The organism is Microcoleus sp. LAD1_D3, from assembly GCF_036702135.1.
Lineage (GTDB): Bacteria > Cyanobacteriota > Cyanobacteriia > Cyanobacteriales > Microcoleaceae > Microcoleus.
On sequence record NZ_JAUBSB010000004.1, the window covers coordinates 57672 to 173014 of the forward strand.

95 protein-coding genes, 1 tRNA gene and 2 pseudogenes (1 of these 98 only partly in view) are annotated in these 115343 nt (G+C 46.6%); 51 read left to right on the forward strand and 47 right to left on the reverse strand.

Features of this window, described 5'->3' with window-relative positions; all coding sequences use genetic code 11:
- Together QUA74_RS03205 and QUA74_RS03210 are read right to left on the reverse strand one after the other, a co-directional pair.
- On the reverse strand, nt 1-88 hold the start of the coding sequence (locus QUA74_RS03205) for a glycosyl transferase (protein WP_333324884.1). Its footprint begins 1013 nt before the window's first position; 88 of the gene's 1101 nt are visible here — the first part of the coding sequence; its start codon is at nt 86-88; its stop codon lies beyond the left edge, outside the window.
- A 150-nt stretch (nt 89-238) separates the two neighbouring features.
- A complete protein-coding gene (locus tag QUA74_RS03210; protein ID WP_333324886.1) occupies nt 239-1252 on the reverse strand; it encodes a hypothetical protein in 1014 nt (337 codons plus the stop codon).
- 122 nt (nt 1253-1374) lie between these two features.
- On the opposite strand from QUA74_RS03210, the gene QUA74_RS03215 reads away from it, so the two are divergent.
- Both QUA74_RS03215 and QUA74_RS03220 read left to right on the forward strand, forming a co-directional pair.
- Nucleotides 1375-1941 (forward strand): hypothetical protein, encoded by a 567-nt coding sequence (locus QUA74_RS03215; RefSeq protein WP_333324888.1) that lies wholly within the window; start codon nt 1375-1377, stop codon nt 1939-1941.
- A 765-nt stretch (nt 1942-2706) separates the two neighbouring features.
- Nucleotides 2707-5175, forward strand: coding sequence for an ATP-dependent Clp protease ATP-binding subunit (locus QUA74_RS03220; protein ID WP_333151153.1), 2469 nt, complete (start codon nt 2707-2709; stop codon nt 5173-5175).
- Nucleotides 5176-5475: 300 nt separating this feature from the next.
- Here QUA74_RS03220 and QUA74_RS03225 read toward each other — a convergent pair whose 3' ends face one another.
- The 9 genes from QUA74_RS03225 to QUA74_RS03265 form a co-directional block, all read right to left on the reverse strand.
- Nucleotides 5476-6039, reverse strand: coding sequence for a Uma2 family endonuclease (locus QUA74_RS03225; RefSeq protein ID WP_333324890.1), 564 nt, complete (start codon nt 6037-6039; stop codon nt 5476-5478).
- 120 nt (nt 6040-6159) lie between these two features.
- Complete coding sequence (locus QUA74_RS03230) at nt 6160-10209, reverse strand: hypothetical protein (protein ID WP_333324892.1); 4050 nt, start codon at nt 10207-10209, stop codon at nt 6160-6162.
- A 214-nt stretch (nt 10210-10423) separates the two neighbouring features.
- Nucleotides 10424-10963: a redoxin domain-containing protein gene (locus QUA74_RS03235; protein ID WP_333324893.1), complete on the reverse strand. Its 540-nt coding sequence runs from the start codon at nt 10961-10963 to the stop codon at nt 10424-10426.
- A 112-nt stretch (nt 10964-11075) separates the two neighbouring features.
- A complete protein-coding gene (locus QUA74_RS03240; protein ID WP_006631731.1) occupies nt 11076-11675 on the reverse strand; it encodes a peroxiredoxin in 600 nt (199 codons plus the stop codon).
- Nucleotides 11676-11801: 126 nt separating this feature from the next.
- Nucleotides 11802-11874 (reverse strand) — tRNA-Met (locus QUA74_RS03245).
- Between the two features lie 138 nt (nt 11875-12012).
- Complete coding sequence (locus QUA74_RS03250) at nt 12013-14484, reverse strand: peptidoglycan DD-metalloendopeptidase family protein (RefSeq protein ID WP_333324895.1); 2472 nt, start codon at nt 14482-14484, stop codon at nt 12013-12015.
- Between the two features lie 583 nt (nt 14485-15067).
- Complete coding sequence (locus tag QUA74_RS03255) at nt 15068-15529, reverse strand: tRNA (cytidine(34)-2'-O)-methyltransferase (protein ID WP_333324897.1); 462 nt, start codon at nt 15527-15529, stop codon at nt 15068-15070.
- 240 nt (nt 15530-15769) lie between these two features.
- Nucleotides 15770-16921, reverse strand: a complete 1152-nt coding sequence (gene gshA, locus QUA74_RS03260; protein WP_333324899.1) for a glutamate--cysteine ligase — start codon at nt 16919-16921, stop codon at nt 15770-15772.
- Between the two features lie 9 nt (nt 16922-16930).
- Nucleotides 16931-17215: a hypothetical protein gene (locus QUA74_RS03265; protein ID WP_333324901.1), complete on the reverse strand. Its 285-nt coding sequence runs from the start codon at nt 17213-17215 to the stop codon at nt 16931-16933.
- 125 nt (nt 17216-17340) lie between these two features.
- On the opposite strand from QUA74_RS03265, the gene QUA74_RS03270 reads away from it, so the two are divergent.
- Nucleotides 17341-18384 (forward strand): AI-2E family transporter, encoded by a 1044-nt coding sequence (locus QUA74_RS03270; RefSeq protein ID WP_333324903.1) that lies wholly within the window; start codon nt 17341-17343, stop codon nt 18382-18384.
- A gap of 171 nt (nt 18385-18555) precedes the next feature.
- Here the strand turns inward: QUA74_RS03270 and QUA74_RS03275 are convergent, their stop codons facing one another.
- Nucleotides 18556-19371 (reverse strand): cobyrinic acid a,c-diamide synthase, encoded by an 816-nt coding sequence (locus tag QUA74_RS03275; protein WP_333324905.1) that lies wholly within the window; start codon nt 19369-19371, stop codon nt 18556-18558.
- Nucleotides 19372-19695: 324 nt separating this feature from the next.
- Between QUA74_RS03275 and QUA74_RS03280 the strand changes: the two genes are divergently transcribed.
- The 5 genes and pseudogenes from QUA74_RS03280 (at nt 19696) to QUA74_RS03300 (ending at nt 24732) form a co-directional block, all read left to right on the forward strand.
- A complete protein-coding gene (locus QUA74_RS03280; RefSeq protein WP_333324907.1) occupies nt 19696-19917 on the forward strand; it encodes a hypothetical protein in 222 nt (73 codons plus the stop codon).
- Nucleotides 19905-20054, forward strand: coding sequence for a Mo-dependent nitrogenase C-terminal domain-containing protein (locus tag QUA74_RS03285; RefSeq protein ID WP_333324909.1), 150 nt, complete (start codon nt 19905-19907; stop codon nt 20052-20054). Before QUA74_RS03280 ends, QUA74_RS03285 begins: the two co-directional genes overlap by 13 nt.
- Before the next feature lie 191 nt (nt 20055-20245).
- Nucleotides 20246-21109: an Npun_R2479 family HD domain-containing metalloprotein gene (locus QUA74_RS03290; RefSeq protein ID WP_333324911.1), complete on the forward strand. Its 864-nt coding sequence runs from the start codon at nt 20246-20248 to the stop codon at nt 21107-21109.
- A 506-nt stretch (nt 21110-21615) separates the two neighbouring features.
- Nucleotides 21616-22514 (forward strand): annotated as a pseudogene (locus tag QUA74_RS03295) (Rpn family recombination-promoting nuclease/putative transposase).
- Nucleotides 22515-22806: 292 nt separating this feature from the next.
- Complete coding sequence (locus QUA74_RS03300; protein WP_333324916.1) at nt 22807-24732, forward strand: alpha-amylase family glycosyl hydrolase; 1926 nt, start codon at nt 22807-22809, stop codon at nt 24730-24732.
- A gap of 287 nt (nt 24733-25019) precedes the next feature.
- Here QUA74_RS03300 and QUA74_RS03305 read toward each other — a convergent pair whose 3' ends face one another.
- Nucleotides 25020-26072, reverse strand: coding sequence for a glycosyltransferase family 4 protein (locus QUA74_RS03305; RefSeq protein WP_333324918.1), 1053 nt, complete (start codon nt 26070-26072; stop codon nt 25020-25022).
- A 310-nt stretch (nt 26073-26382) separates the two neighbouring features.
- Between QUA74_RS03305 and QUA74_RS03310 the strand changes: the two genes are divergently transcribed.
- The 4 genes from QUA74_RS03310 to QUA74_RS03325 all read left to right on the forward strand — a co-directional run bounded on the left by QUA74_RS03310 (nt 26383) and on the right by QUA74_RS03325 (nt 30611).
- A complete protein-coding gene (locus QUA74_RS03310; protein ID WP_333324920.1) occupies nt 26383-27267 on the forward strand; it encodes an inositol monophosphatase family protein in 885 nt (294 codons plus the stop codon).
- Nucleotides 27268-27427: 160 nt separating this feature from the next.
- On the forward strand, nt 27428-28108 hold the full coding sequence (locus QUA74_RS03315) for a Crp/Fnr family transcriptional regulator (RefSeq protein WP_172186312.1): 681 nt from the start codon (nt 27428-27430) through the stop codon (nt 28106-28108).
- Nucleotides 28105-30030, forward strand: a complete 1926-nt coding sequence (locus tag QUA74_RS03320) for a M61 family metallopeptidase (protein WP_333324922.1) — start codon at nt 28105-28107, stop codon at nt 30028-30030. The genes QUA74_RS03315 and QUA74_RS03320 overlap by 4 nt, the downstream gene beginning before the upstream one ends.
- A 107-nt stretch (nt 30031-30137) precedes the next feature.
- Nucleotides 30138-30611 (forward strand): TerB family tellurite resistance protein, encoded by a 474-nt coding sequence (locus tag QUA74_RS03325; RefSeq protein ID WP_333324924.1) that lies wholly within the window; start codon nt 30138-30140, stop codon nt 30609-30611.
- A gap of 481 nt (nt 30612-31092) precedes the next feature.
- On the opposite strand, the gene QUA74_RS03330 is transcribed toward QUA74_RS03325, so the two are convergent.
- Both QUA74_RS03330 and QUA74_RS03335 read right to left on the reverse strand, forming a co-directional pair.
- On the reverse strand, nt 31093-31623 hold the full coding sequence (locus tag QUA74_RS03330) for a peptidoglycan-binding protein (protein ID WP_333324925.1): 531 nt from the start codon (nt 31621-31623) through the stop codon (nt 31093-31095).
- A gap of 268 nt (nt 31624-31891) precedes the next feature.
- Nucleotides 31892-33544 (reverse strand): NAD(P)H-hydrate dehydratase, encoded by a 1653-nt coding sequence (locus QUA74_RS03335; protein ID WP_333324927.1) that lies wholly within the window; start codon nt 33542-33544, stop codon nt 31892-31894.
- 115 nt (nt 33545-33659) lie between these two features.
- On the opposite strand from QUA74_RS03335, the gene mnmA reads away from it, so the two are divergent.
- Nucleotides 33660-34751, forward strand: a complete 1092-nt coding sequence (mnmA, locus tag QUA74_RS03340) for a tRNA 2-thiouridine(34) synthase MnmA (RefSeq protein ID WP_333324930.1) — start codon at nt 33660-33662, stop codon at nt 34749-34751.
- Nucleotides 34752-35036: 285 nt separating this feature from the next.
- Here the strand turns inward: mnmA and QUA74_RS03345 are convergent, their stop codons facing one another.
- Nucleotides 35037-35621 (reverse strand): hypothetical protein, encoded by a 585-nt coding sequence (locus QUA74_RS03345; protein ID WP_333324932.1) that lies wholly within the window; start codon nt 35619-35621, stop codon nt 35037-35039.
- A 565-nt stretch (nt 35622-36186) separates the two neighbouring features.
- On the opposite strand from QUA74_RS03345, the gene QUA74_RS03350 reads away from it, so the two are divergent.
- From QUA74_RS03350 to QUA74_RS03390, 9 genes are all read left to right on the forward strand, one after another.
- Nucleotides 36187-38130 (forward strand): PP2C family protein-serine/threonine phosphatase, encoded by a 1944-nt coding sequence (locus QUA74_RS03350; RefSeq protein ID WP_333324933.1) that lies wholly within the window; start codon nt 36187-36189, stop codon nt 38128-38130.
- Between the two features lie 76 nt (nt 38131-38206).
- On the forward strand, nt 38207-38785 hold the full coding sequence (locus QUA74_RS03355; protein ID WP_333324935.1) for a DUF6272 family protein: 579 nt from the start codon (nt 38207-38209) through the stop codon (nt 38783-38785).
- A gap of 46 nt (nt 38786-38831) precedes the next feature.
- Complete coding sequence (locus tag QUA74_RS03360) at nt 38832-39176, forward strand: slr1659 superfamily regulator (RefSeq protein ID WP_333324937.1); 345 nt, start codon at nt 38832-38834, stop codon at nt 39174-39176.
- Nucleotides 39177-39246: 70 nt separating this feature from the next.
- Nucleotides 39247-40722, forward strand: coding sequence for an adenylate/guanylate cyclase domain-containing protein (locus QUA74_RS03365; RefSeq protein ID WP_333324939.1), 1476 nt, complete (start codon nt 39247-39249; stop codon nt 40720-40722).
- 273 nt (nt 40723-40995) lie between these two features.
- On the forward strand, nt 40996-41148 hold the full coding sequence (locus tag QUA74_RS03370; protein ID WP_333325132.1) for a helix-turn-helix transcriptional regulator: 153 nt from the start codon (nt 40996-40998) through the stop codon (nt 41146-41148).
- 42 nt (nt 41149-41190) lie between these two features.
- Nucleotides 41191-46029 (forward strand): PAS domain S-box protein, encoded by a 4839-nt coding sequence (locus tag QUA74_RS03375; protein ID WP_333324941.1) that lies wholly within the window; start codon nt 41191-41193, stop codon nt 46027-46029.
- Nucleotides 46004-46135: a hypothetical protein gene (locus QUA74_RS03380; RefSeq protein WP_333324943.1), complete on the forward strand. Its 132-nt coding sequence runs from the start codon at nt 46004-46006 to the stop codon at nt 46133-46135. The genes QUA74_RS03375 and QUA74_RS03380 overlap by 26 nt, the downstream gene beginning before the upstream one ends.
- A 59-nt stretch (nt 46136-46194) precedes the next feature.
- Nucleotides 46195-47844 carry an ABC transporter substrate-binding protein gene (locus QUA74_RS03385; RefSeq protein ID WP_333324945.1) on the forward strand — a complete coding sequence of 550 codons (1650 nt, stop codon included), beginning with the start codon at nt 46195-46197 and terminating at the stop codon, nt 47842-47844.
- Nucleotides 47845-48005: 161 nt separating this feature from the next.
- Nucleotides 48006-48665 carry a pentapeptide repeat-containing protein gene (locus QUA74_RS03390; RefSeq protein WP_333324947.1) on the forward strand — a complete coding sequence of 220 codons (660 nt, stop codon included), beginning with the start codon at nt 48006-48008 and terminating at the stop codon, nt 48663-48665.
- A gap of 335 nt (nt 48666-49000) precedes the next feature.
- Here QUA74_RS03390 and QUA74_RS03395 read toward each other — a convergent pair whose 3' ends face one another.
- Together QUA74_RS03395 and QUA74_RS03400 are read right to left on the reverse strand one after the other, a co-directional pair.
- Nucleotides 49001-49381 (reverse strand): cupin domain-containing protein, encoded by a 381-nt coding sequence (locus QUA74_RS03395; protein ID WP_445251617.1) that lies wholly within the window; start codon nt 49379-49381, stop codon nt 49001-49003.
- Nucleotides 49382-49466: 85 nt separating this feature from the next.
- The gene (locus QUA74_RS03400; protein ID WP_333324949.1) at nt 49467-49670 is read right to left on the reverse strand and encodes a hypothetical protein; all 204 of its coding nucleotides are present in this window, start codon (nt 49668-49670) and stop codon (nt 49467-49469) included.
- Nucleotides 49671-50179: 509 nt separating this feature from the next.
- Between QUA74_RS03400 and QUA74_RS03405 the strand changes: the two genes are divergently transcribed.
- Nucleotides 50180-50356 carry a hypothetical protein gene (locus QUA74_RS03405; RefSeq protein WP_333324951.1) on the forward strand — a complete coding sequence of 59 codons (177 nt, stop codon included), beginning with the start codon at nt 50180-50182 and terminating at the stop codon, nt 50354-50356.
- Nucleotides 50329-50832: a YetF domain-containing protein gene (locus QUA74_RS03410; protein WP_333324953.1), complete on the forward strand. Its 504-nt coding sequence runs from the start codon at nt 50329-50331 to the stop codon at nt 50830-50832. The genes QUA74_RS03405 and QUA74_RS03410 overlap by 28 nt, the downstream gene beginning before the upstream one ends.
- 162 nt (nt 50833-50994) lie before the next feature.
- Here QUA74_RS03410 and acnB read toward each other — a convergent pair whose 3' ends face one another.
- Nucleotides 50995-53610: a bifunctional aconitate hydratase 2/2-methylisocitrate dehydratase gene (gene acnB, locus QUA74_RS03415; RefSeq protein ID WP_333324955.1), complete on the reverse strand. Its 2616-nt coding sequence runs from the start codon at nt 53608-53610 to the stop codon at nt 50995-50997.
- Nucleotides 53611-54180: 570 nt separating this feature from the next.
- Here acnB and QUA74_RS03420 point away from each other — a divergent pair.
- Nucleotides 54181-58335 (forward strand): EAL domain-containing protein, encoded by a 4155-nt coding sequence (locus QUA74_RS03420; RefSeq protein ID WP_333324957.1) that lies wholly within the window; start codon nt 54181-54183, stop codon nt 58333-58335.
- A 429-nt stretch (nt 58336-58764) separates the two neighbouring features.
- Here QUA74_RS03420 and QUA74_RS03425 read toward each other — a convergent pair whose 3' ends face one another.
- The 5 genes from QUA74_RS03425 to QUA74_RS03445 all read right to left on the reverse strand — a co-directional run bounded on the left by QUA74_RS03425 (nt 58765) and on the right by QUA74_RS03445 (nt 66976).
- Nucleotides 58765-63324 (reverse strand): PAS domain S-box protein, encoded by a 4560-nt coding sequence (locus tag QUA74_RS03425; protein ID WP_333324959.1) that lies wholly within the window; start codon nt 63322-63324, stop codon nt 58765-58767.
- Nucleotides 63325-64198: 874 nt separating this feature from the next.
- Complete coding sequence (mdh, locus tag QUA74_RS03430) at nt 64199-65152, reverse strand: malate dehydrogenase (protein WP_333324961.1); 954 nt, start codon at nt 65150-65152, stop codon at nt 64199-64201.
- 109 nt (nt 65153-65261) lie between these two features.
- Nucleotides 65262-65477: an NAD(P)H-quinone oxidoreductase subunit O gene (locus QUA74_RS03435; protein WP_015178120.1), complete on the reverse strand. Its 216-nt coding sequence runs from the start codon at nt 65475-65477 to the stop codon at nt 65262-65264.
- 180 nt (nt 65478-65657) lie between these two features.
- A complete protein-coding gene (locus QUA74_RS03440; protein WP_333324963.1) occupies nt 65658-66590 on the reverse strand; it encodes a DNA-formamidopyrimidine glycosylase in 933 nt (310 codons plus the stop codon).
- 2 nt (nt 66591-66592) lie between these two features.
- On the reverse strand, nt 66593-66976 hold the full coding sequence (locus tag QUA74_RS03445; protein WP_333324965.1) for a photosystem I reaction center subunit IV: 384 nt from the start codon (nt 66974-66976) through the stop codon (nt 66593-66595).
- A gap of 286 nt (nt 66977-67262) precedes the next feature.
- Here QUA74_RS03445 and QUA74_RS03450 point away from each other — a divergent pair, with 286 nt between their 5' ends.
- Nucleotides 67263-67994: a dihydrofolate reductase family protein gene (locus QUA74_RS03450; RefSeq protein WP_333324967.1), complete on the forward strand. Its 732-nt coding sequence runs from the start codon at nt 67263-67265 to the stop codon at nt 67992-67994.
- 106 nt (nt 67995-68100) lie between these two features.
- Nucleotides 68101-69297 (forward strand): GNAT family N-acetyltransferase, encoded by a 1197-nt coding sequence (locus QUA74_RS03455; protein WP_333324969.1) that lies wholly within the window; start codon nt 68101-68103, stop codon nt 69295-69297.
- A 334-nt stretch (nt 69298-69631) separates the two neighbouring features.
- Here the strand turns inward: QUA74_RS03455 and QUA74_RS03460 are convergent, their stop codons facing one another.
- Complete coding sequence (locus QUA74_RS03460) at nt 69632-70198, reverse strand: hypothetical protein (RefSeq protein ID WP_333324970.1); 567 nt, start codon at nt 70196-70198, stop codon at nt 69632-69634.
- Between the two features lie 182 nt (nt 70199-70380).
- Nucleotides 70381-71745, reverse strand: coding sequence for an ATP-binding protein (locus QUA74_RS03465; RefSeq protein WP_333325137.1), 1365 nt, complete (start codon nt 71743-71745; stop codon nt 70381-70383).
- Between the two features lie 266 nt (nt 71746-72011).
- Here QUA74_RS03465 and QUA74_RS03470 point away from each other — a divergent pair, with 266 nt between their 5' ends.
- From QUA74_RS03470 to QUA74_RS03490, 5 genes are all read left to right on the forward strand, one after another.
- On the forward strand, nt 72012-72857 hold the full coding sequence (locus QUA74_RS03470) for a M48 family metallopeptidase (RefSeq protein WP_333324972.1): 846 nt from the start codon (nt 72012-72014) through the stop codon (nt 72855-72857).
- A 112-nt stretch (nt 72858-72969) separates the two neighbouring features.
- Nucleotides 72970-73443 carry a tryptophan-rich sensory protein gene (locus QUA74_RS03475; RefSeq protein ID WP_333324974.1) on the forward strand — a complete coding sequence of 158 codons (474 nt, stop codon included), beginning with the start codon at nt 72970-72972 and terminating at the stop codon, nt 73441-73443.
- A gap of 231 nt (nt 73444-73674) precedes the next feature.
- The gene (gene ftsH4, locus QUA74_RS03480) at nt 73675-75543 is read left to right on the forward strand and encodes an ATP-dependent zinc metalloprotease FtsH4 (RefSeq protein ID WP_333324976.1); all 1869 of its coding nucleotides are present in this window, start codon (nt 73675-73677) and stop codon (nt 75541-75543) included.
- A 309-nt stretch (nt 75544-75852) separates the two neighbouring features.
- The gene (locus QUA74_RS03485) at nt 75853-76296 is read left to right on the forward strand and encodes a Tse2 family ADP-ribosyltransferase toxin (RefSeq protein ID WP_333324978.1); all 444 of its coding nucleotides are present in this window, start codon (nt 75853-75855) and stop codon (nt 76294-76296) included.
- A 30-nt stretch (nt 76297-76326) separates the two neighbouring features.
- Entirely contained in the window at nt 76327-76998 is a 672-nt protein-coding gene (locus tag QUA74_RS03490; protein WP_333324980.1) for a hypothetical protein, read from the forward strand.
- A gap of 90 nt (nt 76999-77088) precedes the next feature.
- Here QUA74_RS03490 and QUA74_RS03495 read toward each other — a convergent pair whose 3' ends face one another.
- The 14 genes and pseudogenes from QUA74_RS03495 to QUA74_RS03555 all read right to left on the reverse strand — a co-directional run bounded on the left by QUA74_RS03495 (nt 77089) and on the right by QUA74_RS03555 (nt 90874).
- On the reverse strand, nt 77089-77985 hold the full coding sequence (locus tag QUA74_RS03495; RefSeq protein WP_333324982.1) for a M48 family metalloprotease: 897 nt from the start codon (nt 77983-77985) through the stop codon (nt 77089-77091).
- 304 nt (nt 77986-78289) lie between these two features.
- Nucleotides 78290-79882: a B12-binding domain-containing radical SAM protein gene (locus QUA74_RS03500; protein ID WP_333324984.1), complete on the reverse strand. Its 1593-nt coding sequence runs from the start codon at nt 79880-79882 to the stop codon at nt 78290-78292.
- A gap of 371 nt (nt 79883-80253) precedes the next feature.
- Entirely contained in the window at nt 80254-81219 is a 966-nt protein-coding gene (locus QUA74_RS03505) for an NAD(P)-dependent oxidoreductase (RefSeq protein ID WP_333324986.1), read from the reverse strand.
- A 337-nt stretch (nt 81220-81556) separates the two neighbouring features.
- Nucleotides 81557-82621, reverse strand: coding sequence for a uroporphyrinogen decarboxylase (gene hemE / locus QUA74_RS03510; RefSeq protein ID WP_333046489.1), 1065 nt, complete (start codon nt 82619-82621; stop codon nt 81557-81559).
- 26 nt (nt 82622-82647) lie between these two features.
- On the reverse strand, nt 82648-82791 hold the full coding sequence (locus QUA74_RS03515; RefSeq protein ID WP_333202345.1) for a hypothetical protein: 144 nt from the start codon (nt 82789-82791) through the stop codon (nt 82648-82650).
- Between the two features lie 187 nt (nt 82792-82978).
- Nucleotides 82979-84473, reverse strand: a pseudogene (locus QUA74_RS03520) (IS5 family transposase).
- Nucleotides 84474-84628: 155 nt separating this feature from the next.
- Nucleotides 84629-84748, reverse strand: a complete 120-nt coding sequence (locus QUA74_RS29795; protein ID WP_445302119.1) for a hypothetical protein — start codon at nt 84746-84748, stop codon at nt 84629-84631.
- Between the two features lie 21 nt (nt 84749-84769).
- Nucleotides 84770-84898: a hypothetical protein gene (locus QUA74_RS29800; protein ID WP_445302120.1), complete on the reverse strand. Its 129-nt coding sequence runs from the start codon at nt 84896-84898 to the stop codon at nt 84770-84772.
- Nucleotides 84895-85092 (reverse strand): hypothetical protein, encoded by a 198-nt coding sequence (locus QUA74_RS03530; RefSeq protein WP_333255008.1) that lies wholly within the window; start codon nt 85090-85092, stop codon nt 84895-84897. The genes QUA74_RS29800 and QUA74_RS03530 overlap by 4 nt, the downstream gene beginning before the upstream one ends.
- Before the next feature lie 320 nt (nt 85093-85412).
- A complete protein-coding gene (locus tag QUA74_RS03535) occupies nt 85413-86198 on the reverse strand; it encodes a hypothetical protein (protein ID WP_333324989.1) in 786 nt (261 codons plus the stop codon).
- A gap of 165 nt (nt 86199-86363) precedes the next feature.
- Complete coding sequence (locus QUA74_RS03540; protein WP_333324991.1) at nt 86364-87293, reverse strand: LD-carboxypeptidase; 930 nt, start codon at nt 87291-87293, stop codon at nt 86364-86366.
- A gap of 305 nt (nt 87294-87598) precedes the next feature.
- Entirely contained in the window at nt 87599-88360 is a 762-nt protein-coding gene (gene map / locus QUA74_RS03545; protein WP_006635181.1) for a type I methionyl aminopeptidase, read from the reverse strand.
- Between the two features lie 135 nt (nt 88361-88495).
- Nucleotides 88496-89581, reverse strand: a complete 1086-nt coding sequence (locus QUA74_RS03550) for a glycosyltransferase family 4 protein (protein WP_333324993.1) — start codon at nt 89579-89581, stop codon at nt 88496-88498.
- Nucleotides 89582-89686: 105 nt separating this feature from the next.
- Nucleotides 89687-90874 (reverse strand): HEAT repeat domain-containing protein, encoded by a 1188-nt coding sequence (locus tag QUA74_RS03555; RefSeq protein WP_333324995.1) that lies wholly within the window; start codon nt 90872-90874, stop codon nt 89687-89689.
- Between the two features lie 914 nt (nt 90875-91788).
- Here QUA74_RS03555 and QUA74_RS03560 point away from each other — a divergent pair.
- On the forward strand, nt 91789-93543 hold the full coding sequence (locus tag QUA74_RS03560) for a CapA family protein (RefSeq protein WP_333324997.1): 1755 nt from the start codon (nt 91789-91791) through the stop codon (nt 93541-93543).
- Nucleotides 93544-93622: 79 nt separating this feature from the next.
- Here QUA74_RS03560 and QUA74_RS03565 read toward each other — a convergent pair whose 3' ends face one another.
- Nucleotides 93623-94714 (reverse strand): PfkB family carbohydrate kinase, encoded by a 1092-nt coding sequence (locus tag QUA74_RS03565; protein WP_333324998.1) that lies wholly within the window; start codon nt 94712-94714, stop codon nt 93623-93625.
- A gap of 290 nt (nt 94715-95004) precedes the next feature.
- Complete coding sequence (locus QUA74_RS03570; RefSeq protein ID WP_333325000.1) at nt 95005-95556, reverse strand: response regulator; 552 nt, start codon at nt 95554-95556, stop codon at nt 95005-95007.
- A gap of 194 nt (nt 95557-95750) precedes the next feature.
- Here QUA74_RS03570 and lipA point away from each other — a divergent pair, with 194 nt between their 5' ends.
- Both lipA and psaX read left to right on the forward strand, forming a co-directional pair.
- Nucleotides 95751-96707 (forward strand): lipoyl synthase, encoded by a 957-nt coding sequence (gene lipA / locus QUA74_RS03575; protein WP_333325010.1) that lies wholly within the window; start codon nt 95751-95753, stop codon nt 96705-96707.
- Nucleotides 96708-96875: 168 nt separating this feature from the next.
- A complete protein-coding gene (gene psaX, locus QUA74_RS03580; RefSeq protein WP_333039887.1) occupies nt 96876-96980 on the forward strand; it encodes a photosystem I protein PsaX in 105 nt (34 codons plus the stop codon).
- Nucleotides 96981-97223: 243 nt separating this feature from the next.
- On the opposite strand, the gene QUA74_RS03585 is transcribed toward psaX, so the two are convergent.
- Nucleotides 97224-97589 carry a hypothetical protein gene (locus QUA74_RS03585; protein ID WP_333325012.1) on the reverse strand — a complete coding sequence of 122 codons (366 nt, stop codon included), beginning with the start codon at nt 97587-97589 and terminating at the stop codon, nt 97224-97226.
- 78 nt (nt 97590-97667) lie between these two features.
- On the opposite strand from QUA74_RS03585, the gene QUA74_RS03590 reads away from it, so the two are divergent.
- Nucleotides 97668-98285 carry a DJ-1/PfpI family protein gene (locus QUA74_RS03590; RefSeq protein WP_333325014.1) on the forward strand — a complete coding sequence of 206 codons (618 nt, stop codon included), beginning with the start codon at nt 97668-97670 and terminating at the stop codon, nt 98283-98285.
- A gap of 128 nt (nt 98286-98413) precedes the next feature.
- Here QUA74_RS03590 and QUA74_RS03595 read toward each other — a convergent pair whose 3' ends face one another.
- The gene (locus QUA74_RS03595; protein ID WP_333325016.1) at nt 98414-99304 is read right to left on the reverse strand and encodes a sugar ABC transporter permease; all 891 of its coding nucleotides are present in this window, start codon (nt 99302-99304) and stop codon (nt 98414-98416) included.
- A 59-nt stretch (nt 99305-99363) separates the two neighbouring features.
- On the opposite strand from QUA74_RS03595, the gene QUA74_RS03600 reads away from it, so the two are divergent.
- The 3 genes from QUA74_RS03600 (at nt 99364) to QUA74_RS03610 (ending at nt 101843) form a co-directional block, all read left to right on the forward strand.
- The gene (locus tag QUA74_RS03600; RefSeq protein ID WP_333325019.1) at nt 99364-99939 is read left to right on the forward strand and encodes a GNAT family protein; all 576 of its coding nucleotides are present in this window, start codon (nt 99364-99366) and stop codon (nt 99937-99939) included.
- 130 nt (nt 99940-100069) lie between these two features.
- Entirely contained in the window at nt 100070-100741 is a 672-nt protein-coding gene (gene purN, locus QUA74_RS03605; protein WP_333325021.1) for a phosphoribosylglycinamide formyltransferase, read from the forward strand.
- Complete coding sequence (locus tag QUA74_RS03610; protein WP_333325023.1) at nt 100734-101843, forward strand: class I SAM-dependent methyltransferase; 1110 nt, start codon at nt 100734-100736, stop codon at nt 101841-101843. Before purN ends, QUA74_RS03610 begins: the two co-directional genes overlap by 8 nt.
- Before the next feature lie 102 nt (nt 101844-101945).
- Here the strand turns inward: QUA74_RS03610 and rlmN are convergent, their stop codons facing one another.
- Nucleotides 101946-103055, reverse strand: coding sequence for a 23S rRNA (adenine(2503)-C(2))-methyltransferase RlmN (gene rlmN / locus QUA74_RS03615; protein WP_333325025.1), 1110 nt, complete (start codon nt 103053-103055; stop codon nt 101946-101948).
- A 338-nt stretch (nt 103056-103393) separates the two neighbouring features.
- On the opposite strand from rlmN, the gene lgt reads away from it, so the two are divergent.
- From lgt to QUA74_RS03635, 4 genes are all read left to right on the forward strand, one after another.
- Nucleotides 103394-104287 (forward strand): prolipoprotein diacylglyceryl transferase, encoded by an 894-nt coding sequence (gene lgt / locus QUA74_RS03620; RefSeq protein WP_333325027.1) that lies wholly within the window; start codon nt 103394-103396, stop codon nt 104285-104287.
- A 120-nt stretch (nt 104288-104407) separates the two neighbouring features.
- Nucleotides 104408-105214: a precorrin-4 C(11)-methyltransferase gene (gene cobM, locus QUA74_RS03625; protein ID WP_333325029.1), complete on the forward strand. Its 807-nt coding sequence runs from the start codon at nt 104408-104410 to the stop codon at nt 105212-105214.
- A 183-nt stretch (nt 105215-105397) separates the two neighbouring features.
- The gene (locus QUA74_RS03630; RefSeq protein WP_333325030.1) at nt 105398-106234 is read left to right on the forward strand and encodes a dienelactone hydrolase family protein; all 837 of its coding nucleotides are present in this window, start codon (nt 105398-105400) and stop codon (nt 106232-106234) included.
- A 152-nt stretch (nt 106235-106386) separates the two neighbouring features.
- Nucleotides 106387-106869 carry a flavin reductase gene (locus QUA74_RS03635; protein WP_190738624.1) on the forward strand — a complete coding sequence of 161 codons (483 nt, stop codon included), beginning with the start codon at nt 106387-106389 and terminating at the stop codon, nt 106867-106869.
- 113 nt (nt 106870-106982) lie between these two features.
- On the opposite strand, the gene QUA74_RS03640 is transcribed toward QUA74_RS03635, so the two are convergent.
- Entirely contained in the window at nt 106983-107561 is a 579-nt protein-coding gene (locus QUA74_RS03640; RefSeq protein WP_445302121.1) for a pyroglutamyl-peptidase I family protein, read from the reverse strand.
- Here QUA74_RS03640 and hisH point away from each other — a divergent pair.
- Nucleotides 107551-108186, forward strand: a complete 636-nt coding sequence (gene hisH / locus QUA74_RS03645) for an imidazole glycerol phosphate synthase subunit HisH (RefSeq protein ID WP_333325033.1) — start codon at nt 107551-107553, stop codon at nt 108184-108186. The genes QUA74_RS03640 and hisH overlap by 11 nt on opposite strands.
- Here the strand turns inward: hisH and QUA74_RS03650 are convergent.
- Nucleotides 108155-108349 (reverse strand): hypothetical protein, encoded by a 195-nt coding sequence (locus QUA74_RS03650; protein WP_333325034.1) that lies wholly within the window; start codon nt 108347-108349, stop codon nt 108155-108157. The two genes, hisH and QUA74_RS03650, sit on opposite strands and share 32 nt — an antisense overlap.
- 65 nt (nt 108350-108414) lie before the next feature.
- Here QUA74_RS03650 and rsmD point away from each other — a divergent pair, with 65 nt between their 5' ends.
- The 7 genes from rsmD (at nt 108415) to QUA74_RS03685 (ending at nt 115311) form a co-directional block, all read left to right on the forward strand.
- On the forward strand, nt 108415-108957 hold the full coding sequence (rsmD, locus tag QUA74_RS03655; protein WP_333325036.1) for a 16S rRNA (guanine(966)-N(2))-methyltransferase RsmD: 543 nt from the start codon (nt 108415-108417) through the stop codon (nt 108955-108957).
- Nucleotides 108958-109214: 257 nt separating this feature from the next.
- The gene (gene glmM, locus QUA74_RS03660; RefSeq protein ID WP_333325038.1) at nt 109215-110675 is read left to right on the forward strand and encodes a phosphoglucosamine mutase; all 1461 of its coding nucleotides are present in this window, start codon (nt 109215-109217) and stop codon (nt 110673-110675) included.
- A 229-nt stretch (nt 110676-110904) separates the two neighbouring features.
- On the forward strand, nt 110905-112551 hold the full coding sequence (locus QUA74_RS03665) for a glycosyltransferase family 39 protein (protein ID WP_333325040.1): 1647 nt from the start codon (nt 110905-110907) through the stop codon (nt 112549-112551).
- Between the two features lie 18 nt (nt 112552-112569).
- The gene (hpsN, locus tag QUA74_RS03670; protein WP_333325042.1) at nt 112570-113544 is read left to right on the forward strand and encodes a hormogonium polysaccharide biosynthesis glycosyltransferase HpsN; all 975 of its coding nucleotides are present in this window, start codon (nt 112570-112572) and stop codon (nt 113542-113544) included.
- 30 nt (nt 113545-113574) lie between these two features.
- Entirely contained in the window at nt 113575-114744 is a 1170-nt protein-coding gene (hpsO, locus tag QUA74_RS03675) for a hormogonium polysaccharide biosynthesis glycosyltransferase HpsO (protein ID WP_333325043.1), read from the forward strand.
- 43 nt (nt 114745-114787) lie between these two features.
- On the forward strand, nt 114788-115135 hold the full coding sequence (locus tag QUA74_RS03680) for a hypothetical protein (protein WP_333325045.1): 348 nt from the start codon (nt 114788-114790) through the stop codon (nt 115133-115135).
- Nucleotides 115132-115311, forward strand: coding sequence for a hypothetical protein (locus tag QUA74_RS03685; protein ID WP_333254950.1), 180 nt, complete (start codon nt 115132-115134; stop codon nt 115309-115311). The genes QUA74_RS03680 and QUA74_RS03685 overlap by 4 nt, the downstream gene beginning before the upstream one ends.
- The last annotated feature ends 32 nt before the right edge of the window (nt 115312-115343 follow it).

Sequence of the window (115343 nt, forward strand, 5' to 3'; positions counted from 1 at the left end):
CTTGAATTTTGGCAGCTACGGACGAGACTCGGACAGCGTGGCCGAATCCGTGATTTGTGATGGCAATATATAATGTTGGTCGAGACATTGATAATAGGGAATTGGGAATAGGGAATTGGGCATCGGGCATCGGGAATTGGAGGTAGAGACTGGAAGGCAACAATGCCAAGCTTCAAGCGACGCCCAACCAACAATGACACAATTAATAACTAATGACTATCGAATATGCAATAACTCATCAATCGGACGCGCCCTCATGCCAAACAGGCAATTGATTAATCTTGTCCAGCGTTATATCTACATACTGTTTACCCTCCGTCGCCAGATTTTCCCCAAAATATCCCTCATCGCCGTCGTGCTTGTGAGGACCGCTCAAAGCTTCTGCATAGCGGCCTTGCAAACGAGCTTGATTGAAAGGAGAAGTCGCGTACCAGTACCAGCGACTCGGAAAAACTATGCCGCCAATATCCTCAATTGAATCGCGAGTGCCACGAAAATGGAAAACGCGATCGGCTTCTGCAAAACCATTTTCCCCCGAAAACACGCCCCCAACCGAAACAACCGTAATTTCTGCCTTCAGCCATTCTTTAAGATAGCGAGTAGCACCCAAAGCCACTTGTGCGCCGCCGCTAGTGCCAATTAAAATAACTTTCAAAGGTTGTTGAGAATTAACTGAAATGGGAGATTGAGCATTCATGCGCTCGATAATTGCATTAGCTATTCCCTGATTGTATGCAAAGCCGTAGCGATAATCTAGAGAAATTGCAAACCTCCAGAGATTGCGAATTTTAATGAATATATCCCCCGCAATCGGTCCTTTTTTTGCCTGTTCTGCAAACCGCCAAAAAGGAGCTAGCCATCGCTCTCCTCCTAAACTTTTGTTAGATGCTGAGTAAGGAAAAACATCGCCCACTGCTACGCACTGCGGGTGACTTTTAACTAAACGCTTGAGAAACAACTCTTCGCCCGGGGTTAATTCGTCCCCCGAAAAATCGCCAACTCCCGTTAAAAAGATGATATAACAATTGAGTGGCGAAGACTTACGCGCTTCTAGATTGCCCTTGTTAGAGGGCAATATCTCCGGCGGATTTTTCTTAATACCAAACGTTTCGGCACTTTGATTCAGCCACCATATAACAGTCCCCACCGGCGAAAGAATTCCCCAAATTATTAGGATTACACCTGCGATGAGCAACAAATTTAAACTTCGCCCCCGCAGCCACGCAAGTATCCGTAAAATCAATCTTAGCATTTAATAAAATCTGGTAGAATGCCAATTAATTAGCTAATTACGTAGAAATAGTTCGGTGATTCTGCTGTATTAGAGCTTATTTTGTAAAAGTTGTCAACTATCTTGAGGAGCAGGAGTTTAACGTGAAGGGAGAAGATTCAATTGCAGGTTTGGGCGCAACGCTTTGGAACGCACTTTCTTTGAACGGCAATTTTTACGAAAAAACTCCCTACACTGGCCGAACTAAGCGAATAGCTTTAACAATTGTAATTTTAGCTGCGCTGTCCCGCGTGTTAGGCAGTGCTGTCATCTTGTTAATCAACCGAACTGAGCTATCAGTATTATTTCTAGGACTTTTGATAGAGGGTTTGGCCGTCGCGGGGGGTTATTATTTTTGGACTTTCACTATCTTTAAAATCGGGGAGTGGCTGAAACCGGGTCACGTAACTTATAGGGAGTTGTTGGTTCCGATCGGCTTTGCCTACGCCCCCCAAGCGCTGAATTTCTTAACCTTAATTCCCTTGCTGGGAGAAGGAATAGAGCGCATATTAGCTGTGTGGAGTTTGCTAGCTGTAATTGTGGCGGTTCGCCAAGGTTTGGATATTAAAACTCGCTGGGCGGTGTTAATTTGTTTTGTGGGTTGGCCGTTGATTCAAATTGCGATCGGCTTTGTGGAAGTAATTGAACAGTTGCTTTCACGGTGGCTTTAAAAGTAGCAAGTTGTAATAATTAAAAATGCCAAAGTACAAAAAAAGTACATTTCACAAGGTTTCCTGATTTCTCCGGCAAGTATGCGAGCCACAGGTGCAGATAGAGTTATGGTGCGTGACTATTTAGGCATTCTGCACTTGCTCGAATCTATTTAAAGTCACGCACCCTACGTTGGGTATATCGAGTTATGGTGGGTGACGATTGAAACCTTGTGCACCTGCTCGAATCTATTCGCAGTCACGCACCATAAATTTGCTTTAAAAGAGGATAAAATTGTCAGGCTTAAAAAACCCAAAAGCACAAAAAAACTGTCGGCTCAACTCCGGGTAATTTCTCCGGCAAGTATGTAAATAATAGCAACTGAAAAACGCCGCCAATTTTGCCATTGCGAGCCGGAGATCCCACAATACCTTTAACCTGTTAAAATAAAATTGCTTTGGGGCGAAATACTCTGCATCGCAGCGCGTCATTGCAAACAAAAGCATTTCTCGCTCGTACTCGAAGCAGTTTCGCTTGCTTTCTTTGAGAGAATGCTTGACAGGGTGGCCGTGGGAAAGTAGATTGAGGCACAGCAGATAGCATGATTATTGACGGCAACCACACCCCTACTATTCGGGTCTCCCCACTGTCCCTCCTCCCTTAGCAAGATACATTGTTAGAGAAGGAAATACACAAAAATTTACATCTATAATTTGTGTAATGTTCCAAATCGCTCCTCACCAGCAGCGATACAGCCCTCGCCAAGACAGTAGGATAGAAAAAATATGTTTGAACGCTTTACAGAACAAGCCATTAAAGCAATCATGCTAGCCCAAGAGGAAGCGCGGCGCCTCGGTCACAATTTTGTAGGCACCGAGCAAATTCTTCTGGGGCTCGTCGGCGAAGGCACTGGCATCGCTGCAAAAGTATTACTGGATATGGGCCTCAACTTGAAAGAGGCGCGCAATGAAATCGAAAATATCATCGGTAGAGGTTCCGGGTTCCTCCCGCCGGAAATTCCTTTTACGCCCCGCGTCAAGCGCATTTTTGAGACGGCACTCAACGAAGCGCGCCAGTTAGGCCACAATTACATCGGCACCGAACACATCCTGCTAGGGCTGATTCAGGACGATGAAGGCGTGGCGGCGAAGGTGCTGCAAAACTTGGGAATCGATCGCCAGAGAGTTCGCACGCAGGTAATTCGTGCCGTAGGAGAAGTCGCGGCGGTACCTGGAGGTAGGGGAGATAGCGGCGATCGCAAAATCCCGACTTTAGAAGAATTTGGCACAAACTTGACCAAGTTAGCCGCAGCAGGCAAACTCGATCCCGTTGTGGGCCGCGAAAATGAAATCGAGCGCGTGATCCAAGTGCTCGGCCGCCGCACGAAGAACAATCCAGTGTTAGTAGGCGAACCAGGAGTCGGCAAAACAGCCCTCGCCGAAGGTCTAGCCCAGCGGATTGTTAATAGAAACGTCCCGGAAATTTTAGAAGACAAACAAGTAATCAGCCTCGATATGGGTTCGCTGATTGCTGGTACAAAGTTCCGAGGCGAATTTGAGGAACGGCTAACGAAAATCATGGCCGAAATTCGCGCTGCAGGCAACATCATTCTGGTAATTGATGAAATTCACACCTTAGTCGGTGCAGGGGCGATTCAAGGCAGCATGGACGCCTCCAATATGCTCAAACCCGCCCTTGCTAGAGGCGAATTGCAGTGTGTCGGCGCAACTACCTTGGACGAATATCGCAAGCACATCGAGCGCGACGCTGCCTTAGAACGCCGCTTCCAACCGATCAAAGTCGGTGAACCGAGCGTGGCTGAAACAATAGAAATATTGTACGGGTTGCGATCGGCCTACGAACAGCACCACAGACTGACGATTTCCGATGCAGCGATAGAAGCAGCGGCTACACTCTCAGACCGGTACATTAACGATCGATTTTTGCCAGACAAGGCGATCGACTTAATTGACGAAGCAGGTTCCCGCGTCCACGTCTTGAACTCGCAAACCCCCCCCGAAGTTAAAGAACTCAAAAAACAACTTCCGGCTGTTAGCAAAGAAAAAGATGCTGCGGTACGCGAGCAAGACTTTGATAAAGCTGGCAAATTGCGCGATCGCGAATTAGAAATCGAAGCCGAAATCGCCGCAGCTACTATCAACAAAAGCCAGATCAGAATCTCTCCCATCGTCACTGAAGAAGACATCGCCCACATCGTGGCTAATTGGACGGGAGTACCGGTCAGCAAGCTGACAGAATCGGAATCGGAATTGCTGCTGCACATGGAAGATACTTTGCACCAGCGCTTGATTGGTCAAGAAGAAGCTGTCAGCGCAGTTTCTCGGGCCATCCGTCGCGCGCGGGTAGGCTTGAAAAATCCGAATCGCCCGATCGCCAGTTTCATCTTTTCTGGCCCCACAGGCGTCGGCAAAACGGAACTTACAAAAGCCCTGGCAACTTATTTCTTCGGTTCCGAAGAAGCCATGATTCGGTTAGATATGTCCGAATTCATGGAACGCCACACGGTTTCTAAACTCATCGGTTCGCCTCCGGGTTACGTCGGCTACGACGAAGGTGGCCAACTAACAGAAGCAGTCCGGCGCCGTCCTTACACAGTCATCTTGTTCGACGAAATCGAAAAAGCTCACCCGGATGTCTTCAACATGATGCTGCAAATCTTGGAAGACGGCCGCTTGACGGATGCTAAAGGTCGGACAGTAGACTTTAAGAATACACTGCTGATCATGACCTCAAACATTGGTTCGCGAGTGATTGAAAAAGGTGGCGGCGGTCTCGGTTTCGAGTTTGCTGAAAGTGCCGCAGACGGTCAATACAACCGCGTTCGCAGCTTGGTAAACGAAGAACTGAAACAGTTTTTCCGTCCCGAATTTATCAACCGCTTGGATGAGATTATCGTCTTCCGCCAGTTGAACAGGGAAGAAGTCAAGCAGATTGCGGACATCATGTTGCAGCAAGTCTTCAGCCGCTTAACCGAACAGGGTATTACTTTGTCGGTGACAGACCGGTTCAAGGACTTGTTAGTTACAGAAGGCTACAATCCCAGCTACGGTGCTCGACCTTTGCGCCGCGCAATCATGCGGTTGTTGGAAGATGTACTGGCTGAGGAAATGCTGTCTGGGAAGCTGAAAGACGGCCAAAAGGCGATCGTTGATGTGGACGAAAACGGTCAGGTTAAGGTAGTGCCCGATGGCTCATCTGAGCCGAAATTGCCCGAATTCGCATTGAGCCATTAATGCGATCTACAAACGGATAAATACTGTTGATTAAAAACCCGGTTTCTGCGAGAAACCGGGTTTTTCATTAAATGAAACCAGTTTAAAAAAAGCAACTTTAGGCAAGCTCCAAATCCTTATATAATCAGTCATATCAAATTTGGTAGCATCGGAATTATTCCTCTCTGTATTCTCTCCCTCTGCGTTCTCTGCGCCCTCTGCGGTTAAATCATTCCGATACAAGCGGAAACGATATCATTCCCAATTCTAAAATCTAAAATCTAAAATCTAAAATCTAAAATGGTATGAGTTATGACTCTGTTATCCCAACACATTATCTACAGCAATTTCTACATCTGGAAAAGCTAGAATTGATAAAACCTGACCCCGATGAAATCTTTGAATATTTTGGTATCCCGAAGGAGAAGGTTCGCGATAAACTACTACACATTGCTCGTTAATATCTACCAGCCAAACTTCTACAATATTGTCTTCGGCATAAAGAGGAATTTTGATATTTCTGTCAGTTTCAGCGGTTGCATCCGCTACTTCCACAATTAGTAAAATATCCTCAGACTGAGGATGTCCCGATTCGTAAAAATCATCGCGCCGTCGCAGCAAGGAAATATCCGGTTCAGGTTCCGAGTTATCGTCCAATTCTACCGGATCTTGAACTCCAATGGTTACTCTCGATAATAAGCGGATATAGAATAGCTCTGTGAGACGCTTGACATGAGATGTATGCCTTCTACCGACGGCGGCCATTTGAACAATTTCTCCTCGAATTAATTCAACTTTATCATCTTTTGTCAAGATGCCAGCTTCAATTATCTGATGATATTCTTTTACTGTAAATAACCGCTTGATTAACTGAGTTGTGATCATTGGTTATGCCGGGAATATTGGAGTTTTTGTCTGCGTCCGCAGGCCTAATAATGTGATTATACTACATCGAACAGTAGTCGTTCAGTAGGGCAGGCATTGCTCGCCTTACAATCGCTGAATCTAATCCCAGGATTGCAATTGCACAACCCAATGCTGCACCAAAGCAGAAATGCGATCGCGCCGAGTTTCAAAAGTAGCAGCAATCCAAATAAACACAATCCCAAAAGCCAAACCAATCGCCCATTTAATCAGCGGATAATCGAATATCAGAACCACCAACTGATAGAAAACATTGATTAAAAATACAGCCGTTCCCACAAACAAAAATGCCCGAACTCGCAGCGCCAAACCCGCTGCAATAGCCACCAAACTAAAAGCTCCCGCCACTAAAGCGTTGCTTTGCTGAGTCAAAAGAGGTATCCCGCAAATCAGCGCAGTTGCGAGCATTCGCAGATTGTGGCGCAGCGGTTTTTGTGCTGGTAATTTTAGATCGCGATCGAACTGAGCAACGTAAAGGAAAGAAAGCCCTAAAGGAGTAAAAAACCACTCCGGCTGAGTCAATCCCATTTGTCCAAACCACCTGAGCAATATCCAGTCAATTATCGCCACACTCACATAGGTAAAACGGACTTCCTGCCTTTCCCAAGCTAGGAAAACATAGAAGGCGGCAGCTATCAGCAAGCTAATCGGATAAAACTTATACGGACTTTCTAAAATAGTAACTATTGGAATCAGCGAAGCAATTACCTGCCAAGGTTTTTTTGACCAAGCCCAGTTGTCCCAAGGCAAAATGTAAATGAAATAAGCTAATAGAGAAGCGAGGGCAACTTTCCAAGGCCCCAGCGGCCCGGAAATATACTTAACTAAAGGCGTATTGATCCAATAAAGCCGGATGCCAAAGGCTTCTAGCCAGCCCAAGTAAATCCAAATTTCTCCCCATTGGCGATCGAGATTATTTCGCCCTTGCAAGAAAGCATATTGAACTAATAAAGCACCAGTGACTAATCCTAAACTTAGGCCGGACTTAATATCATCGGCAGAAGCCCACATCAGCAGCAAACTGCTCAAAACCCAGTGCAGGTGAGCAAATATTTTTAACTCCGTATTAGTTAAATGTAAATAATTGCTGAGCCAAGGAGATAAAATGCGATAAATATATGTTAAAGTTGTGCCGAGAGTGGCCAGGACAATTAAGCCATCTCCAAAAGCTCCTCCTGGTGTTTGAAAAAGTTGATATAGTAGCGATTCGTAAGCAGCAACGGACACGCCAATTAATCCCAAATAAACCAAAGGTTTGAATTCTGGCTCCCGCCTACCAATGCCGATCGCAATTAAAGACGCACCCAACACAGTTAAACCAGTCCAATTCGCAAAAGTGTGCGATCGGAAAGTTAAACCCAATACGCCGTAAACCAAAGGTATAAAATGGATGCTAGGTAAAATTGTTGGATCGGGGTGGCGGCGTCGCCACACATCACCCAATAATTGAGTAAACAATCCAAGAGCGATATTAGCAACTGCCAAATTAATCGTAGTGCGATCGACAAAACTCAAACCCACTGCTGTCAACAACTCCAAACTCCAAGCCAAGGCATAAATTGCCAGAGGGGAAAGTTGGCCTAAACTTCGGAAAATAATCGCAGCCATTATCACCAAAATCGCCGCCAAAGCTTCAGCAGATGGCGGGAAACTCAAGCTACTGGCGGCGTAGAGTTCATAGGAATAAAAAGTAATAGTTGTTAACAGTAAGCCTGCCAGTAAGATTGCCCATCCATCTAAAGCTTGCTCGTAAATTTCAGCTAATCGAAAAGGCTCAGGTAAACCCTGGGAAAAACGAACAATCATCCTGCGAAGCAACCACAGAGACAAAACAGCGATCGCCCCGGCCATTCCCCAATCCCAACCCGATACAAAACCTAATTGATCGATCGCTGCAGCTACGAAACTCAAGCCAAACCCCACTCCAAGCGCAGCCGCTGGTATCTCGACTAAATAGTAAGTATTGACCCACATTAATCCGGCGGCCAAACCAAAACCAATTAACCGATATCCCGGAAAAGTAAAAATTAGAAATTGTGCAAATATTAGGGCGATCGTACTAAAGGTACTGGCAACTTGTTTGTGAGGAACCTCAGTATATTTAGCAACAGCAGTCAAAGCCAAAGGAGTCACCAGCCAGAGCAAACTCCACTGAGGGCGATCAGTGGCAGTACCCGCAATCAAATAATTTTGCAACAAGACAAAGCTAAATCCTGCTAATACTAAGCCCAGATACCAGGAACTTTGAAACCATGCAGGATGCCAGCGAAAAAATGCAGAGCTTTCTCTGGAATTTTCCGCTTTCATCCCGACAAAAAATGCCCATTCACTCGCCATAAATATTAATAATATTGCTGACCAAATATTGGGTGTCAGGTTTGGTAAAAATAAGTCAATTGCCGAAGCGATCGCGCCTAAACCCATAATGTGAGTTATGGGAACCAAAATTGCCGGATTTTCCTGTTGTTCAGCCGCAGAAGCCGGCCTCGAAACTCGCCGGGAATTGTCGGGGATTACGTATTTCCAAGTGATCCAACCTAAAATTAAAGTAGAGACTAATAAATTGAGCGATCGCCAAAACGGATTGACAAAACTAATAACAGTTAAAGCACTCCCCAAAGCGAGAGCAAGGTTTTCGCCAAAACTGGCAAGTTGAAACTTTCGCTTGCGGTAGAGCCACTCGGCCGCACTTACCATTAAAATTAAATAAGGCAACAGCAGAACACCCCAAAAAGCCCAAGGAGTTTCCTGAGAGTTTGTAAGCTGAGTTAAAAATGCTACAACTTGTGTTTTAATCCCTAAAGGAAGCACTCGCCAAAACAGCCAAATACTCTGAAGTCCCACCGCCTCCAGCATTACCAAATCAAACTTTTGCCAAAACCGCACTAAACGGTTATAAAAAAACCAAACAGCCAATCCGCTAACTGCGATCGCCTGTAGCGGAATGTCGCGAAAACAAACCAGCCACCCCAAACCCAACAAACCCATTCCCGCTAATTGCCATTTAAAAAAATTGCTGGGATTTGGCTGCTCGGATATATTGTTTTCAATAGTCCCAGATGGCCGGGGTTGCTGCCAATCTAGCCATGCTAAAAGCACACCACAAATCGCCAAAGCTAAACCCATTTCAGCGATATTTACATCCTTGACAAATATCGCTCGACCCAGTAAAATTCCTAATGAATAAGCTACTAAAGCTGCTTTTTTGTAAGTCAGAAAATCTCTGCTCAAACTGAAAGCAGCGGGGAATGTTTCAGTATTTCCCCCACGTTGGATAGATTGCAATCGTTGTTGCTGAACTTGATAAACTGTAGTAGCAGCAGTTCCCACTGTACCCAAATAAACCGCAGCCAGGGAAAAGCCTGCGAATGCCCAGCCCCAGTGCAAATAACTCAATCCCAAGTGATTTAGGGCGATCGATCGAGCGATGTTTTTTCCTGAACAGCTTTGATATTGATATTTGATAATCCGGGCAGTTATCCAAGTCAAAATAAGTGCCGCTGCGATTGCTACCGCCCAATCCCAAGGATACCGCCACAATCCAAAAGTATCCATTGCCCAAAAATTGATCGGCACTAGCAACAGCGTCACTTCTTGCAAAGTTTGAGCAGTCAAGTGCAAATTCTGCTGTCTGTTTGCCCAACTGCTAATCGCCCAAAAGGTTAAAGTATAAGCTAATAAAACTCCATATTGTCCGGCGGCAGGAAATCTTTCCCACTGGCTGGCAGCTAAGACTCCAGAGGAGACAACTACCATGAACACTCCTAAAAACAACAGCCACACCACGCTAATTTCTGCCATTAGTGAGTGCAAAATTTGAGCGATAAAATTAGGGGTTTGAGTAGTTTCTGTGGGTCTAGCAACGCTTTCTCTGCTGCTAGGTACTGCTTTTTGCGTTGATAAGGCAGGTACTTTTGGCTCGGCAATAGGAGCTCGCGGGTTCTCAATTTCAGAAAAATCTACAGCGGGATCTCTGATTGGGCAGACTAAATACTGTCGGCACAATTCCTCAACCTCAGCGGGCGAAAGTAAACCTAGCCGCAGCCACGCATCTAAACCTGTCAACAACTCAGGATGCGACGCTAAGATGCTCAATTCAATTTTGCTCGATCGATCTTTGGGAGACGACATTGGCTTAAACTTGTACTAAGTACCTTCAAGCTATAGCCTAGATTAATGTCGATCGAACATGGCAACATTGCGCCATCGAAATTGGCACAATAAGTATTTATGACTAAATATCTGTCGCAGCCAGTGTCAACCGGTGAAAAAATCCCGCTGATGGGCCTAAACCAGCGTACATCAGCGGTGAAAAACTCCCAATTAGGACACAGCAGCGGTTTCCTTACCGATCAACATATTGCAGCAAAGTGTCTACACTAGCATTGTGGTCTATGAAAGAAAACAAATGTTTGAAGAGGAGTTTTCCATCTGCACCCAAAACAAACTGAGCCGGCAAAGGAGCACCTAAAGCCTGACCGACTTGATAAGCCCGAAACACTTTACAGCCTGGATCAGAAAGCAGAGGCATTTTCAAGCCTAAATCTCTAACCACAATTTGGCTTTGACGATCGTCGGTACTGGCAACCATCAATAATTCTATATTGCGATCGGCAAATTTTTCCCAGTTTTCATTCAAAGCTTTAATGTGAGGAAAACAGAAAGGGCAATATTGCTTTTCAGTAAAAATCCGCGTAAAAGCCAGAATTACCGGCTTATCGCCCCGATAATTCGACAGCCGCACCAATTTGCCATTATTAATATCCGGCAATTCAAAATCTGGCGTCATCTGTCCCAGGTTCAGAACATTACTCGCCGGGACAGGCAATAAATTTTGGAAAAACCGCTCATTTAACAAGCCGCTAAAATTAGTAGAAGTCAGCATATTTCCTAATTTGGTAATTGCTAATTGCTAATTGGTAATTAAAAATCCGGTTAAATAAATGCCTCTGCGGGTAGGGACACGGCGCTGCCGTGTCCCTACAAATATAATGTGCTTAAACCGCAGCAAAGAATACCTTAGACTTGACTGGATCGGGAGTCATAGTCTTGTCACCGGGCTGCCAGCCGGCGGGACAAACTTCATCGGGGTGAGACTGCACGTGTTGGATAGCTTGCAGAGTACGGAGAGTTTCGTCCACGTTGCGGCCGAAGGCAAGATTGTTGATAGTAGAGTGTTGGATGATGCCTTCTTTGTCGATGATGAACAGACCTCTGAGGGCAACGCCTGCTTCTGGGTCGAGGACGTTGTAGTCTGAACTAATTGTTTTTTTGAGGTCAGCAACTAAGGGATAGTTGAGGTCGCCGACACCGCCTAATTTGCGGTCTGTTTGTATCCAAGCGAGGTGAGAGAATTCACTGTCAACGGATACGCCGAGGATTTCGGTATCGATTTTCTTGAAGTCCTCGAAGCGATCGCTAAATGCTGTAATCTCAGTCGGGCACACAAAGGTGAAGTCCAAGGGGTAGAAGAACAGGACTACATACTTTTTGCCTTTATAGTCGGACAGTTTAACTGTCTTGAATTCCTGATCCACTACGGCTGTTGCTGCGAAATCGGGTGCAGCTTGACCAACCCGGAGGCATTCACTGGTCATAGATTTTGTTTCCTTTTTTACGAACTGTTACAAATATATCATACTCATAACGACTACAAGTATCTTCTTGAGAAATCAAAAAAACACGCTCTCAAGATTGAGAGCGCGATTTTTTTGATTAAATAATGGCTCAGGCGGGATTTGAACCTGCGACCTTGGGCTTATGAGTCCCCTGCGCTAACCACTGCGCCACTGAGCCAAATCTACTTCACGATTTACTATCGTAGCACGGTAGGGCTAGCTATGTCTTCTTTTCAAGCAACACTATTTCTAATGACTGCCAGTAAAAGTTATGAGTTTTGGTAATCATTCAAAACCCATAACTTCCAACAAGTCGTTACCGAGAAGCGCTGGACGCATCGTCGGGCAGAACAGCCATTGGGTTGATAGCACCCTGTCCGGCGGGATGAATTTCAAAGTGCAAGTGTGGCCCGGTACTGAAGCCAGTGCTGCCCATTTCTGAAATTTGTTCCCCTTGAGCGACTCTCTGACCTTTTTGCACCAAAATTCGGCTGTTGTGGGCATAGACAGTCTCAGTGCCGTCAGGATGGGTAATTTCCACCAGATACCCGTAGCCGCCGTCGTTCCACTGAGCATAGGTAACCACCCCGTCTGATGCTGCCACAATTGGCGTGCCGATCGGCCCTGCAATATCAATTCCCTTGTGCATCCGTCCCCAACGCCAACCGTAGCCAGAAGTAAGAACGCCCTTAGACGGCCAAATAAACCCCTTAGCCGACTGTTGTTTGCCGTTAGGCAGATAAGTATCAGGGCTCGAAAGCGGAGGCAGTTCCGGAGAAACCATGCGTCCCAAAGACGGGTTGCTTAGGGGATCGTAACCGTCGGCTCCCAAAGGAGCAGTTGCTACCACAGGCTGTTGAGCAGAGGTCGGCGTCAGGTTGATCGGTTGTTGTTCCGCTGCGCGAGCGGGGTCTAACCGCTCTTGCTGCTGCTTCTGAACCTGCTCAGACCAGGCTCTCGATGGCGGTCTGCTGATTTCATTCTGCACCGCCTCAGTATAGTCGGGGGTGTAGAGATATGGATTGACACTTGGCATATCCTCAGACGGGTTGACCGAGGGCCCGTCAGTTGGAGCCAGGGACACCGCATTGGCGCCGATCGAATTGCGCGAGGCACGATATTCCTCTCGCAGCCTGACAACTTCTGCCCTCAAGCGTTCGGAATAAGGGTTGAGAGCTTCTGCGGTGGGGAGATACTCCGAATTCGACTCTGGTAAAGCGCTAGTTGGAGCGGCATTTGAACCCTGAGCGCTAGTATTTGGCACGAAGCTGATCGGCTGCGGGTATTCTCCCGTAGCGATGGCCGTAGCAGTTGCACTGGCTGGCCCAGGCAGGGCACTGGTGTCAACTGCACCTGTAAATGTTGGTTCGCCTTGAAGATCCAGCTTCCGTGGATCGCTAATGGTTTGGGAAACTTGAGTCAGCGGAATGCTGTTAATTTGGGGAACCATCGGCGCTGAAATATTGTTCAGACCTTCCAGGTTCTCCAGGGGAGAGACAACAGGTACTGTGGGCGCGGGCGCTGCAACGCCAGCACCGGCTATTTCCGAGGTAGACGAGCTGGGGTTCAAAGATGCCGGAACCGAACTCGCCGCCCAGACAGATGTAGAGTTGGAGGCAGAATAAGAGGCTGCCACCTGCACCCCTGGATTTTTAAACCCAACTTGGGGAATTTTCAGCCGTTGATTTACATTCAGCAAGTTGGGGTTGCCGAGCTTGTTGACGGAGATCAGATCTGTGGGCGATACGCCGTGACCTTTGGCGATCGCATCTAGCGTATCTCCCGGACGCACGCTGTAGAGAACCTCAGCCGGCGCGGCGGTACTTCCCGCAGGGGGGACTAGCACAGCCGAGGGCAAACTGGGTGTTGCCAAAGACTGTTCAATTGACTCGAATGCTCGATCGGGCGATGCTTCTTGACCGACCCCGGCATTGGGAATTACAGGTGTGGCATCGAGGTCAGGAATAGTTGTCTCAGTTGCATATCCGGGGGAGGTCAGCGTCGGTGCTGACTCGGGCAAAAATGCCGCAGGTGTAGATAAATTTGCTCCCCCCTCCGACCCGAACATAGTTCGACGCGATTCTGTGGTGCGGTTTTCCTGTTTTTTTAAACTGTCGATCGCCCCGTCTGCGTTCGGGATTTCGATCAAACTTTGTTCCGGTATCGTCGTGACCAGCGGGGTCCCTGCGGTTGATGGCAGCGCTGTCAGGGCTGCACTATCCAATGGCTCGGAGCCAGTCAGATTTAACTCTTGTTCGGGATTGACCGTCGCTGCGCGGTCTAGGGAAGCCGATGTGCTATAGCCGGCGTTCTGTTGTGGTGTGGCTTCCGTCGCCGTCGGAATTCTGAGCTGTTGGCCAACTTGGAGTAGGGTATCGGGTTTGATCTCGTTGGCAGTTGCTAGTGCCAACGGTTCAACTTCATAATCCCGAGAAAGCTCCCAAAGGCTTTGCCCCTCCTGCACCTTAACCGTCACCGGTTCAGAAGGTGAGCCGGGCTGTTCGGCCCTGGAACCGTCAACTTGTGCCGACGTAGCCGGCCCGTTGGCCGATACTGGCTGTACTTCAGCGGTGGATTCTGATGTCGGTGCGAGTTCAGACGCGCGAGCGCTGTCTCCATTTCTCGGTAGCAGGATGCCAGAAGCACCTACCGATATTGCCAGCCCGATCGTGGCGAGAGAGCGAACTCTGCCAGTGCTGAGCGTTGTCTGTTTGGACGGTTCCGCAGAACCGTCTCTGTCGATTTCACTAGCCTGAACAGGCTTAATTTGGGGATATGTTCGTTTCAAAAAAACGACCTCCTACTGAGAAGCGCTAACTGTCCTTGGAAACACTCAAGGGGATCGCATGACGCTGAATTTAAATCAACAAGCAAAAGTATTCTGATTGTTGACAGCTATCATGCTTAGGCCAGATTACCTTGCTTTTTAAATTTAGACAAGCTCAAACCGTCAGAAATTTTAAAATTCTCGGTCAAACCTGCTGCAATTAACCCCAAAAGCCTTACACCGTAATAGCTGGAACGAATACATAAAATATTCATTCCCGTAAGGCTCTGAACTCTTACCTATTATCCGACTGTATGCTAATTTCCGGACAGGCTACAACCGTATATTTACTAGATATAGTGTTCAGACCCAAGCTGGTGTTCGCTGACGCCCTAAATCGCTAATATTCTTTATTGTTTGTTGCTGAATCCTCTTGCGAGTAATTTGGTGTTGCTGATAACAATCTGTTTTTGAATGAATAAAATATATTAATGTCGGCTATCTAGATTTTCACCCCTTTGATACAAATTTCTTATATTAAATTGGATATTTTGCCACCTCCGGCAGCTATTAAATATCTATATATTTATGTGTTGATAATGATTTATCCCAGCTCCCCCAACTGTCGTTTAGCCTCAAATAAACCCACAGCGGCGCTGACTGAGAGGTTCAAACTCCTAACTCCAGGCTGGCTCATCGGAATAAAAACTGTGGCGTCGCAGGCATCCAAGACGAATTGGGGAATGCCTACAGTTTCCGAGCCAAACATCAGCCAGTCGCTGGACTGAAATTGAAATTCGGCGTAACTGCATCGCCCGCCAGTGCTGAATCCGATCGATCGCCCTCCTCGTTGCTGCCGACAGGCCCCAAAAGCCGCTAAGTCTTCGTGGCAGTGGAGATTGACATAGGGCCAGTAATCTAAGCCGGCTCGTTTCAGGTAGCGATCGCTAATTTCAAACCCCAGCGGGCCGACTAAATGCAGTTCCGTGCCTGTGGCAGCGCAAGTGCGGGCGATATTGCCAGTATTCGGGGGGATTTGCGGGTGAATCAAGACAAGTTGGGGCATGAAGCTAATTAAAAGCGAAAAACACAGCTATTGGGAAATTTATAAAACTACCCAAAGGTAGATATACCTTATAGCTTTTATTTATAACCTTTGTCGAGCTCCATTGATTAAATATTCTGATTTGTTTTTAGGCGTCGCTCTGCAACTTTTTTCATGGAGGTTCGGGCTATTTGTATTATTGGCTGAGTACGCATAGCCAGGGGGCTAGTGAAAGCCCCCGTTATAATAACGGCGGGTACTTCACGCAACTAACTGGGCACACAAGTTGTCTTCGAGCTCCCATTCCTGGTGAGCCATGCCATCAATTCCTTGGAGAATAATACTTCGGGTGTCCAAACCGCCCTCATGCAGCTTTAACCACTGCTGGGCGGTGTTGCCTTCCCGGAGAATTTTTTTGAGAGGTGAGAGAAAGCAGCTAAAGCCGCGTTTTTTGGCGAAAGGCCACACTTCGCGGTAAATTTCCTCAATCCAATCTCGTGCCAGAATAGTTCTGCCGTCTTGCCAGTGCGTGAGTTCGGCATCCAAACTTTGGCGAGATGCAGCAATTTCGTTGGCGTCTGTGAGGGCAACTAAGTCTTGGTTGCGGGTGGCCGCCGGTAAGGTGCTGAGTTCTAACGGGTCTAAGCTGGGGTCTTCCATCATCTGCCAAATGCGAGCTTCTAGTAAGGCAGTGATGGCCAACAAAGCCAGAGGATTGACTTCGAGGTCGCAAATTCTCAGTTCGAGGCGGTTGAGACAGTAGGGGCGACGATCGCCATTTGGGCGCACGGCAGACCACAAATGGCGGACATTTTGCATTGTGCCGAGTTCTAACTGTTCTTCAGTCCACTGAATGTAATGCTTGTGACTCTCAAACAGGGGGACGATGGCTGGAGTTTTGGGAAACAAACCCCACCGAGTGGAATGATAGCCCGTGGCTTCGCCATCGAGGAAGGGAGAAGAGGCGCTCAAGGCAAGGTAAAGCGGTGCTTCGACGCGGGCGAGGCGGATGGCGCGCATCAGCATTTCTGGTTGCGAGATGCCGATGTTGATGTGAATGCTGGCGGTGACGACTTTGGTGCCGTAGGTTTGCTCGATGTAGGTGTGGTAGGGGTTGTTGGGATCGGATCTGTAAAATTGATCGCTCCCCCCCAGAGACAGGGTACTTCCCGGCAGCAAGGTATAGTCGCCTAATTGTTTGAGATACTCGCGCAGCCGGACTCGCGGCTTGACTAAGGCGCACAGCAGGCGATCGTAGCTGCACAGCGGGGCGGTCGTGTACTCCACATTGCGGCTATCAGGCTCCCGCACAAATCCCTCTAGATGGGCGACTATGCGATCGGAGAGACCGACAACCTCACCTTCGGGCGTGCCGGTATACATTTCTACTTCAAAGCCTTTTGATAGCAGCACGTTTGTTCCTCAGCTAAGTTGAGTGCTAGTTTCAAGTATCCCAAAAATTGACCTGTTCATACTATCTTCCATGAGGCAGAGTTGAAATTTTTCGCGCCTGGCACTGAAACCCGGTTTTTCGGTGCCGGGAAGTTTGAGCGTTTGGGTGTTAGTTGCGATCGGACTGGCACGACAAATACTACCATCGCAAAGAGTTTCCGAGGCGGTTTTAGAGTCAAAAAGGCTGTTTGTTCGATCGCGGGCGTGTTTCATTCGGCATTCGTGACGATCGAACTTATGGTGAATAGAACCCACTCCTGCCTCAGTTCGGCATCTGTTTTCAGCCTAGAGGGGGATAGCCGCAGATATATCTTGGGTGCGATCCTAAAAGAGGGCTCTGCAATATTTTTGAGCTATAATATTAACCCCTAAAAATCCCTGTGAAAGATCAAGACAGAACTCCTCCCAATTTTTGGAATATGCTAAGCAATTTAGCCTTAGTCAGGTTTTTGCTTTTATTTGCTTCAGGTTGGGCTGGACTGCAACTTTTAGCTTACTTTGAAACTGCCGTTGCGGTTTTCACGATTGCTGCACTCGTGGCTTTTTTGCTCAACTATCCGGTGCGAACTCTCCAGAGATTTTTACCGCGAAGTTTAGCTGTCGCCTTCGTTGTCTTGCTCACCCTTTTAGTTTTTGGCGGTCTCACCGTCACCGTAGGCGTCACTCTTTTATCTCAAGGACAGCAATTAATTGACAGCATGACTGAATTTGTGAATGCTCTGGCGCCTCTGTCCGAGCGCCTCGAAACATTCCTGCGGGCGAGAAACCTGCAAGTTAACCTCCGAGTTATTGAGGAACAACTGCGAAATCAAGCTTTAGCTGGAGTTGTTTCGAGTATTGCTTTTTTACAAGTATTTTTAACTAATTTATTAAATTTAATATTAATTATGGTGGTGGCTTCTTTCATGTTAATTGATGGAGAGAGGCTGTGGCTGTTGGTTCTTAAATTTATACCCCGACACCTGCACAGGCGTTTAAGTTTAACAATAGAGCGAAACTTTTTAGGATTTTTTCAGGCACAAATTTTGTTAATGTTATTTTTGACAACAGCAAGCTTTGGAATTTTTCTCCTATTAAATGTGAGATTTCCTTTAATTTTAGCATTTATTATCGGATTGTTTGATTTAGTTCCAGGGATCGGAGCGACGCTGGGAATTAGCTTAGTTTGTTTTATTGTATTGTCTCAAAATGTGTGGCTATCCTTAAAAGTATTGGCAGCTTGCATTGTTTTGCAGCAAATTCAAGACAACTTTATTCATCCGAGACTCATGCAGAATTCGCTTAACCTCAATCCGGTAGTGGTATTTTTTGCACTGTTAGTAGGTGCGAGAGCCGCAGGACTTTTAGGCATATTTCTGGCTATTCCGCTAGCGGGAGTGATAGTTAGCTGGTTTGAAATTGAAGAAATGCAAGGGGAAGGTTAATTGATACAACCCTCCTATTTGACATCAAATCCGGCTTAAAAAACAGGTTTTAAGCTGCCGACTAAAAACCGCATGCCTTGAAAAAATTTCCTTTGCGTAACGCGACACTAAAAGTAAAGAGGAAAAAGCAAGGTAGGGTGCATCAATCCCTGGGCACTTTACTGCGTAAAGTCAATGAATAAATTGCAAGTCAGTAGGAAATCTTTCTTCTTCTGGTTCCGGATCGTAAATGTAATCGCAGTCAAAGCGCAAAGCTTGAGAGTGGCGGCTGATGGAAAATCCGCAGTGACTCACCATCTCTGTAGTAAAACTGGCCATGACTAACTCAATGAGTTTTCTATAAGAAATGTTAGGCTGTTGAACGTAGTAGGTGCGTCTTGCAAAAAATATTCTCTCATCTTTCGGTACAATTATGCCATTAATTCGGTGTGCGTGTTGAATCGGCTTGATATAGGTTTCAATAAACTGCGACTGATTTTTTTGCAGTCTCGCTAATCTTTCGTGTTGCAACCAGCTCATTTGAAACACAATTTTAATAAATTCAAAGCCCAAAATGTAGTTAAAAACATTATTGCGTTCTTCTGTACTCAAGACGAAGCGGAGTGCAGATTCTAAATATTGGTCAGTTTCTCGGCGCGATTGTTGAGCTGAGTGGATATAAAATTGTTTGATGTAGCTTCTTAAATCTGATTCGTTTAATTGTTTTTTGACTCGGAATCTGATTAAATACTCTTTGACTCGGTGTAGAGTATCTACATCTTCAAACATTTTTGAGACTAAACCGTCGGCTGTATAGTCATCTAAAAATTCTGCTTGCAAGTCAGGAGTAGAGGCGCACAATATGTAGCAGAGGGACAAGACATAGCGTCGCTGGTTCCAAGGCAAGCTTTGGGCCCAATCTTTAACTTCTACAGGGAGTTTTTGGAGCACGGTATCTGTGTGGGGGAGTTGAGCAAGGTCGGCATATTTATGTTTTTGTTTAATCATTGCCTGAAACCTTATATTAGTAAGTATACAGAGTAGTAGATCGCAGATGATGGGAGGGGGAAACTGCGACGGAGGGTTGCAAGTTATTCTGTCTTATTTTCTTGCCATCTATCTAAATATACATTCTGTAGGGAACAGCGGGGGTGATCTGTCTCACAGTTTTGCGAATTTTAAATCACAAATGCTAGCTCTTTGCATCACATTTGGGGGCGGCGAGTGTCACGCATAAAACTTATTCACGTCACCGGAGCAACAGCGGGTTTCGTTGAGGATTAAGTCCGGTGATTCATCAGTTTTTGTTAGTAATAATTACTGAACTCAATCATGAACTTGACTACAAGTATTTTCTCGGAAAATCAATGCCAAGACTTAACTTTTCGCGATCGCCTCGTGCAACCAGTGCGACAGTGGCTCGATAGCATAGCAGTGGCAGAGCCGCCAGTAACTAAGTGGTGTGCCAACTTATACTCGCACGGTGTTCTTGAGAGAGAGATATTCAGTTATTGGGACACCATCTTTTCAACATACCGCCTATGTGCAAGCTAAATCCTGTGTCTGAAGAATTAGTGGGGTTGCGTTTTCGGTCCCTCTCCTTTTTGGTTGACGTATGCGGGGAAGATGTAACGCCGTACAGCAGATTGAGGGGTGTCATACCTCGATCGCCTATTGATCTCAATTATTGATGGGGTATGTCGCTCTGGTAGTTGGGAGAGCCATAATTTAAGCCATAATTGTTGATAATATCAATGGATGCGTCTCGATAGGAGTGGGTATCCATCGTGGCACTTAAGCCAAAAATAACATTAAACGGTAGCACCAAAAACAATAACTATAAAAATAATTTAATGATCTACGTGGGCTCAGGGAAGTGAATATGTTTAATGCAACTGAACTGCTGATTAATGCTTTTGTAAATCGGCTGATTGAAGGCTACCGCCACACCTACGGCGGGTTCAAATCTGACTATGCTGAGATTATTGCTTGGGTAGCGAGTATGGCTTTGGAAAATATTGCTAATAGCGATGCTCTTTACCACAATGTGGAACACACTATTTTAGTGACATTGGTGGGACAGGAGATTCTGCGCGGCAAGCACATCCGCGAGGGTGGTGTTTTATGTGAACATTGGCTCCATTTCCACATTGCTTTGCTGTGTCACGATATCGGGTATGTGAAGGGGGTTTGTCGGCAAGATAGAACTGATTTGAGACTGTATGCAACCGGGATAGAGGATTTGCAAGTGAAGCTACCTTCGGGGGCGACGGATGCGAGTTTGATGCCTTATCATGTCGATCGGGCAAAAATGTTTATTGACGAGCGTTTTGGCAGTCACAAACTGATTGATGCTGAGCTGGTAAAGCGTAATATTGAGCTGACTCGTTTCCCAATTCCTGCAAATGAAGATTATCAAGATACTGTAAATTATCCGGGTTTAGTTCGGGCTGCTGATTTAATTGGTCAGTTGAGTGATCCGCGATATTTGCAAAAGATAGCGGCACTGTTTTATGAGTTTGAGGAGACTGGGCAAAATCTGGTTTTGGGCTATCAGAATCCGGGGGAGTTGCGGGATGGTTATCCGAAGTTTTATTGGAATGTGGTTTATCGGTATGTGAAGGATGCGATCGGCTATTTGGAACTGACGCAGCAGGGGAAACAAGTTGTTGCTAATTTGAGCGCGAATGTTTTTCGGGTGGAGCATTCTCAGGTTCCAGAGTCTGCGGTGGCTGTAGTTAGCTAGGGTTGGGTTGAGCTGGGGCGCTATTGTTACTGATGTGAGGAAAAGGGCGATCCTTCCATTGTCAACTAATAGTTTGTCAATGGCAGCGAGGATTTTTCTGGGCACTGCCCACCCTACGGAATCCTTCTGCAACATAGACATGACTTACTTACGCAAAGATTCCTCTTGACAGAATAGAAGTAGTCTGTAGGGTAGGGAGTGTTGATGTCAACCTCTGAGATCATAATAGGATTTGTCACAAAGCCCACCCTTGGCAATTCTTGATAAGGACATCCCAAAAATTATTGGTTTACTAGCATAAACTCAGTGGTAGTGCTGCGGAGTTAGGGTATCAGTTATAATTTTAATTAGTCAATACATCTTAATGTTCAGCTTATGAATTGTCGGTTGGGCGATCGGAATATTGTAAAAAACGGCTATACCCACAGCAGTAAGCAAATCTTTAAATGTTTTGGCATAGCCAGATAGATTGAGTCGTTAAAGCGCTAAAAGAGTGAAGACTAACCATGACATTCATCAACCCCAAAACCGACTTTGCCTTCAAAAAATATTCGGCTCCAACGAAAGCAAACCAATCTTAATCAGCTTTCTCAACGCCATGATTTATGATGGCAATCCCACCATCGCCGACCTAGAAATTATCGACCCGTATTTAGCATCAAGAGTGCCGTATCTCAAAGACTCTTACCTGGATGTCAAAGTCCGGCTTGCAGAAGGCGCAACTGTAATTATCGAGATGCAAGTTTTAAATGTAGCATCTTTTGCGAAACGGGTAGTTTACAACGCTGCGAAAACTTATTCAACTCAACTGATTCGCGGTCAAGGTTACTTTAAGTTAAAATCTGTAATTGCTTTGAGAATTACAGATTTTGAAATGTTTGACAATGACCAAGAAGTAATTTCTCACTTTGTGTTCAAGGAGAAAAAGCGTTTATTTGATTATGTAGATCCAGAGATTGAACTGACATTTATCGAATTGCCAAAATTCAATAAACAATTGGATGAGTTAGAAACTTTGACTGACAAGTGGATTTATTTTATGAAAAATGCTCCCAGCTTGGAAATAGTGCCTTCAATAATGGAAAAAGTATCGGAAATACAGCAAGCTTTTGCGATTGGCAATGAAACTAATTTGAATCCAGAGGAGTTGGCAGATTTAGAAGAACGCGAAATGTTTATTCTCGATCAGCAGGGTGTCTTGCTCAAGGGAATTGAAAAAGGAATCGCACAAGGCAGAGAACAAGGCATCGCAGAAGGGCGAGAAGAAGGGCGAGAAGAAGGACTAGCGTTAGGAATGAGAGAAAAAGCTCTAGAAATTGCTAGGCAACTTCTCAATATCCTTGACAATCAAACAATTAGTCAAACTACTGGTTTGAGCGTTGAAGATATCCAAAACTTGCGGTAGGAATGAAAGGAAGGGAAAAAGTGCGATCGCACAATTAGTACACCTTTTCTCATTACCAGGCTAAGCCTGGTAGCGCAGGTTTTTGAGCCTCTGCCTCTTTGATTGAGAATTACGCTCCATATTAACTCTCATGCACCTAAGGCTCAAGGATGAGTCTGCCCTCTCTCTAAAGGAAGATTTCATTAAACCAGTAAATTCCGTATGATCCTGTAAAAGTCAGTTAGAGAGGAAAGCTATCTCCGACTCTAGCTCCGAATAACTGACCAATCTTACAATATAAAAAATACATCTCATGACACCAGTCACTCCAAATCAAACTTCCTCTCAATACGAAGTTAGCGAACAAGAAGAAAAAATTGAGTCTCTGGTACAAGAAGTTAAGCCAGAAAGCGAACTAGATTTAGAATTCCTTTACACCAGAGACATTGAATTCCGACAAGAAACAATTTATTTCCTTGTAGTCGATCGCTTTTACGACGGCGACCCCACAAATAACGAAGGCCCAAACCCAGAACTTTACGATCCCGAAGGCAAAGATTGGGGCAGATATTGGGGCGGTGACTTGCAGGGAGTTATCGACAAACTCGACTACTTAAAAGATATGGGTATTACCGCAGTTTGGCTGACGCCACTGTTCGAGCAAGTAGAAGCATTATTTGTCGAACAAGCAGCGATTCACGGCTACTGGACTAAAGATTTCAAGCGACTAAACCCACGCTATATTGCCAAAGGCGACAATCCTTCTATCAACCAAACACAAGAAACTAAAGATACCGTATTTGACAAATTAGTAGACGAGTTGCACCAGCGAAACATGAAACTCGTGCTCGATATTGTCTGCAATCACAGCAACCCTGATTTTAGTGGAAAAAAAGGGGAACTCTACGACGACGGTGTAAAAATAGCTGACTTTAACGACGATGAAGATCACTGGTATCACCACTACGGCGAAGTCACCAACTGGGAAGATGAATGGCAAGTCCAAAATTGCGAACTGTCTGGTTTAGCAACCTTCAACGAAAATAATACTCAATACCGCCGTTACATTAAATCCGCCATTAAACAGTGGCTGGACAGAGGCGTTGATGCTTTGCGCGTTGATACAGTCAAGCATATGCCTATTTGGTTTTGGCAGGAATTTAATGCTGACATTTTAACACACAGACCTGATGTTTTCATTTTTGGCGAATGGATTTACAGCGACCCTAGAAACGATCGTTCCGTGGAATTTGTTAACGAGTCGGGGATGACTATTTTAGATTTTGGTCTGTGCGTGGCAATTCGAGACGTATTGGGAAAGGGTGCGGGCGCGGGATTTAAGTTAGTCCAAGATGTGCTGAATTTGGATCACCGCTACTACGGGGCGACGGAGTTGATTACTTTTATTGACAACCACGATATGCCGAGGTTTCAGTCGTTGAATCCCGATCCACAAATGCTGCAGTTGGCGATTGGTTTAATTATGACAACTCGCGGCATTCCCTGCATTTATTACGGCACCGAACAGTATCTGCACGATGATACAGATGGGGGAAATGACCCCTACAACCGCCCGATGATGGAAAAGTGGGATACTGATTCGCCAATTTACCGAGATGTGCGGTTGCTGTCGGGATTGCGGCGGCTGAATCCAGCTATTTCGATGGGGAGTCAGTGGCAAAAATATCTAACTGCTGATGTTTATTGTTATGTGCGCCGCTATCGCGATTCCGTGGTGTTTGTAGCCATGAATCGTGGCAATTTTGTTACAATTAAAGAGGTTGATACTGAGCTGCCTGATGGAGAGCATACGGAGGTTTTATCGCGCCGTAAGTTTGAAGTTAAAGATGGAATGCTGTACAACTTAGAGTTGGGTTCGCGGGAAGTAATGATTTTTAGCCGCGTCGGAGAGCGAGTTAAGGCGAAAACTATTGTGCGGGCGCAGCTTAACAGCGTTAGAACTCAGCCTGGGGAAAAAATTGTGGTGATTGGAGATTGTCCTGAATTAGGGAATTGGGATATTAGTAAGGGTTACCCGTTGGAGTATATCAATACTAATACTTGGTTTGGGGAAATTCCTTTTAATGAAAGTGCGGGGAAGTTGATTTCTTATAAGTATGCGCTGCTACGGGAAGGACAGTCGCCACTGCGAGAAAATCTGGTTTGTCGCCGCTGGGTTTTAGTTTCGGAAGGAACTGTGAAATGGCGGGATAAGTGGGCGAGTGGACGGGAGTCTTAAGAGTTTTAATTTGTGAGTTTTGAGGGCAGCCGTTTTAGGCACATAAACCGGGTTTGATGAACGAAAATACTTCCTTAAGGCTTTCGATTATCTTTTTAAAACCCGGTTGATTTAGTATGTACGTAACTGGTGTGAAATTTAATTAGTAACTGCAACTCATAATTCATTACTTTTTAAATATGACTTAGATAATAAATAGTTTGGCTTTTTATCTATAGCAGTAAGGCGTGCATTGTCCATCCTCCGAGCGTGAGTTATGGTGCGCCTCGGCGCACCCTACAGTTTTATTAAAGCGATCGCAACTTCTGGGCTAAAACATCGACATAACGTTCGCTGCTGTGCTGGTTCACAACCATTTCGTAGCCCCGCTGCGCTTGAGATTCAGCTTCTTGAGGATTTTTTAGCAAATGGACGATCGCCTCGCGCAAACCTGCTGCATCTCCCACATCTACCACTTTGGCAATATCCGGGGCCGCTAAATAATCGACCATACCTTGAGTCCGAGTCATGACGACCGGCCGCTTGCAGGCCATTGCTTCCAGTAAAGCCTGCACTCCAGCAGCATATTTATTGTCCACCAAACAAACTGCAATTACGTCTGCATCGCAGTAAAGCTGCAGTAAATCTGGCCATTCGTAGAATTTGCGCGACATATTTTCTGGCATAGTATCGGGGAAAGCTTTCGATAAAGCCTTGGCATCTTTAGAAAAACCGCTAATTTTTACGTCAACATCTAAGTCAGCAGTTGCTGCTGCTAAGAGTCGGTAGTCGCGCTTTTCTAATCCCACGCTAACAACTGTTTGCCGCTTTTTCTCGGCAGAAACGGGGCCCGGTGTAAAAAACTGAGTATCTGTCTGGTCTAGAAGCACTAAAATGCGGGATTCAGGTATAGCTAAATAACTACGGAGGAAGTCAGCTTGAGGGGTGGCGCAGGCCATGAACACATCAATTTTGTCAGCCAAACCAAATAGTTTCAGCGCGAGGCGGCCGCGCGGCCGATCGACATTGTGGAAATGTACAACAATTTTCGGGCGATTGGGCAATTGGCCACACATCGCCGCTACTGGAACGCCAATGTCACCGCCGTTACAAAATATCACGTCGTCGCTACTGACTTGCTTGGACAATTTGCGCGCGGCGGCCCAATGTTCGGGTTTAGAAGAAATTTTCGATAGCAGCTTGTCGCTCAACGATATCGCTTCGCCATCTGGGGCATGAACGGTGGCATTTAAGCGGTCTCTGAGGGCTCGCAGGACGTGGCGAGGGCATTTGCCGAGTTGTGCATCGCGGTCAATTCCATCTAGGTCTATTTTGCGACCTAATGCCAAATGGTATTTCAAACTATTCTCCTTAGAATTCTGCAGGTGCTGCCACAAATTATCTAACCTCAGAAGATTTTATCCTCTACTGTTGAACGTGCTGGTTTGATCGAGAAATTTTAGATTTTAGATTTTAGATTTTACTCTACAGATGAATCTGGGGGGTTCTCCCTCATGTCTAATTTTTTTTGAGTTCCACCAATCCTGTCTGGGGCTTGTATAGCAACGGCCCTCATGGTTAGGAAACCGGGTTTATGGACACCCGGCCGCAAATCCTCTACGAATCAAAAACAGTGACACCCGCCGATCGATTCCAAGGACTTAAGCTTTTATGCTGAAGTTAGCTAAAGCATTTATGTTTAACCTCATGTATATTTCTCTAGAGCAAGACCAAAAAATTCGCTACACCCTGCGCGAGTGCGGTCAAGAAGCTTACAAGCTAGCAGCCGAACCTTTTGAAGTTTCCGAGAAAGGGCCCAACGACTACGTGACGAGTATCGATCAATACCTAGACCGACAACTATCGGCAGCATTTAGCGCTTTGTTTCCTGAAGATGGCAGGATCACGGAGGAAAACAGCGCCTCCAGAGCAGCTTACGGGGCTAATTACCAGCGCCTCTGGTGCATCGATCCCCTCGATGGGACTGAAGAATTTATTCGGGGAAAACTCCACTACGCTTCGATGGTGGGGCTGCTGCTTGAGGACGAACCAGTGGCCGGTTGGATCTACGCCCCGGCTTTTGACCAAATGTATTTTGGCGGCAAAGATTGGGGATTGTTCCAAAGTGTGGGAACCCAAGCGGCGCAGCCGATCGCCCTGTGCAAACCCCCGGCCCCGACAGCGGAAAATTGTAAAATTATTCTCGGAGATAAAGACCAGAAAAACTACGCCCGGGCGATCGCCCAAAGCATCCCCGGAGCCGAATTTTACTCGCTGGGCAGCTTTGGCTTAAAAGTGATGGAAGTTATCTTCGGTAGAGCCGGTTTGTACCTGTATCTCAACGGCAGAGTTAAAGTGTGGGATACCGCCGGCCCTCTGGCTCTAGCAAAAGCAGCGGGATTGGTTTGTTGCGACTTGCAAGGTCAACCGCTGAGGTGGACTAAAGATGTGATCGAGCCGGAGACTCTGGCCCACACGCAGTCAATCGCGATCGGCTGGCCGGAATACATAGAACCTCTGTTGGGTAAAGTTCAACAGGCAGTGGCAGGCTTGTAAAGCCGTTTAAGATTAAAGAATCTGCCAATTTTAAGTGAAGCGCACCTCTGCACCCTTATCATCAATTAAAGGAGCAACGGATTGTTTGTGTTCCCAAACATCGATCGTTCCCTAGCTGTTGGGTGTCGCCTAATCATATTTCCCACCTCCGCGAGTTTGCATGAAGACAGAAGCTTTCAGTGAGCTATTCCCTCTATTTAAGGGTGCTAACCCAGAAACCTTGGGAGGGCTGCTATCAAATGCCGTCAAGCATGAGTATCCCCCGGGCCGAGCTGTGGTGATGGAGGATTCTTGGGGCAACGCGATTTACTTTGTCGTGTCTGGCTGGGTAAAAGTCCGGCGCTTGTCAGACGATCGAGCTGTATCAATGGCTATTTTAGGACGGGGTGCCTTCTTCGGTGAAATGGCCATTCTGGACGAATCTCCCCGATCAAATGACGTACTTGCTCTATCCCCCGTGCGACTTCTCAGCGTCACAGCTCAACGATTTATCCAAACCCTGTTTAAAGACCCGCAATTGCACCACCGGATGCTGCAACTGATGGTGCGGCGGCTCCGCCAAACCAATCTCCGCTATCAACTCCGCAACCGCCAGCCAGCGGTTAAACTAGCAAATACTTTAGTCGAGCTGGCAGAAAACTACGGTCAGAAAACTGCTGAGGGCAAAGATATCTTCAATATTCCTTATGAAGACTTAGCTGATGTCACAGATATCACCCTAGATGAAACCAGCAAAATTATGGAAAAACTCGATAGTAAAGGTTGGATCAAAATAGATCCAGACCGCCAAACTATCCATTTGATCAACCTCAAGCACTTGATTAATTTGGCAAGTCAATGACTGATCTTACTTGTTTGGATACTTCGTCCGCGGCCGGCAACAGTGAGGAGCAACTAACAGCACCGACAATTCAATATTCGGTGGCGATGCCCAATCCTGCATCCCACCTCTTTGAAGTGACTTTGCGCGTGCAAGGTTGGTCGGAGTCTGTTCTCGATTTAAAAATGCCTGTCTGGACTCCCGGTTCTTACTTGGTTCGAGAGTACGCCCGCCACCTGCAAGATTTTAGCTCCCAGGCGGGCGATTCCCTACGGGATAGCTACGCCGCGCGTGCTTTACCTTGGCGCAAGCTCAGCAAAAATCACTGGCAAATCGAGACCAATTCGGTGTCAGATATCACGGTTCGCTATCGCATTTTTGCCAACGAACTGACAGTGCGAACCAATCATTTAGACTCGACTCACGGTTATTTTAATCCAGCGGCTCTGTGCTTTTTCTTGCCAGGTTTTGAGCGCAACTGCTACACCGTGACAGTTGTGCCGCCGCAGCCGGAATGGCGCACAGTTACTGCTTTGCCACCTGTTTCCGGGCAAAATCTTACTTTTGCTGCTGCGGATTTTGACACTCTCGTAGACAGTCCTTTTGAGATTGGCTATCACGAAGTGTACGAGTTTGAAGTGATGGGAAAACCCCACCAGCTAGTTGTTTGGGGAAAAGGCAATTTAGAACCCGATCGGGCGATTCAAGACATCCAAAAAGTCATTGAGGTTGAAGCCAAAATGTTCGGCGGTTTGCCTTACGAACGCTATGTGTTTTTCCTGCATTTGTCGAGCTCTGGTTTTGGCGGTTTGGAACACAAGGAGAGTTGCACTCTCAACTATCCGCGTTTTAATTTTCGGGCTAAAGACAAGTACGAACGCTTTATTCAGTTGGTGGCTCACGAGTTTTTTCACCTCTGGAATGTCAAGCGGATTCGACCGAAAGCTCTCGAAGTATTTGACTACGAAAAAGAGAACTACACTCCTTCTTTATGGTTCTCTGAAGGCACGACCAGTTATTACGATTTGGTGATTCCTTTTCGAGCTGGTATCTACAGCGTGAAAGGTTATTTCCAAAATTTGGCTAAGGAAATCACTCGCTTGCAGACGACTCCGGGGCGGAACGTGCAGCCTGTCAGTGAGTCGAGCTGGGATGCTTGGATTAAACTTTATCGCAGGGATGCTAACAGCGACAACTCCCAGGTTTCCTATTATTTGAAAGGGGAAGTTGTTTCGTTTTTGCTCGATTTGTTGATTCGAGCCAGACACGGCAACGAGCGATCACTCGACGATGTGATGCGTTTGATGTGGCAGAAGTTTGGCAAGGCTAATTCCAGTAAAAACGACGATTTTGAACTGAAGCCGGAAACAGAGGGCAAGCCGGCGCATTTGACATCAAACGGAGAGTTAAATTCTCCTTCGCGGCCCGCAGAAATAGGCTTTACTCCGGAAGAGTTGCAAAGTGCGATCGAGTCAGTCGCCGGCCTCGATTTGAGCGACTTTTTCGCGCGCTATATAGACGGCACAGAAGAGTTGCCTTACAACAAGTATCTGGAACCTTTTGGGCTGCAAATTTGGGTAGATGAAAGTGACCAAACGCCTCGCATCGGTTGGACGTTGGGAGCCGAAAACGGGCGGGAAATGGTTAAATTTGTCGCAATAGGCTCTCCGGCACAATTAGCAGGAATTGACGCTGGGGACGAGTTGCTGGCGATCGAAGGTTTTCGGGTAAATTCAGAACAAGCGGGTGAGAGGCTTAAAGATTATCAGCCGGGGGACACAATAGAGGTGACGGTTTTTCACCAAGACGAACTGCGGACTTGTCGTGTTACTCTCGCGCCGCCGGGACCGACCCGTTACTCGATCGTGCCGGTGGAAAAGCCCACGGCTATTCAGAAACAAAACTTTACTGGATGGCTGGGAGTTCCTCTATCGAAATTGTGACATAAATGAAGGGGAAGGGGAAAGAAAAGACAAGAAGGAATCAGGCCCAATTCCCAATTCCCAATTCCCAATTCCCAACTCCCAATTACCAATTACCAATTTTAATTATGCAAACCCCACCTCCTCCATCAATTACGCCCCGCCAGATGAATCTGCTGAGAATTGTTGCTTCTATGGCGTGGGCTGACGGCGAACTCGCGACAGAAGAAGTTAATTTAATGCTCGATCGCTTTTGCGGTTTGTTTGCCCCAGATACTGACGCACAACAAATGCAACAAGAACTGCGGGATTATATCATGCAAAATATCCCCCTTGATGAGTTGATCGGTCAACTAGAAACTCAAGATGAAAGGGAATTAGTCTTGCAACTCGGCTATGAAGTGATTTCATCTAGTTCTCGCACTCCCGATGAACCAAAAATTAACGCAGAAGAAGCCGCAGCTTATCAAAAATTAGTGCAGTTGCTCAATCTTCCAGAGGATGCGGTCAAGCGTATTGAAGCTGAAGCATCGGCGACAGATACTTCGGAGGGAATTGTAGAGAAGATGGCTCACAAATTAGAAAAGTTCATCAAAGGTTAATTTAGGACTTGTGCGCGCTTGGCTTAGAAACCCGGTTTCTTCCTAGATTTCTCGTTAATAAACCTGGAATTTTTCCTAGAAACCGGGAATAAGCCTCCCATCGGTAATTCTTGTTACCTAAGTATCTGAATAATAATTTTCTGAGTGCAACTCTTTACAACTAAAGCTGAATGGAAATAAACCGGATTGTGACTCCCAATTTCCTAAGATAGAGTAACAAATAACCACGGAAAAGTCTAGAATATTTTTCATCGCCGAGAACGGTAACATAATTTGCGATCGCCCTTCCCGCGCGCTGCCTTACCCTTAACGATAATTAGGGACTTAGGCAAAGCCTAAATCCCTAATTGAGCTAACGATTTTTTGCCATCACTGAAAGTGATATCGTTTCCGGTTGCATCAGAATAAAATCGAGTCAACAGTCAACCGTCAACAATCATTTCGCTCGTACAACCAGAATTGATATGAATCCAACCCGTCATTAGTGCGGTAACTTGCTGAGGGCGTGCCAAGTTCTATAGCCGACAATTCCATCTTGCGGTAAAGCCTTGCTAATTTGCAATTGTCGCACTGCTACATCTGTCATCGGCCCGAACAATCCGTCAATGGAGCCGAAATAGTATCCATTGATTTTCAAGACATTCTGAACAATTTTAACAGCATTACCAGAACTGCCCTTCATGACTACCGGCATATTCACAGGTGCACCAGAGTATAGTGCTTGCCAAGTGAGAGGGCCGACAATCCCATCTTCTTGTAAAAAGACGCGGTGTTGATAGCCTTTGACCGCGTTTTGAACTTGGACGCCGAAAATACCGTCAATCAGCCCGGAATAATATGCCCAATGATATAGAAGCTGTTGTAGTTCCTTGACAGCTTGACCTGTTGAACCCCTTTGCAAAGTCGGTTTGTTTATTCCAGTGGTTTCAGCAAATGCAAGAGTTGATTGAGCAGTAGTATCGGCGACGAGAGCCATAGTTTCATTGTTCAAGCTTCTTTCTTCGGTGTACATAATGTGGTTCCTCTCAACATTTAAGTTTTGGTGTTTGATATTTCAGGTATAACTGGTGGGATTTATGGATGCACAGTCACTTTTTGGAGTGTCACTCATTTGAGTGTCACTCGTTTGAGTTACCCGTTGGTTTGTCGTAAGGAATGCAACTTGTAATATTTTTATGAGGACTTCCGTTGTCAATACAAACCAAGGGCTAAGGTGCGCGGTGCACACCTACCAAATACAAAGATGCGGGGTACGGACCCTACCAACTCACGTTGATTGTTTACTTAGCAAACTCTCGCAAAGCTGGAATTAAATACTGTGTCAAAGTAAAAGCATCTACTCCTAATTCCGTCCGTTCTTTGGCTGCCATGATTCCGGCTTGAGCGTGCCACCAAGCTGCTGTTGCAGCAACTGATTTAGGGGGGGATTTGCGGGCGATCGCAGTTGCTAATAATCCCCCTAACAAGCCGGTCAAAACGTCGCCGCTGCCGCCTCTGGCGAGGGCTGGGGTGCTTTCGGGATTGAGGTAGGTGATAGTACGTGAAGCGTAGCTATCCCGTAGGGAATCGTCCTCATCCTTCCAACTTATGCACACTCTGGCTCCTTTGAGCAATATCGTTGCACCGCAAAGCTGAGCTGCTGCTTGAGTTGCCGCAATTCGATCATCGCCGGTTTCGTCGGCTAATTCGGGAAATAAACGCTTGAATTCGCCCGGATGAGGCGTGATAATTGTCAGTGCACAGCGTTCGGACAAAATCGGGACTGTGCCGAGTTGAGCGAGGATATTTAAACCGTCAGCATCTAAAACCAGAGGTCGATCGCTCTCCAGTAAAGATTCTACAGCTATTGCGGCTTCCAATGTCAGACCTGGCCCTGCGGCGATCGCATCATAAGAACTCAAATCAATTGCTACTGGCAACTCGCTAATTGCACCGCTTTGGGTTTCGGGACATCCTATAACTAATGCCTCTGGCAACTGACTGCTCAACATCGGTTTAATCGACTCAGGAACGGCAATTGAGAGCATTCCGATGCCGCTGGCTCTTGCTCCCAAGGCTGCCAAAATTGCGGCTCCGCTGTAGCGGCGGGAACCTGCAATAATTAGTAAGTGACCGTTGGTGTATTTGTGCGAAATTGGCGATCGGGGTAACGGCAAATGGTGAGTTGCCGATGCTTTTGTAATGCGTTGTATTGCTGGCGAATCGCCCAATATTGCTGCAATATCTGCTGCCGGAATATCAAAATCAATTAACTCTGACGTGCCGATATATTCTAACGCTCTGTCTTGCAGAAATGCCATTTTCCACAAACCCAAACATAATGTATGTTTTGCCCTAATTGCCGTCCCCAAAACTTCTCCGGTATCTGTATGAATTCCCGATGGAATGTCTATACTTAAAATGGGAATATTTAAGTTCTTTATTTCGTCAATGGCTGCGGCAGTGGCGTTAGTAATTTCTCGTTCTAATCCAAAGCCAAATAAACCATCTACGAGCAAAGTGCAGTTTTTCAGATTTTCAATTTTATCAACAAATGGAATATTTAAATAACGCGCATAATCAGAGTGATTTTTTGTTAGTTCTTTGAGTTTAGAAAACGGACAGTAAACAACTACTTGGAATCCTTGAAAGTGCAATTCGCGCGCAACAACCAAAGCATCGCCGCCGTTGTGTCCGGGCCCAACCAATACGCCGATAACTGGCAATTGAGAATTAACAATATTTTTCCCTTCTGGGCTTTTCCCTCTATCCGTTAAATCCCGTACACTGCTAGTTGCTGAACTTCCTTCTGCTTTCAAAAGCGCCTGAATGCGTCTAGCAATCAGTCCCGCGACTTTTTCCATTAAAGCTGCGACTGGCATTCCAGCAGCAAAGATTCTGGTTTCTATTTGCCGCATTTGGTCGGCGGTGACAACAAATTTTTGAATAGTCATATTAGTGCTAAAATTTCAGCTAACAGCAGCAGTGGCAAGTTGTAGTATCTTTGTGGTATAATAAATTAGCTCGATCGAACGAAGTAACAGTAAAATAGCAATTTCTCTCCGAATCATGAACAAGATTGTTGTAGGCCTCTCCGGCGGGGTCGATAGTTCCGCAGCAGCCGCAATTTTACACCATCAGGGATATGAAGTGGTGGGTTTAACGCTGTGGTTGATGAAGGGCAAAGGTCAGTGCTGCTCTGAGGGAATGGTCGATGCAGCTAAAATTTGCGAAGATTTGGGCGTTCCCCACCACATTGTTGACAGCCGCGAGGTCTTTCAGGCAAGTATTGTCGATTATTTGGTGGAGGGTTACAGCGCAGGAGTTACGCCTTTGCCTTGTTCCCAGTGCAATAAAACTGTGAAGTTCGGGCCAATGCTTAAGTATGCTCGCGAAGAACTCGGAATTGAAAAAATCGCTACAGGACACTACGCTCGGATTACTTACGATACTGCTACAGGTCGCTATCAGTTGCTGCGGGCGATCGACCCTGCGAAAGATCAGTCTTATTTCCTGTACGATCTAACACAGGATTTGTTGGCGGGTACGGAGTTTCCTTTGGGGGAAATTACCAAGACAGAAACTCGCAGAATTGCGGCGGAATTTGGCTTGACAACTGCTGATAAGCCGGAAAGTCAGGATTTGTGCTTGGTAGAAAGTAACGGTTCGATGCGGGCTTTTCTGGATAAGTACATTGCGCCGCAAAAGGGTGACATTGTGGACAAGTCAGGGCGGGTGCTTGGACAGCACGACGGTGTGCACCACTACACCATCGGCCAGCGGAAGGGACTCGGTATTGCTGCACCCGAACCGCTGTATGTGATTGAACTCGATGCTGCTGGCAATCGGGTAATTGTGGGCGATCGACAGTTGGCAGTAGAATCTGAGTGTACAGTCCAGAAAGTGAATTGGGTTTCTGTGGCTGCACCGACGGCTCCGATTCGGGCTCAGGTACAGATTCGATATCGATCGCACCCCGTCCCGGCTACAATTATTCCTGTAGAATCCTCCCAAGCAGAGGAAAAAGTCGGCGGTACAAGAGTTAAGTTGATTTTTGACGAACCGCAGTTGAGCATTACCCCCGGACAAGCGGCTGTTTGGTATGACGGGGATGTGCTGTTGGGCGGCGGCATCATCGAAAGAAACCAACTCCCAAATTAAAGCAAGGGGCGGGCTAGAAGCCCACCCCACAAGAAAGCACCCACAAAAAACTCACTCTTTGTGGAACAGGCATCTTGCCTGTTTATGATCCCCACCCCCTACTGCCCACTCTTTATGGAACAGGCATCTTGCCTGTTTGTGATCCCCACCCCCTACTGCCCACTCTTTGTGGAACAGGCATCTTGCCTGTTTGTGATCCCCACCCACAAAAAAATTCACTCTTTGTGGAACAGGCATCTTGCCTGTTCCAAAAGGAAACTTATATTTCATTTCACAGGGGTACATTTACCTAACTAGCTTTTTTTCCAAACGCAACACATTTCCCCTAGCATTAGTACGGTAAACCCAAGTTTGGCTACCATCAGAAACCACAACCCGCCAACCTTCGACAATCATTTGACCGCAAACTTCATCCGCTTTCGCGAGTCCTAAACAAGTATTCGGCCAACTTTGTCCGCTCGATTCAATTACTTTCAACTTGTCAGCAGCAATGCCAGTGGAGTCCGACAACTCTTGGCGAACGGCTGCTGCCACGGTTGCGGGCAATTGTTTCGGGGGATTTTGGCGCGTACCCTCGGCCAAATTGCCCGGTTCGGAAATTAGACTATTGAGTGCAAATACCGAATAGCTGATTTTTGGGGACACCGCCGCTGAGGAAAATTGCTGCGCGGTTTGCTGCTGTTGGCTTTCCAACTGGCCGAGGGAATGTTTGAGAGCGCCCGCGTTAGCCACAGCGGTGTGTCTTAGCGCCGGATACATTTCCCATACCAGAATTCCTGTCAGCACCAAAGCCAAGATTACAGGATTGGGCTGCTTTTGGTCTCGGTTTTTATTTTTTTGAGATTTATTTTTGGAGATTCTTTTCATCATACGCCCTCTGCCTCACTTTACACAATGCGCGATCGCTCCTGAACACTCAACTGCAGATACTTATTTAGACACTATTGCTGGTGCTATTGGTTCCTTTGTGCAGAACCGACTTGACAGCAGGTTGCTGGTGCGGCGCAAGTATTTCTACTCGCTGCCGGCAGTTGTGTTTTGTGGAAACTTGCACTACCCAGTTATTACTTAATTTTTACTTTTTGTCTCAGGGTATTAAGAAAAATTTATGCTTAAGTAAATATTCTTAAAAGCCTCTAATCCCGCCCCCGAATTTCAGTACAAATTACTATTCTTCGTTCCAAAACTGCTAAACGTGTTTTAGACTGTGGGAGGCGAGCTGAGCCAAGGATATCACAGGGATGCCGCAAAATTTGTTGCAACAGGACGAAAACGCATTAGAAATTAAATCAGCGATAGCTAATTAATTATATTAGCATTGTGGTTTTCTAGAGCGATAGTCCCGGAAAATACTTTAGTAGCAAACGTTAGTTTTTTAGTACAATATTTTTGAAATCTCTCGATTATGAACAGAAAATCCTTAGGAATCCATTTAATGAATCGGCTGAGCTATCCTCAAAAATTTACCCTGATCGGTTTTCTATTTGCGATGCCGTTAACCTTGGTCATGTACCTGCTGATTTCCGAAATTAACAGCAGGGTTGATTTTGCCCAAAAAGAAATCTACGGTAATCAATACCTGCGCCCGCTGCGCCAGTTGAGAGAATACCTACCGAAACTGCAACTGTTAAATTATCAGGGTTTAAATCCCAATTTAAGCAATTCAGATATCAGGGCAAAGTTAGAAACTAAGATTGACGCGAACTTTCAATCCCTGGCAAATACCGATCGCCATTTAGGACAAATTTTAGTTTCTAGCGAGGAATTTAATAACATTTATCAAACTTGGCAAAATTTTAAACTTCGCCGCCGCCAGTGGAGTATAGAAACTTACGATATTGTGTATCACAAATTAGCATCTGACATTAATAGATTGAGCGCTCACGTCGGCGATACTTCCAATCTAATATTAGATCCAGATCTAGATACTTATTATTTGATGGATGCTACTTTGCTGAAGCTTCCTGAAATGCAAAAAATCTTGTCAGAGATTAGGCTGCTTTCTCAAAAAAGTAGCGCGCGTTCCGATGCCACCCCTGAAGAAAGAGCTAAACTGATTACTTTGGCAGGTCAATTGAGAGAACTTAATCAGGATTTAGCAATCAATATGGAGGTAGGATTTAGCAATAATCCTCACGGGAATCTGCGACAGAAATTAAGCGATCGTTTGAGAAAATTTAATTTGGTAGTAGAGCAGCTAACTGGGCAACTAGATAAACTGATTCATCCCACAGCTTTAGTGGAATATTATGCCTATCTTGATGGGAGCGAGCGAGTTATGGGTTCTAGTTTTGAACTGTGGGACGAAACTGTTAATGAATTAGACTTTTTGCTGCAAAAACGTATTGATATTTTTGTGAGAAAAAAAAGCATAATTGTTATTTTTGTGTTAATAACTTTAGCAATAGTTATTTATTTATTTGTATCTTTTTACATGGCAGTTATGCAAACTGTATTTGTGCTAGACGAAGCGTCAAAAAAGATGGCAAGCGGCAATCTAGACCACAAAATCATTTTGGATAACAGAGATGAACTCGGGCAAGTTGTGGGTGCGTTTAACAAGATTGCCGATGCCTTAGTTGGTGCAAATCAAGAAATTACTGTTCTCAACGATCGCCTAAAAGCTGAAAATATGCGAATGAGCGCCGAACTAGACGTTACTCGCAAGATTCAGCAGATGCTGCTGCCGAAAGACCGAGAACTAAACGAAGTTGTGGGCTTAGATATTGCGGGATTTATGGAGGCTGCTGAGGAAGTAGGCGGCGACTATTACGACGTACTCCAGCACGAAGGTAGAGTAAAAATTGGCATTGGCGACGTGACGGGACACGGATTGGAGAGCGGCGTTTTAATGATTATGGTTCAAACGGCAGTCCGAACTTTGCTCGCTTACAATGAATCAGACCCGGTTAAATTTTTAAGCGCTATTAACAGTGTAATTTACGATAACATCCAGCGGATGAAATGCGACAAAAACGCTAGCCTTGCCTTGCTCGACTATCAGCAGGGAATGCTGAAGTTGAGTGGCCAGCACGAAGAAATGATTGTAGTGCGGTCTAACGGTTGTGTAGAGCGGTTTGATACGATCGATTTGGGTTTCCCGATCGGACTGGATGCAGATATTGCTGAATTTGTTGCTGAAACAATTGTGCAGTTGTATTCAGGAGATGTGGTAGTGCTGTACACTGACGGGATTACGGAAGCTAAAAACATGGATAAACTGCTTTATGGTTTAGAGCGGTTAATTAAGGTAATAGAGATTAATTCGCAGCGTTCGGTTGCCGAAATCAGGCACGCTGTAATTAAGGACGTGCGATCGCACATCGGCGAACAAAAAATTTTTGACGACATCACGTTGCTGGTACTCAAACAAAAATAACTACTTGGATATCCCTTCTAAAGTTTAAAATATATTCAGTGATCCCCTCATCTCAAACTTTAGCTCTCACATCGATATGACTCAGATTTTCGGCGATTTCATCGAGCAGCCTGCTAGCCAAGAATACTTAATAATTGGATTTTCTCCGAGTTCGGTTCCTCTCAAGCAGCGGTGGCGGAACAACGGTTTGTCGGCGGATTTTCTGGCTGACTACCTGACGACTTTTTTTCCGGGCAACCAAGATGAACCCTCGACAATTGAAAGACAAGCTGAAATAAAAAGCGCTGTTAGCTACATTGCAAATGAGTTATTGGAAAATGCCATGAAGTTTAATGATGAAACCTCGGAGTACCCGATCGATATTAAATTGCAATTAGACAGCGACGGAGTGATTTTCTCAGTTGCTAACAGCATCTCTCCCCAAGCTGTGGACAAGTTTCAGGCTTATATTCAACAGTTGCTGGCCTCGGAACCCAGCGAACTTTACATTCAGCGGTTGGAAAAAAATGCTGCTGACGAAAGCTGTACCAATTCTGGATTGGGTTTGTTGACCATGCTCACCGATTATACCGCCAAACTTGGCTGGAAGTTCCAGACCGTGCACAAAGACCCGGAAGTAATTGCGGTGACAACTATGGTGCAATTAACAGTATAAGCAACGCGGGCGATCGATAATATCTAAGGGACTTTTTTTTGTGGGTATGGAAATTAATACAGAAGATTACCAGATCTGTTACGATCCAGCAACGGCAACCGTGAGTTTTCTTGGATCTCTAAGACTGAGCGGGCCTGCGGAGTACGCGCCGATAGCGCAGTTGCTGACCCAGGTTGCCGACGTGGAACCGACGAAAATTACCCTCAATTTGCAGCAGTTAGAATTTTTGAACAGTTCTGGCATCAATATGCTATCGAAGTTTATTATCGAGGTACGCAAAACAGCCAGGGTGCAAATAGCGGTACAAGGCTCTCAAAGCATCGGTTGGCACGGTAAATCTTTGAGGAATTTCCAGCGCCTGATGCCTGGTTTGCAGTTGGATTTTCTATAGAAACACGATTACTTTTAGGGTGCGAGCTGTAGAGCAATTTTTTGTTAGTCGAGGCGCAAATTCTCGGGTTATGCTGGAAGAACAACCATCTAGAGAACAGCTACTTTTAGAGATAGAAAGATTGCGCCAGCAAGTGGAAGACTTGAAGGAGGAAAAAGCGGATCTGGAAATCTTGCTGGAAACTACTGCTGAACATTCCGATACGGTTGAAACTGAGTTGCGATCTCGCGCATTGGAGGCGGTGCGGGAAGGCGAAAACAAGCTGGCTCAATTTCTGGAAGCGATTCCGGTTGGCGTGGCCGTACTCGATTCTCAAGGCAGACCTTACTACGTCAATCACGCCGGACAGCAGTTATTCGGTCAAGGGGTTTTGCCGTTAAATGCAGTTGATGATTTGTCAGAAAGTTATCAAATTTATATCGCGGGAACTGATACTATTTACCCTTCCGAAAAATTGCCTATCGTCCGAGCTTTGAGGGGCGAAAGCGCGACGGCTGATGATATGGAGATTCATCAACCAGACAAGAAAATACCCCTTGAAACTTGGGGAACGCCAATTTTTGACGAGGGTGGCAAAGTTGCTTTTGCGATCGCAGTTTTTCAAGATGTCACGGAACGCAAACAAGCTGAAGCCGACCGCCATAAATTTATTAAGAAACTATTTGAACTCAATAAAGATTTGGAAAAAGCCCTGGAGGCCGAATCAGAATTAACTGATGCCTACGGGCGATTCGTGCCGCATCAATTTCTGAATTTGTTGGGATATGAAAGTATTATGGATGTCAATTTAGGCGACCAAGTGCAGGCGGAAATGTCGGTGCTGTTTGCGGATATCCGCGACTTCACGACGCTTTCGGAAACTATGACGCCGCAAGAAAATTTTAATTTTATCAATGCTTACCTTTCGCGGATGGAGCCTGCTATTACTAGGAATAACGGCTTTATTGACAAATACATCGGCGATGCAATTATGGCTCTGTTTAGCGACTATGCAGATGATGCCGTGAAAGCGGGTATTGCGATGCTAAATATCCTGACTGATTACAACCAACACCGTCAAAGTGTCGGCTACATCCCGATTCAAATTGGCATTGGTATCAATTCTGGTTCTTTGATGCTGGGGACAGTCGGGGGTAAAAGCCGAATGGACAGCACTGTGATTAGCGATGCTGTTAATTTAGCATCTCGTATTGAAGGATTGACCAAAGATTACGGCGTCCCTCTGTTAATTTCTCAGCAGACTTTGGAACGGTTGCGAAATCAGAACGATTATGCTATTCGGATTGTGGATAAAGTACAGGTAAAAGGAAAATCTCAATATGTCGTAGTCTATGAGGTATTTGATGCAGATCCACCGGAAATTCTGTCGGCAAAGCTAGCAAATTTGCCTGTATATACTGAAGCTATGTTACTGTGCGAGCGCAAGGAGTTCCGAGAAGCTGGAAAATTGTTTGAAGAGTGTTTGCGAACAAATCCCAGCGATCAGGTAGCTCGCATTTACCTGAAACGCTGTCGGGATTGGCGATCGCTCCTCAAAGGAATTTAAAGCAACTTAGTCTATTTTAGATTTAAGATTGACTCCATATAGCAATCCTCGCATCATTTGTGAATTTCTTACTTTGTCAGAGCGGGTTCGGGGAGGGTTGGGGTGGGGTAAAAAATTTACGACTCCTGTAAGGATTGCTATATATCTTGAGAGAGATGACTGACCTCTGGAATCTGTCAAAGGTGTAAAATATAAACAGCTTTATGCCTGTTACTTCGGAGGCTTCTCAACATAGAGCGGCTTAGGGCGGAAAAACCAGCGATCGGTAATTTGGTGCGAGAACGGCGGCCAGCGCTGAACCTGTCTCAGAAAAAGTTGGCGGATGAATTAGGGATGACCTTTCCCACGATTAATCGTTGGAAAAATGGACACTCTAAGCCTTCTGGCTTGGAACTCAAGCAAATTTACATCTTGCTGGATGAGTAAGGCGCGGCGAGCAAGATATTTTTCGGATAAGGAGTACAAAGGGTGAGTTTTGAGGGAATCAACAGTATTTTCAGAGTTAGACTACTTCCCTATGGTGTGGCGACCCTCTCCGTGGCACTGGCACTGGGGCTAACGCGATTGCTTTTACCGTGGCTTTACCCCACCACGACGCCCCTGTTTTTCATCGCGGTGATTGTAAGTTCCTGGTATGGCAGTTTCGGGGCTGGGTTGCTGGCAACAATTTTATCCACGCTGGCAATCAACTATTTTTTTATTGAGCCGTTCTATTCCTTACAGATCGCTAATGTAGAGACAATTCTTCGGATCGGTATGTTTTCGATCGCCGCAGGATTGAGCGCTTCACTCAATCTATCGTGGCGCACTGCTATAAAAAATGCGAAAGCAGCCTTGCAAACTTTACAGGAGGCAAGGTCCCTAGAACAAAAGGCCCAGCTTCGGGGCCAAGTAGCACAAACTGCGGCGACTGCGGCAAAAGAACAGTTAGAAACCGTACTGTCTACCATCAACGATGGATTTTACATCCTCGATCGCGATTGGCGCTACACCTATGCCAACGATCGCTACTGTGAAATGGTTGGAATGCCGCGGTCAGCGATTCTGGGTGAGAACGTTTGGGAGTTATTTCCGGCAGCCGTTGACACCGATGCTTACGTGCAGTTTCATCGGGCAATGCGCGAACAAACGCCGCTCCAGTTTGATTATCTCTACTCACCTTGGAAAGGTTGGCATGACCATCGAATTTACCCTTCGCCCAGTGGGCTGACCGTTTTGCTTGCTGACATTACCGATCGCAAACAGGCAGAACTCATCCTAATCGAGCAGAAACGACTGCTGGAGTCGATCGCAGTCGGACAGCCCCTAGACGACTTTCTGGCTGCCGTGTGTGACTCAGTATCCAGGCTGAATCCGGATACCCGCGCGGGCTTCCTGCTAGCCGATGCTCAGCGGCTGACGTTTAAGAGATCCATTACTCCAGACTTTCCGCCGTCTTTTGGTGAAGGACTCCAAGGTGCTGCGATTAACGATTTGTGCATTGGAACCTGCGGCGAAGCAGTGTATAGCGGTCAGCCCGTGACCTGCGCCGACATTGCCAACGACGATCACTGGTCGCAAGCATGGCGAAATTTATGCGTGGATCATGGCATTCTAGCGTGTCATTCTCAGCCCGTGTTCAGGCAGGACAATCTACCTCTGGGGTCGCTGATGCTGTGCTTTAGCGAGGCGCGGATGCCGACGGATTGGGAGTATAAACTCGCCGAGTTCGGCACCCAAGTTGCCAGCATCGCCTTCGAGCGCGATCGAGCGTTCCAGGCGTTGCGTGAGAGCGAAGAACAACTCCGACTGGCTTCCGAAGGCGGCAATTTGGGTTTGTGGTATTGGGATCTGGAAACAGACACGCTGAGTTTGACGGACATAGCCAAGGCGATGTTTGGTTTACCCGTCAATACGGCAATGTCGATGCAGGTGTTTTTAGAAGCCGTGCATCACGACGATCGCCCATTCGTTCACACCGTCCTTACTGAGCTAAAAACGAATCAAGCGCATACTGAAATTGAGTATCGGACGCTGTGGGCAGATGGCACCGTTCGTTGGATTTTGGCAAAGGGCGATTGCGCCTACAACGCTGATGGCATCATAATTTCGACGCGGGGCGTATTAATCGACATCAGCCATCGTCAACAAGCCGAAGAAGCGTTGCGTCAAAGCGAAGAGCAGAGTCGCAACATTCTAGAGAGTATTGATGATGGATTCTTTTCCCTTGATGAGAATTGGCGTTTCACTTACGTGAATCGGTCAGCGGAAATTCTGCTAGACCGCACTGCAAGCGATCTGATTGGGAAGAAGGTGTGGGAAGAATTCCCCGGACTCAATGGCAGCGAGTTTGAGCGGGTTTATCGGCGTGTGGCAAACGAGCGCGTGGCTTTATCAGTCACGGCGTTTTATCCCTATCACGATCGGTGGTATGACGTTCGCACCTACCCTGCCGCGAACGGGATTACCATTTATTTCCGAAATGTCACCGATCGAAAACTGGCAGAGGAGGTATTGCAACAACGAGAAGCAGAACTTCGTTTAGTCACCAATGCCGTGCCTGCCTTGATTTCCTTTGTAGACTCAGACCAGCGCTATCGCTTCAACAATCGAGCATATGAAGAATGGTTTGGACATCCGGCAACGGAAATCTATGGCAAGCACCTCCAAGAGGTTTTAGGCGAAACTGGCTATGAAGGGATTCGTCCTTATGTTGAGCAAGTCTTGGCAGGAGAGGAAGTGACCTTTGAAAGCCAAATTTCCTACAAAGATGGTGGAACCCGTTATATCAATGCGACCTATGTTCCCCGCTTCAATAGCCAGGGAAAAGTTGAAGGGTTTGTAGCACTGGTCAACGATATCACCGATCGCAAACAAGCCGAAGCCACACTACGGGAGAGTGAGGCACGGTTCCGGCTGATGGCAGATGCCGCCCCGGTGCTGATTTGGATGGCCCGCACCGATAAACTCTGTAATTACTTCAACCTCCCGTGGCTAAACTTTACCGGACGGACGATCGAGCAAGAAAGTGGCAATGGTTGGACAGAAGGAGTCCACCCCGACGACCTCGATCGCTCTTTAGACACCTATGTGACTGCCTTTGATGCCCGTCAACCGTTCAAGATGGAATATCGCTTGAAACGCTGTGATGGCATATACCGTTGGGTTATGAATCAAGCTGTTCCTCGCTACGGATTGGAAGACCAGTTCTTGGGCTACATCGGCTCCTGTGTTGATATTGAAGACCACAAACAAGCTGAGGAAGCCCTGCGCGAGAGTGAATCCCGCCTCCGTCTGATCATTGAAAGCGCTAAAGATTATGCCATCTTCGCCATCGACCTTAACGGCATCATTGCCAGTTGGAACTCAGGGGCAGAAAGGTTGTTGGGCTATACCGAGACAGAAGCAATTGGTTGCTCGATTCGGATGATCTTCACGCCCGAAGATAACGAACAAGGACAAGCCGAGTACGAGAGGCAAACGGCTCTACTGCAAGGACGGGCCGAAGACGAACGCTGGCACGTCTGCAAAGATGGGAATCGCTTTTGGGCCAGTGGATTGATGATGCCCCTGCTTAATGAAGCGGATTGTCCGCAGGGATTTGTCAAAATTATGCAGGACAAGACCGCACAACGGCAAGCAAGTGAGCGACTGCAATTGCTGTATGAAACTACCCGCGATCTTTTGAAGACAGAACAGCCTCTGGCTTTGATGCACGCGCTATTCAGCAAACTTTCAGTGCAACTCGATCTGCATTGTTACTACAACTTCATGGTGGAAGAAAAAGACAACCAGCCGATGCTGCATTTGAGAAACTACGAGGGCATCTCTGAAGAAAGGGCGCACGGGATCGCCTGGATCGAATTAGGGGAATATCTCTGTGGATTGGTTGCCCAAACGCAGCAGCAAGTTGTCTTGAGTCAAGCCCAACTTTCAACTCATCCGAATGCTAAAGCCGTCTGTGAAATGGGCATCACGGCTTACGCGGGTCAACCGTTAATCTCTCAAGGGCGGTTATTAGGAACGCTCTCATTTGGCAGTTTGACTCGGACGCACTTTACGCCTGCTGAAATCGAGCTGCTGCGATCGACCTGTGACCAAATCGCGATCGCTCTGGAACGGGCAAACCTGAACGCTTCACTCCAGCAGCAAGCGGAACAGCTAAGGCAGGCAAATCGGATCAAGGATGAGTTCTTAGCGGTACTTTCTCATGAATTGCGATCGCCCCTCAATCCTATTTTGGGGTGGTCAAAGCTGCTGCAAACTGGCAAGCTGGATGCGGCCAAAACTGCACAGGCGTTAGCGACGATCGAACGCAATGCCAAGCTGCAAACTGAATTGATTGAAGATTTGCTTGATGTCTCGAAAATTCTCCAAGGCAAGCTCAGTCTTAATATTCGTCCAGTCGATTTAGCTTTAACTGTGGAATCGGCGATCGAAACTGTCAATTTGGCTGCTGTTGCCAAATCCATTGATATTCGGACTGTGTTAGATCCTCAGATCGGACAAATTTTGGGGGATTCGGGCCGTTTGCAGCAGATTGTCTGGAATCTTGTTTCCAATGCGGTCAAATTCACCTCAGCCGGGGGGCGCGTTGAGGTGAATTTGACTCGTGTTGGCAATCACGCTCAAATTACTGTGGCGGATACAGGGATTGGCATCGCACGGGAGTTTTTACCCTACGTGTTTGACTACTTCCGGCAAAAAGATGGCGCGACAACCCGCAACTTTGGTGGCTTGGGATTGGGGCTGGCGATCGTGCGGCATCTAGTCGAACTGCACGGTGGCAACGTTGGGGCAGAGAGCCAGGGTGAAGGGCTAGGGGCAACCTTTACCGTAAGACTGCCCCTATCAGGGAAGGTAAAGGGACAAGAAAACTCTCTTGCAGGACTTTCGGAACGATCGACTGCGGATGAACAGTTATCTGGGATGCGGATACTTGTGGTAGATGATGAGCCGGATATGCGAGAGTTGATTTCCTTTTTGCTAGAAGATGCAGGTGCAGAGGTACTGACTATTGCTGTCCCTCAAGAAGCCGTGACAGCGTTGACTAATTTCCAGCCCGATGTCCTGTTGAGCGACATTGGAATGCCGGGGATGGATGGCTATATGCTGTTGCAGCAAGTGCGAGCTCTGCCGCCCGAACGGGGTGGGCTGATTCCGGCGATCGCCCTGACTGCCTATGCGGGCGAGTTTAATCAACAGCAAGCTTTGCAAGCTGGATTTCACCGACATCTGGCAAAGCCGATCGAACCGGATCAATTAATTAAGACGATCGCCGCACTTCTTAGCAAGAACACTGATGACCCCGCAAGCTATAAAGAGTGAGCCGAAGGATCTCAAACCGATCGAACATCACCAAGCTTTTAAGTTGCTGTGGTTAGGCAGCGATATTTGTATTACAGGAGAATTTATCAATAAATCCGGTTTCTAGTCTAATAGTGCGTAAGTCCTGATAATATAATCAATAATTTGGAGTGTCAAAAAAAGACGATGGGAATTAACAAGCAGCAGCCTAGAATACATATAAAACCTTCAGTGATTAAAGCGATAGCTCTGTTCTGTCTGTGCTGCTTGTTAACTGCAAGTTGTGGACAAAGAACACGTCCATCGGTCACTGCGAGCGGCGAAAATGCTAATAACCGCGTTACTATTGGCACAACCTTGAAGTTGCGGACGATCGACCCTGCGGACGCTTACGAAATTATATCAGGGCAATTGCTGCAAAATTTGGGCGACACTCTCTATACTTACAAGTCGGGAACTACTGAGTTAATCCCCCATTTAGCTACAGCAATGCCAAAAGTTAGCCAAGACGGATTGACATATACAATCCCCTTGCGTCAAGGCGTTATTTTTCACGACGACACACCGTTTAACGCCGCAGCAATGGAGTTTTCCTTGCAGCGGTTTATCAAAAATGGCGGTCGTCCGGCTTTCTTGTTGAGTGATGCAGTAGAATCTGTGAAAGCGACGGGCGAATACGAATTAACTTTTCAACTCAAAAAGCCTTTTGCTGCTTTTCCTTCCCTGTTGACATTCGCTGGTAGTTGTGCAGTTTCTCCAAAAGCTTACGAGATTGGGGAGGGTAAATTTAAACCCGATACGTTTGTGGGAACGGGACGCTACAAGTTGGCGAAGTACGGCAGCGATTCTCTCAAGTTTGACGTGTTTGACAAGTATTGGGGGGAAAAGCCCGCTAATCAAGGAATTGACCTGTTGCTGCTTTCTAGTTCCTCAAATTTGTTCAATAGTTTTCGGACTGGTGCAGTTGATGTGGCTTATTTGTCTCTGGATGCAGACCAAGTTCAAAGCTTGGACGAGGGAGCAAAACAAGGGAAATGGCAGGAAATCGCGGGGGAAAGTAGTACAGTTAGTTACATGACGCTGAATACCAAGTCTAAACCGCTGGATAAGTTAGAAGTGAGACAGGCGATCGCTGCTGCGATGGATCGCCCCCTGATTAATGAGCGGGTACTGCGGGGACAAGCACAACCGCTTTACAGCCTGATTCCCACAACCTTCGACGTTCAAAAACCAGTTTTTAAAGAACTGTACGGCGATGCCAACAGCGCAAAGGCTAAGGAACTTTTAACGAAAGCGGGATACTCGGCAGCAAATCCTTTTGTTCTGCAACTTTGGTATCCTTCAGCTTCCACAAAACGAGCTTTAGTGGCGAGTACGATCGAGGCGCAAGCTAAACTCAAAATGGACGGGATAATGCAGGTAGAAATTAACAGCGTTGAATCTCCGACTTTGTTTCAAAACATAGAGAAGGGTATTTATCCTGCGGTTTTAGTGGATTGGTACGCCGACTTTTTCGATGCCGACAATTACATTCAGCCGTTTTTGGATTGTGCCACGGGTTCTGCCGCCGGGGGCTGTGAAAAGGGTGCTAGTCAAGGTCAGGGTTCGTTTTATTATAGCGATCGGGTAAATCAACTGATCGACAAGCAACGAAAAGAAGCAAACCCCCAAACCCGCAAAGCCCTGTTTGCCGAAATTCAAGACATACTGGGTCAAGATGTACCTTTCATCCCTCTTTGGCAGGATAAGGACTATACTTTTGCTCAGAACAGCATTACCGGCGTCCGTCTCGAACCGACGCAATCTTTTCCTTTTTGGTTCCTGAAAAAGCAATAATTCTTTACAAGAATTTCTAGGAGTTGAAACGTCAATAATTATTGCATAGTTTGTGCACAATAGGGTGATGATTGTCACAGTTTATCAAAGAGACTGATCACCCTAACCTCTTTAATGATGTGGGATATTATTAAAAGAGAGATATTGCTGAGGGTGGGTATATGAAACTTGGAATTTTAACAACAACAGGGCTGCTAATTGCGATGGGGTTGGCATCGGGAGTAAAGGCAGAAAACGTATCCCACGTCAAGCAATTATTAGAAACTAAAAAATGTAGCCAATGTGACTTGACAGGAGCGCAGCTTGCTGGTATGAATCTGAGCGGGGCAGATTTGAGCGGTGCGAATCTCAGAGGTGCAAATTTGAATGGTGCAAATTTGGACGAAGCCAAACTGAACGAAGCAAATCTGAAACAAGCTAAATTGCAAGGTGCGAGTTTAATTGGGGCTAAAATGCACGGGGCTAATTTGGAGGGTGCTGATTTGAGTCGCGCTAATCTGAGTCTGGCAGGTTTAGTGATTGCCACTTTGAAAAATACCAACCTCACCAGCGCTAATTTAATCGGCGCTAATTTAGAAAGTGCCAATTTGGCGGGTGCGAACCTGAAAAATGCTCGTCAGTCTGTAGCGAATTTAGCTAATGTCAGCCTCAGAGGTGGCAGTTTGTCGGGAATGGACGTACAGGGAGTCAACTTGCGGGATGCAAATTTGACTAATGCAAATTTGCATGGTGCAAATTTGAACGGTTCGGACTTGACTGGTGCTAATTTAAAGAATGCCAATATGGCAAATGTAGATTTGAAAAACGCTTCTTTGCCGTAGGACGATCGCCAATTGCTATATCAAATTCTGGTGCTTAACAAGCTTAATATAACAAGGTAGGGGCAATTCTGAAATTGCCCCTACAGTTTTAATTGTAGGATTTATCTTGTTTCCGATCGCTGCGTAGGTCAATCGATTTTAGATTTTAGATTTTAGATTAAAGAATTGAAGCATTGACCCCACGGATAAATTCGGGGGGCAAGTTTCATCGAATACAGGTTTTTTATTTCTCGACGGATGAATCCGGGGGCTTGTATCCTGGATGATGAAGGTCATGGTTCGGTGTGCGACGCTTTTCCCTGGCCTCTGCGATTGTTTCATATTTTGATGTCGGATTAATCTTCCTCGTGAGCATCTAGGGCAAAGCGGATAATGTCATCATCGCCGAGGTATTCGCCATTTTGGATTTCAATCATCACCAGGGGAATAACGCCGGGATTTTCTACGCGATGAGCAGTATTCATCGGAACGTAGGTTGACTGTTTCTGCATGAGAATCGTCTCTTTGTCGTCGCAGATAACTTTAGCGGTACCGGAGACGACTACCCAGTGCTCGCTGCGGTGATAGTGCATTTGGGTGCTGATGTGATGCCCCGGCTTGACTTCAATGCGATTGATCTTGTAACGATCGCCCGCGTCTATGACTGTAACTTGACCCCAGTAGCGGGTTTGTGTGCGATCGTCAATTTTTTCGCTTGTCTCCACTGTTTCCACCATCCTGTTTATCTCGCCAACGGTGTCTGTAAAAATATCTTTAGTTGAAAGTATAGCAGGGATAGGGTAAGTGCGATCGATTTAAACATTACTCAATTAGCCGCCACTCGCGAGCATCAACAAATTGCGACCAATGCCCCACATTTTTTGTAGCAATTATCAACTCATGCCCTTCATTTGCTACCGAAATGGGCTGAGCTGCCAAAATCACGTCTGCCTCAAGTGCCTTGGGGTCAGCAGTTGGTCTTACTCTCCGTCGTGCTTGCGCCCACAACTGTGCCACCAGAAGCATTGTTTTTGTGGAAAATAGGAAGGTAGCTAATCGCTGTTTTGAGTTGGTCAAACCGTGATATACCAGCCATTTAGTCCGCACGAATTAACTCGCGACGCACCTCATAATCAGCGCTTTTAGGTAACACGGCTTCCTAGCCTCTGTCTGGCAAAAAGTCTAACCAAAAATGATCTCAAGTAAATTCGGCCAGTATTCTTTGGGGAGTTTCTCAATTTCCCGAACTAGCCAAGGCATAGAACTTTCTGAGGCTAAAACAGAATTAGCTTGACAAGATTCGCTTTCTTTACCCTGTTATGAGGTAGCTGGGGATGCTTGGGGAGATGAAGCAAATCTAGCTTGCGGGAGTTCGGTTCCTTTGATTTGGTCTGTCAGAATTATCTGCCTTTTATTCATTCATATTGTAGTCGATCGCGACTTACGCACGTGGAGGTCAGAAACCCGGTTTTTTTGCATCCAGGACTGCATTAACAAGGTGCATTCGATCGCAAAATCCCAATAATCGCCCCAAAATGAAAGTCGGATGCACCCTACAACTTGACATCGACCCTTCTGCTACACTGACAATGGAAACTAACAGAGCCCGCGACATCAAGCAGACGAAGCATCTAGCACTGGCGCAGCAGCAAAGTGCCCAAAATCATAACGGCGAAATAAAAATATGTTTGTTGACAATTGGTTTGAATTGATTCGGATTTTGACGATCGGCGTTTCCGCTTACGTCGTGCTGATTTGTTTGTTGCTAGTCTCCGGCAAGCGAACTCTGTCGAAGTGGAATGCCTTCGATTTCATCGTTACCATCGCCCTCGGTTCGACGCTGGCGACTGTCATCATGTCAAAAGACGTTTCGCTCGTCGAGGGCATTTTCGGACTAGGCTTACTCATCGGGCTGCAATTCATCGTCACGTGGCTTGCGGTGCGGGTAAAGTGGGTAAAAAATCTCATCAAAGCCGAACCTACTATGCTGCTCAGCCAAGGCCAATTTCTGCCTGTGGCGATGCGGCAGCAGCGCGTGGGTGAATCGGAAATTCGGGCGGCGATTCGGGGGACTGGCAGCGCGTCGATCGAAGAAATCGAAGCAGTCGTGCTGGAAACCGACGGCAGCATGAGCGTTGTCAAAAAATCTCCGAACAATTCGCGATCGGCTCTCAAAGATGTAGCTTAGTCGATCTTTAAATTCAATGGATGCTCGAATTATTTGTGAGCTTGCCATTGACAGTTAAAGATAGTCTCTACAGGAATTACGATCGATGGACGGGCTCTGATATTAATAATTTTATAAACAAAAGGCTTATAAACAAAAGGCGGGCAATTGCCCGCCTTTTACTTACTTGCTCAACACACCATCTGGAATTCCCAAAATATCCTCAATTCGAGGCATATCTTCCAAAGCAATCACTCTGCCTTCATCCTCAAAACCAGCAATTTGATCGAAATTCAAATACCGATACAAATCACCAGCAAAAGGATCGATTCTCTTCGACACAACGTCATTGTATTCTTGGACTGTAGGAATGCGACCTAACAGCGAACAAACGGCCGCCAATTCCGCCGAACCGAGATAAACTTGTGCATCTTTGCCCATGCGGTTGTTAAAGTTACGAGTAGAAGTTGAAAAAACCGTTGTCGCATCTTTAACCCGTGCTTGATTGCCCATACAAAGACTGCAACCGGGCATTTCTGTACGCGCTCCAGCAGCTCCAAAAATGCTGTAATAACCTTCTTCTTTGAGTTGCTGTTCGTCCATCCGAGTTGGCGGACAAATCCACAGGCGAGTTTTCACTTCTCCTGCACCTTCCAACACCTTCGCAGTGGCGCGGTAGTGACCGATATTCGTCATGCAGGAACCGACAAATACTTCGTCAACCCGATCGCCCGCAACCTCACTCAACAACTTAACATTATCCGGGTCATTCGGAGCAGCCACAATTGGCTCTTTAATCTCGTTTAAATCGATCTCAATTATCTCCACATATTCCGCATCAGCATCAGCCTCCAGCAGTACCGGATTTGCCAGCCATTCCTCCATCTTCGCTACCCGGCGCATCATCGTCCGCGCATCTTGATAGCCCCGCGCCACCATGTTTTTCAGCAGCGCGACATTGGAACGAATGTACTCGGAAACAGTCTCCACACTCAATTTAATCGTGCATCCGGCGCAAGAACGCTCGGCGGAGGCATCGGTCAATTCAAAAGCCTGCTCGACCTTCAAATCGGGCAAACCTTCAATCTCCATAATCCGCCCAGAAAAGACATTTTTCTTATTCTGTTTCGAGACTGTCAGCAAACCTTTTTGAATGGCTACATAGGGAATTGCATTCACAACATCCCTGAGCGTTACTCCCGGCTGCAATTCACCTTTAAACCGCACTAAAACTGATTCCGGCATATCCAAAGGCATGACGCCCAATGCCGCAGCAAATGCCACCAATCCCGAACCCGCAGGAAAGGAAATTCCTAAAGGAAAACGAGTGTGAGAATCGCCGCCAGTTCCCACTGTATCTGGCAATAACATTCGGTTCAGCCAAGAGTGAATAATGCCGTCTCCGGGACGCAAAGCTATGCCGGCGCGCTCTGCCATGAAATCGGGCAATTCATGGTGAGTTTTGACATCAACTGGTTTTGGATAAGCGGCGGTGTGGCAGAAACTTTGAATTACCAAATCGGCGCTAAATCCCAAACAAGCAAGTTCTTTCAATTCGTCCCGAGTCATCGGCCCGGTGGTATCTTGCGATCCGACTGTTGTCATGACTGGTTCGCAGGATGTACCGGGACGAACCCCGGACAAACCGCAAGCTTTGCCTACCATTTTTTGTGCTAAAGTGAAGCCTTTGCCCGTATCTACTGGGATTGTAGGGCGGGTAAAAATAGTGCTGGGTTCTAGTCCTAAAGCTGCGCGGGTTTTGTCGGTTAAAGTTCGTCCAATTAATAGGGGAATTCGGCCACCGGCGCGAACTTCGTCTAGAATTGTGTCGGGTTTGAGGGTGAATGTGGAGATAATTTCTCCGGCTTCATTGGTGATTTCGCCTTTGTAGGGATGGATGGTAATTACCATTCCTGTTTCCATTTTGGAGACATCGCATTCGATCGGCAAAGCGCCGGAATCTTCAGCGGTATTGAAGAAAATCGGGGCGATCGCACTTCCTAAAATATAACCGCCACTGCGCTTGTTCGGCACAAACGGAATATCATTGCCAATGTGCCACAGCACAGAATTAATCGCCGATTTTCGCGACGAACCAGTACCGACAACATCACCAACATAGGCTACGGGATGGCCTTTTTGCTTCAATTCTGCAATGGTTTGCAAAGCCCCTGGCATCTTACTTTCCAGCATCGCCAAAGCGTGTAGGGGAATGTCCGGCCGCGTGGTAGCATGAGGTGCGGGCGACAAGTCGTCAGTATTGGTTTCTCCAGGAACTTTGAAGACTGTAACGGTAATCGCTTCTGGCAACACAGGACGACCCGTAAACCACTCGGCATCCGCCCAAGAATCGACTACTTGTTTGGCGTAGGGATTGGTATCAGACAAAGCTATAACGTCGTGGAAAGCGTCGAATACTAACAGGGTTTTGCTCAGTGCCCGGGCGGCGGTGGCGGGAATGGCGACTTCGGCAGTGGGATTAAGTAAATCGATTAAAGATTGGACGTTGTAACCGCCCATCATTGTCCCCAGCAGGTAAACTGCCCATTTGGGAGCAATTAGGGGGCTGTGGATTTCGCCTTTAGCAATGCCAGTTAAAAAACCAGCTTTGACGTAGGCGGCGCTGTCTACTCCGGGCGGGACGCGATCGCGCAATAATTCTATTAAGGTTTCTTCTTCTGTTGCCGGCGGATTTTTCAGCAGTTCACACAGTTCCGACGTTTGCTGGGCGTCTAGCGGCAGGGGTGGAATTCCCTCATGGGCTCGTTCGGCAGCGGTACGGCGGTAAGATTCAAGCATTTCTCCTCTCTCCTGGGATAGTATTCGGTGGTTGTTTGTAGGTGACTTTACTTTTTAGATTAGGAGCTTCCGCTGCACATTGGGTAAAGTACCTCGCTCTTATCAAAACTTAACGCAACTTTAAAAACAGTAGATTGTCATACCAAAGACAGATGTGGTCTTTAACGGGAGAGCAGCGTATCAAACTTCAGCCGAGCAGTTTAGGGGCGTTGATTTGCATAGTTCTGGTTAAGATTAATGTGTTGTGGGCTACTGTAGATCCTCCTCTGCATCCATCCCTGACAACTAAAGCTAGGGAAGCATTTGTCAATCAGCAATTATGCTCAAAATTTACTCGGATTTTGCGTCGAAAACTCAGATTGGGGCGATCGAGGAATCATGCCGATCGCAATATTTATGCCCACTCACTCCCAAATCGCGAATTTTCCACTCCTAGAAAAGCAGTTATTTTGAGTAATCTTACTGATTGCAAATGAAATTAAGTCTTCAGTTGTTACCAATGCTCTGCACCTGAAATCGTCATTTACCACAAGTTTAAAAAAGTTGTCCTGCTAATGGATCGATTAAACAATGGAAAGTTTTATCCCTAAAAACTCTGAAGACTGTCACGGCTGGGCCTCCAAGCCAGACTTGTACAAAGAGCCGCAAGGAACCAAAGAATTACTGCTGACGATCGCCCACTCGATGCCGATGCCCCTGATCGTCAGCAGTCTGGCGGACAGCACAATTCTTTATAGCAACGATTTATGCCGTCAGGCTTTCGGGTTCACAGCATTCAAGTCGATCGAGCGCCAAAAAGCCGAAATGCTCTACCACAACCCCGCAGACCGTCAGGAACTGCTGGTGCGGCTCGCCCGCAACGGACTGGTCCGCGAGACAGAAGTCCGCCTCAAAAAAGCTGACGGCACGCTGTTTTGGGCAAGTGTATCGATGGGGTATGTGACATTGCTGTCAGGAAAAGCTGTTCTGTCGGTGTTCAGCGACATTACGGATCGCAAGCGAGCGGCCGCGAAGGAGCAGGAATTGCTCACGTCAATCCACTTGCGGGCCCGCCAGCAAGCGGCCGTCGCTTACTTGGGGCAGCAGGCCCTGGCAGAAACAGATTTATCCGCACTCATGGACAAAGCGGCGGTTTTAATTGCTCAAACCCTGGACGTTGATTATTGCCAGTTGTTAGAACTGTTGCCCTCTGGTCATGCTTTTATGCTGCGAGCGGGGGTTGGCTGGCAGCCGGGCCTCGTCGGCAGCGCTACTGTTGCCGCTTCTGCCCGATCACAAGCCGGTTACACATTGCTAGTGGGCGAACCGACAATCGTCGAAGATTTGCGGGTGGAAACGCGCTTTAGCGAGTTGCCACTGCTGCACAACCACCGGGCTGTCAGTGGCGTTACTGTGATCATTCCCGGCAATCGAGGACTGGGGAGCAACTGGGGACAACCAGAACCAACGAACAGTTCCTCCTCGCAGGCCTGGGGCATTTTGGGGGTTCATACCAGCCAAAGGCGGGTTTTCAGTCAAGATGACGTTTATTTTGTAGAAGCGATCGCCAACGTGTTAGCTGCGGCGATCGAGCGCATTGTATCGCAAGAGCGCTTACAAATGATGGAACGGGCGATCGAAAGTTGCAGTAACGGCATTGCAATCACCGACGCGACCGTTGCAGATAATCCGATTATTTATGTCAATCCCAGTTTTGAGCGGATCACCGGTTATCGCAGAGACGAGTTAATGGGAAAAAATTGCCGATTTTTGCAGGGCACCGACACGGACACCGCCGCTGCCAAACAATTGCGAATTGCGATTGAAGAAGGCAGAGAATCTCAAGTTATCTTGCGTAACTTTCGGAAAGACGGCACGCCTTTTTGGCACGAACTGTCGATCGCTCCGGTGTACAACTCGCGGCGACACTTAACCCACTTTATTGGAGTGCAAACAGACATTACCGACCGCCAGCGATCGGAAGAAGAATTATTTTTAAATTCTCAAGCTTTAGCAACTTTTAGCGCTAATCTCAAACACTTGCACCGGATTACAACTTATCATTATCAAAACTTTGAAGAACTGGTTGAGGATTATCTAACAGCAGGCTGTTTGATGTTTGGACTTTCTATGGGAATCATGGCTGAAGTTGACAGCGAGACTTTTATTGTCCGAGCAGCAAAAACAGATTTACAATACTTCGTGCGAGGCTTAGAATTGAACCTCAGCGATACTTACTGCGCGGCCGTCATTAAACTTAATAAAACAGTTGCGTATTCTCATATAGGAGGAGATATGGAGATGCGCGAACATCCTGCTTATCAGAATTGCCAGTCGGAATCATACATCGGAACGCCGATATTTGTTAACAATAAAACTTACGGTACCTTGAGTTTTAGTTCGCGAGAGATCAAAAAAAGAAAGTTCAAGTACGAGGAAATAGAAATTATAGAATTGATGGCTCAAAGTATTGGCAAAATTCTGGCGGTTCACCTAATGGAAGTCGAACGCCAGGAAGCCGAAAAAGAGCGCTGCGAGTTGATAGTATCTCTCAAAGAAAGTGAAGAACGCTATCGCCGTTTAGTAGAACTCTCTCCCGAAGCGATCGCCGTTCACAGTCAAGGGAAAATCGCCTACATCAATGCTGCCGGCGCGAAACTCCTCGGTGCGAGTTCTCCCGAGGCGCTAATCGGCTTTCCGGTACTGCATTTCGTCCATCCAAACTATGTGGAAACAGCCAGAGAGCGCATTCGGCTAGTCGAGCAAGAAAATCAGCCGCTCGACCTTGCCGAACAAAAACTGATGCGGCTCGACGGACAAATAATAGACGTTGAAATGGCCGGCATCCCCGCTACTTATCAAGGCTCCACTGCCGCCCAGATTATCATCCGAGATGTCACCGAGCGCAAGCGAGTAGAACAGCAACTGCTGCACGGCGCTTTTCACGATGCGCTGACGGGTTTGCCCAACCGCGTTTTGTTCATCGACAGGCTAGGACAAGCCATCCGCCGAGCCAATCAGTCCCCCGATTACAAATTTGGTTTACTTTTCCTAGATTTAGACCGCTTCAAAGTAGTTAATGATTCTTTAGGACACGTTTTAGGCGACAAACTGCTAATCGCCCTCGCGGAGCGACTGCAAACCTGCGTCCGGGTTTCTGATACCGTCGCCCGGCTGGGGGGAGACGAATTCACCATTCTGCTAGACCACATTCCGAGCCTCAGCGACGCTATCCTGGCAGCTAAAAAAATACAAAAAGAACTGACTAGGCCGTTTCATATCGAAGCGCACGAAGTATTTACCACCGCTAGCATTGGCATTGTTTTCAGTAGAGGCGAAGGAGCCGACAGTGGCCAATCGAATTCGTACACTCACCCCGAAGAATTCCTACGCGATGCTGACATTGCTATGTACCGTGCTAAAGCTTTGGGCAAGGCCCGGCACGAAGTGTTTAATTTGGCGATGCACGACCACACTATGTCGCTGTTGCAGTTAGAAACTGACCTGCGGTTGGCTATTTTGGGCAAGGAGGAATTAGGAGAGAGCAAGGATCAATGTTCGCACTTTATGTTGCACTACCAACCGATTGTTTCGCTCGCCAGCGGTGCGATCGAAGGTTTTGAGGCTTTGGTGCGCTGGTACCACCCGCTTCGGGGTCTAGTTCCGCCGTCTACTTTTATCCCTGTAGCTGAAGAAACAGGTTTGATCGTGCCTCTGGGAGCCTGGGTGCTGCGGGAAGCTTGTCAGCAATTGCGGATTTGGCAAGAAATGTTAACCGAGGAACAGGGAAGAAGTCCAATGGAAGTCGGAACAAGGCACTTCGACTCCCTTCGGCTTCACTCAGGGCAAGTCGCTCAGGGTAACCAGAAGGAAACAGGCGCTTCGACTTCGCTCCGGGTAAAAAGAGGGAAGAGGGTAACGGGCAATATAGGGGATGTAACTGATGTAACGGATACAGGGAATGAGGAACACGGAACTTTTACTGAGCGTAGCCCCAGTATTGGTCACAGGGAAGAAAGAATCGCTAAAAAATTACCACTTCCCAGTTACCAATTCCCGATTACCGATTTCCACTCCGCTATTACCAATACTTCGGCTACGCTCAGTACGAGTTCCCAATTCCCAGTTACCAATACTTCGGCTACGTTCAGTACAAGTTCCCAGGTACCAATTCCGAATTTTAAATTACCCATTATTGATCCTTCGCAATTAACAATGAGCGTCAATCTTTCTCCTAAACAGTTAGGTATGCCGAATTTAATCGAGGAAATCGATGACATTTTAGCAGAAACGGGCTGCGATCCAAGCTGTTTAAAATTGGAGATTACTGAAAGTGCGATCGTGGAAAATGTCAAGAAAGCCAATATTGTGCTAGCCCAATTAAAAGATAGAAATATTCGATTGTCGATCGACGATTTCGGTACTGGCTATTCGTCTTTGAGTTACTTGCACCGTTTTCCGCTGGATACACTGAAGATCGATCGCTCTTTTGTGAGCCGCTTGGGGGCTGCCGAAAATGGTGACGACGGGGGTCAGCCTTTGCAGATTGTGAGGGCGATCGTAACTTTGGCTCACAATTTGGGATTAAATGCGATCGCCGAAGGTGTAGAGACAGGCGAACAGTTAGCACAGCTTCGAGAACTAGACTGCGAATTAGCTCAGGGATATTGGTTTTCTAAACCTTTGGACAGTTCCGCAGTGACAGAAATGCTGACCAATCTCGGTAATAGAGCAATTATGGACTGAGTGAGGGACAGATTGGTAAATAGTGCGTCACCCTGTGAAGACATTTTTGCTACAAACTCACAATCTCAAAACAGATGCACCAGGGAATAAATGGTGCATCAAAATTAGATTGTCGGTAATGATATCAAATCTGTTAGCATCGGAATTATTCATATATCTATTCTCTTCATCTGCGTGAATCCGCGTTAATCCCTTGTTATCTGCGGCCCGATAAATTCTCTTTTTTTAACCGCAGATGAGGGCAGATAAACACAGATTTACGCAGATGAATTCTATCAATTCCGGCTGCACCGTCCGTGATTGTTGACTATTGACTGGATTTTACGCCTGACGATGCTACCGGATTTGAGATGGTTGAAAATTCCCAGACTGACGCACAGTAACGCTTTCGCAATTGCCAATTGCCGATTACAACTTACCAATTCCCCATTAACAAGTAGCTTTGAGGGGAATCTCGATCGCCAATTCTGCACCCTGTCCCGGCGAAGAAGTGCATTTCAGCGACCCGTTGTGTCTGTCTGTAACAATTTGATAGCTAATCGACAAGCCCATCCCAGTGCCTTTACCCACAGGTTTAGTGGTAAAAAACGGGTCAAAAAGCCGAGTGCCGACAGTCTCCGGTATTCCCGGCCCGTTGTCAGCAATCCGAATGATTACCTTGCCCGCTGGCGATATTTCAGTGCGGATGCGGATGTGGCTCGGCTGTTCCCGCATTTCCTCAGCAGAACGCCGCAGATCCCGTTCTTCCAAAGCATCCAAAGCATTGCTCAAGATGTTCATAAATACTTGATTTAACTGTCCGGCATAACATTCTACTAAGGGCAGTTGAGCGTATTCTTTAATCACCTCAATTTCGGGATGATTGTGTTTAGCTTTGAGCCGGTGCTGCAAAATCATCAGGGTGCTATCTATGCCGTCGTGGATGTTGACTGCTTTCATTTCCGCTTCGTCCATGCGGGAAAATGTGCGGAGAGAAGCAACTATTTGTTGAATTCTGTCTGCACCGACTTTCATTGAAGAAAGCAACTTTGGTAAGTCTTCCATCAGAAATTCAAGTTCAATATTGTCTATTTCCTCTTGAATTTCCGGGACGGGATCGGGATAGTGATTTTGGTAAAGTTCGATTAGGTGTAGCAAGTCTTGGGTATAGTCGTTGGCGTGGGTGAGGTTGCCGTAAATAAAGTTAACTGGGTTGTTGATTTCGTGGGCTACTCCTGCCACCAGTTGACCGAGAGATGACATTTTTTCGTTTTGAATTAACTGCGATTGAGCGCTGGTTAATTGCTGCAAAGTTTGCTCTAATTCGCGAGCTTTATTGCGAGTTTGGGCGTAAAGATCGGCTTGGTTGAGGGCGATCGCCAATTGAACTGTAACTGCTTGCAATAATTCTACTTCGCCCTCACTCCAGGGTCGCACAGCAGCGGAGTGGGCGCAGGTAACAACGCTCACTACTCCCGAAAGTGCCTGTATCGGAATTGCCAACACAGATCGGTAGCCCAGAGAGTTAAGAGACCTTCTCCAAACATGATCTGCCACTGTTTCGACATCATCCACCTGCAGCATTTCCATATGCAAGAGCTTTTCTCCCATAGAAGCTAAGTCGGAAGCTTGATAGCAACCTATTAAATCGGGAAGTTCGGGGAGGCGAGATTCTTTAATAATTTCCCAGAAAGCATCCTCCCCGTCGCCACGATACCAGGCAAAATTGCAGCGATCGATCTGCAGGAAAGCGCGAATTTCTTGGACGGCGACAGCAATAATGCTGTCGAAATCGAGGGAATTGCGAATTTGAGCGGTGAGACTGTTGAGCAATTTTTCTCGCTCTGCCTGCTGTCTGAGTCGGGCTTCCGATCGCCTCAAGGCAATTTCTCCCCGCTTGCGATCGGTAATGTCTTCAGTGACAGCTAATAGATATTGCGGTTTGCCATCAGCATCGAGTATTGCTGTTTTCTTTGTGTGAAATATTCGCGATTCTCCTTGGCCCGTTTCAATCTCTTCTTCGGCGATTTCTACAATTTGCCCGCAGTTGAGCACTTCCCGGTCTTTGGCGGTGAAAACATCAGCTTGTTCTTTTGGGAAACAGTCGTAATCATTTTTGCCCATAACTTCTGCTGCACTGAAACCAAGCAACTCTTCGGCTACTGGGTTCCACAGTACAAACCGCAGTTCTTGGGCCTCCTTGGCAACTACTGCGACGGGTATGGTGTTGAGCACGGATTCCATAAACTGTTGAGCCTGTTGCAGTTCTGCTTCTGCCTGTTTGCGATCGCTAATATCTCGGACGTTGGCAATGATGCTGAGATTGCCGTTGAGATGAATTCTGGACAGGGCAATTTCTGCATCAAAAGTTGAACCGTCGTTGGGACGCCTCGCTTTCCATTCCACGCGGGGTGTTTCGCCTGCTAATACTCTTTCCCACAGTTCTCCCATTTGTTCAATGGGATTGTCGCCGCTTGAATAGTCGTTTTTAATTGATAATTTTGTTGCTTGTTCGGGGCTAACTCCGTACATTTCTAACATTCGATTATTGACATCGAGAATGTTGCCTTCTAAATCGTGAATCAAGATAGCATCGTAGACATTGTTAAATATTGTTCGCAGGTTTTGCTCGGAAACTTGCAGCGCTGCTTCTGCCTGTTTGCGATCGCCAATTTCTTGTTCTAACTGGGCGACTGCTTGGGAAAGTTCGGCCGTGCGATCGCTCACTCTGTCTTCTAACTCGACTGCTGCTTGCCGTAGTGCTGCTTCGGCGACTTTGCGATCGGTAATGTCAAGCGCCGTACCGAACAATTTTAGCACTTTGCCACTGGCATCGGTTTCGGCGCGGCCTACGGCGTTGAGATGCCGCAGCGTGCCGTCGGGACGGCAAAGGCGGAGGTCCAAATCAAAGGGGATGCCTGCTGCGAGTCCCCGCTGCACTTGAGTCTGCCACAATTCCAAATCTTCTGGATGGATCAGAGCGATCTGTTCGGCTAGGTTGGGGGCAAAGGCGGCCGGTTCGAGTCCGAAGATGCGGAAGAGTTCCTCTGACCAAGTGACGGTTCCCATTGTTGCGTCGAGTTCCCAATTACCGACGTGGGCGAGTCTCTGGGCTTCTTTTAGCTGCCGCTGGCTGTTGCGGATGGCTGTTTCGGCAACTTTGCGATCGGTAATGTCGAACAATACGCCACAAAATATTATTTCGCCACTCTCGTTGCGGGTGGGCATGGAGTCGCCCTGCCACCAGCGAATTTCGCCGTCGGGCTTGACTAACCGCCCTTCATAGTGCCACAGGGAAAGGTTTTCTACGGCTTCGGAGACGGAGGCGATGTAGCTTTCCAAGTCTTCGGGGTGGACGCGGGAAATGAATGTATTCATGTCTTGCGTCATTTCGGCTGCTGTGACGCCGCTGATATCGAAGATGCGATCGCTCATGTAGTCAATGCGCCAAACTCCGTCGCGGTTGCAAAACTGGAACAAGGCTCCGGGCATGGTGGCTGCGATCGTCCGAAACTTGGTTTCGCTGACGCTGAGTGCGGCAAAAGTCTGTTGCAGTTCGGCCGTGCGTGCTTCTACTCTGCGCTCTAGTTCTGCGTTGGCGTGTTGCAATGCGGCTTCTGCGCGCTTGCGATCTGTAATGTCGGTGGCTGTACCGGTGGTGCCGAGGAAGTTGCCGGTTTCATCGTAGAGGGCGATCGCGTTAAACATCAAATGTTTCATGCTGCCGTCTTTGGCAAGGTGGGTGCTTTCGTACTGGAAAACTGATTCTCCGGCAAACAGGCGGGCGAAAACTTCTAAATCTTTCTGGCTTTGTTCTGGTGTCGCAAAGTCGGAGAACGGCCTACCGATCATTTCTTCTGGTTCGTAACCGTAGATGTACTTAACTGCTGGGTTGACGAAGGTGTAGCGTCCTGAAGCATCGACCGACCAAATCATGTCTTGGGAGGTTTCTACCAGGCTACGGTATTTGGTTTCGCTGGCTTTGACGGCTTCTTCTGCTTGTTTGCGTTCCGTCATGTCGCGGGATACACCGACAGTCATGGCAACTTGGCCATCTTGATTGCGGATGGGTGTTTTGACTGTGCTGAACAGCCGCACTTCTCCGTCGTAGCGCGTCACCGGTTCTTCGGAAATGTGCAAAGTCTCTCCAGTTTCAAAAACGAAGGCGTCATCTTTGATGTACTGGAGAGTATTGTCGGGATCGGCGAAAGGTGCGTCTACGAGGCCTTGAAGTTCCTGTTCAGTCATGCCGTAATAGTGGCGGAACGCTTGATTTGCCCAAAGAATTTTGGATTTGGGGCCTTTGACTAATACCATATCGCCGATCGAGTCGAGAATTTGGTGATATTTTTGCTCGCTGTCGCGGAGTTTCTGCTGCGCGACTTCGATTTCTGCTATTTGCCTCTGGGTTTGCAAGTGCAGTTCGGCTTGGTGGATGGCAATTGCTAAATGGTCGCCTACTTGTCTAGCAAATTCGATTTCGTCTTCTTGCCACTGGCGGGGTTGACCGCAGGAGTGAATGCACAGCAATCCCCACAAATGTTTTCCTTGCAGTAGGGGTACGACTAAGTTTGCTCGGATTTGAAATCGCTTGAGGATTTTGAGGTGGCACGGGCTCAACCGGGCTTTGTAGATGTCCGTGACTGCTTGAACGTAACCTTTGGCATAGTGGGTGGCAAATTGTTCGCCGAAGCAGTAGTCGCGGACTCTGGTTCCCAAAGATGGGCTGTATTGGGGCAGTACGTCTTCGGACACTACTTCGCCCTCATTCCATTCCGATTCGGGAAGAAAGCGGTAGACGGCGACTCGATCGGCATTTAGGAGTTGCCGGACTTCGGTGGCTGTGATTTTGAATATTGTTTCTAAGTCTAGGGATTCACGAATTTTGCTAATAACTCCCATCAGCGCTTGCAGCTTTTTGAACCAGGTTTGAGACTGCGTTTCTCTTTCTAGGTGAGCTAGTTTCTCCCGCAGGTTGATTACTTCGTGATACAGGTATTCATGAAACATAATTCTTTTTATTTAGTTATTTTGCGTTTTGGTATCGAGGTTGATGGCATCTCAATAGCGCTCTGCAAGTTGAGCCTGGTAACTCAAAAAGGCAAAGAACATATTCTCTTCCTTCTGCTCCACTTAGCAGCTACTCACGCTGCATTTCCGTATTTTTTCTAGATTGAATGGTCAATCGAGCATCTTAGCTCCTGTATATTTACTGAAAAAAGGCATAACTTGCTACGTCATAAATTGTCAATTATTGATAAGTATGATAACAAAACTTACACATAAACCCGGTTTCTTAACGTAATTAAGTCCGGGAAGTTCCGAAAGTGGAAACAAGAAACCCGGTTCCATTGCGCGATCGGGAGGAGCGTCCCTGACTAATGTTGACATTTTTTTTGCTTCCCTTCGGTTGCAATTGTCACCTTTTTATTATTACCGCCAAAAGGATAATTTTCGTATAAACTCGCATTTCCCTTTCTACCTTTAAAGTGCAACCGTGTGGTTCTGCCATACTATCGCGAGTGAGAGATAACCCAAAACCAACTGCTTGTTGGTTTAGTCAAGAAAACATGGAAGATTATTGCTTAAATTTTTAGAGAAATTCCGATGCCATTGTCGCGAAGAAAAAATTTAACTGGTTTTGCCAATTTTTGCTCTATTACCAAAAATTTTAGAGTACAATGTTGTGTTTATCGCTCGGTTCATTGCTACCCATTTTTCTGCTTTTGAAATACAGCATAACAAGCATGATTAATAATATTTATCAAAGCGAAGTTTAAATCCTCGAAGCCAACTTACGACAGCGCTCGCCCTGTCATACTCAATATAAGTTATTATATTGAAGTGGCTAGCAGGCTGCTGTGATCGACGAATTGCTACAAGCTTAAGAAGCAGTTTTCAGTATTGCCTTCGCTTCCTCAATATTTTGGGCAACCAATTTGCCCGACTCGATAAAGGCTGCTCTTTCAGTATCGCTGAGTTCGAGTTCCACTATTTGTTCGACTCCCTGATATCCCAAGCGGGAGGGCACTCCTAAAAAGATATCTTGCACGCCGTATTCGCCGTGCAAATAAACGCAGCAAGGCAACAGTCGCGACTGATTAAATAAAATAGATTCTACCATCAAACAGACAGAAGATGCGGGGGCAAAATAAGCACTACCACTCTTCATCAATTCTACAATTTCTGCGCCGCCGTGGCGAGTCCGCTGTACGAGTCGATCGATCGCCCCAGCATCCATAAGTTGATTGATGGGAATACCGTTGACAGTAGAATAGCGGGGCAAAGGAACCATCAAATCGCCATGAGAACCGATGACAGTTGCATTGACTTCAGCATTTGAAACGCCCAATTCCATGGCAATAAAAGTTTGAAAGCGGGCGGAGTCGAGAACTCCCCCCATACCCATGACTCGGTTTTTTGGCAAATCCGCTGCTTCCCAAGCTAAATAAGTCATGATATCTAGGGGATTTGTGACTGTGATTAAGATTGCTTCGGGAGAATGCTCGATCGCCTGTTTTGTAGCTTCCGTGACAATTCGAGCATTGATTTTAATTAAATCTTCTCGATTGATACCGGGTTTGCGCGGAACTCCGGCGGCAATTACTATGATATTTGAGTTTGCCGTATCTGTATAATCATTTGTACCGACAATTTGGCGATCGTGGCGTTCCACTCCCCTGGCTTCCATCAAATCCAAAGCAACGCCCTGTGGCCAACCCTCCACAATATCTAGCAATACTACATCTGCCAGATTTTTCTCAGCAATTCGCTGGGCTAACGTACTGCCGACTTTGCCTGCACCAATAATTGATACGCGGTTTGATGGAGAATTCATTGGATTTTAGATTTTAGATTTTAGATTTTAGCAATCAGCTTAATTCGGGAAAGGTGCGCGGTGTGCACCCTTCGCTACATTAAGAACCGTGATGTTTAGTTTTGGTGAGTTACTTAAAATCTTCGAGTTGGTCTACCCGCAGCCAAATATTGGGGGTGGGTACTTTGCCAAATTTGACGAAGGCATAGTCGCCGCGAACATCCATCACTTCGCCCTTTGTTTCAAATATATACGAGGAAAAGCGCTGGTCGCTGGCTTTGGCTTCTAGACTGTTTTCCAATTTTTCGCGTACAGCGCGAACTATACTGCCTTTTTTGATTGCCATAACTTGCTTTGTTTAGTTTAAAAAACTATACAAATTTTAATCTAGATTGGCCTTGAAAGTCACTCGGCGATTGAAATCGCTACTAAACAAACGAAGTCCGCCTACGCGGACTAATGAATAAAGGGGTGCGATTCCTGAGGTAAATCTAAAATCTAAAGCCTAAAATCCATTGACTGCTTCCTATGTCTGACAAATGGGGCAAAAATGAGTCGATCGCCCTGCTAATTTTATCCGATCGATAGTTGTGGAGCAAGTGCGGCAGGGTTGACCGGCGCGATTGTACACCCAAGCGACGCCACCGTAGTTGCCGTTGACACCTTGGACGTTGAGAAAATTGCTAAAAGTGGTGCCACCGGAGTCGATCGCCTTCTGTAAAACTTGAATAATAGCTGTATGGATGCGCCCAATTTGCTCTGCGGTCAAATCCGCGCACAGAGTTGTGGGCATCACTCCCGACAAAAACAAAGTTTCGTCTGCGTAAATATTGCCCAAACCAGCTATCAGTGCCTGGTCTAGCAAAGCTGTTTTTATGGGTCGCGCCCGCCGTTGCAGCTTGCGGGTCAAATATTCTGTTGTAAACTCGTCGGAAAACGGTTCGGGGCCTAAGAGTTTCAGACCGATGACAGTGCTGGAAACCTCGGTTTCTGGCGGCACGTACCACATTTGCCCGAAGGTGCGCTGGTCTACAAACCGCAGTTCTTGGTTTCCCTCAAAAAACAGCCGCACTCGCGCGTGTTTTTGCAGGGGTTCGGATCGGTTCACCCACAGCAGTTGCCCGGTCATTCGCAGGTGAACGCCCAACCAACCGGCTTTTGAAGGAAGGAGGAAGGAAGAAGGAAGAGGGGAAGACCTTGGAGTTTGATCCCTAAATTCTCCCCCTTTCCCCTTCTCTCTTTCTCCTTCTGGGAATTGAGATAGTTCTGCCAGTAGATATTTGCCGCGTCTGTACCAGCGGGCGATCGACTTTCCTTTGAGTTTTGTCAAAAAATCGGTCGCAGAGATTGAGCGGGCGATCGTGCTGTTTAACAACACGTCCCCGCCCAACATTTCTCGATCGAGGGTTGCTTGATTCAAACCCCGGCAAATAGTTTCAACTTCTGGCAGTTCTGGCACAATTAGCGTTGTTCTGTTCCTTGACCTTGAGGCGAACCTTGGACGGTGCCGGGGGTTTCGGAGCCCGCTTTGCTGTCCGCGGTAGTTTTCGGCTGCTGCGAGGGGCTACCCTGGCCGGTTTGCCGAGTTTTCTCGTCGAGCGTGGTTTGTTTGCCGCCGGAAGCTACTGGAGTCCCTGTTTTCGATTTTGCTGTAGGTCCTGCCACTACCACTAATTCGCTTTCGGCGTAGTTGTTGGTGTTGACGCCTGCATAATTTACGTTGTTAAAGCGAACGATAACTGGGTATTTAATGCCGCTTTGGTCTACCGTAGCAACGGTGCCCACTTGTTGATACCAGTAGGATTCTTTGCGGAGAATCCGGACTGTAGAACCGCGTTGAACCATGAGCTTTTTTTCCTTTGCGATGAATAAACGGATCAAGCCATTTTTTTTACTCTAGTCGATCGCGCGACGCATTTAAAGTCTGCAACGGATTTTTTACCTCTCACGTCGTTTTTTGTCTGCTGTTTGTAAAGAAAAGTAAATACTTTGCTAGGGCGATCGCTGCGGTTGCAAAATAAATAAACCCACATTATCCGTCAAATAAAAGCAGTACGATCGAGTTGAAAACAAACTTTACAAATAGTTGTGAATTGCTACAGTTTAATGTTCTGGGAAATTCTGATAAGTTATGACTGAACCTCACGCAACAGTAATACTCGCGATTAGTGCGGACGGTAAAATAGCAGATGCAGTCCGATCGCCCGCGAGATTCGGTTCTGCCAACGACAAATCCCACCTCGAACAGCAAGTAGCAGCAAGTGACGCCGTTTTGTTCGGCAACGGCACGTTACAGGCTTATGGGACGACGATGAGAGTGATTTCGCCGGAATTGCTCAAACAGAGGGAACTGCAAGGGAAGCCCCCACAACCGGTGCAAATTGTGTGTTCGCGATCGTCCCAATTTGACCCAAACTTGCGATTTTTTCAGCAACCGGTACCTCGCTGGCTGCTGACGGGGCAAGACAGTAGGGAAACGGCATTGCCGTCTCCTCTTCCGACGAAAGACGGGGAAACGGCGATGTTTCCCTACCCCATGACAAACAGTAAGTTCGATCGAATTATCTATGCGAAAACCGCAGGTGGAGAGATTGATTGGATTGATGCGTTTCAACAGCTAGCAAGCTTCGGTATCAAACGCTTGGCGATTCTGGGTGGGGGAAAACTCGTAGCGTCTGTGCTGGCTGGAGGCTTGGTAGACGAACTTTGGCTGACGGTGTGCCCGTTAATTTTGGGCGGGGCGGATGCACCGACACCAGTGGAGGGAAAGGGTTTTTTGGCGGATGTAGCTTTGAAATTGGAACTGTTGGCGGTTAAACAGGTGGGACAAGAGGTATTTTTGCATTATCGGGTCGATCGGTAGTCCCGCATTTTAACTGGTTCCCCGGCAGAGGCTGTTAACAAATGTCGAACAGGGGAAATTATATTAACTTAAATGAAGTTCGATCGCTCTACGCTCAAATCTCCCTATGCTGAAACAGCCAAAACCTGAATATTCTGTAGCCTGGATTAGCAAAATAGGCGAAATCCCGCAAGCGTCGTGGGATGCCTTGGCGATGCCACTAAAAACTCCATTTCTCGAATGGGATTGGCTTAACAATCTCGAAGTCTCGGGCAGTGCGACAGGTAAAACCGGTTGGCTACCGCATCACTTAACAGTCTGGCGAGACAAACAGTTGATTGCTTGTGCCCCACTTTATGTCAAAAGTCACAGCTACGGCGAATTTGTATTCGATAATCAGTGGGCCGATTTAGCCCAACGTTTGGGTGTTCACTATTATCCGAAATTGATGGGAATGACGCCGTTTACTCCGGCTGAAGGCTATCGGTTTTTGATTGCCGAGGGGGAAGATGAAGACGAGTTAACGGGAGTAATGGTAAGCGCGATCGACCATTTTTGCGATCGCCACAATATCTCCGGTTGCAATTTCCTTTATGTCGATCCCGAATGGCGCGAAAGAATGGAACGCCACGGTTTCAGCAGTTGGCTGCACCACAGCTATATTTGGCAAAATCAAGGCTATCAAAATTTTGACAATTATTTAGGCGCATTTAATGCCAACCAGCGCCGCAATATCAAGCGCGAACGCAAAGCAGTTGACCAAGCTGGTTTGTTGGTAAAAACGCTGACTGGCGATGAAATTCCACAAGCCATGTTTGGTCAAATGTATGCTTTTTATGAGAATACTTGCGACAAATTTGGTTGGTGGGGCAGCAAGTATCTGACTAAGCGATTTTTTGAACAGTTGCACCACAATTATCGCGATCGAGTTTTATTTGTAGCCGCCTACGACAAGGAAGATGAGAGACAGCCGGTGGGTATGTCTTTTTGTTTGTATAAGGGCGATCGACTGTACGGGCGTTATTGGGGAAGTTTGCAGGAAATCGACTGCTTGCACTTCGATGCTTGCTACTATACGCCGATCGAATGGGCGATCGATCACGGCATCCAAAGCTTCGATCCGGGGGCCGGTGGCAGGCACAAAAAACGGCGCGGCTTTCCAGCTACGCCAAATTATAGTTTGCACCGATTTTATAACAACCGTCTTGCCCAAATTCTCAAGTCTTATATCGGTCAAATCAACGAAAGAGAACAGGAAGAAATTGATGCAGTCAACGAGGATTTACCTTTTACTAAGTTACCTCCTTTGTTACTCGGCGAGTGACGGTTGACTGGGGATTGGGAAGTGGAAATTAGTAACAGCCCCTCGGTGTCAACCTAATACTAAAACCCTGTGTATATCTCGTTTGTATCGAAGTTTCGATCCCCCTAAATCTCCCTTAAGAAGGGGACTTGGAATGCTCTTTCCCCTTTATTAATGGGAGTTATAGGGGAGGTAAGAATAGTCTTGTCCCACCCCCTACTCCCCTTATTAAGAGGGGCTAGGGGGGATCGAAACTCAAATATAAACGATATTTATTATGGATTTTAGTCTTAAGTTGACACGAATGGTAACACTCAACAGTCAACAGTCAACCGTCAACCGTCAACTAATTAAACTAATTCAAAATTACCTTGCCATCTTCCTGAATTTGCAGCGATTTTGTATCAGCGTCCAACTCAGTTGTCGCGCCGAAACTGACTTGCAACATTCCCGGCATCGCGGTTGCTTGGGGGCGAACCAGCAGCAATCCGCCGTCTGGGCGCTGGTAAGTGAGGGTGATTGGCACTTGGATGGTTTTCAGCAAAATTTCCGATTGTTCGCCCAGAGTGCGCGGCTGGGTCACGCCTACGATTTGATAATTGATGACAGCATTGGTGGTATTCACCAGTTTAATTACTATCATGCCTTCGGCAGGCGTAACTCGCGCACTGGGCATGGGGAAGCGGGCAGGCGCGTCTGTGGGTGTAGAGGGCATCCCGCTGAGGCCCGGACTTGCAGCCGGAGTTGGTTCGCTGACGGGTTCTTCAGTGGCTGCGGGAGTCTCAGCAGGTTGGGAAACGGGTTTTCCTTGTTGGGGCGGTGGGCCGCCGGCCTGGGAAAGTGTTGCGAGACTAACGAGTAAACCTCCGCAGGTGGCTGCTAGCAAGCTGATTTTTTTTAACGGTAGATTGTGGCGAAACATAAATAACTCCTCACAAGTTCGATCGAGGTTTTCCAACAACGTTTATGTTAATCTATGGCGGAATTGAATTTTAATAGTTGGGTTTGGCCGCGAGGTAGGAAGAATCAGGGTTTGAGGGGTAGATTTTTTTTAAACCGCAGAGGGCGCAGAGGGCGCAGAGGAAGAGAGGAGGAGGGGAAGTTTTAGGGGTGAGATGCTTCTGATTTGTGGGCGGGGAGGGTGACGATAACGGCTGTACCTCGATCGACTTGGCTGTCAATGCGGATTTGGCCGCGGTGATTTTCGACAATTGCTTTGGCGATGGCTAATCCTAAACCGGAACCGGCGGCGCTGCGGTGGGTTCGGGCGGGATCTGCGCGGTAGAATCGATCGAACAAATGTGGCAGGGCTTCTGCGGAAATTCCGATGCCGGTGTCTGTTACTTTTATTTGCAGCGCTGGATTTAAGATCGGCGAATTTCTTTTGTTTTTAGCTGCAAGCTGCAATTCTACTTCTATTTTGCCGTCAGAGGGCGTGTACTGCACGGCGTTGCTGACGAGATTGGTAAAGAGTCGGGCTAATTGATCCCAGTCGCCCAACAGTGTAAAGTTGTCCTCAGCGTTGGGCAGATCGACAATTTCCAAAGAAAGAGAGAGATTTTGGGTTGTGGCGATCGCCTGTTGTTCTTCAATTACCTCCATCAGCAAAGCATCGAGGGGAACCTCAATCCACTGCTGCTGCACGATACCGCTGTCTTGTCTGGCTAAAAACAGCAAATCATCAACCAAGCGCCCCAAGCGGCGGGTGAGGCGTTCGATAACTTGTAGCTGTTGGTGTTGCTGCGGTTCGATATCCGGTTCGGCCAAAGCTACTTGGACGTTGGTTTGAATAGTGGCGATCGGATTTCTGAGTTCGTGAGAAGCATCAGCGGTAAACTGTTTCAAACGCCCGTAAGACTCCCGCACCGGTGCCATCGCCAATCCCGACAGCAGCCAGCCAATAGCTGCAACGCAAATTAAAGTTAAACCCGCGCCCAAAATCAAATCGAGAATTAATTGGCGGATGGGTTTTGTCACTTCAAACCAAGGATGGCTGACTCGCAAATATCCCAGAACTTGGCGGCCAGTTTCTACTCGCTGCGTTACTTGTCTGAGGGAATAGTTTTGAGCCGACTGTAACTTATTATTAATTATCCAAACTGTTTCGCCGGTGCGGTTAGCGTGAATGGGAATATTCAGCGGTTCCGATAAAGTAGACCACAGCAATTCGCCCGTAGGACTGAACCATTCTAAATCAATGTGGTCGTCTTCTACTGCATCGGTGCTATCTCGAAAACTGGCTTGAATATTAACTTGCAACTTATTTTTATCTGTGGTATTAGGGAAAGTTAGCGGTTCGATAACGAGAGTTCGCTCTATTACTTCGACAACGTGATGGAGGGTGTCATCTATGCGATCGATCAAAGTAGTGCGGACGTAAAAATAGAAACCTGTGGCGAATACAAGTAACAATACAGCAGTAACGGCAGTGTACCAAATAGCGAGGCGGCGGCGGGTAGCTTGAAACATATTGCGAAGGAAGTTCGGCAACGGATTGTGTAATTGATTCAACAGATTTAAGCGATTTAATAACTATAACCTTCTTCTATTTTCTTCTTCTATTCTCTTGTTATCTTCCTTCGGGCCCTTCGCGCCTTCGCGGTTCGTTAAAAAAAGCCTTGTTCGCAAATTATCTCAAAAAACTCTAACAACTTTCCCTTCTTGATACTTCAGACAGATGTCAAGAGAGCTGTCATCATAGTATTCTAATCGCGAAACTTTTTAGGTAAAAGTCTGTGACTAAATTTTTATTTAGGGCGGCGATCGGGCTATTAATGGCATTTTTTGGGGCAATCACCTATTTTACAAACGACGTAGAAAATCCGGTAACAGGAGAGAGACAGCGAGTGCAGCTTTCTCCCCGCCAAGAGATAGTTTTGGGATTGCAGGCGCGAGATCAAATGGCCGCCAAGCACGGGGGGCTTTATCCCAGCCAGAGTATTCAGCAGTATCTCGATCGAGTAGGAGCACGAGTTATCAACGGTTCGGTGGCGAAACAAGCGGGTTATCCGTTTGAATTCCACCTGCTGCGAGACGCCCAAACTGTCAATGCTTTTGCTTTACCGGGGGGACAAGTTTTCATTACTGCGGGGCTGCTGCGGCGGCTGAATTCGGAGGCTCAGTTGGCCGCTATACTCGGACACGAAGCCGGTCACGTTGTGGGGCGCCACGGTGCAGAACACTTGGCAAAACAGCAGTTCGGCAGGTCTTTGGTAACGGCGGTTGGGGTGGCTACTAGCGACGATCGCGGGGGCGGGCAGCAGGCAGCATTAATTGCTCAAGCTGTCAATCAAGTTGTCGGTTTGCGGTACGGTAGATCGGATGAACTTGAGAGCGATCAGCTCGGTTTTCGGTTTATGACGGAAGCGGGTTACGATCCTAGAGCTATTGTTGAGGTGATGCAAATTCTCGGTGCCGCTAGGAAGGGGGAAGCGCCGCCGGAGTTTTTGAGTTCTCACCCGAATCCTGAAAACCGAGTTCAAAAGTTGCAAGCTTTAATCGCGCAAAATTACCCTAACGGCGTTCCAGCTAATTTGGTGTCGGGACGCGAAGAGTTTGCTAAAAATGTGTCGGGCGGTTAGCGATAATTGCATCGGGCTTTACAAAAGTTATTACTAAAGGCGGAGCAAAGTTCGACTTGGATTTGACACGATCGACTTAATGAGCGATCGAGCAATTGGAAAGTTGAAAACCATGATTGAATCTTGGATGATTATCGGCGGCGTGACTTTCTTAGTCGCGTTCGGTACTCTGTTTTTTAAACTGCGCGATATTAACTGGGCAGTCAAACTTGAAAGACCGGATTGGATGTTTTTTGAGCCTGCTATTCCGTTAATTTGGACGGTGATTTTTGCTTGCGGGGCCGGCAGCGCTACTTTCGTGTGGGAACAGGAGCCAGGGAGCCTTAAAACTTGGCTGCTGATGGCTTTGTACTTGCTTTTAGAAATTGTCACAGTTGCTTATATTCCCGCTACTCTCAGAGCCAAAAGTCTCAAAGTAGGCACGATTTTGGGAGGGGCTGGCGAGATTGTGGGAGCTGTGTTGACGTTGGCTGTTTTGCCGATTTCTCAAACCGCGGCTTTGTTACTTTTGCCTTACGTGATTTGGGGTGCGATCGGCACTTATACCACTTGGGAAATGATTCAGTTAAACCCAGAAGCGGCATAAATATTCGGTGTTCTTCGGCGCACCCTACATACTATAACGCTCTTCTCTTCTCTTCCTTCGTGTCCTTAGCGTCTTCGCGGTTCGTTAAAAAAAGCATTGTTAATAATAGCAAATCCGTGCTAGCGGGTTAACCCACCCGATCAAGTGAGGAAATCCGCTTAACAGTGTGTGAGTATTTGATGAGAAAATAGATGAATAAAACTTCTTTAAATCAAAGGATGAGAGTTATCAATGGCCATTAAAGACCAGCCCCAACCACCTCGTTTTCGACAAATTAGCAATATCTTGTTATTGCTCTCAAGTCTGTTTTTGCTGGCAAACATATTTTTACCCAATTTGTTCGGCCCCCAAATTCCGCAAGTGCCTTACAGCTTGTTCGTTCATCAGGTTCAAGAACAAGATGTAGCGCGAGCTTCGGTAGGCCAAAGTGAAATTCGCTACCAACTAAAAGGCGAAGGCGATCAACCCGGTCAAGTGCTGTCAACGACGCCGATTTTTGACCTGGAATTGCCTAAACTTTTACAAGAAAAAGGCGTTGAATTTGCGGCAACTCCCCCTTCCAAAAATGGCTGGATCGGCAGTGTTTTAAGCTGGGTGGTTCCGCCGCTGATTTTTGTGGCGATTTTTCAATTTTTTATGAACAGACAGGGCGGTGGGCCACAGGGTGCGCTGTCGATCGGCAAAAGCAAAGCTAAGGTCTATGTAGAAGGCGAATCGGCGAAAATTACTTTTGCTGATGTGGCTGGAGTAGAAGAGGCTAAAACTGAATTAGTCGAAGTTGTTGAGTTCCTGAAAACTCCCGACAGATTTACGGCAATCGGTGCGAGAATTCCGAAAGGCGTGCTGTTAGTCGGGCCTCCGGGAACTGGCAAAACGCTGTTAGCAAAAGCAGTGGCTGGTGAAGCTGGCGTGCCGTTTTTTAGCATCTCCGGTTCGGAGTTTGTGGAACTGTTTGTAGGTGTTGGTTCTGCAAGAGTTAGAGATTTATTCGAGCAGGCTAAGAAACAGGCTCCTTGTATTATTTTCATTGATGAATTGGACGCTATCGGCAAATCTCGTAGCAGTAACGCTAGCTTCGGTGGGAATGATGAACGCGAACAAACTCTCAATCAATTGTTAACTGAAATGGATGGTTTTGCTGCTGGCAATACTACGGTAATTGTGCTGGCTGCAACTAACCGCCCAGAAAGTTTGGATGCTGCTTTGTTGCGCCCAGGCCGTTTCGATCGCCAAGTTTTAGTCGATCGCCCGGATTTATCTGGCCGCGAAGAAATTTTGAACATTCACTCTCAAAAAGTGAAGTTGGGCCCGGATATTGACTTGAAGGCCGTCGCCGCTCGCACCCCCGGTTTTTCGGGCGCAGATTTGGCAAATTTGGTCAATGAAGCTGCTTTGTTGGCGGCCCGCAACAAACGACTAACTGTAGCGCAGGAAGACTTTTTTGAGGCGTTTGAGCGCGTTGTAGCCGGCTTGGAAAAGAAAAGCCGGGTGCTCAATGAAAAAGAGAAAAAGATTGTGGCTTACCACGAAGTCGGACACGCGATGGTTGGTGCTGCAATGACTGGCGGCGGCGAAGTTGCGAAAATCTCGATCGTGCCGCGCGGTATGGCTGCACTGGGTTACACGTTGCAAGTACCGACTGAAGACCGTTTCTTGTTAGATGAGTCGGAATTGCGGGGTCAAATTGCGACTTTGCTGGGCGGGCGATCGGCTGAGGAAGTCGTGTTTGGTAGCATTACTACTGGCGCTTCAAATGACTTGCAAAGGGCGACTGATTTAGCTGAACGGATGGTGACCACTTACGGGATGAGTAAGGTTTTGGGGCCTCTAGCTTACGATCGGGGTCAACAATCAATGTTCCTCAATGACGGTATGGGAAATGCCCGCCGCGCGGTAAGTGCTCAGACTGCTGAGGCGATCGACCAAGAAGTGAAGGAAATTGTCGAAACTGCACATCAGCAAGCTTTGGATATTCTGAAAGCAAATCGGGAATTGTTGGAAACAATTACGCAGAAACTGTTGGAAACTGAGGTGGTGGAAGGTGATGCACTTCGCGAATTCCTCGGTCAAGTGCGGCCTTTAGATAAGGTTGCGGCTTGAGTTTAATAGGGTTTAATTAAACCGCAGATGAACGCAGATGATTCCAAATCATCTGCGTTTTGCGATCGCACTCCAGGATGAGCCGACTGAAACAGACAACGGCAAACGGACAAACCCGCGTTTGTGCGATCGCAAGTAATTGTATTAAGGGAGAGCAATCACAGGGCGCTCTCCCTGATACTCAAATCAAAATAAATGAGCAGTGACATCTCACGAATTAGCTGCAACAACAAAGAGCGATCGCATCCAACCAATACAGAAATTACATTATGATTGGTTGGGCGATCGAGTTGGGCTGATAAAAGGCTAATGGCAAGACTCTATTATCGAGGCATGGCAGAAGAAAACGGTAAACCCAAAATGGGACGCAGCGCGAGGCTACTGGGAGTCAGACCCAGTATTGACATTGATGTTGAGCAAGTGCCCAAAGACTGGTTGGATGAACAAGGTTATTTACTACCAGAAACCGAGCGCAAGTCATCAGAGGAGTCTGTCACTGTAGCTATTAGAAACACAAAAGGAATGTCTGTATCCCTCTCTATCGAAGGCTTACCACCATTCCGCAAACCCCCAAAATTTGGCGGAACAGGAAAAGATCCTCTTTGGCAGATTGACGACAGCAAGATCCTCGGAGATATTGAAGCTGTGCAAGATAGTCCAACTCATGTCAGTATTTTGCCAAGCGCTACAATGCTTTTAGAGAAATATGAAGCAGCCCTGGCCCAGACACAGAACGAATGGGAGAAAGTTTGATAGTTTAATTTAGTCAACGGGAGAACAGCAATGGCATGGGTGTTTAGCTTATCGGCTGAATGTGGCACAAAGCAATCTGAAGCACAGCAATTTGCTCAATATTTCAATGAAATTTCCTGGATGCTCTCAAACGGTAGACATTCCCAATGTCGGACAGAAAGTTTTCAGGACATAGAAGAAAATTGGTGGTGTCGTGTTTGTCCAAGTGGCATCAGTGAGATTGGGATTGACACTCCAGAAAGTGCTTATTTAATGACGGAAGTAGGTATATTTCTGTATCAGAGTTTGCGGTTTGCTCCGCCGTTTCGGTATGCTTTAGTGGGTATGGAAGTAGATGAGTTTAGAACCTACAGCGAATTGATTGAAGAGCCTGCCTTGGTTTTTCCTGGATTGGTTTTAGCTGAAGCTGTTTGGCAAGCAACGGGAGCATCTTCGGTTTTTCAATCGTTCAGTCTCGGATATGTTTGGAAGCCCTATGAAGGTGAAGTTTATAGACCACTACTAGCATCACCGGACTTAAAGAACAAGCCTGATGAATTGCTGCGTGGGGTAAATCCTTTCAATAAAGGCATCACGCCTCACAGTAAAGACAAAACTGTGCGATATTTACGGGAAAAGCGATCGCCCTTTACCTATCGAAATCACAGTCCGATATTTCCGGAAAAAGCGATCCCCCTTCACCTATCGAAATCGAAGAATTAGTCGCTTCATATAGCGAGCATTATAAACAAACAGAAACCCGGCTGCTTCAAACAACCGGGTTTCTAAATATTGTTGCTGCATTTTCGACGATTAAATTCCGGGCACGTAGGCCATAACAGGAGTACCTTGCTGCTGCTGCGCGATTTCCAAAAGGCGTTGAATGCGCTCCTCTGTCGGCGGGTGAGTGCGGAAAAGTGACTGCAAACCTTTAGTCGAAAAAGGATTCACTATCAGCAGCGGCGACATCGCAGGATTGCCGTGCATGGGAATTTCATGGCCGATTTTCTCCAATTTTTGCAGCGCGTTTGCTAAACCGATCGGGTTATTGGTAATTTCCACCGCACCGCTGTCGGCTGCAAATTCCCTCGTCCGAGAAATCGCCATTTGAATTACGGTTGCTGATAGCGGTGCTAAAATGATTAAAAACAGCAAACCAAACGGATTCGGGCCTTGTCTGCTATCCCGCGTTACCGGGCCGTAAAGTGCTCCAAAAGTCAGAATTCGCCCGATAAATGTAATTGCACCGGCAATTGTTCCTGCAACTGCTTGAGTGAGGGTGTCGCGGTTGCGGATGTGCGTCAGTTCGTGCGCTAAAACGCCTTCTAATTCTTCGCGAGAAAGCAGTTTGATGATGCCTTCAGTAACTGCTATTGTCGCGTGTTCCGGGTCTCTCCCTGTGGCGAATGCGTTCGGAGATTGAGTAGGAACTAGAAATATTTTCGGCACCGGAATTTGCGCTTTTTCGCTCAGCGATGCTACCATATCGTAGATTTCTGGTGCTTCACTGCGGGCGATCGGCTGAGCGCGGTAAGCCATTAACGCTGCCGTGTCGGAATAGTACCAAGAGCTAAAACTTGAGAAGGCGGCTAGTGCTAAACCGATGTAAAGTCCTTGCTCGTTGCCGATTAAATAATAACTTCCTAAAACGAGAAGGCCGCTTAGGAGTCCTAAGAGAGCGGCTGTTCTGAGTTGATTTGTTCCTAACATGGCGGGTGGAGGGCGATCGATATTTTGATATTTTTGAGCTTATTATTAGATTTTCATACTTGGGGGCGATCGCGTCTCTATCTGCCGAAATAACTGCTGCCGCCAATAGTAGTATTTCACCTTTTCAGTGAAAAACGGGGAATCCGTCGGAAGGCTCTCTCGCCTGCTCTCAAGAGGCTGCTGAGCCGCAGGATATGACATTTCCAGCCAGAACCTGGAAACGAGATTAAAAATAAAATAAACGCAGACTATCTTACATTCATCTGCGTTTACCTGCGTTTATCTGCGGTTGAATTCTCGAACCCTAAACCGCTTGCACTTGCTTTTCCTCAACAGAAACAGGTTCTTGATATACAGTTTGAGACTCATTAGCCAAAAACTCAGCCAATTGAGCTTCGATTTCATCCCTCACAATCTGGCGGTATTCGAGGAAATGCTCGTTGTGAGCACACACAGTTAAGTAATGATCCCAAACCGCAGGATTGCGCTTGAAAATGCTGAACAAATGATGCCAGAACTTCCAGCGAGTGCTGCGCTTGACTCCTTGCCGCCAAACCACAGTTAGCAGCGCCCGCAAATCGATCCAACTGGGAACTCTTGCAGGTATATTTGCTGTAGGCGCACCCAGCATCAAGAAGTGGCGATAGGTGCGGTCTAAATATTTCTCAGCATCGTACACATCAGAAAATGCTTGGACATATTCCCTAGCGATATCTTCTAGCGGCCGCGTGGGAATGAAGTTCATCAAAGTAGTCTGGTTGAGGTTGCCCGATTTGTCGCGCAACCGCCCTTCTTTTGCGAGTCTGTGGGACAATGCAGTATGAGGCAAAGCTTGGAGCATTCCAAAGGTTGTACTCGGAATTGCAGCAGCTTCGGCAAAGTCTACAATGCGCTGACCGGCACCGGGTTTTTCGCCGTCGAATCCAATGATAAATCCGGCCATTACTCGCAAACCAGTTTTCGCAATCAACTCTACCGATTCTATCAGGGAATTGCGGGTATTTTGGAATTTCTTGGTCATTTGCAAGCTTTCTTCATCGGGAGTTTCAATTCCCAGAAACACTGCATTGAAATTGCAAGCTACCATCATCTCCATCAATTCTTGGTCTTGGGCTAAATCGATGGATGCTTCGGTGTTGAAAGTAAACGGGAATTTGTGTTCCTCTTGCCAAACTTTTAAGTCTTTTAGTAACAGTTTGACACTTCGTTTGTTGCCGATAAAGTTGTCGTCTACCATGAACACGCCGCGCCGCCAGCCCAAGTTGTAGAGATAGTCTAATTCTGCGATCAATTGTTGGGGGTTTTTGGTGCGGGGTTTGCGCCCGTAGAGGACGATTATGTCGCAGAATTCGCACTGGAAAGGACAGCCTCGGGAAAATTGAATTGACATTGAGTCGTAGGCGTCTAATTCCAGCAAATCGAAGCGGGGAACTGGGGTTGTGGTAACATCTGGTTTTACGCCGTCCGATCGATAAATTCCACTTTTTTCGCCCCGTTGTATTGCTTCGACGAACATCGGCAAGGTGATTTCGCCTTCGTCGAGAATCAGGTAATCTATGCCCGCTGCTTGAGGTTCTTCGGGTACTGAAGTCGGGTAAGGGCCGCCGCAAGCTACGGATTTACCGCGCCGTTTTGCTTCGCGAATTATGTCTAGCAAATCTTCTTTTTGGACAATCATGGCGGAGAGAATAACGAGCTCTGCCCATTCCCATTCTGCTTCGGTGATTTGTCTGATGTTGCGATCAACTAACTTAAACTCCCATTCTTGGGGTAAAATAGCGGCTACTGTTACCAAACCCAGCGGTGGCAGCAGAACTTTACGATCGACTAATTCTAGGATTTTCTCGTAAGACCAAAATGTTTTCGGAAACAGCGGGTAAACTAGAAGAACTCGCATTATATGTTAAACCTCACATCAGTAAACAACTTGCGATCGGCCTGGCGTGTTTGAGAGTTCGATCGACTCTCAAGACTTAATGTTAAGGCTAAAATTACGATCTTGCACTCGATCGAATATCGGGCGAGGGGTGAGACCCCCTAAGACAAAGATCGTCAGCGCAATTTTTAGCTTGCAGTTCCCTGTTAAAGTTTGCAAATGCTGATATCTTATCGTATTTGACCCTTAATTGACGATAATCGCATTTAAAAAGCATGGGACTAAGGCAAAAAAGAATTTGAAAAACTTACATTATTCGTAAAATGCGCCTCGGCGCACCCTATATATATCTCGTAAGGTACACATTCCCTCTTCCCTGTTCCCTTTTCCTTCTAATTTGAATCTTTGCCGGGAATCCCGCTAGTTCTTAACATATCGGCAACTGTGCCGCAGTAACTCGGCATTCCTATGCTTTCGGGATTCACAAGATTTTGATAGGTAAAATGGCGGTAGCTGATGCAAAATCTATCCCAAGCAGCCACCTGAATTCGGAACAGCCAAATAAAGAAATCCGCCAGCCAAGGTGACAGAGTAATCCGAAAAAATATGTTTTTATTCAAATACTGGCAAGCTTGTTCTACCACTTCGTTAGCTGTAATCGCCGGATTTCCTAGCACAAAATGTCGCGGTTCCTCGGAAGCCGGCGGATGTTCAACTAAATAATTAACTACTTTAGCAATATCTGCGCCGTGGATGAAGTGAAAACTGCCATCTGCCTTAAACCAGCGAATCAAACCAATCCATTTGGCGACAAGTGGCAGGCCAGATGACAAGTGAGAGACTGGTTTTTCTGCGTCTCCTCCCAATACTAATGTCGGGTAAAGTGCGGTAATTGGAGGCACATTTGTCAAAGCTGACAAATGCACCATGCAGTTGTATTTTGAGCTAATATAATCCGTCCCCAGTTCCCCGGCTTCTTTGAGCAAATTGTTGTCTCTACCGAGAATACTGGCCGTTGAAAAATAAATTACTTGTTGGCAAGTCTGTGGGGAAAGTAGTTGAATTAGGCGCAGAGTTTTGGTTACGTTAACGTCAAACACTTCTTGAGTTCCTCCCCAAGCAGTGGCAGCTAAAATTGCGACATTAATTGTTTGCAGAAGTTCGGCGTGTCGATCGATATCTCGCATATCGCCTTGTAATATATGGATGCCAGGGCGGGCTTTCCAATCAAATTTTAATTTTTCGGGGTTGCGAACTAATAAGTAAAGTTCGTGGTTTGTCTCTTGAATCAAAGTTTCGGCCATGTAGTGACCGATACAGCCACTTGCACCCGTCACAAAAATTTTTTTGGAGTTCATTTTGCCGCAGGAGAAGAGGGAAGGATTCGACGCTTTTTCAACGGTAGGGATAGGGCATTGCCTATTAGTGTCAACTTAAGCCTAAAGTCCATGAGGAATATCGCTTTTATTCGAGTCCTGATCCCCCTAAATCCCCCTTCTTAAGGGGAGTAGGGGTTGACTTTGAGTCCTTCCTGTCCCCCCCTTATTAAGGGGGGCTAGGGGGGATCTAGACTTTGATACAAACAAAAGAGACGGTCGGTTTTACGTTAAGTTGACACCAATGGGCATTGCCGTCTCCCTACAAATATCAGGTGCAATTAACCGGATGCGATGGGATTCTACAATCGAAATCAAATCAAGCAGCAACTGCAAGCAATTTGTCGGCTTGTTTTGCGGTTTCAAAGAAGAAACGCACGTTATCTTCGGGAGTTCCGGGTAACACGCCGTGTCCCAAGTTGAGGATGTGTCCGCGATGGCCGGCTTTGCGAATTGTATCAAGAATTCGATCGCGAATAAACGGTTGAGAGCCAAACAACACGCCCGGATCGAGATTTCCTTGAACGTTCATATTGGGGCCCAAACGTCGGCGCGCGTCGGCCATATCCACAGTCCAATCGACGCTGATGATATCGGCGCCGGATGTTGTCATGCGTTCGAGGAGGCCGGCGCTACCGGTGACTAACAGAATTAACGGGGTGTCGGGATGGGTTTTTTTGACTTGCTCGAATACTTGTTTCTGGTAAGGTAGAGCGAAGGTGTCGTAGTCTTGGGGGGAAAGTTGGCCTGCCCAGGAGTCGAACATTTGCACTACTTGCGCGCCGCAGTCGATTTGATAGCGCACGTAAACGGCGATCGCATCGGCGAATTTTGACAGCAACTGATGCAGTAAAGTTGGATCGGAAAATGCCATGTTTTTGATGATGGCATAATCCTTAGAACCTTTGCCCTCAACCGCATAGGCCGCCAGCGTCCACGGCGCGCCCACAAAACCGAGCACGGTGGATTTGTTGCCGACTTCCTCGCGCAGGGATTTCAGGATTGTTTTGATAAACGGCAAGCTTTCTTCCGGGTTCAGCGGTTGCAGGTTGTCGATTTGCTGCTGAGTGCGGATGGGTGCGTGGATAATCGGGCCTTTGCCTTCGGCGATGTCCATGTCGATGCCCAAACCCGGCATGGGGGTGACAATATCGGAAAACAGAATTACGCCGTCGGGTTGAAACGCGCGCCACGGCTGAAGGGAAACTTCGATCGCAACTTCGGGAATTTCGGAACGTTCGCGAAACGAGGGATACTTTTCTCGCAAATCTCGATAAGCCTTCATGTAGCGGCCGGCTTGGCGCATCATCCACACGGGCGGGCGGTCTAGGGTTTCGCCGCGGGCTGCCCGCAACAACAAGGGAACTTCATTTAATGCCGACATTTTAACTTTTCTCTACCTTAGATATTTCAATGCCTTTGGTAGCTTACCACTGTGCGATCGTCCTTTTTGACAAAAAATTCATCTGTCAGCGGTGAGGGAGATGAGGGGAGTGGCTGAGTTCGATTTTGGGCGATCGGGATTTGGTTGGTTGCGAGGCTGGCAAATGACATCTAAAATCCTTCCACTGTAGGGGGTTTATAATGGAAGTCTCCTCACTCGCAGGGCAAACTAATTGAATGGAAACGCTACGTGCAAACCGCACATTTTATTTACTTTACCTCTCTACTCGCTGGGGAGACTAATTAGGGCTTGCTGAATAATTGATCGCTTTCCCAAGAGCAAGAGCGATCGATCTATTCAAGGCGAGTTAAGGATGAGTTTTTCCTGCCTCAATTTGAGTGAAATATAAGCGCAGATTATGTTAATCCCAAAAACAGGGATTGTTTTCCCGGAACCGCATAAAAACACACAAAAAACCCGGCGTCACCAGGTAGAAAGGTTCATTACTAAAAAAGTAATCGCAATGGCTGTTTGCGAGGTATTGTCAAGTTTTTCCATAACCAAATTCAGACCGAATCTTCGTTTACCTTGCCCAAATTTGCCCTCAATTGCATTTCTAATCCTCTCATCAGATGCGGCTTGCTTCTTGTTTTCTTTACTCACCTTTGCTGGGGGTCTTCCGAGGGGCGGCCCACTGATTCTAATTCCTTTTTCTTTGCACCAAGCTCGGTTTTCTCTTGTTCGATAAATTCGATCTGCATGAACTGATTCTGGATAATATCCTGTGAAGCTATGATATGCTTCTACTTGTGCTTTTAAGTCTCCTGATTCGTTAAAATTATCCCAGCTCATCCTCTCTAAAAATATATATCCTTCAAAGCAACTGGCTGATAGTTTGGCTCCAAACTCTACGCTTTTTCCGGCTTTTCCTCTGAGTATGGGACGGATATGGGGTTGGCTTAAACTTACTATTCTATCCTCAATGCTCTGTTTATTGTTATCAAATAACCATTGCTGTTGGCGATAGACCTATGTGAGGACTAGCAAGGTTTTATATTGCTTTGTGTTCAGGCGTTCGAGGGTCGCACCTAACTCGATTAGCTGTTCAATATGAGTGAGGTTTCTTTTGATATATTGAAGTTGTTTTTTAATTGCCTGTCTTTTTTTGTTGCGGGATGGTCTTCTTTGTTTTGCTATTAATAAGTAATCTTTTCGGGCGAGATTACGGTAGGTTCTTGGTTTTTTACTGGTTTGATCTTTAATCTGTTTATACAGGATGTCTATAATTTTTTCGGTATGAACTCTGGCTTTGTTTAATAGTCTTAAGTCGGTCGGATAGGTAATGTCTGCTGGGGCACAGGTAGCATCTATGATTAATTTTCCGCGATTGGGTGACTCATTTTTGGCGTCCGAATCCTTTTTTTTTTCGGGTTTAACTGGGGTGATGGAGCGCATTTTTTCGACCATTCGTTCATTCACTTTATTAATTAAGTTCGGACTAATTCTTTGGCGGAAGTGAACCAATAGTGATGGGTCAAATGGCAGTTCGTTACTGTAGCTTGAGTGACCGATAAAGTATTGCAGATACGGGTTTTCACGGATTTGTTCTACTGTTTCCCGATCACTAATTCCTAATTTTTCCTTAATAATTAATGCCCCCAACGCCATCCTCCATGATGAAAGCTGGTGCACCCATTTCTGTGGGGAAGTTTTGAGCATATTCTGATTCAAATTCAGACCACGGTATTACTTGGGCCATCTTTACCCAACGGTTCTCTGGTGACAATTTAGAGCCGTTGGCTAGTTCAAAGTCCCAGGGTGGGATGGGAACAAGCTCAACCTTTTTGTACATGATCTCAGGTGGTGATGCACGGGTTTTGACCTATTTTACCTGTTTATCTTGCACTTTATTCTCGCTCGCGCGCTCGAAACCCAGGCCACGCAATATGCGATCTATTATTCAGCAAGCCCTAATTAAACGTCTATTATCACACTCGATCGGCGGCTTTATTTCTGAGCTAATATTGCATCGTAATCCCCATGAGTCCCTATCCAAAACCAGACAATACCTTCAGGTTTCTCAACTCCCAAAGCTCTGTAACTATCGCCTACTCGCACCGATTGCAATTGCTTTAGCCTGCCAACTTTTTAAAAATGCAGCGAAGGGTGATACGGGTCGCCTTTGAGTAATTCGTAATTTTTATCGGCTAAGGCTTGTATTTCTTTAGGTAGCTGGTGATAGCAGTGCCAAAAACGCGGTAGAGTCAGATGCTTCATAACACTTTAGCCAATCCCGCTTCATACTCTGCATCGACTTCATCAAGTAGCGCATCTAACCGCCCATCCTCCAAATCGTCTTCAATTTGCCTATCCCAAACCTGTTGGCGATACTCTATCAGCCAAGCAGTGAGTTCGGATAGTTCCTTAACTGACAAGTTCATAATTGCTGTTTCAAGTTCTTTAACGCTCATACATTTTGCCACATCATTAATATTATTAATATACCAATAATACTGAACGCACGGGTAGTCATAAACCAGGTTTTTTCCGAAAGACGCGTTGCAGCCCACAGATGAGCGTAAAAAACCCGGTTTCGAGGAGTCGGAGTGCGTCGATAAGCTGTCACGCATTTAAATTGTATATTCAGGGCGGGCGGGCCGCCCAACCCCTACTCCCCACAAGACTTTGATTTTTTTTGACAGACATTTTAAATGCCGCAACAGCTTACGCAAAGAAACCGGGTTTCTACGAAGAAACCCGGTTTCTGATCCCGCGCTAGAGTTTGACCTCCTTACCTCGTCACGCACACTCCGCCCACGGATACGCGACATTGATCGCGGCGCTCATCGAACCTCCTATTATCATCCAGCCTCGCCGAATCTAAATCTCTAGTCCGCGAATTGTAGTAATAATCTCCCGCCGGAAAGTTTCTAGTCGGCACAGCGCAGTAAGTCGAGTCTTGATTATTATCGTCAAACCTGACTCTCACCATAGAACGTCTCTCGCGACAATCAACAGACCGCAAGCCAAAATCATCTTGCAGAATCTGTGCTCTGTCATATTGACCGTCATATCGATCGTTATCTCGCCCGGTGTACCAATCGTCCCGCGAATTGCGAGATCGTCTGTCGCCCCCATCAATTCCCGCAACTTCCAGCGTATAGCTACCGCCTCTGGCAGCATCTTTTGCTAACACTAACAGTTTATAATCGCCACTACGGGGAATTTGATAATTAAAAGAACGGTCTTGCGTAAAAGCGACTTGTTTGTTGTTCCCGTAAAACAGCACCATGACGGGAGTAAAACCGCTACTTCTATCTGTATCTAAAAACACTTCAATGTTGTCGCCTTCGCGAGCGCTGAATGTGTATTCTTGACCACGCAATTCTTCCGTCGGAGAACCCGGAACCCACATATTCCGAAAACGGTAGATGGGGGAAGTGCGGCGAATTACTCCGGCAACGCGATCGTTATTCCGTATCTGTTGGCCAATAGCACTTGAGGAAATCCCCGTAAGTGCCAGTCCGGTAACTAGCACAGCGGCAGCAATACTGTTTAACAAGTTGTGTGTTCTCATATCAACCTCTGGAAAAATTTAAAATCTTTTTGCTTTCTTTGCGCCGACATTTGCATACACAATCCATTTTAAATGTAATTTCTGCCAACCGTGTCAACCTCACCTAACGGGACTATTTAGCGGGTGCAAAATCTCATGTTAAAGTTATAGACGTTGATCCCTAATTTAAAGTTGCGATCGATCGCCGCAAATCAGCAATCCCGAATCAGCGTCGAGACTCGCCATAATTCCCATAGGTAAAGCAGCGTTAACTCCCTCGTGCCCGAAGGGCAAATCCGAGACAATGGGAATATTCAAGTCCCCCAGCCGATCGCGCAAAACTTCTTCAATGCTAAAACTGGGAATACTCGGGTCAATCTCGCAGCGGCTGAAACGCCCCAAAGCAATGCCCCGCACGCCTGCGAAAGCCCCTGCCATCCGCCACAAAGTCAGCATTCGATCGACCCTGTAAGGAGCCTCAGAAACATCCTCAAATGCGAGAATAACCCCGGTCAAATCCGGTTGATACGGGGTTCCGAGCAAATGAGAAGCAACCGTCAGATTCGCCGGAAATAGAGGCCCGGTGGCTTGTCCGCTGCCCCATCCTTTACCTTGCAAAGATTGTAAGGGACGACCTTCTATGCAGTCAAAAAGTCGATCGACAGACCAATCCGGTTCCGCAGCCAAAGTTGTCAGCATCGGCCCGTGAACACCCCAAACACCCAATTTAGCCTGATTCCACAGCAAAGCAGTAATATCTGAAAAGCCGATTAACCATTTCGGCGAATGGGAATCGGGAGTTGGAAACTGGGACTTTTCCGCCTTTCCCACATTTCCTTTTTCCAAAAGTCGAGTGCTGCCGAAACCGCCTCGAACACAGAGAATACCGCGACAATCCGGGTCATTGAGGGCATCTGCCAACTGTCGGACGCGGTTTTCGTCGGAACCTGCCAAATAGCCCCAGCGATCGTCAAAACCCGGTGTTAATTCAATTCGATAGCCGCGGGATTTCCAAATTTCTACACCCTTTTCAAAGTTGGTTGATTCTCGCAAAGTGCCACTAGGGGCAATTACTTTGAGCAAATCTCCGGGTTGTAGAAATTTTATGTCAGTCATTAGTTATTAGTTATTAGTTATATCGTGTTTGGTGAATCGATCGTAATTCCGTAGGGCGGGTTTGACAGACAATCTCTGACTGAAATAGACAATCTCCCAAACCCGCCCCCACCCACCCATAAATACAAACCTACATTTTCGGATTTGATGTAAATTTCAGGTTGATATGGGTTATCGGTTGTGGCGGGGCGGGTTTATCTAGATTGTTGATAATCGTTAGATATTGTCGGTGAAACCAGCCCCTACGGGATGAATGTTAATTATTGATTTAGGAGTGAGTTTTTCAGATTGTGTGTTAATGAGTGCTAAGGCAAAGTCAGAATTTCCACCCCAGAATCAGTCACAGCTAGCGTGTGTTCAAATTGAGCCGAAAGCTTTCCATCCTTGGTGATAGAAGTCCAACCATCGGCGAGAATTTCCACTTCCCAAGTACCCTCATTAATCATCGGCTCGATCGTAAAAACCATGCCTTGTCTGAGCTTTTTTCCCGTACCCCGCTTGCCGTAATGCAAAATTTCCGGTTCAGTGTGAAAGACTCTATGAATCCCGTGTCCCGCAAAATTTCGCACTACCGAAAAACCCTGTGCTTCAGCATATTCTTGAATCGCGGCACCGATGTCGCCAGTACGAGCACCCGGTTTGACTTCCGCAATTCCTCTTCTTAAACATTCCTCGGTTACTTCAACTAACTTTTTCGCTACAGGTGAAGGTTGGCCCACAAAAAAAGTTTTGGAAGTATCGCCATGATAACCATCAACTAAAGGCGTTACATCAATATTAATAATGTCACCTTCTTTAAGAATTTGTTTCGCATTGGGGATGCCGTGACAGACTACTTCATTGACGCTTGCACACAGAGATTTGGGAAATCCTTTATAGCCTAGGGGAGCGCTCTTTGCTCCGTGTGCCAAAGTCCAGCGTTCGGCTTCATCGTTAATTTCTAGAGTGCTTACTCCCGGTTTAACCATTGGTTCGAGATGTAGCAGAAGTTCGGCCGCTAAACGGCCGGCTTGGCGCATTTTTTCGATTTCTCTACTGGATAAAAGCACTAAACGTTCGGTTGCCATAGTTTTTTTCGGTTTTCTTTTTTGTGGTCGATTAAGAGTTTATTTAACTCACTTTTAGAAGATATTTGAATTGCTGTTCAATAAAGTTGTAAGGTGCGTCAGTCAGCGGATATTTCTAAAAATGTGCCAGTATTATTACTGACGCCCCCTACTACGAGTGATAGATTGGAACCAGTGTTCAAAACGATCGCCCAAAGCTTCCAAAGAGTATTCTACCTCTACTTGTCGCCGGCAAGCGCTGCGGTCAATTTGGTCTAAGCGGGCGATCGCACCTACCAAGCCATTTACGCTATCAGGAGCCACTAAAAAGCCCGTCAGTCCGTCTCTCACAATTTCCGCTGGCCCCCCGCGCTCGTAAGCAATCACAGGCACACCGCACGCTAAAGCCTCGATCGCGACATTTCCGAAAGCTTCCACCCAACGTGGTGTCATCAATAATGCTCGGCACTGACGGACTTGCTCTTGCATTTGGGTTGTTGTTAGAAACCCTAAATATTCTACCGGAGCATCCGGGTAATCTGCACAAATTTTTTGCCAATAATCCTCATCTTGCATTTTGCCCATAATTTTCAGGGGAATGCCTGTAATTTTCGCTGCTGCTACTGCATCTTCTAAGCCTTTCTCCGGGGCGATGCGGCCTAGCCAAGCTAATTTAGACTGCGGTTGGTCGCAAAATTGGTACAGGGATAAATCTATGCCATTTCCCAACAACTGACATTCATCAGCAAAGGCGAATGTTTTGGCTTGAGAAGCGGTGTGAACTCCGATCGTACCAGGAAACTGGACGGCGGTTTGTCCGGCAATGCGATCGAGGGCTGCGGAAAGGGAGCCCATGCTGATCAAATGTGCGATCGGAGTCCTAAAAAATGGTGTCAAATAAAACGGCAGCCAATCGTATGCAAAATTAACAAGGACATCCCATTCATCCTGAACTTGGCGAGCATATTCCCACATATTCGCCAGCACAGAATCGGCGGGCATCACAATAGGATCATTGTAATCTTGTGTTTGGGCGGTTACTTGCAAATCCCCCGTTATTTCGATTACTGGAATTGATTTTAACACTGAACCTATCGGCGCTACAACTGCTATTTTATGGCCGCGATTCTGCAATTCTTTAGCAATGTTAAGGACTGTAAGTTCGACACCGCCACCCAACCCCGAACCTAGTTGACCGACCGAAGTTGACAGGAACAATAGTTTTAAAGTGTTATTAGTCATTAGTCATTAGTCATTAATCAGCATTCACTAATTTTAACATAATCTAAATTATTAATTTCCCCTTTCAAATCTCAAGTTCAAATTATTTGAAAATTGCGACATTTATTAATCCATCCCAGAACGCGGACGGAGGCGGTTCAACTGATTGATTGCCCAGCGAGCAGTTTCCTGAACTTCTGGATCTGGATCGTCCGTCGCACGGTGCAACAAGTAACTGATTTGATTCACCAATTCGTAAATCCGCGTCAAGTCGCGAATTGCATTTTTACGCACTTCGGGATTTTCATTTTGCAGCGAAATTGACCACGCATTATTCATGGGTTTGAGCGTGCGAATGCCAATTTCCGAGAGACTTGCCAAAATTAAACTGTACTGCTTGGAGTCGGAATTTGGTAGCAAATCGAGCAACGGCTCAACTGCTCTGGAATCTCCCCGCTGGCCTAGTTCCCAAATTGCTTTGCCTCTCTTTGCCGGATTTAGCTGCTGCAAATCTTCAATCAGTGCTTCAATAATATCAACTTTAGGTCTACCATCCGTTTCGGGAAGGGAAATACCTTTCTTCTTCGCTAGGGAATCGGTTTGATTAGTTGTTTCGGGAATGTTGAAACCTGTGTTGCTGTATCCGTTGCTGTGAGTTTCCAAGGGCGAGGTGTCGGAATTAATTCGATCGCCCTCGACTACTGCATCGTCGGATTCTGATTCCCCGGATTCCAGGATAAAAGATCGATCGCTGCTCTCGATACTGTGGCCTTTTGGCAAATCAAAAGGGTAGGGCAAGGCTGACAGCGACTGTCGCCCCGAAGAAGTCTCTTTCGGTCTACTTTCGTGCGAGTTTGTAGGAGAATCAGGATTAGTAAATTGAGAGTTTCTTTGGTTGTGGCGATCAAATCTTCCTCGTCTTCGCTTAGAATAATTTGACTCGTCACTGCTAACTAATTTGATCATGATAAATACTGCCGCTGCCGTGACGACAACTGCTGCCAAACCCAACATTAAGAACCCCCGCTGACGAGACAAAATGACGATCAAATTGGATACCGATTTCGGGATCTTAGAATTAGATTTGGACGTTTTGGACGGCTGAGATTTGTTTTTATCGGGCGCTGGAGACGGTTTTGGAGGCTTGGAATCCTGGCGATCGTCCGGGGGAGAGTTTGCCTGAGCAATTTCTTGGGAAACAGCCCGGTAGGAGGCATTGAGTACCTGGTGCCCTCCGTCGGCACTTGGACTGAACGCAGCGCCCAGACAGGCAATGCAGGTGAACAAACATACAGAGGAGCGGTAATGCGCCATAAGACTCAATCCGGGTTTTGAGAGGCAACGCCGCATGACGAGCTTTAGTTTAACCTTGAGTTAGCTCGATCCTAGCTGCTATGGGCTTAACTAACTCACTAATAGCACCAGACTAACGAAAAACCCTGGTTGAGAGGGCACCGAGCCAGCTCTCATAAGCACAATTGTGTCATTGACGTGCAACTCCTTTAAATAATTAGTTTAATTAGTTTAAAACGAACAACTACATCGGCGGCCGCGACTTTAGCAGCGGCATCCCGAAAGTTGATTGCAGCTAATCTCACCTACGTGCAGCGTGCGGTGCAGGCCCCGCAGCGCAGCACTGCGGGGGCGCTAGCAGACGATTGTGGCTCGCCGTCGATTTCTCACTAATAGCGTGGCATGACCAAGAGTTTAACAAGCTTCTGAGCCTGGGGGTCGATCGTTTTTGTCTTAATTTGGGCCCAAGTGGGACAGGGGGATTGGCACTGGAAACGAGAAACCGCATTTTTGAGCGGATTCTTGGCTGCTAAACCCAATATTTTCAGTACATTCGAGGACGCACTCTCGATCGAAGAAACCGGGTTTTTTTACCAAAAATGCTGTAAGAAAGAGAGCGCTGATTTGACCAATGTTAATTTCAAGGGGGGGAATTATGGCGGATAGAAGTGTTTGGGCGATCGCCTAAGATAACCGTTAGGAAATATTGTATTCAGCAAGCAAGCGCCAAAAATCATACTATCTTGTAAAAGAAGGGTCGGATTTAGTTAGAAGCTATAGTGAGAGCGAGTATACCCTTTCACGCACGCGCCCTCTCCCCACGTTCTGTTTATTTGTACATACTTACTTAAGTTAAATCTATGGGTATTTAATGCTGTGCCGCCAAATTTGATATAAGATCGAGCTAAATTTCTAGTGTGAGAGTAGAGGCGTTTGTGAGCCAACAAGATATTTTAAATTTAGCAAAAGAAGGCGATGCCAGGGCGATCGCATTTCTGATCGGCCAAGCACTCCAAAGCTTCGGCGTCACGGCTAAAGCCAGCCGCGAAAATGACACCCTGCACCTGCTGCTGGAAGCAGAACATTTACCTGCAGAAGAAGCCTGTCTCCGAGTCGCCGTCAAAGGGTTGCAGCGGCTGCAACCAAATAACCTTTACTCAGTGACAGTTTACGGGCGGCAGGGCGGTCAGCAATTGCCCGCTTGGACTCAGACGGTAGAATTAAAAAAACGCTTGACTTCCGAACCCGTGAGTGCATTAGTTGCCGTGAATGCAGCAGTAGCCGCGAGTGCAGCAGTAGCCGCGAGTCTACCCGCTTCTCCCATTCCTGTGACTTTGCCCAAGCTAGAAAAACCTCAAAATGTCACAACTGCGCCCCCTCAAACACCAGAACAATCTCCGCTCCAACCCCCTAAAACCCCCACTCCAAAACCCCCAAACCAAAGGCAGCAAAAGCAATCACCCCAGCCAGAGTTAGCCCGCACTAAAACTAAAAAATCTGGGCTGTCAGTCGGTGCTCTGAGTCTAATTCTCGTGCCGATATCCGGCTTTGTTCTGGCTTCTCAATTTTACAAATCCCCAACCACCGCTACTAATAACCCTCTCACGTCAAAGCCTGCGGTACAAGAAGTGAGCTCGACACCCGCGCCTGCACCCGCAGCCAAACCCCTTCCCGCTCCAAAATCGCCCTCCCCGGCTGCCAAAAAACCTGCCACTGTGCCCGCAACTGTCAGCATCAAAGCAGTTGGCGACATGATCCCCGGCACAAATTATCCCTACAACAAACTGCCGGCAAAAAAAGAGATGTTATTAGAGTCGGTAAAACCGTACCTCAAAGGAGCTGATATTCTATTTGGCAATTTTGAAAGCACGATGACCGATTATCCTTACAGTTCCAAAGCAGGCGGCGGACGAATGCTGTTTGCCTTTCGGACGCCTCCGAGTTATGCGAAAATTTTCAAAGATGTTGGTTTTGATATTTTGAGTATTGCCAACAATCACTCTTACGATTTTAACGAGCAAGGATTTAATGACACGATTAAAAACATCGACAGCAATGGCATGAAGGCTGTTGGCAAAAGAGATCAAATTGTTTATCAAAATGTCAAGGGGGTGAATTTTGCCTTTATCGGTTTCAGCAACTACGGCGAAGTTCACAATTCTTTGCTGGAACTGAAAGCAGGATCAGAAGTTGTCAAAAAAGCTAAGGAAAAGGCTGATATTGTAGTGATATCAGTTCATGCTGGAGCTGAAGGAACGGGTGCTCAGAATGTGAGAAATAAAACTGAGTTTTTTTACGGAGAAAACCGGGGAAATATGGTGTTGTTTTCGCGGACGATGATTGATGCGGGAGCAGATTTGATTTTGGGACATGGCCCGCACGTTCCCCGAGCGATGGAACTTTATAAAGGGAAATTGATTGCTTATTCCCTGGGAAATTTTTTGGGTTATCGCACTTTGTCCACAGCAGGAACACTCGGTAAATCTCTAATTTTGGATGTGAAAATGACTCCGCAAGGGGATTTTGTTTCTGGTAAGATTATCCCCATCCAACTTGACGGGCGAGGTGTTCCGGCTGTTGATAACAATTTTAGGACTGTGGGGTTGATTGACCGTTTGACAAAGAGCGATTTTCCCAATAGCGGTTTGACAATTGATGACAAGGGACAAATTTTGAAAAAGAGTAAGTAGTTATTGGGAATTGGGAATTATTACTTGTTCCCAGGATCTGCATGGGAACAAGTAATAATCAATCACCAATTACAACTGATTAGTGATCAATCATCGTTTTCAAAGCTTCTTTCATTTCGTCTGCTGTCGTCGTTGCCGTACCGAATTGACGCACGACAATACTAGCCGCCAAATTGCCCAAAACTGCCGCTTCCCAACCAGATGCACCGACGCACAAAGCTAAAGTCATTGCTGCTACGACTGTATCTCCAGCACCGGTTACGTCGAATACATCAGTCTTGTTAAAAGGGGGAATGTCCCAACTTTGAATGGCAAATTCCCCCTTTTCACAAATGGATGTTGGAGAAGGTGAATTTTTGATTTCTTCGCCGTTCACCCTTTCAAACAAAGTCATCCCTTCTTCGCCGCGAGTAATCAGGATTTTTTGAGCTTGAGTTAAGTTCAATAAATCTCGTCCTGCTTGCATTAAAGTTGGAGGGTTTTTGATAGCATATCCGACGGCTTGCTCGGCTTCGGGCAAGTTCGGAGTAAATAACATTGCTCCAGAATATCGCTGCAAATTTGTTTGAGCATCGACAATTGTTTTGCCGGGAACCACTGCCGATTCGATCGCCAAACGAGTCAAAACTCCGTCGCCGTAGTCGGAACAAACCACTGCATCTACTGTCGGTATTTGCTGCCGGATGTAGTCTGCCAGTTGCAACTGCAAATCTAAATCCGGCAACTCGTCCGATTTGCGATCGACTCGGACAATTTGCTGAGTCACCGACTGTCGCGCGTGCCCGGAAATTCGAGTTTTGGTAACAGTTGGACGCTGCGAATCGATTAAAATCCCAGCCGTATCAATTCCCGCCGCCTCAAAAATACCGCACAAAGCCTTTCCCTGGTCGTCTTTTCCCACCAAACCAGCAACTTTTACTTTGCCTCCCAGTTTGGCTAAATTGTAGACAGCATTTGCGCCACCTCCGGGTAGTTGCCGAGTATTTTCGTAGCGCAAAATCAACACAGGTGCTTCGCGGGAAATTCGCTCTACTTGTCCGGTAAGAAACTCGTCCAAGGTCAAATCTCCGATCGCTAATACCTGCGCTTGATCGAAGCAGTCTAATCTTTTCAATAATTGCTCTGTTGAGGCACGCAGTTGAGGCAAAAAATCGGAATAGTCGTTAGTCATTAACCAAAAAAATGAGACTGAGGAGTTAATAATTGAGTGTGGAACGAGCGGGAATTAAAAATCCTAATATTAATTAATAATTAATTTCCTCCCTTGTTTTATTTTTAACTTTTAATTGATTTTCTCACTGGAATTTTGAGAAACCAGTTGCAGGCTATTGGTGATCGCACTCGCTCAAACAATTTTGCAAAAGAATGAATGCCGATCAAAACGCAGCCATTGAGACTCAATAAAAAGTTTCACGGTGTGGAAGTTTCCTTCTACATAAGTGCCTTCAAAAAACAGCAGAATTATTTCAATTTCTGCTTGATGATCGTAATCACCTGAGTCATTTGTTTTTTGAGTGCATCAATTTCCGCTTGCATTTTCGCCATTTTCAGAGTCATCGCCTGAATTTCGGCCTCGCCTCCTCCAGAAGTTGGTGCAGCGGCGGCGGCTGGGGCTTCCGGTATCGGTTTCTTTTTGGCCAGTACCATCGCCGATTTGATCGCCTCGGTTAGCTGCTTCTTCTCAAAGGGTTTGGCGATAAAGGCAAAAAAATGCTTCTCGAAGGGTTTCGGAATTTTTTCCATCACCTCTTCTTCGCGCCCCGACATGATCACCAAAGGTATCTTAGAAAGCTCCGGATGGGCTTGCACTTTTTGATACACTTCCCAACCACTGACTTTGGGCAGTAGGAAATCTAACATAATTAGATTTGGCCGGGCTTGACGAATCAGTTTGAGTCCCTCTTCGCCGTCTTTTGCTTCTAGAACTTCAAAGTTACCCTGAGGCAACATCTCTCGGACTCGGACCCGGATGACTTTACTGTCATCGATTACCAAGATTTTTTGACCAGCCACGACTGACTCCTTCAGTAATGAGTGATGATTCGCAACCTTCAGTATATCCCTAACCGAATTCTACCCAGAATTCTGCGCGAGTTTAGTTTTGCGGCATCTCGGCGCGATTCTGATTTCGGGTGAGACTGCTACAACTTCAGGGGCTTTGATTTCGGATACGATCGAAGGAATTAACTCGATCGCCACTTAATTATATGTCGCCCCAAATTCCTCAAACTCCTACTGTCAAATTAATTGCCGCCCAAATGCGGGGTGAAATCGAGGCGATGCCGCAGTGGTTGCGTAGGCCCGTTGGCAAAGCTAGCGAACTTTCGCAAGTGCAAAAAATTATCAAACAGCGGCAAATTCACACGATTTGCGAGGAGGGCAGATGTCCCAACCGGGGCGAGTGCTACGCCCAAAAAACGGCGACTTTTTTGTTAATGGGCCCAACTTGCACCCGCGCTTGTGCTTTTTGTCAAGTAGATAAAGGTCATTCTCCGATGCCGCTAGACCCGGAGGAACCGCAAAAGGTGGCGGAGGCGGTGCAGTTGTTGGGTTTGCGCTATGCGGTGCTGACTTCGGTGGCGAGGGATGATTTGCCGGATGGGGGTGCGGGTTGGTTTGCAAGGACGATCGCCCAAATCCGCCTTTTGAACCCGGATACTGAAGTTGAGGTGCTGACGCCGGATTTTTGGGGGGGAATCGGGAGGAGTTCAGAGGGGGAGAATTCCGGGCTCGATGAGTTGCAGCGACAGCGGATTCGCACGGTAGTGGAGGCTACACCGGCTTGTTACAACCACAATATTGAGACAGTGCGTCGGTTGCAAGGGCCGGTGCGGAGGGGGGCCAAGTACGATCGCTCGATCGACGTTCTGCGTATTGTTAAGCAATATGACCCAACTATTCCCACCAAATCCGGTTTGATGTTGGGACACGGGGAAACCGAAGCCGAGATAGTCGAAGCGATGGTCGATTTGCGGGATGCCAAGTGCGATCGACTCACCCTCGGTCAATACATGAGACCATCTCTAGAGCACCTCCCAGTGCGTAAATACTGGACGCCAGCCGAATTTGACCGTTTCGGGTCGATCGCGCGGGAGATGGGGTTTGAGCGCGTGCGATCGGGGCCTCTCGTCCGCAGTTCCTACCACGCCGGAGAGAGCGATTGAAATTAATCTCAATTCAACTCGGTATAAACTCCTTGTTACAAAAAATAACTCTAGAGGATTGTGCATAAGTGCGACGCTCTCTGCTATTTGTAAATAGAGTGACATTATCAATTAGGAGCTTTACCTATGCCAGAGATAGCGAAGAACCAATTAAAATCCGAGTCCGTGATGAAAACGGGCAAATTCCCTTACCCATTTCGCGCAGGCTGGTTTCTGTTGCTGTTAGCAATCAATTTTGTGGTTGCAGCCTTTTATTTCCATATCATTGAATAGTTCTGCAAGTTGACTTTTAGCAGACCCTGCTTTTCTCGACCTCAACGTCGGAGAGTGGCAGAGAAGGAGAGGGGGAGAGTTTTGAGTTTTGAGTTGGCGAGAATATGACTTCATCCTTGTAACTAATGACTACTGACTTCTTCCCTCTTCCCTTGAACCTCTTCCTTCTGACTCCTGACTCCCTACTTTTGCTCAATAATTAATCCGTGTATCCGTCTCGCGCCTTCCTTCTTCCTTCCTTCTCTAGCGATTTCTCGACGCTTCTAGCTTTGACAAGCGCTCTTGAATTTTAATAACATCTTGCTTAGTTTCAATTGCCAAAGTTGCTAAATTGTCAAACATCGGGTCTCCCGACAGCGGTCTAGAATTTGTGCGACCCGAACCTGAAGGGGAAGGAGACTGAGGCCGGTTAACTCTAGAACCTTGGTTCTGCAAGCTGTAGATTTGTCCCCTGAGTTCAGAAATTTGCCTTTCTAATTGAGTAATGCGAAACTCTAATTGAGTTGTGGATTGAGCGGGCGTAACAATTGGCGCAACAGCAATTGCTAAGGCGCAAGCCAGACATAAAAGACAAATTGTTAGGGCGCGATGGCGAATATTTTTCGGCATAGCTTTAATAATTTAAATTATACCTTTTCTACGATAACAAATCGCCGAGATTTTTTGCCTCTATCAGAAGTAGGTCTTATGGCAACTTGGAACGTAGCTATTTTAATGTTCGATGATGTCGAGGTACTGGACTTTGCAGGCCCTTTTGAAGTATTTTCGGTGACATCAGAATTAAGTAAGGGCGATTCCCTTCGGGATAGCTTCGCTTCACGACCTTTTGCAGTCTCTACCGTAGCCGAACATCCCGGTGCTGTCAACGCCCGCAATGGTTTGAGTGTAAATCCCGACTGCACCATTTCCGATTGTCCGCCACCAGATATTTTAATTGTACCGGGAGGACAAGGTACAAGAAAGTTAATCGATAATTCAGGAGTTATTAACTGGATAAAAGATTGTGCGCGAACAGCAGAATTAGTGCTTTCTGTCTGTACGGGTTCGCTGCTTTTGGCAAAAGCTGGTTTATTGGAAGGTTTGGAAGCAACTACACACCATCGGGCCTTGGAGTTATTGAGAGAATTAGCTCCCAACACAACTATTATCGAAAATCAGCGATTTGTAGATAACGGCAAAATCATCACTTCTGGGGGAATTGCTGCGGGAATTGATATGTCTTTGCACGTTGTCTGCAAACTTTTGGGTACAGCGCAAGCTGAAAAAACAGCAGAGCACATGGAGTATAAAATTGGGAATTGGTAATTGGGCAATGGGCATGGTTAATTGTATAATTTGCGCCTAGGGGCGGGTTTTACCAACCATCATGCCTAAAACAAACAATCTCGTAAACCCACCCCGCCCATACACAAAGAATGCTACCCAATGTTATATCAAGCATCTTCGCCCCAAACTTTTAGTTGTAAATAGACTAATATCAAAGCTACAGCCATCAGGAAAGTTGCCGCTGCGGCTGCATAGCCAAAATCAAATTGCGAAAAAGCTTGCTCGTAAATATAATAAACTAGCAAATTAGTAGAGTTCAAAGGGCCGCCGCCGGTGATGACGTAAACTTGCTCGAAACTCCGCAGAGTAAAAATAGCAGTAGTCACGGTAGCAAATACTAAAGTTGGCCGCAAACCGGGTAAAGTGATGTACAAAAATTGCTGCCAAGCATTAGCTCCATCCAATTCTGCGGCTTCGTAACGATTTACCGGAATTGCTTGCAATCCTGCTAAAAATACTACCATATTAAAGCCTAATTGCTTCCAAACACTGAGCAGAATTATCACAGGCATTGCCCAAACTGTGCTACTCAGCCAAGGAATTGGATTTAAGCCGATCGCACTTAGGGCATTATTCACCGGGCCTTCGGTTTGAAACAACCACCGCCAACCCAACCCCACTGCAACTAAAGAGGTAATCGAAGGAATAAAATAAGCGGTGCGGAGAGCTCCTCGCCAAGCAAACGAGCGATTTAGCAAAACTGCCAAACCCAATGGAATCACTAAACTGGGAATGACTGTTGCAGTAGTAAAATAGAGCGTATTTTGGAGAATTTGCCAGAAATCCGGGTTTGTGACTAAACGCCAGTAGTTGTTGAAGCCAATCCAACGCACTCCCGACTGGGTAAAGCTGCCGCTGGTAAAGCTGAGGTAAAATAAATAGGCGATCGGCCAAATCAAAAAAGTACCCAGAAACAGCAAAGCCGGGGCCAGAAAAGTCCAAGCTGCGATCGCATCATTATCCAACCAGTTAAAACGCCCAAATTTAATCCGAACCATTGGCTTGTAAATTTTAGCTTTTAGTTTTAAATGGTATCACATTATAGGGCAATCTCAAAATGAACCTTCTCGATATATTAGCCAATTTACCTACTATAGAAACTGAAAGGCTGCTACTCCGAAAAATAACTTTAAATGATGCCAGCGATATGTTTGAGTATGCTTGCAACCCCGAAGTATCAGAATACACAATGTGGTCAACTCACACCTCGCTCGAAGACACTAAATACTTTCTCAAGTCACTTACAAGAATGTACAAAAAACGAGAGCTGGTAGATTGGGGAATCGTCCACAAAGCCGAGAAAAAGTTTATCGGGACTTGCGGATTTGTGGAATGGAGTATGACGCACAGCCGCGCGGAAATTGGCTACGCACTTTCGCGAAAATATTGGGGCGAGGGATACATGAGCGAGGCTGTCAATGCAGTTATTGAATTCGGCTTTCGGGAGATGTCGCTGAATCGAATTATGGCTCGATGTGAAGTTAACAATATTGCTTCCGCTCGGGTGATGGAAAAAGTGGGGATGCAATTGGAAGGGGTATTGCGACAGCACCTATTTGTGAAAGACAGATATTGGGATCTAAAACTTTATTCGCTTCTCCGGGAAGAGTTTTTTGAGAATATTGGAGAATAGGAGTGGATCAGTAGTCAGCGACAAAAAATAATATACTTAGGATTTACGCAATATCTCCATGTAGAGTGCGACCAAGCACACCTTACCCTTTACCTGTATTGTAGTAGACGAGTGAATAGTTTTTATCTTTATGACCGCTAATCCAGTATCTGTTAATTCCAATGCCTGCCTGATTTCTCCTGAGATTGGCAAAAGTGCGATCGCTCCGGCTCATCCTCCATTAAAATTAGGAGTTTTAGCATCAGGAAGCGGCAGCAACTTCGAGGTAATTGCCCAAGCCATCCAAAACCAAGAACTTAACGCTCAAATCCCAGTATTAATTTACAACAACCCCGAAGCGAAAGCCGCAGCCAGAGCAGAAAAATACGGCATTCCCTCGATTCTGCTCAATCACCGCGACTGCAAAAGCCGCGAAGAATTAGATACAAAAATTGTCAAAACTTTTCAAGAGTATGATGTAGAATGGGTAGTGATGGCGGGTTGGATGCGAATTGTTACCAAAGTTTTGTTTGATGCTTTTCCCGATCGCGTAATTAACCTTCACCCCAGCTTACTGCCGAGTTTCCCAGGAATTCGCGCCGTCGAGCAAGCACTGGCCGCCAAGGTTAAAATCACCGGATGTACGGTGCATATCGCCCGTTTAGAAGTAGACAGCGGGCCGATTTTAATGCAGGCTGCGGTGCCGGTATTGCCTGAAGATACCGCAGAAACGCTGCACGCTCGAATTCAGGTGCAAGAGCACAAGATTATGCTCGGTGCGATCGCACTTATTGCCGAATCTAATCGAAACTATTGTGACTAAAAACCTCACCAGTGCCGCATCTATCCCCCAATTGCCCGTCAGCCAATCACCCGAAACAAGCCCGCCGCTGACAGACTCGAATCGCCTGAAATTAATTCTCAAAGAAAGGCTCAAAAAGAACATCGGCATCAAGGGAGAATTATATCTCCCTTGCTTGCCATCGATGCTAGACGACTATCTTAAATTACTGTCAGACTTCTTAACCATCCTCGGACAAAACATCAATGCTTCCCAAACCGAAAACTTCCGAACATTAATCGCCAATGCCTTAGCAGAAGGATTCAAAAATTCCCCCCACGCTAATCTCATAGTCTCATATTTTCCCGCCAATTCCCAAAGCGGTTTAGCCGGCGGCATTACTCTGAATACCAAGATTCAAGTCGAATCGATGGCCCAGAAATATCATAGCTGGCCGGATATTCGCCCCGAACCTTTATTCGGCAGCCATCCCGATGCCAAAGTTATCGCCATTGCCGCCGAATTAGGCGAACCGGGAAAAGCACCTATTTTAGATGTTGGTGCGGGCCCAGGGCGCAATAGTTTGCCTTTAGCAAGGTTAGGTCATTCCGTGGATGCGATCGAACTAACACCCATATTTGCCGAAAAACTATCAGCAGCAGCAACCGCCGAAAACTTGCCGATAAATGTCACCCAAGGCGACGTTTTAGACCCATTATTGAGGATGAAAACTTATCGGTACAAATTAGCCATTGCTACCGAAGTTCTCTCTCACTTCCGTTATCCCGAACAAATTCGTCTTTTCCTCGGCAAAATGTCCGATGCCGTGTTAAGCGGCGGATTTATCTTATTCAGCACTTTCTTAGCTGTAGATGGGTACGAACCCGACGAGATGGCAAAACAAATGTCTGAATTGTGTTGGTCTTATCTGATTACCAGACAAGAATTGCAAGCAGCAATAGAGGGTTTGCCGTTAGAAATTATTTCTGATGAATCTGTGATTCAATACGAACAAAAACATTTGCCTGACTCGGCGTGGCCACCTACACCTTGGTTTGTCAGTTGGGCTAGCGGGCGGGATTTATTTTCGGTGCAACAAACACCGCCGTTAGAGTTGCGGTGGATACTTGTTAAACGCTTGTAAGCTAAAATAGTATGGTGCGTCAGGATGTAGTTTCTCAATAATTGATACAATAACGCACTCTGACGCACCATACGACAACTTTTAGGGGTTAAAAATAAAATTCTAAACCTCGGATGCCCGCAATTGTCCGCAGGCTGCATCTGCTTCTAAGCCGCGAGAATACCGCACGCTAACTGCAATTTTCTTCTCCTTCAAAACCGCAACGAAACTGTTAATTCGATTGGGAGTCGGTCGCTTATATTCAGCTTCCTGAATCGGATTGTAAGGAATCAAATTGACGTGACACTGAAAACCGCGCAACTGACTAGCTAACTCGGCTGCGTGTTCCGGTAAGTCATTCACATTAGCTAAAAGCACGTACTCAAAGCTTAATCTGCGTCCCGTCGATCGCACATATTCCCGACATTCTGCGATTAACTCACCCAAAGGATAAGGGCGGGCGCTAGGAATTAACTCTTCCCGCAATCTTTGATTAGAAGCGTGGAGGCTGACGGCGAGGGTAACTTGCAGTTGATGTTCGGCTAGTTGGCTGATGCGATTGCGAATTCCCACTGTGGAAATGGTGATGTTTCGCTGTCCAATTCCTACGTCTTGATTCAAACACTTGACAGCAGCTACAACATTATCGAAATTCAGCAGGGGTTCGCCCATTCCCATAAATACGATGTGGCTGACTCGGCGGCCGAAATCTTGCTGTACTGTCAAGACTTGATCGACGATTTCGTGTTTTTCTAAATTGCGCTTGAAACCGCCTTTTCCGGTAGCGCAAAAGTCGCAGCCCATCGCGCAGCCAACTTGGGCTGAGACGCACACAGTCAGCCGTTTATCGGTGGGAATGCCGACTGTTTCAATGATTTGACCGTCTGCCAATTTTAAGAGATACTTTACGGTGGCGTCTGGTGCGACCGATCGATAGTGAATGGTCGATCGCCCGATCGGAATTTTAGCAACAGTCTCACGCCACTGTTTCGAGAATACAGAAATGTCAGAGATCGATCGCGCACCTTTCTCATAAATCCACTGGTACAACTGCTTTCCCCGATAAGCCGGTTGTCCCTGCTGCTGCACCCACTCCGTTAACTCAGCTAAACTCGCCCCCAGCAAGGGCGGAATTTTACCAGACTCAACAGCCAAAGCAGCAGTCTTGCGAGACTGATTCGCGCCCTTGGAATTACCAGAAGAGTACACCTGAGAAACGGAAGTAGGAGACATAGGTCATTAGAAAATTTAAAGCCACTCTCTATATTAAAACTTCTCGACCAAAACTGCCGTTAATCCTCAAAAAGGTGAAGTCTCGATCCCCCTAAATCCCTCTTAATCAGGGGGAATTTGAGAATAATCCGGTTCCCCCCTTAAAAAAGGGGGTTAGGGGGCTCTTATTGTGGACTCACAAAGAAAACTCCAGACACCAATGTCCGCAACAAAGTTAATTTTTGGCAAAATTCCCCAAATATTGCGTGTAAATGACCATACCCACCTAAAATAAACTCTGGAGTTTGTTAAAAGGTGTGCAAATTTGACAGCTTTCCATCACAATTAATGCAACTTTTATGGTGCTAAATATTCTTGCGCTGCCCTTAGCGTTTCAATTTACATCGCCGGGCCCAATTATCTTTCAACTTGGCCCCGTAGCCATTCGCTGGTACGGGCTGTTAATAGCTTCTGCCGTATTGATTGGGGTGAGTCTGTCCCAATACTTGGCCCAAAAACGCCGCGTCAACCCGGAATTGTTGGGTGATTTAGCAATTTGGCTGGTTCTGGGCGCTATTCCCTGCGCTCGAATTTATTACGTGGCTTTTGAGTGGGAGCAATACTCCCAGAGACCTGAAGATATTATTGCGATTTGGAAAGGCGGAATTGCTATTCACGGGGCGATTTTGGGCGGCACGATCGCAGCTTTAATTTTTGCGAAAATCCAGCGAGTTTCTTTTTGGCAATTGGCAGATTTAATCGCGCCTTCGGCAATTCTCGGTCAGGCGATCGGACGCTGGGGAAATTTCTTTAACTCGGAAGCTTTTGGCAGCCCTACGGATTTGCCCTGGAAACTTTATATTCCCCCAAACAGCCGCCCGCCCGCCTACGCTAATTTTGAATACTTCCACCCCACATTTCTCTACGAATCCCTGTGGAATTTGACAGTATTTGGGTTGCTTCTGACTTTGTTTTTTCGCGATTTGCAGGGCAAAATTCGCTTGAAAATTGGTGCTTTATTTTTGGTTTATATCGCAGCTTACAGTTCCGGTCGAGTATGGATTGAAGGGTTGCGGACTGATAGTTTGATGTTCGGGCCACTGCGGGCTGCACAGATGGTAAGCTTGACTGGGATTGTTTTAGGGTTGGGCGGGTTAGCTTGGCTTTATTTGCTCGATCGACCTTTACCCGATGTTGTCTCCCCCAATAGCGATCGGGCAAATATCACTCACAGAGCCCCAGAGGATCAATAAAAAACCCCAGAGAGGTTAGTCTCTAGGGTTCAAAACCAGGGTGCATCTACCATCCCTTACTTCCAACCCAAATAGGTACATCCGGAAGCGTCCGTAAATTTAGCAAATTTTTTAGCAGCAATGAGTTTGACAGAGATTGAAGCCCTAATTCCAGGGGTATACATTGTAGGTGCAGGCCCGGGAGACCCGGATTTGTTGACTGTTAAGGCTCAAAAATTACTGGCTGCGGCCGATGTCATATTATTTGCTGATTCGCTAGTTCCAGAGCAAATTTTGCAGGGTGTGCGCGCGGATGCTGAAGTGATCCAAACTGCGGATAAGACCCTCGAAGAGATTGTACCTTTGATGGTGGAACGAGTGCGCGAGGGGAAAAGCGTCGTCCGCCTCCATTCGGGCGATCCCTGTCTCTACGGGGCCGTCGGCGAACAAATGCAAGCTTTGGCATCGGAGGGAATTGCTTTTGAGGTAATCCCGGGAATTAGCGCTTTTCAACTTGCCGCAGCTAAACTTAAAATTGAGTTGACAGTTCCGGGAGTTGTGCAGACAATTATTTTGACGCGAATTAGCGGCAGAACAGAAGTACCGGAACGCGAAGAATTGGCGAGTTTAGCGGCTCATCAAGCGAGTTTGTGTCTGTATTTGAGCGCCCGCCATGTCGAACAAGCTCAAGCTAAATTGATGGAACATTACCCATCGGATTTGCCTGTAGCGATTTGTTATCGGTTGGGCTGGCCCGATGAAAAAATTGTGCTAGTTCCCCTTGACAAAATGGCAGTTGCTACGCGCGAAAATAATTTGATCAGAACGACAATGTATGTTATTAGTCCGGCGTTGGGAAAATCAGCAGCAGGACGATCGCGCTTGTACCATCCAGAGCACGATCGGCTTTTCCGACCCTCGAAGGAAGTTCGGCAACGGATTTTGTAACGGATGTAACGGATGTCAGAAAGAAGAAAGTTCGGCAACGGATTCTGTAACGGATGTAACGGATGTAACGGATGTCAGTCCGATGGAAGTCGGAAGAGGGAAGAAGGAGCAATTATGAAATAACCAATTACCAATTCCCAATTCCCCAATTCCCCAATCTAAAATCTAAAATCTAAAATCGCCATGACTGATTTAACTCGCAGACAATTTATCATTGTCACCGCATTAAGCGCCGGATTTACCTTAGCAGTTCATCCTATTGCGGCTGCCGTTATCAATACGGATGCTGCTGGTTTAGTTGCAGGTGAGGTAAAAATTCCCGTAAAAGATGGCTCAATTCCTGCCTACAGAGCAATGCCAGCCAGCGGCAGCAATTTTCCAGTAATTTTAGTAATTCAAGAAATCTTCGGAGTTCACGCGCACCTTCAAGATATTTGCCGCCGTTTGGCAAAATTAGGTTATTTAGCGATCGCCCCAGAAATGTTTGCCCGTCAAGGTGATGTTTCTAAAATCACCGACATTCAAGAAATTAGGAGTAAAGTTGTCTCGAAAGTTCCTGACGCTCAAGTTATGTCCGATTTAGATGCAACCGTAGATTGGGCACAAAAGTCAGGAAAAGGCAATATTAATAAGTTGGGAATTACAGGATTTTGCTGGGGTGGCAGAATTGTTTGGCTGTACTCTTCCCACAACCCGAAAGTCAAAGCTGGAGTGGCTTGGTACGGGCGTGTAGTTGGCAATTCTACGGCTTTAACTCCCAAACAGCCGATCGACATTGCAGCAACTTTGAAAGTTCCTGTATTGGGGCTTTACGGTGGCAAAGACGAGGGAATTCCCAACGATACAGTCGAGAAAATGCGGGAAGTTCTCAAAACTGGCAGCAGCGGTTCTGAAATTGTGCTTTATCCAGATGCGCCGCACGCTTTTAACGCCGACTATCGCCCCAGTTACCGGGAAAAAGAAGCTGAGGATGCTTGGAAACGGATGCAAGATTGGTTTAAAAAGTATGGAGTTTCATAATAGTTGTGAGTTGTTAATTTTGACTTAAAACTGGTGTCAAGTTTGGGATCGAAAAAGGCAATATTAGCGAATAGCCCTTAAGACAGGTGGGTTTGTGGGCCTGACATTGGTAAACTGAGCGGTGTAGAATTATCGATCGAACAGGTAAGCCCGTGCTAGACGAACAAGCTAAAAAGACCATCTTGCGGAAAATCCCTCACGGATTGTACATCTGCGGTGTCAAAGACGGGGAGGAAGTCAACGGTTTCACCGCTAGCTGGGTGATGCAATCTTCCTTTACCCCTCCCTTAGTTGTCAACTGCGTCAAGCAAGACTCCAAATCCCACGGCATGATCAAAGCCAGCGGTGTCTTTGCTTTGAGTTTCCTAGAAGCAGGACAGAAAGACTTAGCCCAGAAATTCTTCAAGCAGCAGCGCCGCGTTGGCAATAAATTTGAGGATGTAGAATTTTATCCCGGCGCGGAAACTGGTTGTCCGATTATCTCGGATTCTCTGGGTTACATCGAGTGCAAAGTGGTGGGCGCTGTGGAACACGGGGATCACACGGTTTATGTGGGAGAAGTTTTGGCAGCCGGCGTCCACCGAGAAGGCAATCCGTTGCTGCTAGAAAGCACCGGTTGGAATTACGGCGGCTAATGACTTGGCAGTTGCCAGTTGTTAGTAAAAAAAACTAACGCTGAGAAACCCGGTTTCTTTAATAGCCCGGGTTTCTGAACACCAAATAAATTTTTATGTTGAATTAGAGCGACCTATTTATTAATTGCGAGAGTTAGGCGCCGCATAACTAATAAAAAATCAGCGACAATTCTGTCAGCGTTGTCGGGAGTTAAAATTGGTACGTGGACGAAAATACATTTAGCCGCTATTTGAGAATCGCAAATATGTTTTAAAACCGCATAATATAGGGCTTCGCATACAAATTTTCCCGCTTCGTGGCTGATTTCTGTTGCAGCTAAATCAGCGACGAGCGGTTCGAGATTAACTGCGGTTTTCCGAATGTCGCTATCGCAGCAAGCGCAAGATTCTACGGTTAATTTTTGCCGACTTTCGGCCATGCCACAGCAGATAATAGTGTCGGGTTGGAGTTGGTTGATTTGGGCGATCGCTAGATTAGGTGCTAGCTGGAAATCTACTGGCAGTTTCCTCAAAAAAGTCAGGGAATCAGGCAAAGATTTGATTTGGGAAATCTTGGCTAATAAGTCGTCCGAAGAGTTGGATTGCTGATGGGGAAGCCAAGTATCAAATGAGGTTAGCAGGATTTTCGCCGTCATATTTGTGCAATAATACTGATATTGATAATATAAGGCAAGTAAGTCAATGTCTGTCATTGCAGTAGTGGACTATGACATGGGCAATCTGCACTCAGTCTGTAAAGGCTTGGAAAATGTGGGTGCAGTGCCAAAAATTACAGATTCTCCTGCTATAATCGAGCAGGCTGATGCGGTGGTTTTGCCGGGAGTTGGTTCGTTTGACCCGGCAATGCAGAATTTACGATCGCGCAATTTGATAGAACCGATAAAAAGTGCGATCGCCTCTGGAAAACCTTTTTTAGGCATTTGTTTGGGTTTGCAAATTCTGTTTGAAAGTTCCGAAGAAGGCGTAGAACCGGGATTGGGCGTTATTGCCGGAAAAGTGCGCCGATTTCGCTCGGAACCGGGTTTGACAATTCCCCACATGGGATGGAATCAATTGCAATTTACTCAGCCGGATGTGCCGCTGTGGCAAAATTTACCGTCTGATCCTTGGGTTTATTTCGTGCATTCTTATTATGTCGATCCAGTTGATTGGGAAGTGCGATCGGCAATGGTGACTCACGGTAGTCAAAACGTGACGGCGGCTATAGCTAAAGACAATCTGATGGCCGTGCAATTTCACCCGGAAAAGTCTTCGAGTACGGGATTGCAAATGCTGTCAAATTTTGTCAGTCTGGTGAGGGAAAAAGTACCTGCTTAGGTGGCATGAATCTTAAAAAACCCGGTAGATTGCCGAAACCGGGTTTGACATTTTTAAAAGTCTTCTTCCTTCTTCCGACTTCCATCGAACTGACATCCGTTACATCCTCAGAAAGCGAATCCGTTGCCGAACTTCCTTCTTCCGACTTCCATCGGACTGACATCCATTACATCCGTTACATCCGTTACATCCGTTACAAAATCCGTTGCCGAACTTCCTTCTTCCTAAATGACTTTAAGAATCAGTGGCAATCGCCAAATAAAAACCCTGCCGGGACTCGCAACTCGCCCTACACCTTCGCGAGTCAGAGAAGCTTTATTTAATATTTGGCAAGGGACGATCGCAGATTGCAGATGGCTGGACATTTGTACCGGCAGCGGTTCGATGGGCGCAGAAGCTTTGTGTCGTCAAGCCGCGAGTGTCACTGGCATCGAACAGTCGGCGAAAGCTTGTGCGATTATCCGCGAAAACTGGGAGCAAGTAGCAGACTCGTCCCAAACATTCCAAATACTGCGGGGAAACGCGACGGCGAAATTGGCGGCACTAGCGGGGCAGCAGTTCGATCGCATTTACTTCGATCCGCCCTACGCCAGCGACTTGTACGAACCTGTGTTAAATGCGATCGCCAGCCAAGAAATGCTAGCACCAAACGGCGAAATCGCGATCGAACACAGCCCGGAGCGATCGACACAACCAATTTCCGGCCTAGAAATTTGCCGCCAGAAAGTATACGGCAATACAGCATTAACCTTCTACACACGCAGTGGCTGACAGGCTCAAACAGCAGCAGCGTCAAGCCTGGAGGCAAAAAGAAACCGGGTTTCGTGGCGTGGGCGCGCCCCCGGTACTAAAAGTTTTTCCATTGCGTACAATACAAATTTTTCCGATGAAGCTAAGCTTTGTGCGTAGGTTGTCAAAGCAAGTTGCCTCAGCAATTGACGAAATAAATGGAGTTTAGGCTGAAAATAAAGCTTTCAGTTGTAACATGAACCCAAAGTGTGAGTGTGAATATTCTTAAAGGAGTGAATATGGTTCAGACACCTTCGCGCCCTCGTGGCAGCGAGTTTCCGGCGGCTAACTCGGTACAGCCAGTCAAACGCGATACGATTCTGCTGGGAGATAGCCTCTCCCTGCCCAATACCAAACTCTTCGGCACAGACGGCATTCGCGGGAAAGTTGGAGAATTGCTGAATGCACCCTTAGCCCTGCAAGTGGGCTTCTGGGCTGGACAAGTTCTACGCCAAAATACCCCCAACCAGGGGCCTGTGATTTTGGGGCAAGACAGCAGGAATTCCAGCGATATGCTGGCAATGGCACTGTCAGCGGGTTTGACGGCCGCCGGTTTGGAAGTGTGGAATTTGGGATTGTGCCCCACTCCCTGCGTTGCTTATCTGGCAAGCGTTTCGGAGTCGGTTGGCGGAGTGATGATTTCGGCTTCTCACAATCCCCCAGAAGACAACGGCATTAAGTTTTTCGGCTCAAATGGCTCTAAGCTGTCGCAGCAGTTGCAGGAACAAATCGAAGCGGGAATCCGGGGGGCAAAGGTTCCGGTTGCTAGCTTGGCTTGGGGACACCACTACCATCGGTCTGAGTTGGTTAAAGATTATGCCACTTCCCTCTGTGATTCGCTGCAACAGATGAATTTGGAGGGAATGCGGATTGTTTTGGATTTAGCTTGGGGGGCTGCCGCGGGTTTGGGGCCGCAGGTGTTCGCGCAAATGGGGGCGGAGGTGATCTGTTTGCACGACTCTCCTGATGGATCTCGTATTAATGTTAACTGCGGTTCTACTCATCTCGACAGTTTGCAAGCGGCTGTTTTGGAACACAATGCCGATTTTGGATTTGCTTTTGACGGCGATGCCGATCGAGTTTTGTGTGTTGACAACCAAGGTCGAGCGATTGACGGCGATTACATTCTTTATCTGTGGGGCCGGCAGTTGCGCGACTCCGAACAGTTACCATCCAATTTAATTATTTCTACTGTAATGGCTAACCTCGGCTTCGAGCGAGCTTGGGAAGAATTGGGCGGCAAACTAACTAGAACCGACGTGGGAGATCAGTACGTTCACGCTGAAATGCAGCGCACTGGTGCGATGTTGGGCGGCGAACAGTCTGGACATATTCTTTGTCCGCATTACGGTATTAGCGGCGACGGTTTGCTGACAGCTTTGCATTTGGCTTCGCTGGTGCGCCAGTCCGGGCAATCTTTGGCACAATTGGTAAGTGGCAGTTTCCAAACTTATCCGCAGTTGTTGCGAAATATTCGGGTGGACGATCGCGAAAAACGCCTGAAATGGCAGGAGTGCGAGGCCATGCAAAAGGCGATCGATCGTGCTACAACTGCAATGGGAGAACAGGGACGGGTTTTGGTGCGCGCTTCTGGCACTGAACCGCTAATCCGAGTTATGGTGGAAGCTGCCAGCGCCGAATTGGCTAATTTCTGGACTGAAAATTTAGTTTTAGCCGTTCAGCAACACATAGCTATCTGATGGAAATGGGGAATTAATCTGAAGGAAGAAGGAAGAAGGAAGAAGGAAGTTCGGCAACGGATTCTGTAACGGATGTAACGGATGTAACGGATGTCAGGAAGAAGGAAGAAGCCTCTAGATAAATATAGGGGATATTGAAACCCATTTCTTATTCTTTATTCCCTCCGGCTTATTCCCTCTCTCCTAAATAACTAAATCCTTCTTTCTTCATTTCCCCATTTCTGATTGTATGAACACCAACTCAATTCAAAATGGGCGGCTGCATCGAATTTCGTTAAAATTTTTAATTGTTGTCATATTAATAACGGGGATATGGTTTCGCTTTACTAATCTGGATCGCAAAGTCTACTCGTTCGACGAATCTATCACCTCGCTGCGAATTTCTGGCTACACTTGGACGGAAATGGTGCAGCAAGATTTTCAATCCAAAACAATTAGCGTCGCAGATTTGCAGCGGAAATACCAGCAGATAAATCCCGAAAAGACTTGGTGGGATACTGTTAAAGGTTTAGCTACAGAAGAACCTCAACTATCGCCGCTGTATTTTATTTTAGCCCGATTTTGGGTGCAGTTGTTCGGCCCGCAAGTGGCGACTGTCAGAAGTCTTTCAGCTTGGATTAGTTTGTTAGTTTTTCCCAGCGTTTATTGGCTGTGCTGGGAATTATTTCGCTCTGCGTCTGTGGGATGGATGGCTGTTACAATCGTCGCTGTTTCACCCTTTCACGTCTTGTACGCGCAAGAGGCAAGACCCTACATGATGTTTGCAGTTCTCGCCTTGCTGTCGAATGCAATTCTGCTGCGGGCGTTAGCGAAGCCCTCGAAGAGGATCGCCCTACAAAATTCTCCGACAACATCTAAATTGAGTAAGGCTGTTTGGTCTATTTATGCGATCGCCCTGACTTTAGGACTTTATTCTAGTTTATTATTTTTTTTAGTAGTATTCGCCCACGGCATTTATGTAATTATAAGAGAGAATTGGCGTTTTGGCAAAACATTAATTACTTATTTAGTAGCTACCGTGATAGCAATAATTCTTTTTACTCCTTGGATTTTGGTATTACTTGAGAACGCGCCAAAAATCGAAGCAACAGTAGGCTTACCCCGCCTTTCCCTATCTTTCATATCTTCACTTAAACCTTTAATTATCATCACCTGCCGAATATTTATCGACACGCATTGGGCGGGCGGAATTATCAAATTTGGTTCGAGCGGTATTGCTACAGATTTAATCAGACTGATTGTAGCCGCCCTACTGCTGTTAGCGATCGCACATTCAATATACTCGCTCTGCCGCTCAACTCCCAAACGAGTTTGGCTGTTTGTATTGACAGCGATCAAAATTACAGCGATAGTATTGATAGCAGTGCGAGGCGTTGCCGATCGCTATCTGGTTCCCTATATTTTAGCAATCCAGATAGCTGTTGCCTATCTATTCACCGCTAAAATTAAAGTCGCTACCAATCCCCGCCAACAAAAACTGTGGCAGCTCGGTTTAATAGCCATAATATCGAGTGGAATAGTTTCTTGTGCTGTCAGCTCACAGTCGCAACTTTGGTGGAACAAATATCCTTCTAGCACTAAATACAATCCCCAAGTAGCCGCGATTGTCAATCAAGCCCAAAAACCTTTAGTAATCAGTCACGGAGGCAACAACATCACAGGAAAAATACTGTCTCTCAGCTATCTGCTGAAGCCGCAAACACAGCTTTTGCTAGCAGTTAAACCTGAACAAGTCAAAATTCCTGATGGTTTTAGCGATGTATTTATCTACCGAGCTACAGAAGCATTGCAATTTGAACTAGAAAAAGTGCAAAAATATAAAATCACACCAATTTACAAACCGGGCGATGTCTGGCTTTGGCGTTTAGAGAAATAATGAAAGTGGCAACTGCAAATGATGATTTCTGTTGTGATACCCACCTACAACCGCGAGCAACCCCTGCGAGAGACATTGGCTGATGCGATTCGGCAAAATTACCCGAATTTTGAAGTGCTGGTAATCGATCAAACTCGCACCCACGAATCGGAAACTCAAGTTTATTTAGAGGAATTGGCAAATGCTGGCAAAATTCGGTGGTTTCGAGTAGATTGGGCAAGTTTACCCGCAGCTCGAAATTATGCAGTGCGCCGCGCAGTTGGAGATATTATTTTATTTATTGATGATGATGTACAATTGCCAGATGGTTTTTTGGAGGCTCACGCTGACAACTATTTAGAAAAACCCGATGTGGGATGTGTGGCGGGCCGGGTTTTTGACAGAATGAAACTGGATAATTCTGGAGGCGATTTGACGATCGAATATTTGCCCTCAGAAGCGATGGATGCGGGGATTGCCTGGTATTTTATCGATTTGGTGCATACAGTAAAACCGCAGCAGGTGCTGTCGGCTAGAGGCTGTAATATGTCATTTCGCCGACAGGTTTTTGCCGAGTGCGCGCTGAGGTTTGACGAGCGGTTTGCAGGCAGTGCGGTGCGGGAGGAGTCGGATTTTTGTTTGAGATTGCGATCGACTGGCATGAAAATTTGGTACGATCCCAATGCGTGTTTAGTTCACTTGGGGGAAGAGAGCGGCGGGTGTCACGATGTCAGTACGCGATCGCTCGAATATCAAATCACATTTTATCACAATCACTTTCTCATGGGATTGAAAAATTTAACAGCCTTTCAATGCCTGCGATTTTTTGCCAAACTCTTTGATTGCCACGTTTTGGGAAATCCGCCTTGTTATAAAAGCCACTCGCCCCTTAAAATTATAACTAGATTTGCTTTTTATATCTTGGGTTTTCTCAGTGCTATAAATACACTAATTCAATCTCTGTGGAATGATGGACAAATTTACAGCCATCAGGACAACATTAACCCTCAATAATTACCTATTCCCCTTCGCCCTTCCCAATAAATGAGAATTCTCGTGGCTAGTCACACCTATATTGTGGACATTAATCGGGAAAAATTCAAGATATTAGCCAACCTAGAACCCGATATTGAAGTAACACTTGTAGTGCCGCAGCGTTGGAAACCCGGAGGCGTACAAAATAAAATTATAGAAACGCAATTTTATCACGAGGGTTCATTTCAAGTAATTCCTGTCTCCAATTTTAGTCAAAACAATCAAGGATTGCTAAGCTTTGGCACTGATTTAATTAAAGTTTTGCAAAATTTTAGACCCCAGATAATCCAAGTTGAACAAGGTTCAAAATCCCTCGCTTGTGCTCAATTAATTTTCCTAAATAAATTGCTCAAACTCCAAGCCAAAAATATATTATTTACTTGGTGGAATCTGCCTTATCAATTGAATTGGCCAATTTCAGTCTTAGAAAATTACAATCTTCGGCACACCGACGGAATTATTGCAGGTAACTTAGATGGAGCTAAAATTTTGCGGCAGCGGGGCTATGAAGGTGCGGTAAAAGTAATGCCACAACTCGGAGTAGATGAAACTTTGTTTTGCCGCACTGGTAAAGACGCTGATTTATCGCGCGGGTTCGGCATTGAACCGACCGATTTTGTGGTAGGGTTTGTAGGGCGATTTGTCGAAGAAAAAGGATTGTTGACTTTAGCTGAGGCCTTAGCCGGGTTGAAAAAAAGTCCTTGGAAGTGGCTGTTAGTAGGGCAAGGAAAATTGCGGACGCACCTCGCCGAAAAATGTATGGAATGGGGAATCAGCGACCGAATAATCTGGGTAGAAAGCGTTTCCCACGAAGAAATTCCCCCCTACATTAACTTAATGAACTGTTTGGTATTGCCCTCGCAAACCAGCTATAAATTCAAAACTTTGACCACTGTGGGCTGGAAAGAACAATTCGGTCACGTTTTAATTGAAGCGATGGCCTGTCACATTCCGGTTATTGGTTCCGACTGCGGGGAAATTCCCCATGTCATCGGCGATGCGGGGTTATTATTCCCAGAAGGAGATGCAGGGGTTTTGCGCGAGTGTTTGCAGCAATTGATGGAGCGGCGGGAGTTGGCGGCTGAGTTGGGCGATCGGGGTTATCATAGAGCGATGAGCAATTATACCAATCAAGCTTTAGCTGAGCAGTTGTTGGAATTTTACAAAGAATTGTTGTAACTTTTAGCAGTATAATGCAAGTGTTAAATAAAAGCTGTAGTAAATGTCTATTCCTCCCGACCTACGCTCTTTGGTTGACGAACTCTACCAGGTACTACACGAGACCGAACGCCAAGCAACGCAGGGACTTTTTGCACTTAGAACAGCAATGTCTCTTTTTCCAGAAAATGAAATACTGATGCAATACTTTTCTTCTATCAGTAATTTTCAATTCTGCGTATCAGGTGTTCGCTTACAAGCAGAGCACATTGTGGGCAATGTATTGATGGCTGGTGTGCCCGATGAAGATGTTCACAAAGCAGGAGATTATTTAGCAGCATTGCTACGTATGGCTCCTGAAGCGAGAATTATGATAGACAAAGTAATTGAGAGATTAGAAGCATTACCATGAAACAATTACCAGATGAAAGCCAACTCCTGGAAATCCTTGAAATTGTAAAAGCTGCGGAAGCCAAAGCCAGTGAAATGTATGAATTTTCCAAGACAATGGCTCACAATACCCAAATTACAGCCACAAAGAGAGAGGAAGCGGAGCAGCTAGACGGGCTGCCTTTTCCAGATAATTAAATTTGTCATGGGAGAGGTTGATATTTTGATTG

Bases quoted from the DNA above. Each gene is read 5' to 3' on its own strand.
- QUA74_RS03210 (WP_333324886.1), bottom strand. From the start codon at position 1,252: ATGCTAAGATTGATTTTACGGATACTTGCGTGGCTGCGGGGGCGAAGT.
- QUA74_RS03220 (WP_333151153.1), top strand. From the start codon at position 2,707: ATGTTTGAACGCTTTACAGAACAAGCCATTAAAGCAATCATGCTAGCC.
- QUA74_RS03225 (WP_333324890.1), bottom strand. From the start codon at position 6,039: ATGATCACAACTCAGTTAATCAAGCGGTTATTTACAGTAAAAGAATAT.
- QUA74_RS03230 (WP_333324892.1), bottom strand. From the start codon at position 10,209: ATGTCGTCTCCCAAAGATCGATCGAGCAAAATTGAATTGAGCATCTTA.
- QUA74_RS03235 (WP_333324893.1), bottom strand. From the start codon at position 10,963: ATGCTGACTTCTACTAATTTTAGCGGCTTGTTAAATGAGCGGTTTTTC.
- QUA74_RS03240 (WP_006631731.1), bottom strand. From the start codon at position 11,675: ATGACCAGTGAATGCCTCCGGGTTGGTCAAGCTGCACCCGATTTCGCA.
- QUA74_RS03255 (WP_333324897.1), bottom strand. From the start codon at position 15,529: ATGCCCCAACTTGTCTTGATTCACCCGCAAATCCCCCCGAATACTGGC.
- QUA74_RS03275 (WP_333324905.1), bottom strand. From the start codon at position 19,371: ATGATTAAACAAAAACATAAATATGCCGACCTTGCTCAACTCCCCCAC.
- QUA74_RS03280 (WP_333324907.1), top strand. From the start codon at position 19,696: ATGAACTTGACTACAAGTATTTTCTCGGAAAATCAATGCCAAGACTTA.
- QUA74_RS03285 (WP_333324909.1), top strand. From the start codon at position 19,905: ATGTGCAAGCTAAATCCTGTGTCTGAAGAATTAGTGGGGTTGCGTTTT.
- QUA74_RS03290 (WP_333324911.1), top strand. From the start codon at position 20,246: ATGTTTAATGCAACTGAACTGCTGATTAATGCTTTTGTAAATCGGCTG.
- QUA74_RS03300 (WP_333324916.1), top strand. From the start codon at position 22,807: ATGACACCAGTCACTCCAAATCAAACTTCCTCTCAATACGAAGTTAGC.
- QUA74_RS03310 (WP_333324920.1), top strand. From the start codon at position 26,383: ATGCTGAAGTTAGCTAAAGCATTTATGTTTAACCTCATGTATATTTCT.
- QUA74_RS03315 (WP_172186312.1), top strand. From the start codon at position 27,428: ATGAAGACAGAAGCTTTCAGTGAGCTATTCCCTCTATTTAAGGGTGCT.
- QUA74_RS03320 (WP_333324922.1), top strand. From the start codon at position 28,105: ATGACTGATCTTACTTGTTTGGATACTTCGTCCGCGGCCGGCAACAGT.
- QUA74_RS03325 (WP_333324924.1), top strand. From the start codon at position 30,138: ATGCAAACCCCACCTCCTCCATCAATTACGCCCCGCCAGATGAATCTG.
- QUA74_RS03330 (WP_333324925.1), bottom strand. From the start codon at position 31,623: ATGTACACCGAAGAAAGAAGCTTGAACAATGAAACTATGGCTCTCGTC.
- QUA74_RS03335 (WP_333324927.1), bottom strand. From the start codon at position 33,544: ATGACTATTCAAAAATTTGTTGTCACCGCCGACCAAATGCGGCAAATA.
- mnmA (WP_333324930.1), top strand. From the start codon at position 33,660: ATGAACAAGATTGTTGTAGGCCTCTCCGGCGGGGTCGATAGTTCCGCA.
- QUA74_RS03345 (WP_333324932.1), bottom strand. From the start codon at position 35,621: ATGATGAAAAGAATCTCCAAAAATAAATCTCAAAAAAATAAAAACCGA.
- QUA74_RS03350 (WP_333324933.1), top strand. From the start codon at position 36,187: ATGAATCGGCTGAGCTATCCTCAAAAATTTACCCTGATCGGTTTTCTA.
- QUA74_RS03355 (WP_333324935.1), top strand. From the start codon at position 38,207: ATGACTCAGATTTTCGGCGATTTCATCGAGCAGCCTGCTAGCCAAGAA.
- QUA74_RS03360 (WP_333324937.1), top strand. From the start codon at position 38,832: ATGGAAATTAATACAGAAGATTACCAGATCTGTTACGATCCAGCAACG.
- QUA74_RS03365 (WP_333324939.1), top strand. From the start codon at position 39,247: ATGCTGGAAGAACAACCATCTAGAGAACAGCTACTTTTAGAGATAGAA.
- QUA74_RS03380 (WP_333324943.1), top strand. From the start codon at position 46,004: ATGACCCCGCAAGCTATAAAGAGTGAGCCGAAGGATCTCAAACCGATC.
- QUA74_RS03385 (WP_333324945.1), top strand. From the start codon at position 46,195: ATGGGAATTAACAAGCAGCAGCCTAGAATACATATAAAACCTTCAGTG.
- QUA74_RS03390 (WP_333324947.1), top strand. From the start codon at position 48,006: ATGAAACTTGGAATTTTAACAACAACAGGGCTGCTAATTGCGATGGGG.
- QUA74_RS03395 (WP_445251617.1), bottom strand. From the start codon at position 49,381: ATGGTGGAAACAGTGGAGACAAGCGAAAAAATTGACGATCGCACACAA.
- QUA74_RS03400 (WP_333324949.1), bottom strand. From the start codon at position 49,670: ATGCTTCTGGTGGCACAGTTGTGGGCGCAAGCACGACGGAGAGTAAGA.
- QUA74_RS03405 (WP_333324951.1), top strand. From the start codon at position 50,180: ATGAAAGTCGGATGCACCCTACAACTTGACATCGACCCTTCTGCTACA.
- QUA74_RS03410 (WP_333324953.1), top strand. From the start codon at position 50,329: ATGTTTGTTGACAATTGGTTTGAATTGATTCGGATTTTGACGATCGGC.
- acnB (WP_333324955.1), bottom strand. From the start codon at position 53,610: ATGCTTGAATCTTACCGCCGTACCGCTGCCGAACGAGCCCATGAGGGA.
- QUA74_RS03420 (WP_333324957.1), top strand. From the start codon at position 54,181: ATGGAAAGTTTTATCCCTAAAAACTCTGAAGACTGTCACGGCTGGGCC.
- QUA74_RS03425 (WP_333324959.1), bottom strand. From the start codon at position 63,324: ATGTTTCATGAATACCTGTATCACGAAGTAATCAACCTGCGGGAGAAA.
- mdh (WP_333324961.1), bottom strand. From the start codon at position 65,152: ATGAATTCTCCATCAAACCGCGTATCAATTATTGGTGCAGGCAAAGTC.
- QUA74_RS03435 (WP_015178120.1), bottom strand. From the start codon at position 65,477: ATGGCAATCAAAAAAGGCAGTATAGTTCGCGCTGTACGCGAAAAATTG.
- QUA74_RS03445 (WP_333324965.1), bottom strand. From the start codon at position 66,976: ATGGTTCAACGCGGTTCTACAGTCCGGATTCTCCGCAAAGAATCCTAC.
- QUA74_RS03450 (WP_333324967.1), top strand. From the start codon at position 67,263: ATGACTGAACCTCACGCAACAGTAATACTCGCGATTAGTGCGGACGGT.
- QUA74_RS03455 (WP_333324969.1), top strand. From the start codon at position 68,101: ATGCTGAAACAGCCAAAACCTGAATATTCTGTAGCCTGGATTAGCAAA.
- QUA74_RS03460 (WP_333324970.1), bottom strand. From the start codon at position 70,198: ATGTTTCGCCACAATCTACCGTTAAAAAAAATCAGCTTGCTAGCAGCC.
- QUA74_RS03465 (WP_333325137.1), bottom strand. From the start codon at position 71,745: ATGTTTCAAGCTACCCGCCGCCGCCTCGCTATTTGGTACACTGCCGTT.
- QUA74_RS03475 (WP_333324974.1), top strand. From the start codon at position 72,970: ATGATTGAATCTTGGATGATTATCGGCGGCGTGACTTTCTTAGTCGCG.
- ftsH4 (WP_333324976.1), top strand. From the start codon at position 73,675: ATGGCCATTAAAGACCAGCCCCAACCACCTCGTTTTCGACAAATTAGC.
- QUA74_RS03485 (WP_333324978.1), top strand. From the start codon at position 75,853: ATGGCAAGACTCTATTATCGAGGCATGGCAGAAGAAAACGGTAAACCC.
- QUA74_RS03490 (WP_333324980.1), top strand. From the start codon at position 76,327: ATGGCATGGGTGTTTAGCTTATCGGCTGAATGTGGCACAAAGCAATCT.
- QUA74_RS03495 (WP_333324982.1), bottom strand. From the start codon at position 77,985: ATGTTAGGAACAAATCAACTCAGAACAGCCGCTCTCTTAGGACTCCTA.
- QUA74_RS03500 (WP_333324984.1), bottom strand. From the start codon at position 79,882: ATGCGAGTTCTTCTAGTTTACCCGCTGTTTCCGAAAACATTTTGGTCT.
- QUA74_RS03505 (WP_333324986.1), bottom strand. From the start codon at position 81,219: ATGAACTCCAAAAAAATTTTTGTGACGGGTGCAAGTGGCTGTATCGGT.
- hemE (WP_333046489.1), bottom strand. From the start codon at position 82,621: ATGTCGGCATTAAATGAAGTTCCCTTGTTGTTGCGGGCAGCCCGCGGC.
- QUA74_RS03515 (WP_333202345.1), bottom strand. From the start codon at position 82,791: ATGTCATTTGCCAGCCTCGCAACCAACCAAATCCCGATCGCCCAAAAT.
- QUA74_RS29800 (WP_445302120.1), bottom strand. From the start codon at position 84,898: ATGAAGCATCTGACTCTACCGCGTTTTTGGCACTGCTATCACCAGCTA.
- QUA74_RS03530 (WP_333255008.1), bottom strand. From the start codon at position 85,092: ATGAGCGTTAAAGAACTTGAAACAGCAATTATGAACTTGTCAGTTAAG.
- QUA74_RS03535 (WP_333324989.1), bottom strand. From the start codon at position 86,198: ATGAGAACACACAACTTGTTAAACAGTATTGCTGCCGCTGTGCTAGTT.
- QUA74_RS03540 (WP_333324991.1), bottom strand. From the start codon at position 87,293: ATGACTGACATAAAATTTCTACAACCCGGAGATTTGCTCAAAGTAATT.
- map (WP_006635181.1), bottom strand. From the start codon at position 88,360: ATGGCAACCGAACGTTTAGTGCTTTTATCCAGTAGAGAAATCGAAAAA.
- QUA74_RS03550 (WP_333324993.1), bottom strand. From the start codon at position 89,581: ATGACTAATAACACTTTAAAACTATTGTTCCTGTCAACTTCGGTCGGT.
- QUA74_RS03555 (WP_333324995.1), bottom strand. From the start codon at position 90,874: ATGGCGCATTACCGCTCCTCTGTATGTTTGTTCACCTGCATTGCCTGT.
- QUA74_RS03565 (WP_333324998.1), bottom strand. From the start codon at position 94,714: ATGACTAACGACTATTCCGATTTTTTGCCTCAACTGCGTGCCTCAACA.
- lipA (WP_333325010.1), top strand. From the start codon at position 95,751: ATGTCGCCCCAAATTCCTCAAACTCCTACTGTCAAATTAATTGCCGCC.
- psaX (WP_333039887.1), top strand. From the start codon at position 96,876: ATGAAAACGGGCAAATTCCCTTACCCATTTCGCGCAGGCTGGTTTCTG.
- QUA74_RS03585 (WP_333325012.1), bottom strand. From the start codon at position 97,589: ATGCCGAAAAATATTCGCCATCGCGCCCTAACAATTTGTCTTTTATGT.
- QUA74_RS03590 (WP_333325014.1), top strand. From the start codon at position 97,668: ATGGCAACTTGGAACGTAGCTATTTTAATGTTCGATGATGTCGAGGTA.
- QUA74_RS03595 (WP_333325016.1), bottom strand. From the start codon at position 99,304: ATGGTTCGGATTAAATTTGGGCGTTTTAACTGGTTGGATAATGATGCG.
- QUA74_RS03600 (WP_333325019.1), top strand. From the start codon at position 99,364: ATGAACCTTCTCGATATATTAGCCAATTTACCTACTATAGAAACTGAA.
- purN (WP_333325021.1), top strand. From the start codon at position 100,070: ATGACCGCTAATCCAGTATCTGTTAATTCCAATGCCTGCCTGATTTCT.
- rlmN (WP_333325025.1), bottom strand. From the start codon at position 103,055: ATGTCTCCTACTTCCGTTTCTCAGGTGTACTCTTCTGGTAATTCCAAG.
- lgt (WP_333325027.1), top strand. From the start codon at position 103,394: ATGGTGCTAAATATTCTTGCGCTGCCCTTAGCGTTTCAATTTACATCG.
- cobM (WP_333325029.1), top strand. From the start codon at position 104,408: ATGAGTTTGACAGAGATTGAAGCCCTAATTCCAGGGGTATACATTGTA.
- QUA74_RS03630 (WP_333325030.1), top strand. From the start codon at position 105,398: ATGACTGATTTAACTCGCAGACAATTTATCATTGTCACCGCATTAAGC.
- hisH (WP_333325033.1), top strand. From the start codon at position 107,551: ATGTCTGTCATTGCAGTAGTGGACTATGACATGGGCAATCTGCACTCA.
- QUA74_RS03640 (WP_445302121.1), bottom strand. From the start codon at position 107,561: ATGACAGACATTGACTTACTTGCCTTATATTATCAATATCAGTATTAT.
- QUA74_RS03650 (WP_333325034.1), bottom strand. From the start codon at position 108,349: ATGTCAGTCCGATGGAAGTCGGAAGAAGGAAGTTCGGCAACGGATTCG.
- rsmD (WP_333325036.1), top strand. From the start codon at position 108,415: ATGACTTTAAGAATCAGTGGCAATCGCCAAATAAAAACCCTGCCGGGA.
- glmM (WP_333325038.1), top strand. From the start codon at position 109,215: ATGGTTCAGACACCTTCGCGCCCTCGTGGCAGCGAGTTTCCGGCGGCT.
- QUA74_RS03665 (WP_333325040.1), top strand. From the start codon at position 110,905: ATGAACACCAACTCAATTCAAAATGGGCGGCTGCATCGAATTTCGTTA.
- hpsN (WP_333325042.1), top strand. From the start codon at position 112,570: ATGATGATTTCTGTTGTGATACCCACCTACAACCGCGAGCAACCCCTG.
- hpsO (WP_333325043.1), top strand. From the start codon at position 113,575: ATGAGAATTCTCGTGGCTAGTCACACCTATATTGTGGACATTAATCGG.
- QUA74_RS03680 (WP_333325045.1), top strand. From the start codon at position 114,788: ATGTCTATTCCTCCCGACCTACGCTCTTTGGTTGACGAACTCTACCAG.
- QUA74_RS03685 (WP_333254950.1), top strand. From the start codon at position 115,132: ATGAAACAATTACCAGATGAAAGCCAACTCCTGGAAATCCTTGAAATT.